The organism is Pseudomonas sp. CF161 (genome assembly GCF_000416215.1).
GTDB lineage: Bacteria > Pseudomonadota > Gammaproteobacteria > Pseudomonadales > Pseudomonadaceae > Aquipseudomonas.
The window spans coordinates 112,505-225,639 of record NZ_ATLP01000126.1; the positions used below are offsets into that span (position 1 = coordinate 112,505).

Here is a 113,135-nt window from a genome sequence, read left to right on the forward strand (position 1 = left end):
GGGCGCCAGGTGTTCGGCGAGTTGCCCGAGGGCTTCCTGCTGCTCAATGGCGCGACGCTGCTGGGGTTGCCGATCTGCGCGTTTTACGTGTTGGCCCTGGCTGTGCTGCTGTGGATCGTCACCGAGTTTTTGCCCATCGGGCGCTTTCTGTATGCCATTGGCGCCAACCCGCGCGCGGCACAACTCAACGGCATCGCGACGCGGCGTTTTGTGATTGGGGCGTTTATGGGCTCTGGTGTGCTCACCGCGTTTGCCGGGGTGTTGCTGGCCTCACGCTTGCAAATCGGCCAGGCCAGCGTCGGCCTGGAGTTCCTGTTGCCGGCACTGGTGGGGGCGTTTCTGGGCTCGACCACCATCCGTCCGGGGCGGGTCAACGTCTGGGGCACCTTGATCGGCGTGGGCGTGCTCGCGGTGGGCATCGCCGGGATCCAGCAACTGGGCGGGGCGTTTTTTGTCGAGCCGCTATTCAACGGCGTCACGTTGCTGCTAGCCATCGGCATTGCCGGTTATGCCGGGCGCCGGCGTACTCGAGTGCGTAACGCACCGGGCAAATCCTGAGTCGTCCACCCCCTTTTGCCGTGCTGTTGGAGAATCTAACCATGACCATGAATGTTCCTGGGCGGGCCCTGCTGCTTGCCGTGCTGACCTTGGGTTGCGCGAGTTACGCGCTTGCCGATGAATTTGTCGATCAGGCTCGGCAGCGCATCAGCGCGGCCACTCAACCCTGGGCCACCTGGGAGGGGCCAACCACTGGCCCGGTGGCCCAGGCCGACAAGCAGATTGTTTTTGTGGCCTCGGACCTGCGCAACAGTGGGGTGCTGGGGGTCAGTGAAGGGGTGCAGGCGGCGACCCAGGTGATGGGCTGGAAGCTGCGGACCCTGGATGGCCAGGGCAGTGTTTCAGGGCGTACCGCCGCGCTGAACCAAGCCATTGTGCTCAAGCCCGATGGCATCATCCTCGGCGGCTTTGATGCCCGCGAGCAGCTCAGCACCATTGCCAAGGTACGCGCCGCCGGCATTCCGCTGCTGGGCTGGCACGCCGGGCCCAAGGCTGGGGCGATGCCGGAGGAGGGGCTGTTCGTCAACATCACCACCGACCCGACCGAAGTGGCCAAGATCGCCGCCTACTACGCCGTTGCGCAATCCCAGGGCACGGCCGGGGTGGTGATTCTGACGGACTCGTTGTACGCCGTGGCGACGGCCAAGTCCGATGCCATGGCCGAGGTGATCAAACAGTGTGCCGGCTGCAGCCTGCTGGCCCTGGAAGACTCGCCGCTGGCGGAAACCTCGTCGCGCATGCCGCAACTCACCACCTCGCTGTTGCAGCGCTTTGGTGAACGCTGGAATTACACCCTGGGCATCAACGACCTGTACTTCGACTTTATTGGCCCGGCCTTGAGTCGCCTGGGGCGGGCGCCGAACCAGCCGCCGCTGAGCCTGTCGGCCGGCGATGGCAGCGAGTCCGCCTACCAGCGTATTCGCCAGTCGCGCTACCAGGCCGCGACAGTGCCCGAGCCGGTCCAGCTACACGGCTGGCAGTTGGTTGATGAACTTAACCGCGCGTTCGCCGGCAGCCCGCCGAGCAATTACGTGACCGCCGTGCACCTGGTGACCGCCGATAACATCAAGGTCGACGGTGGCCCGCGTAACACCTTTGACCCGGACAACGGCTACGCCGCGGCCTATCGAAGAATCTGGCAGCGCTGAGGGCCTCCTCCATGACTGATATCGAGATGTTTGACCCGCGCATGCAGCAGATCCTAGGCCCCAATAGCCAGCTGCAACGGCTCTATACCGGGGCTGAGTGGGGCGAGGGTCCGGTCTGGCTGGCGGCGCAGCAGAGCCTGGTCTGGAGCGACATCCCCAACAACCGCATGCTGCGTTGGTCCGCTGAGACGGGGGTCGAGGTGTTTCGCCAACCTTCGAATTTCAGCAACGGTAACAGCCTGGATGGTGAGGGCCGCCAGGTGACATGTGAGCATGGCCGGCGTTGTATTTCGCGCACTGAACACGATGGCCAGGTCAGGGTGCTGGTCGACCGCTACCAGGGCGGGCGCCTGAATTCGCCCAACGACCTGGTGGTCAAGTCTGACGGCAGTATCTGGTTCAGCGACCCGGCCTACGGAATCATGAGTGACCGCGAAGGCTACAAGGCCGACAGCGAGCAGGACGGTTGCCATGTGTACCGCTTCGACCCCGCCAGCCAGGAACTGAGCCGGGTCGCCACGGATTTTGAAAAGCCCAATGGCCTGGCGTTTTCCGTGGACGAGTCGCGGCTGTATATCTCGGACACCTCGGCCTCGCACGACCCGCAGGGCTGCCATCACATCCGCGTGTTCGATGTACTGGAGGGCAGCCGCCTGGCCAATGGCCGAGTGTTCGCCGTGATTGAACCCGGGCTGCCGGACGGCTTTCGCCTGGATCAGCAAGGCTGGCTGTACGTCAGTTCCAGCGACAGCATCCAGGTGTTCGACGCCGAGGGCTGTCGACTGGGCAAGATCCATGTGCCGGAGAAGATTTCCAATTGCACCTTTGGCGGGGCGTTGAGTGATGTGCTGTTCATCAGCGCCTCCACCTCGCTGTACAGCATCGCGCTCAACACCCGTGGCGCACCGCGACCGACGGCTTAGCGTCCCCGCTGCGCCTGCGGTAACGGTTGGTTCGGCGCCTGTCAGTCAGGCGTCGGACCCATGGCCTATAACAATAAAAGCGAGCCAGACATGTTACGAATTCTTTGCCGCGTGGGTTCAGGCGTGATCCTGGGCACCGTCGGCCTGTTGCAGGGCTTGAGCCCGGTGTTGGCTGGCGAGCCCGCGCTGACTACGGCCCAGGCCACCGCGCTGGTCGAGCAGTACCGGGCACGCCCGGTGCAGCCCTGGCAGATACCGGACAGCAAGGCACTTGATCAGCACCCGCAAGCGGCGCTGATCCGCCAAGGCATGGCCTTGTTGCAACAGACCACGCGCCTGGCCGGCCCCCGCGTCGCGGACCCCAGCCAGCGCTTGGCGCGCAACAATCTCAATTGCGTCAATTGCCATGAGGCCGGCCCCTCCGGTTTGCCGGGCAGCAAGCCCTACGCCTTGCCGTTGGTCAACGCCGTCAACGATTACCCCAAGTTCGACCCCAAGAGCATGCAGGTCATCAGCCTTGAGCAGCGGATCGCCGGCATGTTCGGCAAAGGCGAAGTGGCGCTGACCCCCGATCACCCGTACATGCAGGCTATTGTTGCCTACCTGCGCTGGCTTGGCAGCGAGGCCCAGCCGGGTAAACGCATGCTCGGCGCGGGCCTGGCGCCACTGACGCTGCCGGCCCGTGCCGCCAACCCGCAGCAGGGTGCCCAGTTGTTCGCTGCCCAGTGCGCGCAGTGCCACGGCGCCAGCGGCCAGGGCATGCCGGCGGCGGACTTCGCCACGGGCGGCGGGTATGTGTTCCCGCCCATTGCCGGTGATGACAGTTACGACGACGGTGGCCATATGTACATGGTGCCGCTGTTGACGCGTTTCATTCACGCCAACATGCCGCTGGGCAGTCGCGCCGACGCGCCGTTGCTGAGCGTGGAGCAGGCGTATGACATCGCCGCCTACGTCAACAGTGAGCTGGCGCGACGCCACGCGCCGCAACGTGTCGGCGCCTACCCGGACCCGGCATTGCGCCCAGCCGGCTTTGCCATTCCCGAGCACTTCCCCAATGACCCTGAAGGTTATCGGCGTGCCCGTTTCGGGCCCTTTGCGCCGGCCCCCGAATAACCCGGCAAGGCCGGCCTGGTCTCCCCTCGCTGAGCGGAGAACCGCCCACCGGCCGCCGCCCTGATTCACGCATTTTCATGCCCCACTGTTTGCGGGCATGACCTCGGCTGCTCGGCAGCCACCCCAATGCTGTGCTGTTTCCGGGTGCCCTTGCACCCGGGCGGCAAAGCTGTGCCCAAAACAAGGAGACAACCACCATGCTCACCTCATCCCCTGTGCGCGGTCATCGCGTGCCCGCTCTGGTTTCACGCTGCTTCTTGGGGGTAGCCCTGATCGCGCCGCCCTGGTGGGCGAGTGCTGCCGGGCAGGGTTTTGTGGACGGTGCGACGGCCAACCTGCTGCTGCGCAATTACTACTTTGACCGTGACTTCCGTGACTCGGGTGCCACTCAAAGCCGGGCAGCGGAATGGGCCCAGGGTTTTATCCTGGATGCGCGCTCGGGTTACACCCAGGGCCTGGTGGGGTTTGGCCTGGATGTCAGCGCCATGGCCGGCTTCAAGCTCGACAGCAGCCCGGACCGCACCGGCACCGGTTTACTGCCCAGGCACGATGACGGTCGCGCGGCGGATGACTATGGTCGGGCCGGGCTGACGCTCAAGGCCAAAGTGGCCGACACCGAACTCAAGCTCGGTGAGCTGCGCCCCGATGTGCCGGTGCTGCGGGCCGATGACGGGCGCCTGCTGCCGCAGACCTTCGACGGCGCCATGTTCACCTCGCACCTGTTCGATGGCCTGACGCTGCATGGCGGGCAAATGCGCGCGGTGACCCTGCGCAACTCCTCGAATGAGCAAGACATGTCGGCCGCACGCTACGCCGCTCAGGCCACGGACCGCTTCAACTACCTTGGCGCCGAGTACCGTTTTAATAGCGAACGCACCGTGGTGGGGGTGTGGCAGGCCGAACTGAAAGACATCTACCGCCAGCGCTATTTCAACCTGACCCAGCGCCAACCTGTGGGCGACTGGACCCTGGGCGCCAACCTCGGTTACTTCATCGACAGTGACGTGGGTGCTGCGCGGGCGGGGCCACTCCAAAGCAAGGCGTGGTCCGGGCTGTTCTCGGCCAACCTTGCCGGGCACACCTTCTACGCCGGTTTACAGCGGGTCAGCAGTGGCACCGGCTGGATGTCCCTGACCGGCACCAGCGGCAAGAGCCTGGCCAACGACATGTTCAACAACAACTTTTCCAATGCCGATGAACGCTCCTGGCAACTGCGCTACGACTACAACTTTGTCGCACTCGGTCTGCCGGGCCTGACCAGCCTGGTGCGTTACAGCCGTGGCTCGGATGTCGACACCGCGACGCTGGGCGATGGCCGAGAATGGGAGCGCGACCTGGAGCTGGCCTACACCGTTCAGAGTGGCCCGCTGCGCAACCTCAACCTGCGCTGGCGCAACTCCAGTGTGCGTAGAAGCTTCGCGGAAAACTTCGACGAAAACCGTCTGATCCTGGCTTACAACTTCAACCTGCTCTGAGCCAAAACGGCAGGCCGTGTCGCGTGTTTATCCGATAACCCCGAGTGGGACTAAAGCGCTTTTACCTATCACCTGGGGTTATCGCCGGATACGCATAAGTGATTAGCCGCTGCCCGCAGCGCTGGCTAAAGTCGCCTCCATTACGCGACACGACATTCACCCACAACGGCGTCCAGCGCTCACACCAGCCCAGGTTGGCTGAACACTACCCAAGCCTTAGCAAGGAACTGTATCCATGAAAATAAAAACAATCCGTACCCGCGTTTTCGAATGGAAAGGCAAAGTCGTCCCGCCTCAGGCGCACTTTTGCACCAACGCCAGCGACATCCTGTTCGAGCGTGGCGATGCCATGGGCTCGTTCCGTTTCCACGGCTGGCTGGTGGTTGAAGTCGAGACCGACACCGGCCTCGTTGGTATCGGCAACTGCGCCCTGGCGCCGCGGGTGGCCAAGGAAATCATCGACACTTACCTGGCACCCATTGCAATCGGCGAGGACCCGTTCGACAACGAATACATCTGGCAGAAGATGTACCGCCAGAGTCACGCCTGGGGCCGCAAGGGCATTGGCATGGCGGCGATCTCGGCCATCGATATCGCCATCTGGGACATCATGGGCAAGGCGGTGAACAAGCCGGTGTTCAAGCTGCTGGGCGGGCGCACCAAGGAAAAGATCTGGACCTACGCCTCCAAGCTGTACGCCAACGACAACCTCGACCTGTTCCTGGAAGAGGCCCAGGGCTATCTGAACCAGGGTTTCACCGCGCTGAAAATGCGCTTCGGCTACGGCCCCAAGGACGGCCCGGCCGGCATGCGCCGCAACATCGAGCAAGTGCGCGCCCTGCGTGAGCTGGCCGGCCCGGACATCGACATCATGCTGGAGTGCTACATGGGCTGGACCCTGGAATACGCGCGCCGCATGTTGCCCAAACTGGCCGAGTTCGAGCCGCGCTGGCTGGAAGAGCCGGTGATCGCCGATGACATCGAGGGTTATATCGAGCTGAAGAAGATGGGCATCATGCCGATCTCCGGCGGTGAGCACGAGTTCACTTCCTATGGCTTCAAGGACCTGCTGGAGCGGCGTGCGGTGGACGTGATCCAGTACGACACCAACCGGGTCGGCGGCATTACCGCGGCACGCAAGATCAACGCCCTGGCCGAAGCCTGGTCGGTGCCGGTGATCCCCCATGCCGGGCAGATGCACAACTACCACCTGACGATGTCCACCACCGCCTCGCCGATGGCCGAGTTCTTCCCGGTGTTCGACGTCGAAGTCGGCAATGAGTTGTTCTATTACGTGTTCAAGGGCGAGCCGCAGCCGGTCAACGGTTACATCCAGCTCGACGACCACAAGCCGGGCCTGGGTCTGGAAATTTCCGACGACTACCTGGGTGACTTCAACATCATCGAGTAGGCCGCCCGCTCGTGCGCACCTGTCGCCGCGCCCAGGGCGGCAGGTTCAGGGCTTTTTCAGCGCCGTGGGTTGCAACACCAGCCACAACGCCGCGCCGATCAGCGCCCCGCCATAGAGGTGGGCCATGGACAGCGGCTCATCCAGCAGCAACGCCCCCCACAACACCCCGAACAGCGGAATCATGAAGGTCACGGTCATCGACTTGACCGGGCCCACCGAACTCAGCAGGCGGAAGTAAAGAATGTAGGCCAGCGCCGTGCACACCAGGCCCAGGCCCAGCAGCGACAGCCACACGCTCCAGCCGCCCCAGCTGGCGGGCGGTTGGGTGAAGGTGCTGTAGGCGAACAACGGCAGCAGCAACAAGGTGGCGCCGAGCATGCTGCCCAGGGCGGCAAGACGGCTGTCGAGGCCACCGGCCTGGTCCAGCCAGCGCCGTGCCAGAAAGCCGGCAAAACCGTAGCAGGTGGTGGCCAGCAGGCAGGACAGGGCGCCCAGCAGCAGTTGCAGGTCAAAGGCCATGGGCCCGGCACGGGTCAGGATGCCGACCCCGAACAAGCCCAGGCAGACCCCGGCAATCTTCGCCAGGCTGAGTCTTTCATGGAAGAACAGGCCACCGATCAATACGCCCATCAGCGGCGTGGTGGCGTTGAAAATGGCCGAGTAACCGGCCGGCAGCACCTGGGCGGCCACGGAGTACATGGTGGCGGGGATGCCCGAGTTGATCATCCCGAGCAGCAGGACGATTTTGAACTTGCCGCGAAAATCCCAGCTGATGCGCATCAGCGCCAGGATCACCAGCAACCCGCCGGCAGCGATCGATACCCGAAAAAACGCGGTGGGCACCGTGCCCAGCACGGGCGCGATGATTCGCATAAACAGGAAGCTCGCGCCCCAGATGGCAGCTAATGACAGCAGGCGCAGGATATCGACAGGGCTCACGGCAAACTTCTCACCTAATGGGGGCGAGAGTGTGCCGAGAGGCCCTTGGCCTTGCAAACCCTAATCGACCCTTTACAGCACGAAACGCGTTACCAGGCCGTTGAGGTCGATGGCCAGGCGCGACAGCTCCTGGCTGGCGGCGGAGGTCTGGGTGGCGCCGGCGGCGGTCTGGGTCGAGAGGTCGCGGATGTTCACCAGGCTGCGGTCGACGTCGCGGGCCACCAGGGCCTGTTGCTCGGCGGCGCTGGCGATCACCAGGTTGCGCTGGCTGATCTGGGAGATCGCGCTGGTGATTTTCTCCAGGGCACTGCCCGCGCTATTGGCCCGTTGCAGGGTGTGCCCGGCCTGCTCGGCGCTGCTTTGCAGGGCGCCGACCGTGGTGTCGGTGCCTTGCTGGATGCGGGTGATCATCTGTTCGATTTCTTCGGTGGAGTCCTGGGTACGCTGGGCCAGGGAGCGCACCTCGTCGGCCACTACCGCAAAGCCACGCCCGGCTTCCCCGGCCCGCGCCGCCTCGATGGCGGCGTTGAGCGCCAGCAGGTTGGTTTGCCCGGCGATGCCGCGAATCACCTCCAGCACCTTGCTGATGTCCTGGGCTTGCAACGCCAGGCCCTGGGCCTGGGCCGAGGCACCGAGCACCTCGTCCACCAGTTGCTGGATCGAACTGATGGTTTCACTGACCTGGTAATGGCCGTGCTTGCTGTCCTCGTCCGAGGCTTGCGAGGCCTCGGCGCTGGACACCGCGTTGCCGGCCACTTCATCCACCGCCGCGCTCATTTCGGTGACGGCGGTGGCGGCCTGTTCGGTCTCCATGCTCTGTTGCTGGATACCGGCGTTCGACTCGCGGGTGATGGCGCTCATTTCCTCGGCGGCGGAGGCCAGCTGGGTCGAAGAGTCGGCGATATGGCGGATGGTCGATTTCAGGCTGTCGAGCATGGCCTGGGTCGAGTTCTGCAAATCGGTGAGTTCATCCTGGCCGCTGACCTCGACCTGGGCCCGCAGGTCGCCTTCGGCGATTTTCTGAGTGGTCGCCAGCAACAGGCGCACCGGGTGGGTGATGCTTTTGGTGAACAGGGTGGCAATCAGGATGGTCATCAGGATCGCGACGATGATGATCGCCGCCGTCAGGGTGATGCCGGTGTTGAACTGATCGCCGGCCAGGGTTGCCGATTGGTCGGCCCCACGTTCGTTGACCTGAATCAGCTCGTCGACCGAGGTTTGCAGGGCGAGGGCCAGCGGCACCGTGACCTGGTTGACATAGGCGGTGGCCTGTTCGGCGCTGTTGAGGGTGCCGGAATCAATCAATATCGAGAGTTTGTCGAGGTAGCCCTGGGCCCCTTGCTTGACGCGTTCGTAGCTGGCTTTTTCTTCAGGGCTGGAGACCAGATGCTCGTAGTCCCGGATGTCCTGGGTCAGGGTTGATTTGAGGCTGTCGAGCTTGTCCCGCGAGGCGCCTTTCTGGTCCGGATTTTCAGTGACGTAGTGCAAGGCTTCCAGGCGCACGCGCAAGGTGGCCGATTCGATTTTCGTGGCCTGCCTGACGCTGGGCAGCCAGTTGGATTGCAAGTCGACCGCTGCGTCGTGTATCTGCCCCATCTTCCACAGTGCAATTGCCCCCATACCGATCAACAACATACAGATGGCGCCAAAGCTCAGCAGCGCCCTTGAAGTCAGCCTAATATTTCTTGTCACCATAAAAGCACCTGCTGGTTGGAGTGATACCGCCGCTTTCGACTCCTTGTCGCGCTGATGTCACTGTGATCTCAAATAAGTGAAAAATCTGTAGATATGTAAAAAAATATTTCTTTGTTTTCACGGGTTCAGCAAGGCGACAGCCGAGAGCGCTTTATTCGATCCTAAAGCCCGATCATTTCCTTGGGCTTGACCTTTATCAAAGCCCTGCGCCGACGGCTCAGGCATGCTGTAAAGCTGTCAATTTCGAAAAGGACCCGCCCATGAATGCGCCTGTTGCCCAAGCCCCCGAGACCCCGGTGCGCCTGCCGGTGGGGCTGTTGATCGCGCTGCTGGCGATGGTCACGGTGTTGCTGCTGCCCCTGCCGGCCGACCTGCCGGTGGCGGGGCAGCGGATGCTGGCGATCCTCGCGTTCGCGGTGGTGGTGTGGATCAGCGAGGCGGTGTCGTACGAAGCCAGCGCAATCATGATCACTTCGCTGATGGCGTTCCTGATCGGCACCGCGCCGACCCTGCAGGACCCGACGCAGATCTACGGCAGTTCGGCGGCCATCAGCCTGGCGCTGACCGGGTTTTCCAACTCGGCGCTGGCGCTGGTCACCGGCGCGCTGTTCATTGCCGCCGCCATGACCCACACCGGCCTCGACCGGCGCATCGCCCTGATCACCCTGACCCGGGTCGGCACCAGCACCCGGTTGATCCTGGTGGGCGCGGTCGCCGTGACCATCCTCCTCAGCCTGCTGGTGCCCAGCGCCACGGCGCGCAGTGCCTGCGTGGTGCCGATCATGATGGGGGTGATTGCCGCGTTCGGCGTCGACAAGCGCTCCAATATCGCCGCCGGCCTGATGATTGTGGTGGCCCAGGGCACCAGTATCTGGAACGTCGGGATCCAGACCGCCGCCGCTCAGAACCTGCTGACCGTGGGTTTTATGGACAAGATGCTCGGCGAGCGGGTGAGCTGGCTCGACTGGCTGATCGCCGGGGCGCCCTGGGCGCTGATCATGTCCGTGGTGCTGGTGTGGGTGGTGCTCAAGCTGTTGCCGCCGGAAACCGACAGCATCCCCGGTGGCAAGGAAGCGGTGGCCCAGTCCCTGGTGGACATCGGCCCCATGACCGGCCCGCAGAAGCGCCTGCTGAGCGTGTCGCTGTTGTTGCTCCTGGCCTGGGCCACCGAGGGCAAGCTGCACAGTTTCGACACCACTTCCACCACCTATGCCGGGCTGGTGATCCTGCTGCTGCCACGGATCGGCATCATGACCTGGAAGGACGTGCAGTCGCGGATTCCCTGGGGCACGGTGATTGTGTTCGGGGTCGGCATCAGCCTGGGTTCGGCGCTGCTCACCACCCACGCCGGGCAATGGCTGGGCGGGCAGGTGGTGACCCATACCGGGCTCGATCAAGTGGGCGCGCTGGCGGTGTTCGCGATCCTTGCTGCCTTCCTGATCCTGATCCACCTGGGCTTTGCCAGTGCCACGGCCCTGACCTCGGCGCTGCTGCCGATCCTGATCGCGGTGTTGCAGACCCTGCCCGGCGAGTTCAACCGCCTGGGCATGACCATGCTCCTGGGCTTTGTGGTCAGCTACGGGTTTATCCTGCCGATCAACGCCCCGCAGAACATGGTGTGCCTGGGCACCGAGACCTTCAATGCGCGCCAGTTCGCCAAGGTCGGCCTGATCGTGACCCTGGTCGGCTACCTGCTGATGCTGGTGTTTGCCGCCACCTGGTGGAAGTGGCTCGGCTGGATGTAGGCCGCTCGGGCGGGCGGCAGCTCAAGGCCTGCCGCCTTCAACGGGGCTAGGCCGGCTCCCGGGCATTGAGCAGCAGGGTGCCGAAAAACACGCTCTCCACCGGCCCCGCCAGTCGCACCTTGCCCTGGCCATCCCAGGTCACGCTGACCGGCCCACCGTCGCACAGCACCTTGACCGGGCTGTCGAGCAAGCCGCGGCGGATGCCGTTGACCGCCGCCGCGCAGGAACATGAGCCCGAGCCCAATGGAATCGCGCCGTTGCGCTCCCAGATGCGCAGGCGGATGGTCTGGCGGTCGATGACCTGCACCAGGTGCACATTGGTTTTCTGCGGGAACAGCGGGTGCTGCTCCATGGGCGGGCCGAAGCGGGCCAGGTCGATCTGCTCGACCTCAGTCACAAAAAAGCTGCAATGGGGGTTGCCCATGCTGCACGCTGCCGGCGCGCCGTCGATGGGCAGTTCCAGGGTGTCGTGCTCGGCCGCCAGGGGCACATCCTGCCAGTCGAACAGGGGCACGCCCATCTCCACCGACACCGAGTAGTCGGCCAGGCGTTCACAGTGCTGGAGGCCACGCTCGGTGTGCAGTTCGATGGAGGTGGCGCCGGTTTCCCGCATCAACAGGTCCGCTGCGCCCCGGGTGGCACTGCCGCAGGTGCTGAGCGGGGTGCCGTCGGCATTCCAGAAGGTCAGTCGGGCGTCGGCCTCGACGCTGTCGCTGAGCACCGCCAATTGGTTGAAGCCGATGCCACGGTGGCGATCGCCGAGTTGGCGAGCGATCTCGGAGTTGATCGGCTGGTGGCGTCCGCGAAGGTCGAGGAGCACGAAGTCATCGCCGTTGGCATGCATTTTTCGAAAGCTCAAAGGCTTCATGGCGCGGGGTTCCTCAAGGTGCACGGGTTGCGCCGGGTTGCGGCCAGAGCGCTATTTGCCGTGCATGAGGCGGTGGCGTCAAGGCATCCGTGGGTTTACAGCGGTTGATAGTGCAGGCTGAACCCCAGTTCGATGGATTGCCCCTGCGCCAGCAGGCGCAGCCCCGGGTGCCCGGGCAGGTGGTGGGCGTTGACCGGGTGGCTGACCGGTTCGAAGCAGAAAAAATCCTTGCCGGGCGGGCAGTACAGCAGGAAGTAATCACAGCCGCTGGCCTGGCAGTGCAACTGATAACCGGCCTCTGGCTCGATAATCAGGCATTCGCCGTCCCAGCCGCTGAAGCCGTTGTCCACCAGTGACTCGGGCAGGCCCTGGGGCTGCCGGAAATCCCAGGCTGCGGGCAGGTCGGCCAGTTGCGTGGGCAGGCGCGACTCATCGCAATGCCACACCTGCCGCGCCCGGGCCTGCAGGCGACTCTGGGCGCTGCGGGGGAAATAGGGGTGCAGGCCCAGCCCATGCCAGGCGGGTTCTGGAGCCAGGTGAGTGACCTGCAGCTCGATGCTTAGGCGCCCCTGGTCGAGGCGGATCCGCTGCCGGGCGCGGTAGGCGAAGGGGGTGTGGCTGTCCAGTTGCAGCAGCACTTCGTTGGGCCGCTGTTCCAGCACCTGCCAGGGCTGCTGCCAGGCGCTGCCGTGAATCGGTCGGGGGTCGGTCAGGGTGTTGGCCTCCAGGGCCAGCCAGCCGTCGGGGCATTGGAAGCCGCCCTCGGCAATGCGGTTCGACCAGGGCGCCAGGGCGTAGCAACCGAGCTTGCCCGGCAGGCCGCTGGCCAGTGCCGCTTCATCGCTGTGGCGCAGCAGGGCCTGGCCGCTGGCAGACACACTCCAGTTGACCAGGCTGGCGCCGATGTCCGGAGCCAGGGTCAGGCGGGTGATTCCATCGTCAAGGGTGAGCAGGGTGGGGAGCATCAGCGGCACCAGGGCAAAGGGGTTTGAGGGGCAAATGCCGCCCGTCGTCGACGGGCGGCGACCGTGGTTTACAGCACCAGGTTTGGCAGCCACAGCGACAGCGCGGGGATGTAGGTCACGGCCATCAGCACCAACAGCAGAACGCCGTAGAACGGCAGCAGCGCCTTGACCGTGCTTTCGATACTGACCTTGCCCACCGCCGAGCCGACAAACAGTACCGCGCCCACCGGTGGCGTGATCAGGCCGATGCCCAGGTTGACCAGCATGATCATGCCGAACTGCACCGGGTCGACGCCGATGCCGACAATCACCGGCAGCAGGATCGGGGTCAGGATCAGGATCAGCGGCGCCATGTCCATCACCGTGCCGATCAGCAGCAACATCACGTTGATGCACATCAGGATCACGTAGCGGTTGTCCGACAGGGTGAGGAACGCGGTGGTGATCTTCGCCGGAATCTGCATCAGGGTCATGATGTAGCCGAAGCTCGCGGCGAAGGCGATCAGGATCATCACGATGGAAATGGTGCGCACCGTGCGGTGCATCAGCTTGGGCAGGTCGCGCCATTTGTAGTCGCGGTAGATGAACATGGTGACGAAAAACGCCCACAGCACAGCGATCGCCGCCGATTCGGTGGCGGTGAAGATCCCGGACAGAATCCCGCCGAGGATGATCACCATCGCCATCATGCCCCACAGGGCCTCACCGCAGATTTTCAGCGCCTGCCTGAGGGGGATCACCTGGCCCTTGGGGTAGTTGCGCTTCTTGGCGAAGATCAGGCACAGCACCATCAGGCTTGCGCTCATCAGCAGCCCCGGCACGATCCCGGCCATGAACAGCGAGGCAATCGACACCGTGCCGCCGGCCGCCAGGGAGTAGAGCACCGAGTTATGGCTGGGCGGGGTCAGCAGGGCCTGCACCGAACCGCTGACCGTGACGGCGGTGGAGAAGTCCCGGGGGTAGCCCTGGCGCTCCATTTCCGGAATCAGCACCGAGCCCACCGACGCGGTGTCGGCCACCGACGAACCGGAAATCGCGCCGAAAAAGGTCGAGGCCATGATGTTGACCAGCGACAGCCCGCCGCGCACGAACCCCACCAGCACCCCGGCGAACGCCACCAGCCGCCGCGACATGCCGCCCTCGGCCATGATCGCCCCGGCCAGGACGAAGAAGGGAATGGCCAGCAGCGAGAACTTGTTGACGCCCCCGGCCACCTGGATCATCAGGGCCTGGAACGGAATATCGATCCACCAGGCGCCGATCAGCGCCGACAACCCCAACGCATAGGCGACCGGCATGCCGATCAGGATCAAGCCGATAAAACTGCCCAACAGGATCAGAGCGTCCATTTATGCGGCCCCTTCGTTTTCTTCGACCAGGTCGAAACGCACCACGCGGCGCTGGCTCTGGTCACCCAGCAGGAGTTTTTCCAGGACAAAGATCAGGGTCAGGAACCCGCCCACCGGGATCGGCATATAGGTAATGCCCACCCGCAGGGTCGGCAGGGCGCTCATGAACTGGTTCCAGGTCGACAGGCAGAGCTTGGTGCCCCAGAGGGTCATGAACAGGCACATGCTGGCCATCAACAGTTGCGAAACGATCGAGGCCGCGGACTTGACCGGGGCCGGCAGGCGGTCGGTGAGCATCGCCACCGCCATATGGGCGCCGGCGCGATAGCTGGCGGCGGCGCCGATAAAGGTGAAGACCATCATCAGCAGGATGGCGGTGGGCTCCGGCCAACTGGCGCCCGTGCCGAGGATGTAACGGGCGAACACGCCCCAGGGGATGATCAGGGAAATCGCCAGGATCGACAGCCCGGCGACCCAGATGCAGGCCATATAGAGCCTGTCATTGAGGCGCAGCAACAGATTTTTCATCGGGTTTCACCGTAACCGGGCCGGCCCGGGGCGCAGGGCCACGGGCAGACAGGGCCTTCTATAGGAGGAGACGCGGGGTCACTCGACGGCTTCGATACGGGTCATCAGCTCGGCGTAAGGCGCGCCGTACTTCTGGCGAATGTCGGCGGTGGCGTCATAGAAGGGCTTTTTGTCGACCACGATAAATTCCACCCCGGCGGCCTTGAGCTTGGCTTCGCTGCTGGCGGACTTGGCATCCCACAGTTGGCGCTCTTCAAACTGCGCGGCCTTGGCGGCCTTGGTCACCAGGGTCTGCTGCTCGGGGGTGAGCTTGTTCCAGGTGGTCTTGGACATCACCAGGGGTTCCGGGAGGATCAGGTGCCCGGTCAGGCTGTAGAACTTGGCATTTTGGTAGTGGTTGTGTTCCAGCATGGTCGGCGGGTTGTTTTCCGCGCCGTCGATGACCCCGGTCTGCAGGGCGCTGAAGATCTCGCCGGTGTCCATGGCAATGCCGTTGCCGCCCATGGCATTGATGGTTTCGATGAACATCGGGTTGCCTTGCACGCGTATCTTCATGCCCTTGAGGTCGGCCAGGCTGCGCACCGGCTTCTTGGTGTAGAGGTTGCGCGTGCCGCCGTCCATCCAGGCCAGGGCCACCAGGTTGAATTCGGACTGGGTGATCTTGTCGAGGATTTCCTGGCCGATCTCGCCGTCGATGATCTTGCGCATATGGGCCTGGTCGCGGAACACGAACGGCATGTTGAACACGTTCACGTCCGGCACCACCGGGCCGACAATGCCGAGGCTGACCCGGGCCATCTGGATCGCTCCGACCTGGGCCTGTTCGATCACTTCCTTCTCGGAACCGAGCACGCCGCCGGCGAACATCTTGAAGGTCAGCTGGCCATTGCTCTCCTTGACCAGGGTCTTGCCCATGTTTTCTTCGGCGACCACGGTCGGGTAGCCGGCGGGGTGAATATCGGCGAACTTGATTTCCAGGGCCTGGGCCAGGGTCGAGACACTGAAGGCCAGGGGGAGGGCGACGACGAGCAAGGTGCGTTTGAAATTCATGGTGGATCTCCGTTTTGTTGTTTTTATTCAAAGAGCAGCGATGCGGTAAACAGGGTGCGGTGCCTGGCCCGGGTTCAGCCGGCCAGGCCCTTGAACAGCGGTTCGGCCAGGCCCGTGACCCCCGGGTTCAAGGCAAACACGCCGCCGGCCAGGGACTGGGGGTCCAGCTCGTCGCCGGGGCGGATCGAGGTCACGAACAGGGTGTCCAGGCGGCTGCCGCCAAAGGCGCACATGCTGGGTTTCTTCACCGGTACGCTGAGGGAGCGATCCAGGCGGCCGTCGGGGGTAAAGCGGTGAATCAGCCCGGCGTCGTTGGCGCAGATCCAGTAACAGCCGTCGGCGTCCACCGCGGCGCCATCCGGGCGCCCGAGAAAGCGCTGCATGTCGACGAACAGCCGGCGATTGGAGGGGGTGCCACTGTCGGTGTCGTAATCGAAGGCCCAGATCTTCTGCACCAGAGGATGGGAGTCGGAGAGGTACAGGGTCTGCCCGTCGGGGCTGAAGGCCAGGCCGTTGGGCACGATAAAGCCTTGCAGTTGCGCGGCCAGCGGGCCTGCCTGACCGGCCTGGTAGCGATACAGCGCGCCATCGGCGGCATTGGCGCCCATGTCCAGGACCATGCTCCCGGCCCAGAAGCGCCCCTGGCGATCACAGCGGCCATCGTTCAGGCGCATGTCCGGGCGGGCGTGGGCCACGCTCGGCAAGGGCTCGCTGTCGAGGCTGCCGTCATTGTGGGGGTGCAGGTGAAAGAACCCGCTCTGCATCCCCGCCACCCAGCCGCCGTCGCTGTGGCGGGCGATGCAGGCGAGCATTTGCGGGGCGGTCCAGGTATCGACCTGGCCGCTGTGGGCACTCCAGCGTTGCAGGCCGCCGGCGGCAATATCCACCCAGTACAGCGCCTGCTCCTCGGCGACCCAGACCGGGCTTTCACCGACGGCGTTGCGTGCATCGACAATCAACTCTGCTTGCATGACGGCTCAGTTCCCTTGATGACGTTATGGGCAATGCGTGGCGCTGTGGATCAGTCGTCGAACGGGCCGGACGCGACAAACGCGCCGCCCTGGTAGATCCGCGCCGGGTCGTCGGCCGCCGGCAGCGGCAGGGCCTCGACCTTGGCTCGGAACACTTCGGAGCTGTCGCGGGGGGCGTACCCCAGGGCACTGGCCAGGTGGTTGTCCCACCAGACGTTGTGGTTGTCGGACACGCCATAGACCACGGTGTGGCCGACATTCGGCGTGTACAGCGCGCATTCGAGGAGTTGGGTGAGGTCGCCAAAGCTGAGCCAGGTGCTCATCATCCGGCGGTTCTGCGGCTCGGCGAACGAGGAGCCGATGCGGATGCTCACGGTCTCGATGCCGTAACGGTCGAAGTAGAAGCTGGCCATGTCTTCGCCATAGGACTTGGACAGGCCGTAGTAGCTGTCCGGGCGGCGCGGGGAGTGGGCGTCGAGCTTCTGGTCCTGCTGGTAGAAACCGATCACGTGGTTGGAACTGGCAAAGACCACCCGCTTCACCCCATGGCGGCGCGCCGCTTCATAGATGTGAAACACCCCGCAGATATTGGCCCCGAGAATCTCCTCGAACGGGCGCTCCACCGAGACCCCGCCAAAGTGCAGGATCGCGTCGACGCCTTCGACCAACTGATGCACGGCCTGCTTGTCTGCCAGGTCGCAGCGCACCACTTCTTCCTCGGGGCCGGCAGCCGGGGCCATTTCGCCGATGTCCGACAGCCGCAGGACTTCGGCGTAAGGCCGCAGGCTTTCGCGCAGGACCTTGCCCAGGCCGCCGGCGGCGCCGGTGAGCAGCAGGCGATTGAAGGGTTTGCGCGGGGAGGGGGTGCTGTTCATGGAAAACCCTGATCAATGATCGTTGCTTGAAATTGTTGTAGGTTGTCGTATGACTTTTCGGAGTTTCGTTATCCCAGGGGGCCTTTGTCAACGCCTGATCGCGAAAAAGCTGTGGCCTTTTGTTACCTGCCGCCGCTGCAACCGCTGCCGCAGGCTCGGGCCGCGTTCGGACGCTGCCCCTGAAAATCGCCGTATTTCTCCCGGGTGTATGGCGGCGCATTCAAGGGCCAGCGCAGCCTCGTTGCTCGGCAGCGGCCACAGCTGTCTTTCTCGATCTTTCCGCGTTTTAGAGCAGGGAGAGCGGGTAACTGATGAATATCCGGTTTTCGTCGAACTCGTTGGTGCTGTAGTCGCGGCGGATGCTTGCGTTGCGCCATTTCAGGTTGAGGTTCTTCAAGGCGCCGCTCTGCACGGTGTAGGCCAGTTCCGACTCGCGGCCCCATTCCTTGCCGTCGGTGATGGCTCCGGTGTGCACGTTGTCGCCGCTGATGTAGCGATTCATCAGGGTCAGGCCGGGCACGCCGAGGGCGGCGAAGTTGTAGTCGTGGCGCAGTTGCCAGGATTTCTCCCGGGCGTTGTCGTAGCTGGCGTTGTAACTGTCGTTGGCCAGGGTGCCGCCGCTGGTGCCATTGACCCGCATCCAGGCGCTGTCGCCGGTGAGCTTTTGCAGGCCGACATAAAAGGTGCTGCCGCCATATTTGGCCGAGAGCAGGGCGAACGCGGTCTTGTTGTCGAGGTCGCCGGCCAGGGCACTGCCGTCTTCCTTGCCGATGAAGTAGCCGAGGTTGGCCCCCAGGGTCCAGTCGCCCAACGGCTGGGTGTGGGTCAGGTTGAGGTACTGCTGCTGATAGATATCGGTCAGCTCGGCGTACCACAAGCCGACCTGGGTGCGTTTGTCGTTGAAGGTGTATTCGCCGCCGCCGAAGTTGAAGCGGTCCGAGGTGAAAGCGGTTTTGCCCTGCATGAACATGTCTTCCATGCTCGAGTCGTTGCGCGGGCTGTTGCCGCGGAACTGGCCGCCGTACAGCGTCAGGCCGTCGATTTCCCTGGAGGTAACCTGGCCGCCGCGGAAGGTCTGCGGCAGTGAGCGACCATCGTCGGAGCGCAGGATCGGCAACACCGGCATCCATTCCCCGACCTTCAGTTCGGTTTGCGACAGCTTGGCCTTGAGCGCCACGCCCAGGCGGCCGAAGTTGTCGGCCGGACGCCCGTCACGGTCCAGGGGCAGCAACTGGGTGCCGCCAGTCCCTTTGCCGCCGTCGAGCTTGACCGAGTACATCCCCAGCACGTCCAGGCCGAAGCCGACGGTGCCCTGGGTAAACCCGGACTTGGCGTCGAGGATAAAGCTCTGGGTCCATTCCTCGGCCTTGCCCTGGGGGTAGGCGGGGTTGGTGAAGTTGCGATTGAAGTAGGCGTTGCGCAGGTTCAGCGTGGCCTTGGTGTCATCGAGAAAACCTTCGGCCTGGCTGCACAGGGGCATCGCCAGGGTCAGGGCGGCGCAGCTGTACAGGGCGAGGGTCTGGGGCGTGGGCGAACGGGCAAACAGACGGGCGAGTGTCGTCACAGGGGAGGCTCCGTTTTATTGTTATTGTTGGCATTGTCATACGTTGTCGTACGACATGGGCGGATTATTTACAGCGCTTTGCCGGCTTGTCAACGGTCAATCCGAGTTTCGAAGGGGCGCTTGAAGGAATAGCGGGGTTGCCGAGGGCCGGAGATGCATCTGACGAAACCCTGGCGTTTTCGAAGGCCAGCGCAGCCTCGTGCCTCGGCAGCGTCTACAGCGCCGATTTGTAGCCGCTGGCCCACAAAAAAACGCCGAGGTACTTGCCAGCCTGCGGTGCTTTTGCGGCACACTGCCAGGCAATTTCCGGCTTGATCGAGTCACCCATACGCCCGCACAAGGCCATTGAATGGATCACTACGTCCCGCGCAACTGGCAGCCCCACGAAAAGCCCAGCTTGCCCGGCTCGCCCTCGACACCGCTGCACTCCAACCGCAAGCGCCTGGCGTATGCCCTGGTCGGTTTGCTGGTGGCGCTGACCGGTGGCCTGGGCAACTCCCTGGTGATCGCCAACCTGCCGTACCTGCAAGGCGCCCTCGGTGCGACCACCGCCGAAATGGCCTGGCTGCCCACGGCCTACGTCATGACCAACGTCTCGATGAACCTGCTGCTGGTGAAGTTTCGCCAGCAATTCGGCCTGCGGGCCTTTACCGAGGTGTTCCTGGTGCTCTACGCCCTGGTGACCTTCGGCCATCTGTTCGTCAACGACCTGAACTCGGCCATCGCCGTGCGCGCGGCCCACGGCATGGTCGGCGCGGCCCTGAGTTCCCTGGGCCTGTACTACATGATCCAGGCCTTCCCCGCGAAGTGGCGCCTCAAAGCCCTGGTCCTGGGCCTGGGCACCTCGCAGCTGGCCTTGCCCCTGGCCCGGCTGTTTTCCGAAGACTTGCTGCAAATCGCCGAATGGCGCGGGCTGTACCTGTTCGAGCTGGGCCTGGCCCTGACGTCGCTGGGCTGTGTGCTGCTGCTCAAACTGCCGCCGGGCGACCGCTTCAAGACCTTCGAAAAACTCGACTTCCTGACCTTTGCCCTGCTGGCCAGTGGCGTGGCGCTGCTGTGCGCGGTGCTGTCCCTGGGGCGCATCGACTGGTGGCTGGAAGCGCCGTGGATCGGCGTCGCTTCGGCCGCCTCCATCGTGCTGATCATGGCCGGCCTGTGCATCGAACATAACCGCAGCAACCCGATGCTGATGACCCGCTGGCTGGGCAGCGGGGCGATTATCCGCCTGGCCCTGGCGGTGATACTGATCCGCATGGTGCTGTCGGAGCAGTCCACCGGTGCCGTGGGCTTTCTGCAGGCGCTGAACATGAGCAGCCAGCAGATGCGCATGCTCTACGGCGTGATGCTGCTGGGCAGCATCGCCGGGCTGGCCACCAGCGCCCTGACCATCAACCCGGCGCACCTGCTGATGCCGCTGATCATTTCCCTGGCACTGATGGCCACGGGCTCGGTGATGGACAGCTTCTCCAGCAACCTGACGCGCCCGGCCAACATGTATTTCAGCCAGTTCCTGCTGGCCTTTGGCGGCACGTTTTTCCTCGGCCCGACCATGGTCCTGGGCACCCGCAACGTGCTGACCAACCCGCGCAACCTGGTGAGTTTCTCGGTGCTGTTCGGCATCTGCCAGAACCTCGGCGGGCTGATTGGCGCCGCCTTGCTCGGCACCTTCCAGATCGTGCGCGAGAAGTTCCACTCCAGCCATATCGTCGAACACCTGACCCTGCTCGACCCCCGGGTCCTGGCGCGGGTGCAAAGCGGCGGCTCGGCGGTCGGCGGGGTGATCGCCGATCCCGACCAGCGCACCCTGCAGGGCATTCGCAGCCTGGCCACCGCCGCCACTCGCGAGGCCAATGTGCTGGCCTATAACGATGTGTTCATGCTGATCGCGGTGATTGCCGTGCTGACCATGATCTGGATCTTCATTCGCAGCCTGTGGCTGATAAGCACCACCAAAGCCGCCGCGCCCGCCGGCCCGGCTCCCGTTCAACCCAACGGTGCCCCTTCTTCATGAGCGAACCGACCACCACGACCACCCATGCCATCGCCTCGACCCCGGAAGGCACGGCGCCGCCGTCGACCCCGGCCACCGAGCCGCGCTCGTTGCGGGTGCGGATCATCTCGTCCCTGGGCTTTGCCGCCATCGCCATTGTCGGCGTGGCGATCGTGCTCTATGCCTGGCAGTTGCCACCGTTCGGCAGCGCCGTGGAAACCACCGAGAACGCCCTGGTGCGTGGCCAGGTGACCATCATCGGCCCGCAGTTGAGCGGCTATGTGTTCGAAGTGCCGGTGCAGGACTTCCAGTTCGTCAAGGCCGGCGACCTGCTGGTGCGCCTGGATGACCGCATCTACCAGCAGCGCCTGGATCAGTCCCTGGCCCAGCTGGCGGTGCAGAAAGCCGCCCTGGCCAATGTGGTGCAGCAACGCAACAGCGCCGAGGCCACCATCAAGTTGCGCCAGGCGGCCCTGGCCGACAGCCAGGCCCAGGCGCAAAAAAGCGCGGCCGACCTGCGGCGCAACCAGGCCTTGGTCAGCGACGGCTCGGTGTCCCAGCGCGAGCTGGACGTGACCCGCGCCGCCAACGCCCAGACCCTCGCCGCCGTGGCCCAGGCCCAGGCGTCCCTGGAAATCGCGCGCCAGGACCTGCAGACGGTGATCGTCAACCGTGGCTCGCTGGAGGCGGCGGTCGCCAGCGCCGAAGCGGCGGTGCAACTGGCGCGGATCGACTTGTCCAATACCCGGATCCTCGCCCCGCGCGACGGCCAGTTGGGGCAGATCGGCGTGCGCCTGGGGGCCTACGTCAATTCCGGCGCGCAGTTGATGGCGCTGGTGCCGAACCAGCTGTGGATCATCGCCAACATGAAAGAAACCCAGATGGACAGCGTGCGCATCGGCCAGCCGGCGAGTTTCACCGTGGACGCCTTGAACCACCGTAAATTCACCGGCCGGGTGCAGCGGATTTCCCCGGGCACCGGCTCGGAGTTCAGCCTGCTGCAAGCCGACAACGCCACCGGCAACTTCGTCAAGATCGCCCAGCGCGTGCCGGTGCGCATCACCGTCGACCCGGACCAGGCTGAAAGCCAGCGCCTGCGCCCGGGGATGTCGGTGGTGGTGAGTATCGATACCTCGGTCACGCCCTGAGAACCTGTCCCCGTGCGGCCCATGGGGCGTTAAAAGCCGCCGGGAGCGTGAACGGAGTGCGCGGCCTACAGCGCCTGCATCGGCGGCAGGGTGCCCAACAGGGAAACAGCCGCCACGGCCGCCACCCCCAGCAGCCACTCCAGCAGCACGCTAGTGCGCAATGCCCCCAGGCGCTGGTCGCAGCCAGCCAGGCGCAGGCGGTGCAGCAGCGCCAGCCCCAGCATGGCCGACACCAGCAGTGCCTTGATCAGCAGAATCAGGGCAAAGCCGCTGAACAGCGGCGTCGGCCACCAGTGCCCGGTCAACACCCGGACATTGATCAGGCCACTGAGCAGCAAGCCCGCCACCAGGGCGTACCCCACGCCGCTGAAGCGCCTTAAAACCGCTTCCATCGCGCTGGGGTTCGGCTGCAGCAACAGCAACGACAGCAGCATCAGCCCGCCGAGCCAGACCCCGACACAACTCAAATGCACGATCTGATTGAGAATCAGCAACTGGCCCGCCAGCCCATCGAGCATGGCGCCGTGGCCCACCGGCGCCAGGGTTGCCAGCAGCAGTGCGGCGAGGCTCAGCTTGAGCGGAAAACGAGTGCGCAGGGGGCTCAGCAGCACCCCCAGCAGCAGGGCATTGAACAGCAGGTGCCAGGACCAGACCTGGCCGAAAAAGGTCTTGCCCAGCACCAATTGCACGGTTGCCGGGTCCAGCGCCGCCGACCAGGAATCGGCCATGCTGGCGGTGATCAGCAGCAGCCAGCAGACCCCGCTGAGCAGCGCCACGGTCGTCAGCCCGGTGCTGAGGCGAGCGACGCGCTGATGCAGCACCGGGTGCCTGTCGCCACGGCCCAGCAGCAGGGGGGCAAAGACCCAGGCCCCGAACAGCATCAACACCATCGTGAAGTGCACAAACCGGCACAGCACCAGCAGGCTCGACATGAATTACTGGCCGACCTTGAAGCTGTAGCTGCCGGCGCTCTTATGGGTGTCGACCGACACCGCGTGCCAGTCGACCTTGTAGGTGCCTGCCGCCAGCGGGGCGGCCGGGGTTACCACCAGGGTCTTTTTGTCCGCGCCTTCGGTGGCCAGGCCATTGAGCGCCACCGGTGCGCCGTCCCGGCTCAGGCTGACCTGGGTGAAGCTGGCCTCGACGCCCTCGGAAAACACCAGGCGCAAGGCTTGCGGTGGCGTCACCACCGTGTCGGCGGCCGGGGTACTGGCTTGCAGATGGGCGTGGGCGAACACCGAGGAAGCGGCCAGCAGGGAAGCCAGCAGGGCGCTGGCAGTGAGGAGTTGTTTCAGGCGCATCGTGGGATACCTTCGAGGAAGACGACGGGTGCTCACTAGAGCACGAAGCGGCCGGCGAGTGAAACGCCGGCCAGTGGTTTTTCAACGCTGCGCCAGGCGCATATGGATGATCGGAAAGGGCCGGCCCTCGCCATCGGTCGGCGAGCAGCCGATGTCTTCGAAGCCGTAGCGCCGGTAAAAGCCGTGGGCCTGGGGATTCTGCTGGTTGACGTCGACACTCAGGCTCGGGTGCCCGGCGCGCACGTAATCCAGCAACTGGCGGCCGATGCCCTGGCCGCGTTGCGCCGGCTCGATAAACAGCATTTCCACCTTGTCGCCCGCGGTGGCGATAAAACCACCCGGGCTGCCATCGGGGTTTTGCCAGAGCCAGGTCTTGAGGGCCGGCAGATAGGCGTCGCGCACCAGGGGGTAGAGCAACTGGATATCGTCTTCGCTGAGGAAGTCGTGGGTGGCGCGTACCGAACGCTGCCACAGGTCGGCAAGCGACTGGTCGTCGGCAGCGTTGCGTGGGCGAATAGTCATGGAGGTTCCATCGGAAACAGGACAGATGGCCGGCGATCGGGCAGGGCCGGCATTGGTGCAGAGGGAGCGGGTGCCCGGGTCGCGAATCAACGTCTGGACGGGGCACTGCGGCAGCGTCTGCCAATGAATGGGAGGGCGATCCTACCCAATCGCGCCTGTTGTGGCGAGAGCGGCGGTTGCGCTGCCGAGCAGGCCTCGCCCCGCTCTGGAGCGGATGCTAGTCTTGAGCCACGTTGTCTTCAGGGAGCCCTCATGGGCAATCACAAGATCGAAATCCGCCGCAGTAACGTTGAAAAAATCCTCCTCGCCGCCGAGAAAGTCTTCGCTGAAAAGGGTTATGGCGGCACCGCCATGGCCGACATCGCCGAAGAGGTGCAACTGCCGCGTTCCAACCTGCATTACTACTTCAGCACCAAGAGCGAGCTGTACAGCGCGGTGCTGTTCGACCTGCTGGAAGTGTGGAAACAGGATGCCCTGTGCTTCGAGATGTTCGATGACCCGCGGGTGGTCCTCAGCAGCTACATCCGCGCCAAGATGAACCACTCCCGCAGCCGGCCCTACGGTTCGAAAGTCTGGGCCAACGAAATCATCCACGGCGCACCGACCCTCGGCGAAGCGCTGGATGCCAGCCTGTACGACTGGGCAAAAATGAAAGAAGCGAAAATCCGCCAGTGGGTCGAAGACAAACGCATCCTGCCGGTGGAGCCTTCAAGCCTGCTGTACATGATCTGGGCCTCGACCCAGCACTACGCCGACTTCGACCACCAGGTGATGATCCTCAACGATCACCAGCCACTCTCCGACATGCAATTCGAACGCGCCCTGCAAACCGTCACCAGCGTCATCCTGCGCGGCATCGGCCTCGAACCTTAGAGGCAGCGGCAGGCTGCAAGCTACAAGCTGCAAGTGGGCTCCAGGCTTGCCACTTGCAGCTTGTAGTTGCTGTTACTACTTGCCGCTTGCCGCTGCTTCCCTGTAGGGATTGCGCGGGTCGTGCAGCCAGTCGAGGAAGGGTTTGCCGGTTTCCTGGGGGATCATTTCGATGCAGTCCTGCACCGGGCAGGTGATCTGGCACAGGTTGCAGCCCACGCATTCGTCGTCGATCACCTCATATTTATGGGTGCCGTCGGCCTGCCGGATGCTGGCGATGGCCTGGTGCGAGGTGTCTTCGCAGGCGATGTGGCAGCGCCCGCAACCGATGCACGCCGCCTGGTCGATCTTGGCGATCACCTGGTAGTTGATATCCAGGTACTTCCAGTCGGTGGTGTTGCCCACGGCCTTGCCCGAGAACGCCTGCAGGCTGCTGTAGCCCTGGCTGTCCATCCACCGCGAGAGGCCGTCCTTCATCTCCTCGACAATCCGAAACCCATGCAGCATCGCCGCTGTGCACACCTGCACCGCACCGCAGCCCAGGGCCACGAATTCCGCCGCATCGCGCCAGTTGCCAATGCCGCCAATGCCGCAGATCGGCAAGCCCCGGGTCTGCGGGTCACGGGCAATTTCCGCGACCATGTTCAGCGCAATCGGCTTGACCGCCGAACCGCAATAGCCGCCATGGGTGCTCTGGCTGCCGACCATGGGGTGGGCCACCATGCGCTCCAGGTCGACGCTGGTGATGGAGTTGATGGTGTTGATCAACGACACCGCATCCGCCCCTCCACGGTGAGCCGCCCGTGCCGCGAGGCGGATGTCAGTGATGTTCGGCGTGAGCTTGACGATCACCGGCAACGAGCAATAGGTCTTGCACCAGCGGGTCACCTGTTCGACGTATTCCGGCACCTGGCCCACGGCCGCGCCCATGCCCCGTTCCGGCATGCCGTGGGGGCAGCCGAAATTGAGCTCGATGCCATCGGCGCCGGTGGCTTCTACCAGGGGCAGAATGTGTTTCCACGACTCTTCAACGCAGGGCACCATCAGCGACACAATCAGCGCCCGGTCCGGCCAGTCCTTTTTCACCTGGGTAATTTCCCGCAGGTTGATGTCCAGGGAACGGTCGGTGATCAGCTCGATATTGTTGATGCCCATCACCTCGCGGTTGGGCCCGAAATGCGCCGAGTAGCGCGACGAGACGTTGACCGCCGCCGGGTCCTCGCCGAGGGTTTTCCAGACCACGCCACCCCAGCCGGCCTCGAACGCGCGCACCACGTTATAGGCCTTGTCGGTGGGGGGCGCTGAGGCCAGCCAGAATGGGTTGGGGGCTTTGATGCCGGCGAAGACAATCGAGAGATCGGCCATTTACGCAGCCTCCACATTGAGCATGAGTTGGGCATGCATGGCTTCTGCGGCCAGCTTGCCGTGTTGCACCGCCTGCACGGTGAGGTCCTGGCCGAGGCTGACGCAGTCGCCGCCGGCATAGACCCCGGGGATGCTGGTGCGCAGCTGGGCGTCGACCTCGATGCGCTCGCCCGCGCGCTTCAGTTCCCGGGCCAGGGGGTCGCTCAGGGCCGCGCCGTCGAAGGCCTGGCCGATGGCCTTGAAAATCCCGTCGGCGGCCAGTTCAAAGGTCTCGCCGGTGGTTTGCAACCGACCCTCCACCAGCTGGGTCCGGGCGAAGCGCATGCCGCGCACTTGCCCCTGTTCATCGAGCAGCACCTCCTGCGGCGTGGCCCAGGTCAGCAGGCGCACCTGATTGGCCTTGGCGATGTCCTGCTCGTGTTCGGTGGCGCCCATTTCCTCGAGGCCACGGCGATACACCAGGTTCACATCCCGCGCCCCGAGGCGCGCCATCTGCACCGCCATATCGATGGCGGTGTTGCCCGCACCGAGCACGATGCAGCGGTCAGCCAGCGGCAATTGGCCGAGGTCATCGGCCTGGCGCAATTCGCGGATGTAGTCGGTGGCAGCGAGCATGCCCGGCGCGTCTTCATGGGCCAGCCCCAGCTGTTTGCTGGCGGCCAGGCCCAGGCCGAGAAACACCGAGTCGAACTGCTGGTGCAGCTCGGTCAGGCTCAGGTTGTCACCGAGCTTCTGCCCATGGCGGATTTCGATGCCGCCGATACCCAGCAAAAACTCCAGCTCCCGCTGGGCAAAGTCATCCACCAGCTTGTATTTGGCGATCCCGTATTCGTTGAGGCCGCCGGCTTTTTCCCGGGCCTCGAAAATCACCACCTCGTGCCCATGCAGGGCGCTGCGGTGGGCGCAGGCCAGACCCGCCGGGCCGGCGCCGACCACGGCAATGCGCTTGCCGGTAGCCGCCGCACGCTGGAACGGGTGCTGGCTGAAGTGCGCGTTGTCCACGGCATAGCGTTGCAGCAGGCCGATCAGCACCGGCGCGCACTCCTGGGCGTTGTTGCGCACGCAGGCCTGCTGGCAGAGGATTTCCGTCGGGCAGACCCGGGCGCAACTGCCGCCGAGGATGTTGGCCGAGAGGATTTTCTGCGCCGCACCCTGGACGTTATCGGTGTGGATATTGCGGATGAACGACGGGATATCGATCTCGCTGGGGCACGCATTGACGCAGGGTGCGTCGTAGCAGTACAGGCAGCGCGACGCTTCCAGATGGGCTTGGCGCGCGTTCAGCGGCGGCGCCAGATCGGTGAAATGACTGGCCAGGGTGGCGTTGTCTGCGAGGGGGTGGGGCAAGTGGTTCAAGGTCTTGATCACGGTTTAGGCCTCACGGTTTTGTCTCGATTGCCTCTGACGGGCATTGTTTTTTCACAGCGCTGTGGCAAAGGCGCTTGCAGTGGCCGGCGAACGCACTGTGGTCAGCGCGTTCACCGTGGCGAGGGCGCTGCTGTGGCAAGGAAGCTTGCTGTGGCGAGGGAGCTTGCTCCCGCTCGGTTGCGCAGCAACCGCAATAGCACCGGCTCCCCACCACAACGCAACCTCAGCGCTCTACGGCCGTCGCCTTGCTGGCTTCGGCGCGCTTGCTCAACAGGTCGAACACCGCGGGGTAGGGCGGGCGTTCCACGTAGCGCCCGGCGCCGCGTTCGGCCCGCAGGTCGCCGTCGACCCACAGCAACTTGCCCTGGCTGATGGTGTGGCTGGGCACGCCGCGCACGGTCTTGCCTTCGAAGATGTTGAAGTCGATCTGCTGGTGGTGGGTCTTGGCGGAAATGGTGCGGGTGCCTTGCGGGTCCCAGAGCACCAGGTCGGCATCGGCGCCGACACGGATCGCGCCCTTGCGTGGGTAGAGGTTGAAGATTTTCGCGGTATTGGTGGAGGTCAGGGCCACGAAGTCCTGCATCGACAGGCGGCCGGTGTTGACCCCTTCGTCCCAGAGCACGGCCATGCGGTCTTCGATACCGGCGGTGCCGTTGGGTATCTTGCTGAAGTCGTCGCGCCCGGCGGCCTTTTGTTCGGCGCAGAAGCAGCAGTGGTCGGTGGCGGTGGTGTGCAGGTTGCCCGATTGCAGCCCATGCCACAGCGCCTCCTGGTGGCCGCGAGGACGGAAGGGCGGGCTCATCACGTAGCCGGCAGCGGTCTGCCAGTCCGGGTGGCGGTACACACTGTCGTCGAGCAACAGATGCCCAGCCAGCACTTCACCGTAGACCGGCTGGCCTTTGCTGCGGGCATAGGTGATTTCGTCGAGGGCTTCCTTGGTCGAGACGTGCACCAGGTACAGCGGTGTGCCCAGGGTTTCGGCGATGCGAATGGCGCGGCTCGCGGCTTCGCCTTCGACTTGCGAGGGCCGCGACAGCGGGTGCGCTTCCGGGCCGGTAATGCCCTGGGCCATCAGCTTGCGTTGCAGGTGATACACCAGCTCGCCGTTCTCGGCATGCACGGTGGGCACCGCGCCCAGTTCCAGGCAGCGTTCGAAGCTCGCCACCAGGGTGTCGTCGGCGGCCATGATCGCGTTCTTGTAAGCCATGAAATGCTTGAAGCTGTTGACCCCGTGCCGGCTCACCAGCTCGGCCATTTCTTCGCGCACCTGTTCGCTCCACCAGGTAATGGCCACGTGAAACCCGTAGTCGGATGCCGACTTCTCGGCCCAGCCACGCCACTGGTGGAACGCTTCGAGCAACGACTGCTGGGGGTTGGGAATCACGAAGTCGATGATCGACGTGGTCCCCCCCGCCAGGCCCGCCGCCGTGCCGCTGAAAAAGTCTTCGCTGGCCACGGTGCCCATAAAGGGCAATTGCATGTGGGTGTGGGGGTCGATGCCGCCGGGCATCAAGTATTGGCCGCTGCCGTCGAGCACCTCGACGCCGGCGGGAATATCCAGGTTATTACCGATGGCCTGGATTACGCCATCGGCGCACAAGACATCAGCCTTATAACTTTCATCATGGGTAATAACGGTGGCGCCACGGATCAACAGAGACATTCCGAGTTCCTCGCAGGCATGACCGACTTATGCCGGTTCTAAGTGTTTTATATCGAGCGTGCTGCGCAAGTTTATTCCTGTCAGCGGTGTCAGGAATAGAAACTAGCTGGTGTTCCTGGAATGAGCAAGATTATTTTTTATAAGCTTATATCAATATTAAGTTATTGAATTTAAACGAATAAATATCAAAAACTGCAAAATGGTGCAGCCCCTCACCATTTTGACGCACTTGACAGGATAGAAATATGGTCAAGATTTCCTATGTGAAATCAGCCGCTTGAAGGGGGCGTATGGCCTGAACAAAAGTGTGCAATAAAGTTTCAGTGCACCAGATTGAGTCCTGACGCTACGGTCAACTTGCCGAACAGTTAGCCTGAGTGAACAGGCAAGTACCCGGGGCTTGATAGTTGATAAGAATAAAACTGATGAACATCAGTTGTTTACATGGATTTTAACGATCGCCAAATACCGTCAATGGATAATCCGGCACGCTTATTGAGTGCCGCCGCTGACAGGTTGGCCGGTCGTTAAAAGTCGTAAGTTCTCCGGCCATCGTCCGGCTCGCGGTCCCGTCCGCCAGCTGCCTGATGAGCAAAAATAATCAAAAAGAACAGTGGAGCGGCCATGCAACAGAACAGATCCCAAGTGACCGAGCGCGCCGGCTTGTATGAGCTGGACGCCGGCAGCGACGTACTCGACAGCCCCCGTTATAACCACGACATCGCCCCGACCAAGGTCCATGAACGCACCTGGAACAAATGGCACATCACCGCGCTGTGGATCGGCATGTCGATCTGCGTGCCGACCTACACCCTGGGCGGGGTGCTGACCGCCTATTTCGGCCTCAGCGTCGGCGAGGCACTGCTGGCGATCCTGCTGGCCAACATCATCGTGCTGATCCCCCTGACCCTCAACGCCTTTGCCGGCACCAAGTACGGCATTCCGTTCCCGGTGCTGCTGCGCTCCTCATTCGGCATCATCGGCTCCAACGTGCCGTGCCTGATCCGGGCCCTGGTGGCCTGCGGCTGGTTCGGCATTCAGACCATGTTCGGCGGGCTGGCGATTCACCTGTTCCTGGGGTCGATCTTCGAGGGCTGGAAGGCCCTGGGCGGCACCGGCGAGGTGATCGGCTTCATGATCTTCTGGAGCCTCAACCTGTGGGTGGTGCTGCGCGGCGCCGAGTCGATCAAGTGGCTGGAAACCCTGTCCGCGCCGCTGCTGGTGGCGGTGGGTATCGGGCTGCTGGTGTGGGCCCTGCCCAACGTGTCGCTCGGCGAGTTGCTGGCGATCCCGCCCAAGCGTCCCGAAGGCGCCAGCGTCACCAGTTATTTCATGGCCGGGCTCACGGCGATGGTCGGGTTCTGGGCCACGCTGTCGCTGAACATTCCGGACTTCAGTCGCTACGCCAAAAGCCAGAAAGACCAGATCCTCGGGCAGATTTTCGGCCTGCCGCTGACCATGTTCCTGTTCGCCGCCCTGGGCGTGGTGATGACCGCCGCCTCGGTGAAACTGGTGGGCGTGACCGTGTCCGATCCGGTGAGCCTGATCGGCCATATCCAGAGCCCGGGCTGGGTGGCCCTGGCCATGGCGCTGATCATCATCGCCACCTTGTCCACCAACACCGCGGCCAACATTGTCTCGCCCACCAATGACTTCCAGAACCTGGCGCCGAAGCTGATCGGGCGCACCAAGGCGGTGCTGCTCACTGGCCTGGTGGGCCTGGCGCTGATGGCTCATGAACTGCTGAAAAAACTCGGCCTGCTGATCTCCGATGTCAGCCTGGAAACCGTGTACTCCAATTGGCTGCTGGGTTATTCCAGCCTGCTGGGGCCGATTGCCGGGATCATGGTGGTGGACTATTTCATCATCAAGAAACAACGCCTGGACCTGGCCGGCCTGTACCGCGATGACGTGTACCCGGCCTGGAACTGGAACGGTTTCATCGCCTTTGCCGTGCCGGTGCTGCTGACCCTGTTGTCCCTGGGCAGCGACGCATTCAGCTGGTTCTACAGCTACGGCTGGTTCACCGGTTCGGCCCTGGGCGGCGTCCTTTATTACGGCCTGTGCAGCCTGCGCAATGCCCAGGTGGTGGCCGCCAAGACCCCGGTTTGAGCCAGCAGCTGTTGGCTCGCGCTGATGCATGAAGCCCAGGCGGCCCGGGTTCGGGCCGCCTCACACAATCAGAAAAAAAGCCTGAGGAGATCACCATGAACGCTGCCGTCGACGTTCTGCAATCCAGCCATCAGCACATCAACCGCGACCGCCTGTGGCAGTCGCTCATGGAACTGGCCAAGCTTGGCGCCACGGTCAAGGGTGGGGTCTGTCGCCTGGCCCTGACCGACCTCGATCGCCAGGCCCGGGACCTGTTCGTGACCTGGTGCGAGGAGGCCGGTTGCACGGTCACGGTGGACGGCATCGGCAACATCTTCGCCCGCCGTCCCGGGCGTAACCCAGGGCTGCCCCCGGTGATGACCGGCAGCCATATCGACACTCAGCCCACCGGCGGCAAGTTCGACGGCTGCTTCGGCGTACTGGCCGGGGTCGAGGTGCTGCGCACCCTCAACGACCTCAAGCTGGAAACCGAGGCGCCGCTGGAAGTGGTGGTGTGGACCAACGAAGAAGGCTCGCGCTTCCCGCCGTGCATGATGGGCTCCGGGGTGTTCGCCGAGAAATTCACCCTGGAGGACACCCTGGCCAAGACCGACGTCGATGGGGTCAGCGTCGGCGAGGCCCTGAACGCCATCGGCTACGCCGGCCAGCGCAAGGTCAGCGGGCACCCGGTGGGCGCCTATTTCGAGGCTCATATCGAACAGGGGCCGATCCTCGAGGACGAGCGCAAGACCATTGGCGTGGTCATGGGCGCCCTCGGCCAGAAGTGGTTCGACCTCAAGCTGCGCGGGGTCGAAGCCCACGCCGGGCCGACCCCGATGCACCTGCGCAAGGACGCCCTGGTCGGCGCGGCGGCGGTGGTCGCGGCCGTCAACCGCGCGGCCCTCGGGCACCAACCCCATGCCTGCGGCACCGTCGGTTGCCTGCAAGCCTACCCCGGCTCGCGCAACGTGATCCCGGGGGAGGTGCGCATGACCCTGGATTTCCGCCACCTGGAACCGGCGCGCCTGGACTCGATGATCGACCAGGTGCGGCAAGTGATCGACAGCACCTGCGAGGAGCATGGCCTGAGCTTTGAACTGACGCCCACCGCCGACTTCCCGCCGCTGTATTTCGACCCGGACTGCATCGAAGCGGTACGCGGCGCAGCCCAGGGCTTGGGCCTGTCCCATATGGACATCGTCAGCGGGGCCGGACACGACGCGATCTTCGTCGCCGAACTGGGCCCGGCGGGGATGATCTTCGTGCCTTGCGAAGGCGGCATCAGCCACAACGAAATCGAAAACGCCGCCCCCGATGACCTTGCCGCCGGCTGCGCGGTGCTGCTGCGCGCGATGTTGGCGGCCTCCGCCACCATTGCCGGCAACCGGCGCTAGCCCTGTGCAATAACTCAACGGCGCCGCCAATGGCCAGCGCAGCCTTCGGCAGCGGCTACAGCACTCACCTGTAGCCGCTGCCGAGCGCGCAAGGCTGCGCTGGCCTTCAATCGCTGATACCCAGCCTCCGAACACTGCCCATGGCGACGGGCAGCGACGACATATTTCAGGTTGCCGTACACTGGCAAAATTTTTCGCAATGGATGCCGAATATGCGCAGGATGGCGATCGGGGTGGCCCTGGTGTTGAGCCTGGGTGGCTGTACTGATTACAAGTGGGGACACAGTTGGAAAGTCGAGCAGCCGGGTGGCTGGACCGACTCGACCCTACCGAATACAGATAATAGCGCCAGCCTCAAGGCATCCTGCGGATCCAGCCCTTTGCTCGTGTCCGTGCGGCGTAATAATTCAGGGTTGATCTTCGCGATATTTATGATCCCCTTTCTTCCCAGCTCAAGCAGCGACGACCGTGTGCAAGTCAGTGTTTCCCACCCTGATTTGAAAGCCTGCACTTGGCTCACACAAAGCCCCTTGGTCCTGAAGATGGACAACCGTGTGGTTCGCGATATCCGCTTGGAACCCGGGTACGGTGATAACCGGTGCGACCTGATATTGCCTAAAGAGACACAGGGTGAACGGTTGTCGATCGAGGTCAATCAAGCCGTGCTGCCCTGCGCCGTGGCCCCGGCAATCCTGAAAAAGAGCCGCTATTTCTGCGTGCGCAATACGAAATTCGGTGGCTCGCCAAGGTGTGATGATTAGCGCCTCGGTGCGTCAGTTGGATGACCTGTAGCCGCTGCCGAGCGCGCAAGGCTGCGCTGGCCCTCAACAACTGACACCGGACACAGCGGCGTGTCGCGGACAACCAGCCTCTGAACGCGGTCCGTGGCGATCGGCAGCGGCGACAAGTTTCAGGTTGCCGTACACTGGCAAAATTTCTCGCACTGGATGCTGACTATGCACAGGATGGCGCTTTGTCTGACCCTGGCCCTGAGCCTGGGGGGCTGTATCGATTACAAGTGGGGCCACGACTGGAAGGCCGACAGCCTCGGCGGTTGGCAGGACGCCAGCACCGGCAAGTACGACGAGGGCACCTCGTTCAAGCTGGCCTGCGGGCCCGAGCCACTCTATGTGAAGGTCACATCCGCCCCGTCTCACCATCTGATGTCGCTGCTGTTCATTCCCCTGGTCCCTGCGGCCACCGGCGATGACAACCACCTGCGCATCAAGGCCAGTTACCCGAGCATCACCGCCTGTTCGGCGGCGCAGAACCCCCTGGTGATCAAGCTGGACAACCGGGTGATCAACACCATCGGCTACCCGGGCGGCAACCAGGCCGGCAGCTGCGAGCTCCGGCTGGACGCGCACGAGCTGCAGGGCGAGCGCGTGTCGATCGAGGTCAATCAGGCGGTGCTGCCCTGTGCCGTGGCTCCGCTGACCCTGAAGAAAAACGGCTTTTTCTGCCTGCGGAAAACCGAGTTCGGTGGTTCGGCGCCCTGTGATCGCTAGGGTCGGTCAGCCACACGAAGCTAAGCTAATGCCTAAAAAGTATTTATTTCCTGTTTGTTAGATCGATTAGCTTTTAGCGACTTTCCTGTCCTCCAGAAGGTCCGCCCCATGCGTCTGCCCTTTGCATTGCGTCGTAGCTTGTCGATCACCGCTCTGGCCAGCCTGGCCCTGGGCATGGCTTTCAATGCTCAGGCCGATAGCGACCTGCGCATCGGTTACCAGAAATCCTCGACCTTGTTGGCGGTGCTCAAGGCCCAGGGCACGTTGGAAAAACAACTGGCGGCCCAGGGCGTCACTGTCACCTGGCATGAGTTCACCAGCGGCTTGCCCCTGGCGGAATCGCTGAACGTGGGCAACGTCGATATCTCCGCCGACGTTGCCGACACGGTGCCGGTATTCGCCCAGGCGGCGGGGGCCAACCTGACGTACTTCGCCAGCGAAACCCCATCGCCGGCCGCGCAGTCGATCGTGGTGCCCAAGGACTCGACCCTCAAGACCCTGGCCGAACTCAAGGGCAAGCGCATTGCCGTGACCAAGGCGGCGGGCAGCCATTACCTGCTGATCGCCGCGCTGCGCAGCGTTGGCCTGACCTTCGCCGATATCCAACCGGTGTACCTGACTCCGGCCGATGGCCGCGCGGCCCTGGAGACCTACAAGGTCGACGCCTGGGTCACCTGGGAACCCTTCGTCGCCAGCGCCGAACGCCAGCAGGGCGCGCGGGTGCTGCACGACGGTCAGGGTTTGGCCAGTTATCGCCGGTATTACCTGGCTTCCAATGATTACGCCAAGGCTCATCCCGAGGTGTTGAACCAGGTGTTTGCCGAGTTGCAGAAGACTGGCACCTGGGTCAAGGCGCACCCGGCGGACGCGGCGAAATTGCTGGGGCCGCTGTGGGGCAACCTCGATGCGCCGACTGTGGAACTGGCCAACAGCCGGCGCACTTACAAGGTGGAAGTGGTGAAACCTGATGCCTTGGGCGAGCAGCAGAAAATTGCGGATGCTTTCTATCAGGAAAAACTTTTGCCCAAGCCTGTGGATGCGCGGGCGGTGCAGCTCTGGAGTCCTAAAGCGCTTTGATACGCGCTGTAGCCGCTGGCGAGGTAGGAGGTTGCGCTGGTCGGTACAGGCGCCGTGATGGGCGTTTTATCGAGGGTCAGCTTTCTTGTGTTGCTCGCCATTGAATGACTTCCAGCACTGCGCATCCTTCCCGGGTTAGCAGGTGCACGCTGCGGGTGATGCGTGTCAGGTCGCAATCGGAGATGTCTTTTAGTGGCAGGCTGGAGAGGCTGTCCATCAGGTCGCGCACTACGGTGAAGCGGTGGGCGGCGCTGCTGGCGAGGTCGCTCAGGGGGGCCTGGGTGTTGATGTAGAACACTGGGTGTTCGGTGTCGTGGGTGTCGACGGGGGTGAAATGGGAAGGGTGATGGTCAGTCATCTGTGTAGCTCCTATAAATTGAGCTACCACCTTTCGCGGCCAAGCGAATTAAGGGTGGCAGCTGTACGCGGGTTGGCCGACCGGCTATAGGAAACCGGCACACCCGAAGGTGTCCCACGCACAGCCGCCATGAGACAAAATTGCAGGCACAAAAAAAGCGCCTGCAATGATGTTTTGGACGCTGATGCGTTCCTATATTCGACCGGCCAAGGTCGTTCGCGGATTTTGCCGCGAGGGCGAACTATAGGGGGGTTGTTAGGGCGGTGCAACCGGGTGTTGAGCGTGATGTTTTAGTGGTTGTGTCGATCTGGCTTCTCCGGTGGTTTGGGGGCATATCCGTTGCTGCGGTAACGGCTACTTAGGGTTTCGCCCTTACGGCGAGGTACTTTTGGCAAACGCCCCAAAAGTACCCCAAAAGTCTCGCCCCGAGCGTACGGCCCTCGCTGCGCTCGGGTTCCCTCGTTCCGGCGTCCCTCAGGGGGCATCGCTTCCAGCGACGTCCTCGACTGCGTCGAGGGGCGCTACGCGCCAATCCCCTGATGAACACCTCCACTCGGCCTGCCGAAGGGGCGGGTGGATCAAGATCAAAAGCAAGGTCAACAGCCAAAGCAAAAGCAAGGCACGCAAGCCGCTGCCGAGGCATGAGGCTGCGCTGGCCAGTAAAGGCGCCGTGATTTCAGGGAGGAGGGACGCGTAGGTGTCAGCCCAGGCCGGCCGGAGGGCCGCCGTCTCGCTCTTGATTTTGATCTAAGCGCCCCGTTAAACCACGATGGCCGAACGCAGGCAGTGAGCCGTGGGCAACCCGGCAGGACGCCGGGTTAGCCGCGCTGGGCCAAGGATGGCCCATCGCGGCGGCCCACGGATCAATGCCGGAGTGAGGGCATGCCGAGCCGAAGCGAGGCACCGAGTGGTGGGGCAAGAGCCCTTTGGTTACTTTGGGGCTTTTCCAAAGTGACCCGCCGTAAGGGCGGAACCCATAGCCGCCACCCCCGCAGCAACGGATATGTACACCCAAAAAATAGCGCACTCAGGCTTTACGACCGCTGCGCCCCGGAGCCCCGGCCGGCCCAGCGGGAGCAAGCTCCCTAGCCACAAAAAGCTTCCTCGGCACACCTAACCCCTGCTGGTTTCAGCCGCTTTTCCACCCCCCACCCAACGCCACCACCAACCCCACACTGGCCTGCAACTCGCGCGTCTGCACCGCCTGCAACCCCCGTTGCGCCTGCAAGGCTGCGGTCTGCGCCGTCACCACATCCAGGTAGCTGACGGCCCCCGCCTGATAGCTGTTCATGGCCAGCAACTGCGTGTGCTGGGCAGCATTGACAGCCGCCTGCTGATCCAGCGCCTCCTGACGCAAATCCCGCAATTGCCCCAGGTTATCCTCCACCTCGCGCACCGCCCGCAGCACCTGCCCACGGTAATGGGCGGCAGCTTCTTCGAACTCGGCATGGGCCTGCCGCTCATTGGCGTTCAGCCGCCCGCCATCGAAAATCGGCAGGTTGACCAACGGCCCCAACGCCCAATAGCGATTGCCCGCCGCCAGCAGATTCCCCACCCCCTGGGTCTGGCCACCGAGCAACCCGGTCAGGCTGAAGTCCGGGTACCACGCCGCGCGCGCCACGCCGATAGCGGCATTGGCCGCATACACCCGGCGTTCCGCCGCCGCGATGTCCGGCCTTCGTTGCAGCAAGGTGCTGGGCAGTTGCGCCGGAATGGCCGGCAGGCTTAGCCATTGTGTCGAGGGGGCGAGGCTGAAGGTGCTGGCCGGCTCGCCCACCAGTTCGCCAATGGCGTGTTCGGTGAGGTTGCGTTGTGCCCGCACTTCGTCCCGTTCGGCCTCGGCGCTGGCCAGTTGGCTCTGGGCCCGGGTCAGGTCCAGTTCCGAGGCGATCTGCCCCTGGTAGCGGTCGCGGGTCAGTTGCAGGGCCTGGGCGTAGTCTTCGAGGGAGCTGCTCAGTATCTGGCTCTGGGCATCCAGGCCATCGAGCCGCACGTAGAGGTTCGCCAACTGTTGTTGCAGGCTCAGGCGCGCCGCCGCCAGGTCATCGCCGGAAGCCTGGGCCTGGGCATCGCCGGCCGCGGCCTGATTGCGAATTCGCCCCCACAGGTCGAGGTCGAAGTTCAGGGAAAACCCGGCCGTGTTGCTGTTGTAGATCGACGGCTGGGTGCTGCCCCGCAGCGGTCGGCTGTCGGACTGACGCTGGCGCAAGGGTTGGGCACTGGCGCTGATCTGCGGGAACAATCCGGCATGCAGCTGGCTGGCATAGGCCTGGGCGCCGTCGTAGTGGGCCAGGGCGGCGGCGAGGTCCGGGTTGGCCTTGAGCAGGCGCTGCTGCAGGTCGTCCAGACGCGGGTCCTGGTACAGCCGCCACCAGTGTTCGGCAATGACCTGGGGCATGGCGGCCGGGTGCCAGGGCCCGTCCGCGCTCTGTTCGCGATACTGCGCCGGCAGGTCGAGGGCGGGCGCCTGGTAGTGGGGCGCCAGCGAGCAGCCGTGCAACCCCAGCAACAACAGCACAGTCAGGGGTTTAAGCCTTGGGTGCATGGGCACCTCCGGTGTCTGCCAGTTGCACCAGGTCGCCTTCACGCAGGGCGTCCGGAGGGTTGTCGATGACCTGGTCGGCGGGCGTCAGGCCCTGGTCGATCACCAGGCGTTCCCCGAGGTCGAGGCCGATATGGATGCTGCGCAGATGCACGTGCCGGGCGCTGTCGATCAGCGCCACCTGGGTGCCCGCGGCGCGGAAAATCAGCGCGCTGGCCGGAATGCTCACACCATGGGTGTCGGCCGGGATCGCCAGGGTCGCCTCGGCATAGTCGCCGGGCATCAGGGCGCCTTCGGGGTTGGCCGCGACAAACTGCGCCAGCAGGGTGCCGGAACGCGGATCGATGGCGGTGGAGTCGCCCACCAGCTGCGCGCTGAAGTGTTGGCCCGGGTGCTCGGGCACGGTCAGTTGGGCCACCAGCCCGGGGTGGATCACGCTGGCGTAGTTCTGCGGGATCGGCACATACAGCCGCAGTTTGTGGGTGTCGGCCAGGTCGAACAGCTCCGGGTCGCTGTCGTTGTCGGCCTTGATCAACTGGCCGATGTCGGTGTGGCGCGCGGTGATGGTGCCGGCGAACGGCGCGCGAATGGTCTTGTAGTCTTCCAGTGCCGACAGCCGCGCATAGTCGGCGCCGGCCGCTTCGGCATTGGCCTTGGCGGCTGCGGCGTTGGAGCGTTTTTCATCGGCCTCCTGGCGTGACACCGAGTGGCTGGCCAACAGGTTTTGCCAGCGCTCGGCGGTGGTCTGTGCCAGCCGCGCATTGGCCTGTTCCTGGATCATCCGCGCCCGGGTCTGGGCCACTTGCTGGTCCAGGTCGGGGCTGTCGATATGGGCCAGCACCTGGCCGGCGCTGACCTTGGCCCCGATGTCCTGGGTCCAGTCTTTCAGGTAGCCGCTGACCCGGGCGTGGATCGGCGCCTTGCTCCAGGCTTCCAGGTGCGCTGGCAGGCGCAGGGTGTCGCCGAGCACATTCTGCTGCGGCTGCAATACCAGCACTTGCGGCACGGCCGCGGTTTCGGTCCAGGCGGTCACGGCCTGCTCGTGCCGGGTGCGCGCGGCCAGACCGTTGGCCACCAGCAGGGCGGCCAGGGTCAGGCCGCCGATGCCCAGCAGCATCAGGCGTTGGCGCGAAGGGGTGTGCTCAGGCGACATGGGTGTTTTCTCCAGCAACAGCGGATGGGGAGAGACGGCCGTGGACCAGGCTGAAGACCACGGGGACAAAGATCAGGGTGGCCACGGTGGCGAGGATCAGCCCGCCGATCACTGCGCGGCCCAGGGGCGCGTTCTGTTCCTCGGACAGGGCCAGGGGCAGCATGCCGATGATCATCGCCAGGGCGGTCATGCACACCGGGCGAAAGCGCGTGTAGCCGGCTTCCAGGGCGGCCTTGAGGGCGTCGCCGTGTTCCGCCAGGCGCTCGCGGCAAAAACTCACTACCAGGATCGAGTTGGCGGTGGCCACCCCCATGCACAGGATGGCGCCGGTCAGGGCCGGCACCGACAGCGAGGTGCCACTCAAGAACAGCATCCACACGATCCCGGCCAGGGCCGCCGGCAGCGCGGTGATGATCACGAACGGATCGACCCAGGACTGGAAGTTGACCACGATCAGCAGGTAGATCAGCACCACCGCCCCCAGCAGGCCCAGGCTCAGGCCGCTGAAGGCCTCGTGCAGGGCGTCGATCTGCCCGTGCAGGCTGACCGTGGCGCCCTTGGGCCGCAGGGCCGCGGCGTCGTCCAGGACCTTTTGCATGTCGTGGGCCACGGCGCCGAGGTCGCGGCCCTGCACGTTGGCGTACAGATCCAGTGTGGGCTGGATGTTGTAGTGGCTGACCACCGCCGGGCTCTCGACCCGGGAGATATCCGCCAGGCCGCCGAGGATCTGCGACTGGCCGTTGCTGCCGGTCACCGGCAGCGCCTCCAGGGCCGGCAGGCTGTCCAGGCGGTACTGCGGGGTGGCGGCGACGATGGAGTAGGACACGCCGTTTTTCGGGTTGAGCCAGAAGGTCGGCGCCACCTGGGAACTGCCAGCCAAGGAGGCCACCATGCTGTTGGTCACGTCGCGCTCGGTGATCCCCAGGCCATTGGCCCGCAGGCGGTCGACCTTGACTTGCAGCGACGGGTAGCCGGTGGACTGCTGGATCCGCAGGTCGGCAATGCCCGGCACATGTTGCAGGCGCCGCTCCAGTTCCAGGGCGAAGGCGCGGTTGGCCGCGTCGTCGGGCCCGGAGACTTTCACGTCCAGCGGGGCCGGGGCGCCGAAGTTGAGGATCTGGCTGCTGATGTCCGCCGGCAAAAAGGCGAAGTGGCTGCCGGGGAAGCTTTCCGGCAGGGCTTCGCGCAGCTGTTTGACGTAGTCGGCGGTGGGGCCGTGGCCGGGCTTGAGGGTGACCTGGATATCGCCGTCCTGGGGGCCGATGGTGCCGCTGTTGCTATAGGCCATGTCGATGCCGCTCAAGGGGATGCCGATGTTGTCGATGATGCTGTCCAGTTGCTCGGCCGGGATCACCTCGCGGATCCGCCCTTCGATGCGGTCGAAGGCCGCCGCGCTTTCCTCGATCCGCGTGCCCAGGGGCAGCCGCACATGCACCGCCAGGGCACCGGCGTCGGTGGCCGGGAAGAAGTCCTGGCCCAGGCTCGGCAGCAGGGCGAACGAGGCCAGCACACAGGCGAGGAAGCCGAGGATAAACACCTTGCGCCGGCCCAGGGCCAGGTGCAGCAGGCCGTGATAGGTGTCGCGCACGCTGGAGAACCGCCGCTCGAAACCCTGCTGGAAGGCCAGCAGGGCACGCACCAGGGCATTGTGCGGCTGGGCGTGCTGCTCGCCTTCGTGATGGTTGATAAAGGCATCTTCCGGGTGATGCCCGGGGCCGGCCTCCGGCACATGGGGCTTGAGCAGGTACATGGCCAGGGTCGGCACCAGGGTCCGCGAGAGGATGAACGAGCTGGCCATGGCGAAAATCACCGCCAGGGCCATGGGCCGGAACAGGTAGCCGGCGATGCCTTGCAGCAGGAACATCGGCACGAAGACGATGCAGATGCACAGCAGGGAAACAAAGGCCGGGCCAACGATCTGCCTGGCGCCGTCGAGGATCGCCACCTTGACCGCTTTGCCCTGTTCCAGGTGCCAGTTGATGTTTTCGATGGTCACCGTGGCGTCGTCCACCAGGATCCCCACCGCCAGGGCCAGGCCGCCCAGGGTCATCACATTCAGGGTCTGGCCGCTGAGGGCCAGCAGGGCAATGGCCGCCAGCACCGCCAGGGGAATTGAGGCGGCGATAATCAGGGTCGAGCGCCAGCTGCCGAGAAACAGCAGGATCATCGCGCTGGTCAGCAGGGCGGCAATGATGCCTTCGCGGGCCACGCTGCCCACCGACTGTTTGACGAAGACCGAGGCGTCCCCCAGCAGCGAAGTCTTGAGCGAGGGCGGCAGGGTTTCATTGATGCGCGGCAGCATCCCGCGAATGCCGTCGACAATCGACAGGGTCGAGATAGTGCCGTTCTTCAGGGCCGGCATCAGCACGGCGCGCCGGCCATCCACGCGCACGATATTGGTCTGCGGCGGCGAGCCGTCGCGCACATGGGCCACCTGGCCGATGGTGATCAGGGCGCCGTCCACGGTCTTGATCGGCAGGTCGTTGAGTTCGTCGATGGCCTTCGGGCTGTTGTTCAGCAGCACCGTGTATTCATTGCTCCCCAGCTTGGCGGTGCCCACCGGGATGATCTGGTTCTGCGCCGCCAGGGCATTGCCCACGTCTTGCGCCGACAGGCCCTTGGCCGCCAGGGCTTGCGGGTCCAGGTCGAGGGTGATCTGGCGCTGCTTGCCGCCCATGGGCGTGGGCATGGCCAGGCCGGGCAGTGAGCTCAGGGGCAGGCGGATGTTGTTCTGCACCAGGTCGCGGATCTTCGCCTCCGACAGGGTCGGGCTGGAAAACGCCATTTGCAGGATCGGCACCGTCGAGGCGCTGTAATTGAGGATCAGCGGCGGGGTGATGCCCGGCGGCATCTGCTTGAGCACGGTTTGTGACACCGCTGTCACCTGGGCGTTGGCGGTGCGGATATCCACCCCGGGCTGGAAGAAGATCTTGACGATGCCCATGCCCGGCAGGGACTGGGATTCGATGTGCTCGATGTCGTTGACCGTGGTGCTCAGGGAGCGCTCGTAGGTGTAGATCACCCGCCCGGCCATGGCCTCGGGCGACAGGCCGTTGTACTGCCAGACCACCGCCACCACCGGGATGCCGATATCGGGGAACACGTCGGTGGGCGTACGCAGGGCCGCCATGGGCCCGATGATGCAGATGAAAATTGCCAGCACGATAAACGTGTAGGGCTTGAGCAGTGCGGTCTTGACCAGCCCGAGCATGCCGAAAACCTCCGAGGGAGTGGGATTGCAAACCTCGGCAGACTGCGGCGACCCACCTAACACGCGGCTTTCGTGAAGATGAAGGAAGATTTACGCGGGGCCTGAAAATCCTTTCATGTGGATTCATTTGTTCAGGGCAGGGCCCGCCCACAAGCTGGACAGGCATCCGGCGAGGCGTGTTATCCGGCTCGTCCCGGCACTGTTTTTTTCACTTGCGAGGGGTTGCTCCATGTCATTCAAACCACTGTTGCTGCTGCCGGGGCTGGGCCTGGTGGGCCTGCTTTCGGCCTGCGCCGGGCCGCTGCCCAAGGCCGATCCAAGCCAGGCCTGGATCGGGCTGGCCCAGGAGTCGCCGAATGATCTGCTGGCCGACAGCGTCGACGGCAAGCGCCTGGAGGATGGGCGTTATTTTCAGGTGAGCCCGGGCGCGCACCGCCTGCAAATGGCGCTGTTGCAAGGCGCCAACGGCAACTCGGCGCAGCCGGAATGCGAGGGACGCCTGGACTATTCGGGCTTCAAGGCGGGCGAGCATTACCAGTTGCTGGAGTCGAGCCAGGGCCCGGAAGTCAGCGCCGTGTTGATGGATGCCCAGGGCCGGCCGCTGGCCCATAGCGCGGACTTCAGCTGCCTGTAGGCGCGCCGCAGAAGCCGACGCAGCTTGTGCCGGCCCCCATGATTGATGAGGTAGTGAGTGATGTCCCGTAGACCGTTGTTGCTGATCCCGATGTTGAGCCTGGTGGCGTTGTTGTCGGCGTGCGCCGGGCCGATGCCCCAGCCCGACCCCAGCGAGGCCTGGATCGGCCTGCAGGAAGAGGCGCCCAATGACCTGCTGGCCGAGCGGGTGGATGGGCAGAAGATCGACGATGGGCGTTATTTCCAGGTCAAGCCCGGCGCCCACCGCCTGGACGTGACTCTGTTTGAAGAGAGCATCGGTGATGCCAACCAGCAAGACTGCGACGGCCATATCAGCTACAGCGCCTTCAAGGCCGGCGAGCATTACAAACTGGTGGAATCGTCCCTGGGGAGCGAGGTGTCGGCGCGCTTGTATGACGCCAAGGGCAAGCAGGTGGCCAGTACCCATGACTTTGCGTGCATGCCGGGCTGACAGGTCTGATTGCGTCGCCGAAATCAGGACATTTCGCTCAGTAGAAATAGACAAGGCTGACTACAGCTTCATGGCGGACCACTGGATGATAGGGACCTGTGTCCTGAAACCGGGCGTGCGTTATGAATCAAGAGACTGAAGCGGCAATGACCTCCACCGACGTGGCATTTGGCGAAGTAGCGCAGATGATCGCCGCCGCGCGGCAGCGGGCGGTGCGAGCGGTGAATACTGAACTGGTGGAACTGTATTGGCAGGTCGGGGCCTATATCAGCCGCAAGATCGAGGCGGCGGAATGGGGGGATGGCGTCGTCCAGCACTTGGCCGATTACCTGGCGCGGCAACAGCCGGGCCTGCGGGGGTTTACCCGGCGCAACCTGTTCCGCATGCGTCAGTTCTATGAGGTTTATCGGGGGGAGGAGAAAGTGTCAGCAGTGCTGACACAATTACCCTGGACCCAGAACCTGATCATTCTTGCCCAAAGCCAATGTGCGCAAGAGCGCGAGTTTTATCTGCGTATGGCACTTCAGGAGCAGTGGTCGACCCGAGAACTGGAACGGCAGATCAAATCGGCCCTGTTCGAACGCACGCTGACCCGCCCGGCAAGCGTCTCGGCCGCGCTGAGAGGCACTCATCCCGAGGCCCTGAAGGTCTTCAAGGATGCCTACATGGTGGAGTTTCTCGATCTGGCCCAGGGGCATGACGAAGCCGATCTGCATCAGGGGCTGGTGCGCCAGCTCAAGGATTTTCTGATCGAGATGGGGCGCGACTTCTGCTTTGTCGCGTCGGGCTATCCCTTGCAGGTTGGCGGGCGGGATTTTGCCCTGGATCTGCTGCTGTTCCATCGAGGGTTGAATTGCCTGGTGGCCGTTGAGCTCAAGGTCGGGCGCTTCGAACCGGAGTACCTGGGCAAGCTGGATTTCTACCTGGAGGCCCTGGATCGCCAAGTGCGCAAACCCCACGAAAACCCAGCCTTGGCGGTGTTGCTCTGTGCCAGCAAGGACGACGAGGTGGTGGAATATGCCCTCAACCGTTCGCTTTCGCCGGCGTTGATTGCCGAGTACCGGACCCAACTGCCGGACAAGAAACTGCTGCAGGCCAAGCTGCAGGAGTTTTATGCCCTGGACACGCAAGCGCGGTGAAGCTGGCGGCAAGCGTGTGCGGGCTGTTCCGTGTGCTGGTGAGTCGAGTGAGCACCCAGGCCGCAGCCGAGCGGTGGCGCGTGCCCCTTGTTCAGTTGCGCAGGCTGCCGAACCCGTCCTCCAGCCGCCCGGCAGCCTGCACCTTGACCTGGGCATTGATATGGGCGGCCACGGCCACTGGGGGATACAGGTTCAGGCCATAGTCGTCGGCTGCGTGCCCGAGGGGCAGAGGTCAATATTTCCCTGGTAGGCGCCGGCTTGTCGGCGAAATAGGCTCAATGGGGCAACAGCCCCAGGGCTCCGGAAGCCAGCAGCAGCGTCGCCAGCATGCCGGTAATGGCGAACAGTTGTTGCAGGCGCGGGCCGGCCAGATGGCTGGCCATTTGTCGGCCCAGTACCAGTCCCACCACTGCGCCCAGGGCAAAGGGCGCGCCCACGGCCCAGTGCATGACCCCGCTGACGCTGGCGCTCACCACGCTGCCCAGGGACACCAGGGCGACCACCGCCAGCGAGGTGGCGACGATGCTTTTGCTGTCCAGGTTGGTGTAGCGGCCCAGGGCCGGGACGATCACAAACCCGCCGCCCACCCCGAGCAAACCCGAGAGCAAGCCCGACAGCATCCCGGTCAGCGTCAGGGCGCGGGCGCAGGGCAGGGTCCAGCGCAGGCGACCTTGCTGCGGGTTGAGCACGCAGGGCAAAAAAGCCGGGCGCGGTGCGGCCTGGCCGTGTTTCAGTTCGCGGCTGGCCTTGAGCAACATCCGCCCGCAGGCGTACAGCAGCACCAGGCTAAACAGCAGTGCCAGCGGTGCGTTCGGCAGCCGATGGGCCAGCCACAGCCCCAGCGGGGTCAGCAGGATGCCGATGCCGGCGACAAACCCTGCCGCGCGGTAGCGCACGATGCCTTGGCGCAGGCCGAGCAGGGCGCCGACGCTGGCCGCCAGGCCTACCGCCAGCAGGCCGACCGGTGCCGCCTCGACCATGCTCAGGCCCAGGCCGAACACCAGCAGCGGCACCGCAAGAATCCCGCCACCGGCCCCGGTCAAGGCCAGGATCGCGCCAATCACCAGCCCCAGGCCGGCGCCGATCAAGGTCACTTCATTCATGCCGGCGGGGTGTCCGTGTTCAGCGTCGGACGGGCCAGCCATTCATGGCCCTTGAGCATGCCGCGCCAATACAGCGGCGGCAGGATCCGCTCCTTCAACCACCAGGCGCGGCGTGTTGCTTTGCGCCCGTCCAGCAACCAGGGGGCGAAGCTCGGTGCGAGTTTGCCGCCGTAGGTGAATTCGGCGAGGACGATCTTGCCCCGTTCCACCGTCAGCGGGCAGGAGCCATAGCCGTCGTACTGCGCCAGGCGCTGCAGGCGCTTGAGGGCCACCAGCACGTTGTTGGCCACCACCGGCGCCTGTTTGCGCGCGGCGGCCGCGGTTTTGGCGTTGCTGGTGTTGGTGGCATCGCCCAGGCCGTGGATATTGGCAAAACCCGTGTGGCGCAGGCTGTAGGGGTCGACATCGACCCAGCCCGCGGCATCGGCCAGGGGGCTGCTGCGGATAAAGTCCGGGGCGGTCTGCGGCGGCACCACATGCAACAGGTCAAAGCGGCGCTCCAGGTGTTCCTGGCGGCCATCGGCCAGGGTCCGGACAAAGGTTGCGCGCTGGGCGGGGCCGTCCACTGCCACCAGCTTGTGCCCGAAATCCAGGTCGATCGCGTACTTGTGCACGTACTCCATCAGCGCCGGCACGTAGTCCTGCACCCCGAACAGCACCGCGCCGGCGTTCATGAATCGGGTATTGATCCGTGGCAGATGGCCGTTGCGCAGCCAGTGGTCGCACGACAGGTACATGGCTTTTTGCGGCGCGCCGGCGCATTTGATCGGCATCGGCGGCTGGGTGAACAGGGCCTGGCCCTGTTTGAGTTGCTGCACCAGCTGCCAGGTATAGGGCGCCAGGTCGTAGCGATAGTTGGAGGTCACGCCATTGCTGCCCAGGGTGGCGCTCAGACCGTCGATGGCGGCCCAGTCGAGCTTCAGGCCGGGGCACACAATCAACTGGTCGTAAGCCAGGACCTGACCGTTGTCCAGCACCAGGGCATTGGCCTCGGGCTCGAAGGTGCTGACCGCTGCCTGGATCCACTTGACCCCTCTGGGGATCAGCGAGGCCATGCTGCGCACCGTGGACTGGGCGCTGAACACCCCGGCGCCGACCAGGGTCCAGCCGGGCTGGTAATAGTGCTGCGGGGCGGGGTCGATGATCGCCACGTCAAGCTGTGCGTCACGCGCCATCAGGCTCGACGCGGCGGCGATACCCGCTGCACCGCCGCCGACGATCAGCACCTGGTGGCTGCCGTCGACGGCCCGCTGCAGGGTGGAAATAGGGCGCATGGCAAGGTCTCCGTGGGGAGTGGAATAGTTATAGGGAATTGAGCGGGATCTTCAGGTAGCGCACACCGTTGTCCTCGGGCTCCGGCAGTTGGCCGCTGCGCATGTTGACTTGCACCGAGGGCAGGATCAGCACCGGCATGTCGAGGGTGGCGTCGCGGGCCTCGCGCATCCTGACAAAGGCCTCTTCATCGATGCCCTGGTGGATATGGATGTTGTGCGCGCGCTGCTCGGCCACGGTGGTCATGTACTGCAACTCGCGGCCGTTGGGCAGGTAGTCGTGGCACATGAACAGGCGGGTCTGCGGCGGGAGGGCGAGGATCTTGCCGATGGAGCGGTACAGGGTCCGCGCATCGGCCCCGGGGAAGTCGCAGCGGGCGGTGCCGTAGTCGGGCATGAACAAGGTGTCGCCAACGAAGGCCACGGTCTCGTCGCCGACCTGCACTAGGTAGGTCATGCACGCCGGGGTATGCCCCGGGGTGTGCAGGGCGCGGGCGCTGAGGCCGCCGATGGCGAACTCGGCGCCGTCGGCCAGCAGCACGTCGAACTGGCTGCCATCGCGGGCGAACGCCGGGCCCTCGTTGAACAGGCTGGCGAACACCTTCTGCACCTGGGTGATGTGCTGGCCGATGGCGACCTTGGCCCCCAGGCGCTGCTTGAGGTAGGCGGCGGCAGACAGGTGGTCGGCGTGGACGTGGGTTTCCAGGATCCACTCGACCTCGGCGTCCAGTTCGCGGACCCGCTCGATCAGGCGGTCGGCGGATTCGGTGCGGGTGCGCCCGGACTTGGGGTCGTAGTCGAGCACGCTGTCGATCAAGGCGCAGCGCCGGGTCGTCTGGTCCATCACCAGGTAGCTGATGGTCCAGGTGTCGCGGTCGAAAAAGGCTTCTACACGCAAGGTGGTGCCGATGATCATGCTGCTCTCCAGACGATGAAGTGACGCCGGCCGGAACGGGCAGTCGTCCCTTGGGGTGTCAATAAACGTGCCAACGTCCAGGGCCGAGTGGGCACGCCGTTTCATTCAATTCAATGGCTTGCAGCATAGACGGGGGGTGCTTCGAGCTGTCGCTGCCAGTTATTTTGGCAGTTAGGTGGCAGTCGATGGCAGCAAGTGGCAGAAACCGCCCCGGTGTTTTAAGCTGCCGCACCCCCGCAGGAGTTGCCATGTCCACCTCGCCCCGCGACCTCGCCAGCAGCCGGATGTCGGCCCTGGTGTCCTACCTGGAGCACGATCCGCAGCCGACCATCGTGCTCGACACCCAGTACAACATCATTGCCGCCAATACCGCCTACCAGCGCCAGTTCGGCGTCGAGGGCCGGCCCCATGTCGGCGCCAAGTGCTACCGGGTGTCCCATCAGTTCGCCGTGCCCTGCGATCAGGCCGGCGAACATTGCCCGATGCGCAAGGCCCACGACAGCCGGGTGCCGGAGCGCATGTTGCACGTGCACCACACGCCACGGGGCCCGGAGCACGTGGAGGTGGAGTTGCGGCCGATCATCGGTGAGAGCGGGGCGGTGGAGGCCTATGTCGAGCGCCTCAACTCGTTGGCCGTGGCTTCGGTGCAACCCCAGCGCAAGGGGCTGGTGGGGCGTTCGCCGGCTTTCAACGAGGCCTTGAGCGCGTTGCTGCGGGCGGCGCCGGCGCCGATCCCGGTGTTGCTGCAGGGCGAGTCGGGCACCGGCAAAGAGCTGTTCGCCCGTGCCCTGCATGACGGCAGCCCGCGCGCCAGTGGGCCGCTGGTGGTGGTCGACTGCACCGGGCTCACCGAATCGTTGCTCGAGAGCGAGCTGTTCGGCTATGAGAAGGGCGCGTTCACCGGGGCCTTGCAGCGCAAGATCGGCCTGGCCGAAGCGGCCCATGGCGGGACCTTGTTCCTCGATGAAATCGGTGAGGTGCCGCTGGCGATGCAGGTCAAGTTGCTGCGGCTGATCGAGTCCGGCAGCTTCCGTCCGGTAGGCAGTTTGCGCACCGTGCATTCGGACTTTCGCCTGGTGGCGGCGACCCACAAGCCGCTCAAGGACATGGTGGCCGCCGGGACCTTTCGCCAGGACCTGTATTACCGCATCAGCGCCTTTCCGATTCGCCTGCCGGCCCTGCGCGAGCGTCGGGATGACCTGCCGCTGCTGATCGACAGCCTGCTGCAACGCCTGGCCCCGGGGGCGGCGCCACGGGTCGACGCCCAGGCCATGGAGCGCCTGCGGGTGTACGCCTACCCGGGCAATATCCGCGAGCTGCGCAATATCCTGGAGCGCGCGAGCCTGTTCAGCGATGACGGGGTGATCCGCGTCCAGGACCTGCCCGGCGAACTGCGCGCCGACACCCTTGCGCCGCCCCCGGCCCCCTCTGAAGCCATCAGCCGCCGACGCCGCAGCCAGGACCTGGAACGCCTGGCCCACGCCCTGGAAGTCTTCGACGGCCCGCGCAGCGAACTGGCCCGCAGCCTGGGCCTGAGCGAACGCACCCTCTACCGCCGCCTGAAAGCCCTGGGGCTGCCTCCGGCGTAGCCGTTGCACCTGACACCCCACGGCACCTAGCAGAGCCAGCGCAGCCGGCAGCCGCTACAGGCTGCGGGTTTTTGGGCACGATGGCGTTGGGCTGTGGTCGTATCTTGCATCCTGTCCCGGCCCGCCCTGACGTCGCGCCGCTTACCTCCGGAGACAACCCTTATGAGCCAAGCCGTACTTGCCACCGAAACCAACCGACGCCAGTTGCAGCAGATTATTTCCGGTTTGTCCGATGGGGTGATTCTGATCGAGGTCGACCAGACCATTCTCTGGGCCAACCAGGCCGCCCTGGCCATGCACGGGGTCAGCGACGTCAGGCAACTGGGGGCCAATGCCGCCGAATATGCCGAACGTTTTGCCCTGCGCTATCGCAACAACCACCCGGTGGCGGCAGACAGTTACCCGATCAACCGGGTGGCCGCCGGTGAGACGTTCAACGATGTGGTGGTGGAGGTCAGGACCGAGATCGATGGCGAGGAGCGGTACTGGGTGCATCGCATCCGCAGCATGATCCTCACCGACCGTAGCGGGGCGCCGGAGTCGCTGGTGCTGATCCTCAGCGATGCCACCGACTGGGCCAGCGCCGAGCAGCGCTTTGAAAAAACCTTCAATGCCAACCCGGCGCCGGCGGTGATCTGCCGCCTCAGCGACTTGCGCTATATCAAGGTCAACCAGGGCTTCCTGGAAATGACCGGCTACGCCCGCGAACAGGTGATCGGACGCTCCGTGTACCAGCTGGATGTGCTGGAAGACGCCGACAACAAGGACCTGGCCATCGAACGCCTGAACCAGGGCGCGACCATCCCGCAGATGCAGGCCGAGCTGCGCCTGCCCGAAGGCGGCAGCAAGCTGGTGATCGTGGCCGGGCAACCGCTGGATATCAACGACGAAGACTGCATGCTGTTTTCCTTCATGGACCTGGAACCACGGCGCAAGGCCGAAGTGGCGCTGCGCCAGAGCGAGGAGCGCTTCGCCAAGTCGTTCCGCCTGACGCCGGTGCCGACCCTGGTCTGCAGCGCCGACAGTCAGCGGGTGGTGGATGTCAACGAAGCCTTTCTCGACACCAGCGGTTACCCCAGTGAAGAACTGTTGGGCAAGACCGTGGACGAGATCGGTTTTATCGAGGGCAGGGAGGCCTGCGCCGAGCTGTTCGCGGCCCTGGAAAAGGCCGGCAGCGTTGCCGGGCTGGAGCTCAAGGTGCGCAGGAAAGGCGCGGAGCTGATCGACTGCGTGGTCTCGGCCGACACCGTGATTATCCAGGACAGCCCGTGCTACCTGCTGGTGATGATGGACATCACCGAGCGCAAGCGCACCGAGCTGGAACTGGTCGCGGCGATCGAAGAGGTGATGCAGGACGCCTCCTGGTTCAGCCAGACCCTGATCGAAAAACTGGCCAATATGAAAAGCACCAGCCCGGCGCAGCGGGCCAGCGCTTCCTTCACCGACCTCACGGCTCGCGAGCGCGATGTGCTGGGGCTGATCTGCGAAGGCCTGGCCGACAAGGAGATCGCCGCGCGCCTGAACCTGGCGCCCAACACCGTGCGCAATCACGTGGCCACGGTGTACTCCAAGCTCGCGGTGCACAGCCGCAGCGAGGCGATTGTCTGGGCCCGCGAACGCGGGTTGTTCGCCGGAGAGCGGCGGCGCAAGGGCTAGGCGGCCGGTGCAAATGCACTAGTTCGCCCGGTGCAAATTGAGCTTCTGCGGCGGGTCGGCGTTTCTTAGTCTGTCAGTCAGCGATGTCCCCGGGCATTGCCCCTCTCACAGTGAAAGGAATGCAAGATGCGCAGCGAACAGATCAAAGGTGCAGTGGACAAGCTCGCGGGCAAGGCCCAGGGCGCGGTCGGTGAACTGATGGACGATCCGCAGATGCGGGCCGCAGGCGCAACGCGCCAGGTCGCGGGCCAGATGCAGCAAAGCTATGGCGAGGCGCTGGACAATGCGACGGATTTTGTCCGGAAAAAACCCCTGGCGACCCTCGCCATCATGGCCGGGCTCGGCATTCTCGCCGGCCTGCTGTTGCGGCGCCGTTGAGGTTGTCGAACATGACCAGCCTCAGCCAGTTGCGCGCGCAGCTGGAACTCAATTTCCAGCCCCTGGCCTGTGATTGCAGCCTCAATGGCGAAGCCTCGCTGACCGTGCGTTTGTACGACCGCGACAGCGGCCGTGTCGACCTGGTGGTCAGCGGTCTCAAGGTGCAGAACCTGAGAACCGCCGAGCAAGTGGCCGCGCTGATCGAGGAGTTGCGCTACGAGCTGAACAGCAACCACCTCGGCCAGCGCCCCGTCCCGGCCAGTGCCAGCGAAGACGGCACCCTGTAGCCCGGCGCGAGGCTGCTGGTGTTTAGGTACGGCCAGTCTGGTACGGCCGGTCTAGGTACGACCAGTCTCGGCAGGGCGAGGGCGGCCCTGGCGCATCAGTTGTCGGCAATCAGGCTGGGGCGGCAGTCCAGGGACAGGCGGGCACCGCCGCGTTCGCTGCTGCCGACTTCGAGTTTGAAGCCGTGCAGGTTGACGATGGCCGCGACGATCGACAGCCCAAGGCCGAAACCGCCGTGGGTGTTGCTGTCGTCGACCCGGTAGAACCGCCGGAACACCGCGCTGCGCTCCGCCTGGGGAATACCCGGGCCGGAGTCGAGCACCTCCAGCCGCGGGCTGCCGCTGTCGTCGAGGCCACGCAGGATCACCTCACCTCCCGGCGGGGTGAATTTGATCGAATTGCTCAGCAGGTTGGCCAGCGCCTCGAACAGCAGGGCGCGGTCGCCGGTCAGCCGGGGCAGGCTGTCGGGCACGTCGAGGGTCAGGGTCAGTTGGCCTTCTTCGGCCAGTGGCAGGTAGAAGTCGTGCAGTTCATGCAGCAGCGGCACCGGGTCCAGCACCAGGAACCCGGATCGGCGTTGCTGATCCTCCAGCTCGGAAATCCGCAGCAACCCGCGAAAGCGCGCCATCAGCGTATCGGTCTCGGCCAGCACCTGATCCATCTGCAACGCCTCGGGCGAGCCGTCGGCGGCCTGCTGCTGAATCCGGTACAGCTGGGCGCGCAGGCGGGTCAGCGGGGTGCGCAGGTCATGGGCGATGTTGTCGCACACGCCTTTGACCTCATGCATCAGGCGCTCGATGCGTTCGAGCATGGCGTTGACGATGGCGGCCAGCATGTCCAGTTCGTCGCGACGGTTGGACAGGGGCAGGCGGTGGGTCAGGTCGCCGGCGACTATGGCTTCGGCGCTGGCCTGCAATTGGCGGATCCGGCGTAGCGGACGGCGCCGCAGCAGGTGCCAGCCGGCGACGCCGGGAATGATGGTCAGCGACACGCCCCAGAGCAGCGCATGGAGGATGATCCGGTTCACCGCGAACAACGAGCCGTTGTCGCGCACCAGGATCAGCCAGCGGCCGTCCTGGGTATGGGTGGCCACCGCATCGCAGCTGTCGCGGGGCAGGTCGGGGTCGTCGGAGTCGATGCAGCCCTTGAGTTCGTGGATCTGCCCATCCAGGGGCAGGTCGTCGGGGATCTCGCGGATCGGCCCGCTCAAGTGCCCGCGCTGTTCGTCGAACAGGCCATAGGCGTCGATGGCGCGCATGTCGAAGGTCATGCTGGTGGTCAGGGCCTCCACCAACTGCTCGCCCTGGAAACGCGAAAACAGATGCTGGCGCTGCATCAGCGAATGCTTGGCCAGGGTTTCCAGGTAGCCGGAGACTTCGTAGTACATGACTCCCAGCAGCAGGCAGCTCCAGGCCACGAACAGCGTACTGTAGAGCGCCAGCAGGCGGCTGCTGGAGGAGCGCCAGCCCTTAGAGGGGTTCAGCAATGACATAGCCCGAACCTCGCACGGTGCGGATCAGCGGAGTCATGCCGGGCGGATCGATCTTTTTGCGCAGGCGGCCGATGTGCACGTCGATCAGGTTGGTGCCGGGGTCGAAGTGATAGCCCCAGACCTCTTCGAAAATCATCATCCGCGACAGAATCTGCCCGGTGTTGCGCATCAGGAATTCCAGCAGTTTGTATTCGGTGGGCAGCAGGCTCAGCAGTTGCTCGGCACGGGTGGCTTCGCGGCTGATCAGGTTCAGCTCCAGGTCGGCCACCCGCAGGCAGGTTTCGAACTCGCGAACCGTGCTTTTGCGCCGCAGCAGGACTTCGACCCGGGCCGCCATTTCGTCCGAGGCGAAGGGTTTGGTCAGGTAGTCATCGCCGCCGGCGCGCAGGCCGCGTACCCGTTCGTCGACATCGGAGAGGGCGCTGATCATCAGGATCGGCGTCGACACGCCAATGGTGCGCAGGGTGGTGACGATGGCCAGGCCGTCGAGCTCGGGCAGCATGCGGTCCAGGGTGATCAGGTCGTAGTCGCCGCTGACCGCGCGCACCAGGCCTTCGCGGCCGTTGTCGACCCAATCCACGTCGAGCCCGTGGCTGCTCAGTTCGGCCACGATCTCGCGGGCGGTTACGGCATCGTCTTCGATGGTCAGAATGCGGGTCATTGGGCTTACCTGATAAGGAATTCATGACACAGGCCGGCATTTTGCCAAGAAACGGCGCCCAGGTTCCTAAAAAAACTTTCATGTTGGCAGCACGGCCCTTGCCGCTACCGCCCAGCTCAACGCGCCAAAGACACTCTAGCCGCCGCAGGCTCGGGCCGCATTCGGACGCTGGCCATCCGCAACACCGTGCGTACATCTGACTGTTCATCCCGGCCAGCGGGGGGCTGTTATGATTCGCGGGTTTTTTTCTCTCGTTCAAGGTTGAACCGATGAAAGTGTGGCCATGGATCAAAAGTCTCGGGTTGTTGTTGCTGGTGTGCCTGGTACTGAATGCGGCGGTGCACCTCTCGTTGCTCCTGCCCTACATCGTGAAGCACGTGCACCTGAGCAGCTCGATCGGCCAGAGGATGCTGATCACCCTGATCATGAAAATCCTCTTCACAACCGTGGCCGCCGTCTTGCTGCCGGCGTTGCTGTTGAAGTTCAACTTTCGCCGCTCCGCCTACGGCGCCATGCTGATCGGCATTCTGGTGTTCATGGACCTCCCTCCAGCCACCGCCCTGAGCAGCCTGTTGCTGATGCTTTGGTTCCTGGCGCTGATACTGTGGCTGGCCTGGTGCAAGCTGCGCGATGTCTATCTCTACTACCGCACCAAATGAATGGACGGCACCGTGCAGAACGCCCGCCGGTAAATGCAGCGGTCGGCAAATTGCACGGTGCTGGCCAAGCTTTTGTTTTATAGGTTTTTGTTTTTAAAGGATTTTATTTGTTGATGCGGTTGGCACGGTGGCTGCAATTCTCCCTTCGAGACATGTAACACCATTTTTCTGCCTGGAGCCGAACAACAATGAATAGATCCTCTGATACCTATCTGCCTGCCGTGGATGAGTCGAGCAGCCGCTCGGGTGTGTCCTGGGGCGCGATATTCGCCGGTGCGGCGGCCGCTGCGGCCTTGTCGCTGATTCTGATCCTGCTGGGCTTCGGCCTGGGCTTTTCGGCCGTGTCGCCCTGGGCCAACCATGGCATCAGTGCCAAGGGCCTGGGGATCTCCACGATTGTCTGGCTGGCGTTGACCCAGATCCTCGCCTCGGGCCTGGGTGGCTACATCGCTGGTCGCCTGCGGGTGAAGTGGGCCAACATGCACGGTGACGAGGTCTACTTCCGCGACACCGCCCATGGTTTCCTGGCCTGGGCCGTGGCGACGCTGGTGACCGCGACCCTGGTGGTCGGTTCGGTCAGCAGCATCGTCAGCGGTGGCGTGCAGGCCGGTGCCAGCGTGGCTTCAGGAGCGGTCAGTGCGGCCACTCAGGCAGCCGGCAGTGCCGCCAGCAAAACCAGTGGCGATGACTATGGCTATTTCGTCGACAGCCTGTTCCGCGATGATCGTCCCGTGGCCGTCAGCGATGACGCCGCCCGTGGCACCGTGACCCGGATCTTCGTCCGCACCTTGGGCAACGACGGGCAGTTGGCTCCCGAGGATCGCAGCTACCTGGCGCAACTGGTGGCGCAGCGCACCAACCTGACCCAGGCCGATGCCGAGCGTCGGGTGGACGAGGTGTTCGCCAAGACCCGTGCGGCCGTGGATGAAGCCAAGCTGGCCGCCAAGCAGGCCGCTGACACCGCGACCAAAGTCGCCGCCTGGACCTCGCTGTGGATGTTTGTCGCCCTGCTGTGCGGTGCTTTCTTCGCCAGCCTGGCCGCCACCTTTGGCGGTCGCCGCCGGGATGCAGTGGTGTACCTCGAAACCGACGCCTACCTGACCACCCCTGTTCGCTGATTGAAGGAGAATTCCCATGCGCTCATTACTCTTGTGGTTCCTCGGTGTGCCGATCCCGGTAATTATCCTGATCGCCATCTTCATGCACTGATGGCCTGACCCGCCTGACACCAGGGCCGCCGCTACCTCCGTAGTTGCGGCCTTGGTGTGTGTGGGGACAGGCATCTGGGTCCACCTGACACTCCACGGCGTCGATCCGGGCCAGCGGCCGAACGCGACCCGAGCTTTCGGCATCTGCTACAGGCAGGCGACGGATGGTCGGAGATGCATCAGATTCGCAACGCCGTGTCTTGGCGCAGATCAATACTTGTGTGGGTAAAACCTTCTAGATTGGGTGCGCTTCAGCCCTGCATGTGCAGCGCCGACGCATGGGCAAACCCTGGCCGCCAGCCGGCCGGGGCGAGCAGCTGCACGATATTGCACGGCATGAGGCTGGCAATCCCTCCTTAATTTTCATGGATGAACGCGCTCATGGGTCCAACAGACCGCACCTTCGACATTCAGCCGCTGCAACAGGCGGACATGACTATCAGCCTCAATGGCCAGCCGGTAAGCGCGGCCATTGGTGAAACCGTGCTCAGCGTGATCCAGTCGCTGGGCCTGCGCCAGGTGGCGCGCAACGATCATGGGCAACTGGCCGGCGCCTACTGCGGCATGGGTGTGTGCCATTGCTGCCTGGTGCAGATCGATGGCCGGCACAAGCGCCGCGCCTGCCAGACCCTGGTCAAGCCGGGGATGCAGGTGCAGACCGCAGTCAACCGTATCGACCAGCCGGAGCACGCGCTATGAGCCTGTGCCCGGTAATTGTCGGCGGTGGCCCGGCAGGCATGGCCGCGGCCATCGAGCTGGCGGAGCACGGGGTGCGCAGCATCCTGCTCGACGAGGCGTCGCGCCTGGGCGGGGTGGTCTATCGCGGCCCGCTGCGCGATGGGGTGCAACTGGACTACCTGGGCCCGCGCTACTGCGAAGTGCTGGCCCGGTTGCACGGTGATTTTGCCCGCCAGGCACCGCTGATCGAGGTGCGCCTCAACAGCCGGGTGATCGGCGCCGAATCCACCCGCTCATTGATGGTGCTCGATGCCGACGAGCAACTGTACGAGCAGGCCTACCCGCAATTGCTGCTGGCCGCCGGTTGCCATGAGCGCAGCGTGCCGTTCCCCGGCTGGACCCTGCCCGGGGTGATGTTGCTGGGCGGCCTGCAATTGCAGATCAAAAGCGGCGTGGTCAAGCCCCAGGGGCCGGTGGTGATTGCCGGCACCGGGCCGCTGCTGCCGCTGGTGGCCTGCCAACTGCATGCCGCCGGAGTCGCGGTGGCGGGGGTCTATGAGGCCAGCGCCTTCGGCAAGATCGCCAAGCAGAGCCTGGCCCTGCTGAACAAACCCCAGCTGTTTCTCGACGGCCTGAGCATGCTGGCCTACCTCAAGCTGCACCGCATCAGCCTGCGCTATGGATGGGGCGTGGTCGAAGCGCGGGGCGAGGGCGGGGTGAGCAGCGTGCTGGTCGCGCCGTATTCGGCCGACTGGCAGCCGGACCTGGCCCGGGCCGAGGCGGTGGCCGCCCAGACCCTGGCGGTGGGCTACGGTTTTATCCCGCGCACCCAGCTCAGCCAGCAGATGGGCCTGGAACATGGCTTCAGCGATGACGGCTACCTGCGGGCCACGGCCGATATCTGGCAGCAGAGCAGCGAACAGCACATCCACCTGGCCGGTGATATGGGCGGGATTCGCGGCGGCGAGGCCGCCATGCTCGCCGGGCGGATCGCGGCGGTGTCGATCCTGGTCCAGCGCGACGTGCTGGGCACCGAAGCCGCCCTGCAGCGGCGCCAGGTGTTGCTCAACAAGCTGGCGGCGATTGTGCGGTTTCGCGCAGCCGTTGACCGCTACACCGAGCGTGGCAGTGGTCAGACCAGCCTGCCTGCGGCCGATACCGTGATCTGCCGCTGCGAGCATGCGACCCGGGGCGATATCGACCTGGCGCTGTCCCAGGGCGTGCAGGACATGGCCAGCCTGAAAATGCGCACCCGGGTCAGCATGGGTGATTGCCAGGGGCGGATGTGCGTCGGCTATTGCAGCGACCGCCTGCGCCAGGCCACCGGCCGTCAGGATGTCGGTTGGCTGCGCCCGCGTTTCCCCCTGGACCCGATCCCGTTTTCGGCGTTTTCCCAACCTGGCAAGGATGCTTCGACTCATGAGTAAGTTCTACGACGTGATTATTGCCGGCGGCGGTGTGATCGGTGCCTCCTGCGCTTACCAACTGTCCAAGCGCAAGCACCTCAAGGTCGCGCTGATCGACGCCAAGCGCCCGGGCAACGCGACCCGCGCCTCGGCCGGCGGCCTGTGGGCCATCGGCGAGTCGGTGGGCCTGGGCTGCGGGGTGATTTTCTTTCGCATGATGTCGGCCAATCGCAAGCGCGAAGCGGCGGGCTCGGCGGTGGTGGTCGACTCCAGCACACCGCATATCCTGCCGCAGTCGTTCTTCGACTTTGCCCTGCAATCCAACGCCCTGTACCCGCAGCTGCACCGCGAGCTCAAGGGCTTGCACGGGATGGATTTCAAGTTCGAGGAGACCGGCCTCAAGTTCGTGATCTACGACGATGAAGACCGGCTCTACGCCGAGCACATCGTCGGCTGTATCCCGCACCTGGCCGACCAGGTGCGCTGGCTGGACCAGGCGGCGCTGCGGGCGGCCGAGCCGAATGTCAGCCTGGAGGCCCAGGGCGCCCTGGAGTTTCTCTGCGATCACCAGGTCAACCCCTTCCGCCTGGCCGATGCCTACACCGAGGGCGCGCGGCAGAACGGCGTCGACCTGTACTTCAACACCAATGTCACCGGCGTGTTGCACCAGGGCACCCGAGTCCGGGGCGTGCGCACCGACGAGGCCGGGGTGTTCAACTGCGACACCCTGATCAACGCCACCGGTGCCTGGGCCGCCGAGCTGAGCCGGATGGCCACGGGCCTGAGCATTCCGGTCAATCCGGTGAAAGGCCAGATCCTGCTCACCGAGCGCATGCCCAAGTTGCTCAACGGCTGCCTGACCACCAGCGATTGCTACATGGCGCAAAAAGACAACGGCGAGATCCTGATCGGCAGCACCACTGAAGACAAAGGCTTCGACGTCACTACCACCTACCCGGAAATCAACGGCCTGGTGCAGGGGGCGGTGCGCTGCATTCCGGAGTTGGCCCAGGTCAACCTGAAACGCTGCTGGGCCGGCTTGCGCCCGGGTTCGCCGGATGAGCTGCCGATCCTCGGGCCGATGGCCGGGGTCCAGGGTTACCTCAATGCCTGCGGGCACTTTCGCACCGGCATTCTGACCTCGGCCATCACTGGGGTATTGCTGGACAAACTGGTCAACGACGAGCCGCTGCCGCTGGATATCACGCCGTTCCTGGCCGACCGCTTCGCGCTGCAACCTGAGGTGCAGCCCGAGGCCGTCCTGGCCTGAGGCCGGGGTAGGGGAGGTCGCCAGCGCGGTTTGCCGCTGCTGGCGACCCAGGCTTCAGAGGGCCGGGGTGCTGCGAAACGCCGGCAGTTGCTCGGCGTAGGCACTGAATGCCTGGACCTTGGGAAACTGCGAGGCGTCGAGCTGATCGGCGACCATCATCTGGGTAAAACCCCAGGCCACGGCCAGGGTGATGCCCGCCTGATCGAGCTGGCCATCCTGGGGCAGGGGGTGTTTGTGCAGCTCCTGCTCCAGCTCGCTGTAGGCGGCCTGCAACTGGCCGCCCACCCGTTCCAGCCAGGGTGCGTGCTGCTTGTCGGCGGGGCGCAGTTGTTTTTCATAGACGATCTGCACCGATTTTTCGCAGGCCGCCAGTGCCAGGCCAATCACCCGCAATGCTGAGATACGCGGCTCCAGGGCTGCCGGCATCAGGCTGCGCTGCGGGCCGGCCAGGGCTTCCAGGTAATCGAGGATCAGGGTCGAATCCATCAGCACTTCGCCGTTGTCGCAGACCAGGGTCGGCGCCTTGACCACCGGGTTGATCTTCTGGAACTGCTCGAAGGTACTGAACACCGACACGGCGGCATGTTCGAAGGGCAGATCCAGGCACTTGAGGCTGATGGCAACACGGCGAACGTAGGGCGAGTCGAGCATTCCGATCAGTTTCATCGAGCATTTTCCTTGTGCGAAACAACGCTGGGAGGGAGACCGCCGGGTAATTTAGCGGCTTGCGCCCGGGATTGGCCATGGCAGGCCGAGAAAATGTTGCAGCACCCGCCGACACTCCTCGGCGCCTTTGTGCAGGCCCTCCGCCACACAACCCATCATCTCCGGCGCCCTCAAAGGCCAGCGTCCGAACGCGGCCCGAGCCTGGCGGCAGCGGCTACAGGCGGCTACAGGTCATCAAACTGTCATGGGCGGCTGGCAGGGTGGGCGGCCCGGCCTGCGGGCTGTTTGCGCCACAAGGACGTCATGATCATTGTCACTTCCGGCTCGGCCTATCTGGATATCGATGCCTACGCCTGCTGCATTGCCTATGCCGAATTGCTCAACCGCCAGGGCCGGTCCGCTCGGGCGGTGAGCAGTGCGCCGCTCAACGAAAGTGTGGCCGCCAGCCTGCGGACCCTGGGCCCCGGGCTCGACCGGTACGTGCCCAAGCCCGACGACGAGTTTGTGCTGGTGGATATTTCCAACCACCTGCACCTGGACCCGATCGTTGCCCTGGAGCGGGTGGTGGAGGTCATCGACCATCACCCGGGCTTCGAGGAGTTTTGGGACCGGCGCCTGGCGCAGCGCGCCGATATCCGCCAGATCGGCGCCGCCTGCACCCAGGTGTTCCAGCGTTGGCAAGCCTCGGGCCTGCTGGCCTCGATCAGCCCGGCGAGCGCCACCTTGCTGGCTGCCGGGATCCTCGACAACACCCTGAATTTTACCGGCCACAGCTGCACCGCAGCCGACCGCGAAGCCTACGCCGCCCTGGCCGCGCTGGCCGGCCTCGACCCGCAGTGGGCGCGAGGCTATTTCGGCGAATGCCAGCGGGCGATCGAGGGACAGCTGGAGCAGGCCTTGCTCAAGGACCTGAAAGTCATGGCCCCCATCAGCAACCTGCCGCGCACCTTTGCCCAGCTCACGGTGTGGGACGCTGGCCAACTGCTGCTTCAGCGGCGGCAGATCGAACAGGTGTTGGGGCGCCAGGGCGAGGACTGGTTGCTCAACCTGATCAGCCTTCGCGAGCACAAAAGCTACCTGCTGACCGGCAGCGCCGGCAGTTCGCAGAAACTCGCGCTGCTGGTAGATTGCCCGGCGCAGGACGGTGTGCGTGTGCTGGATCGACCGGTGCTGCGCAAAGAATTGCTGCGCAAGGGGCTGGAGTGGCAGCCGAACAACTGACAAGGCGGGTGGTGATGGAGATTGAAGCGTATTTGCAGGCGGTATGCGATGAACAGAGCTTCATGGCCTTCGTCGATGCGCTGCTGCAAGACCGGCTCCAGGATGCGGCGGCAGCGGCCCAAGGCCAGCCACCGGGCTGGCAGAACCTGAGCATCGCGGACTTTCTCGAAGGCGCCAACGCCTGGGCCCGGGCCACCGGAGTCGGCGCCTCCCAGGGCCTGGCCGAGGCGTCGCCCTGGCAGCGTTTCGCGGTGTTTTTGTACTGCGGGAAAATCTACGAGTAGGCTCCGACAGGTCCGATCGACGCTGCGAGTGAGCCAGGGCTGTTTCAGTCGGGGTCGACGATCAGTTGCGCGACAAAGGCTGAAAACGACGGCGCCAGGCACACCAGGGCGCGCTCGGGCTCATCGTAGTACTCGGAAAAATGATCGCGCCCGCCTGCGCGTCATCGGTGGCGAAGCAGAAGTAGCCGCCTCTGTGCTTCGACCTGGGCAATGGCCTGCGGGGTGAGGGCGTCCTTGCGGTGTTGCAGGTCCATGTCGGTCCCTAAAAAGCTGTACTAGTCGTCGAAGCCGACCTGTTCGTGAATTTCATCCACCTTCAATTCCAGGCGATAGGCCACGGCGATAAACAGCGCCTGGCACAGGCACAGGGTGGCGCTCAGGGAGCGGAAGGCGAACGAGCTGCCCTCATTCACCAGCAACACCGCGTTGGCGCGCTTGGCCAGGGGCGAGAGGTTGCTGTCGGTGATGATCAGGGTCTTGGCCTGGTGGTGCTGAGCAATGCGCAGGCAATGCTGGGTCTCTTTGCCGTACGGGGTGAAGCTGATGGCGATCACCAGGTCGTTGGGGCGGATGCTGCGCATCTGTTCGCGGTAGCTGCCGCCCAGGCCCGACACCAGGTGGATGCGCTTGTTGGTGTGCTGCAGGTTGTACACCAGGTAGTCGGCCACGGCGAACGAGCGCCGCACCCCGACCACGTAGATGTTGTCGGCATTCACCACCAGGTCCACGGCCTTGTCGAACGCCGCGTCGTCGAGCTCCAGCCCCAGGCGCTCGATCCCGGACAGGGTGGCATTCACGCATTCGCGCGCCAGGTCGCCGCCGCTGGCCTTCTGCGACTTGTTGGCGATCATGCTGCGGATGCGCTGCTGGTAGTTCTGCACCGGGGTGGTCTTGTGGGTGTAGGCCTCGCGAAACAGTGCCTGCATTTCACTGAAGCCACTGAAGCCGAAGCGCTGGGAGAAACGCACGATGGCCGAGGGGTGCACTTCGCACTCGCGGGCAATGTCGCTGATGCGGTCGACCATGATCCGGTCGCTCTGCTGGCTCATGTAGCTGGCGATGCGTTTGAGCTGGCGCGGCAGGCTTTCGTATTCATGAGTGATCAGTTGCAGCAGGCGCTCGGCATTGATCGGTGGGCTGGTGAGGTCGCTCTCTGGCGCGCTCTCGGAAGTCGCCGGCTGATCGGTGCGGGACATAGAAAATCCTTCTGACTTGTTCTTACAGGGCCGGCATGGGCATCCGTCCCCTGACAATAGGTGGGCTGTGCGCAGTCTACAGGTTAGGCACGCAGAAAATCTTGAGGCTGATGGCGTCGGGCCGATTGCTGAATCGATGCACGGCCTCTGGAGCGGTGTTTGAAAAGTTTATTGGAAAAAATATTCCATGTAAAAAATTTATAGAAAAAATATTGATTGGCGCCGACAGACGTTTTAGTCTGCATCCACCAAGAGTGTTCGGTGCCGGCAAGAGGGCGAACACAGGCTGATAAAAATAACAGGAGCCAGCATGGGCCAGACTCGTTTTGCCAGTGGGCGTCAATTGGATCTGATCTGCCTCGGACGCCTGGGCGTCGACCTCTATGCACAGCAGGTGGGGGCCCGGCTGGAGGACGTCAGCAGCTTCGCCAAGTACCTGGGCGGGTCGTCGGCGAACATCGCCTTCGGCACCGCGCGCCTGGGTCTCAAGTCGGCGATGTTGAGCCGGGTGGGGGACGACCACATGGGGCGTTTCCTGGTGGAGTCCCTGGCCCGCGAGGGCTGTGATGTCAGCGCGATCAAGGTCGACCCGCAACGCCTGACCGCCATGGTCCTGCTGGGCCTCAAGGACCGCGAGACCTTCCCCCTGGTGTTCTACCGCGAGAACTGCGCCGACATGGCGTTGCGCGCCGAAGACATCGACGAAGCCTTTATCGCGTCGAGCAAGGCGCTGCTGATCACCGGCACCCACTTCTCCACCGACGGCGTGTACCAGGCCAGCGTCCGGGCCCTGGATTACGCGCACAAGCACCAGGTCCAGCGGGTGCTGGATATCGACTATCGCCCGGTGCTCTGGGGTCTGGCCGGCAAGGCCGACGGTGAAACCCGGTTTGTCGCCGACCATCAGGTCAGCCAGCACGTGCAGCAGATCCTGCCGCGCTTCGACCTGATCGTCGGCACCGAAGAAGAGTTCCTGATGGCCGGCGGCAGCGAAGACCTGCTGACGGCGTTGCGCACCGTGCGCTCCCTGACCGCCGCAACCCTGGTGCTCAAGCTCGGCCCCCAAGGCTGCACGGTGATTCACGGGGCGATCCCGGCACGCCTGGAAGACGGCGCGATCTACCCCGGGGTACGGGTCGAAGTGTTGAACGTGCTCGGCGCCGGCGATGCCTTTATGTCCGGCTTCCTCAGCGGTTGGCTGGTGGATGCCAGCGACGAACGCTGTTCGCAGTTGGCCAACGCCTGCGGCGGCCTGGTGGTGTCGCGCCATGCCTGCGCCCCGGCGATGCCAACCCCGGCCGAGCTGGAATACCTGTTCAACAGCCCGGTGCCGATCACCCGGCCGGACCGCGACCCGGTGCTGCAACGCCTGCATCAGGTCAGCGTGCCGCGCAAACACTGGAAGCAGCTGTTTATCTTCGCCTTCGATCATCGCTGGCAGTTGCTGGAGCTGGCGCAAAAAGACGGGCGCGACCCGGCCGCCATCAGCCAGTTGAAACTGCTGTTTATCCAGGCCGTGCAGCGGGTTGAAAGCGACCTGCGCGAGCAGGGCGTCGAGGCCGATGTCGGGCTGCTGGCCGACCAGCGCTTCGGCCAGGATTCGCTGAACGCCGCCACCGGTCGCGGCTGGTGGGTGGCGCGGCCGGTGGAGGTCCAGGGTTCGCGGCCACTGGCCTTTGAACACGGGCGTTCGATTGGCAGCAACCTTATCGCCTGGCCCCAGGAGCAGATCATCAAGTGCCTGGTGCAATACCACCCGGATGACGAGCCGCTGCTGCGCCTGGAGCAGGAGGCCCAGCTCAAGGGCCTGTACCAGGCCGCGCAAGTCAGCGGGCATGAACTGCTGCTGGAGGTGATCCCGCCCAAGGACCACCCTTCGGCCCACCCGGACGTGCTCTACCGCGCGCTCAAGCGCCTGTACAACCTGGGCATCTTCCCCGCCTGGTGGAAGATCGAAGCCCAGAGCCGCGAACAGTGGCAGCAGCTCGACGAACTGATCGAGGAGCGCGACCCGTACTGCCGTGGCGTGGTGCTGCTGGGCCTCAATGCGCCGGCGGCGACCCTGGCCGAAGGCTTTCGCCAGGCCAGCCAGAGCCGCACCTGCCGTGGTTTTGCCGTGGGCCGCACGATCTTCCAGGAGCCGAGCCGGGCCTGGCTGGCGCAGGAAATCGACGATGAAACCCTGATCCGGCACGTCCAGGCCACCTTCGTCGAACTGATCGACGCCTGGCGCCAGGCTCGTGACTGATTGATGAACACCGCCATTGCTTCAGGTGCATCAACGGCGATCAGTCGGGCCAGCGCAGCCTCGTTCCTCGGCAGCGGCTACGACGCCTGATCATCCAACCCTGTAGCCGCTGCCGAAGGCTGCGCTAGCCAGCATCAACAGCGCTGTGTCGCAGATGCACGGACGACGCTTTCCAGCCCAACCGCTCAACGATTTTTGACGAACACCACTAAAAGGTAGCGCCATGCCCAGTATCAGAATTGGCATCAACCCGATTTCCTGGAGCAACGACGACTTGCCGTCCCTGGGCGGTGAAACGCCGCTGAGCACGGCCTTGAGCGAAGGTCGCGAGATCGGCTACGAAGGCTTCGAGCTCAACGGCAAATTCCCCAAGGACGCCAAGGGCGTCGCTGATGTGCTGCGGCCCTATGGCCTGGCGCTGGTTTCGGGCTGGTATTCGAGCCAGTTGGCCCGGCGCTCGGCGGCCGAGGAAATCGACGCCATTGCCAGCCATGTCGAGCTGCTGGCGCAGAACGGGGCCAAGGTCCTGGTCTATGGCGAAGTCGCCGACTCGATCCAGGGCCAGCGCATTGCCCTGGTCGAGCGCCCGCGCTTTCACAGCCAGCAGGCCTGGCAGACCTACGCCGACAAACTCACCGAGCTGGCGCGCTTCACCCTGTCCCGGGGCGTACGCCTGGCCTATCACCACCACATGGGGGCCTACGTCGAATCCCCGGCCGATATCGACCAGTTGATGCAACTGACCGGCCGTGAAGTCGGCCTGCTGTTCGATTCGGGCCACTGCTACATGGGCGGCGGCGAACCGCTGGAGGTGCTGCGCAAACACATCGACCGCGTGTGCCACGTGCACTTCAAGGACGTGCGCAAGCCGGTGGTGCAGTTGGCGCGCAATCACCTGTGGAGTTTTCCGGACTGCATCATCAACGGCACCTTTACCGTGCCCGGCGATGGCGACCTGGACTTTGCCGCGCTGCTGGAGGTGTTGCTGGACGCCGACTATCAGGGCTGGCTGGTGGTCGAGGCGGAACAGGACCCGGCGGTGGCGCCCAGCTATGCCTACGCCAAGAAGGGCTACGAAACCCTGCGCCGGTTGCTCGGCACGGCGCAGCACAGTCGGGGGGCGGCCCAATGAACCTGCTGGTCAAGGGGGCTGCCAAGGGCCGGACCATGGTCCAGTTGCAGGAGGGCGAACTGACCTACGTCGGTTTTGCCGCCTATCGTCTGAGCCTCGGCGAAACCCTGCCGGTCAGCGCTGGGGACAAGGAACTGTGCCTGGTGCTGCTCGGCGGCCGGGTGGATATCCGCGGCGAAGCGCCAGGGCAGGGCGGGTTCGCCTGGGAGAATCTGGGGGATCGGCAGTCGGTATTTGAAGACAAGTCGCCGTTCGCCGCCTACCTGCCCCCCGGCAGCCAGGCCCAGGTCACGGCCCTGAGCGATGTGCAGATCGCCGTCTGCGCCGCCCCCGGTGCCCCGGACCACGGTTTTGTCCCGCGCCTGATCCGCCCCGAACAGTGCCAGCGCAGCGTGCGTGGCAAGGGCGCCAACACCCGGTATGTGTGCGACATCCTGCCGGATACCGAGCCGGCCCATTCGCTGCTGGTGGTGGAGGTGCGCACGCCGTCCGGGCATTCCTCCAGCTACCCGCCGCACAAGCACGACACCGATGACCTGCCGCACCAGAGCTTTCTCGAGGAAACCTACTACCACCAGGTCAATCCGCCCCAGGGCTTCGTGTTCCAGCGGGTGTACACCGACGACCGCAGCATCGACCAGGCCATGGCCGTGGAAAACAGCGACCTGGTGCTGGTGCCCAAGGGCTATCACCCGGTCAGCGTGCCCTACGGCTACGAGTCCTATTACCTCAACGTCATGGCCGGGCCCAAGCGTGTCTGGCAGTTCCATAACGACCCCCGGCACAGCTGGCTGCTGGACCTCTGAGCCCCACCTTTCAATCCTTGAGGGAGCACAAGAACAATGAGCGATACCCCGCGAGTAGGTCATTACATCGACGGCCAGGTTCACACCCAGGGCGAGCGTTCGAGCCCGGTGTTCAACCCGGCCACGGGCGAGGTCCAGGCCCAGGTGGCCCTGGCCAGCCTGCACACCGTGGAGCAGGCGGTGGCGTCGGCGCGCCGGGCGTTCCCGGCCTGGTCCGAGCAGTCGGCGCTGCGCCGTTCGCGGGTGATGTTCAAGTTCAAGGAACTGCTGGACCGTCACCACCAGGAGCTGGCGCAGATCATCACCCGCGAGCACGGCAAGGTGCTGTCCGACGCCATGGGCGAAGTCACCCGTGGCATCGAGATCGTCGAATACGCCTGTGGCGCACCGAGCCTGCTCAAGACCGATTTCAGCGACAACATCGGCGGCGGCATCGATAACTGGAACCTGCGCCAGCCCCTGGGCGTTTGCGCCGGGGTCACCCCGTTCAACTTCCCGGTGATGGTGCCGCTGTGGATGATCCCCATGGCCCTGGTCACGGGGAACTGCTTCATCCTCAAGCCCTCCGAGCGCGACCCGTCCGCCAGCCTGCTGATGGCTCGCCTGCTGACCGAAGCCGGCCTGCCCGATGGCGTATTCAATGTGGTGCAGGGCGACAAGGCCGCGGTGGACGGCCTGCTGCAACACCCGGATATCGAGGCGATCTCCTTTGTCGGTTCGACCCCGATTGCCGAGTACATCCACCAGCAGGCCAGTGCCCGAGGCAAGCGCGTGCAGGCCCTGGGCGGGGCCAAGAACCACATGATCGTGATGCCCGACGCCGACCTTGACCTGGCGGCGGACGCCTTGATCGGCGCGGCGTTCGGCTCGGCCGGCGAGCGCTGCATGGCGATTTCCATCGCGGTGGCGGTGGGCGAGGTGGGCGACGCGCTGATCGCCAAACTGCTGCCGCGCATCGATCGGCTCAAGGTCGGCAACGGCATGCAGGGCGACAGCGACATGGGGCCGCTGGTCACTGCGCAGCACAAGGCCAAGGTGGAAGGTTTTATCGACCAGGGCGTGGCCCAGGGCGCGCAACTGCTGGTGGACGGGCGCCAGTTCAAGGTGCCGGGGGCGGAGCAGGGCTTTTTTGTCGGCGCCACCCTGTTCGATGGGGTGACCCCGCAGATGAGCATCTACCAGGAGGAAATCTTCGGCCCGGTGCTGGGCATCGTCCGCGTCGCGGATTTCGCCAGCGCGGTGGCCTTGATCAATGCCCACGAGTTCGGCAACGGCGTGTCCTGCTTCACCCGCGACGGCGGTGTGGCCCGGGCCTTTGCGCGCACGATCAAGGTCGGCATGGTCGGCATCAACGTGCCGATTCCGGTGCCCATGGCCTGGCACTCCTTTGGCGGCTGGAAGCGCTCGCTGTTCGGCGACCACCATGCCTATGGCGAAGAAGGCCTGCGCTTCTACAGCCGCTACAAAAGCGTGATGCAGCGCTGGCCCGACAGCATCGCCAAAGGCCCCGAATTCAGCATGCCGACTGCCCAATAATGGACATCAACCCGTTGCGTTGCGGAGAACAAGAATGAGCCAGCCCCTGCGTTTCGCCTTGAACCGTATGGTTGCACCCCGTTTGTCCCTGCCTGAATTCATCAACCTCGCGGTCAGCCTCAAGGCCGACGCGATCGAGATCCGCAATGACCTCAAGGGGGTCGAGATCGAAGACGGCACGCCGCCGCAGGTGGTGCGCGAGCTGTGCGCGGCCCAGGGCATCAAGGTGCTGTCGATCAACGCCCTGTACCCCTTTGATGTGTGGAATGACCCGCGCCGGGAGCAGCTGCTGAAACTGGCGGCCTATGCCCGCGATTGCGGCGCCGAAGGCCTGGTGATGTGCCCGCTGAATGACCCCGCCGACCCGCGCAGCGAAGCCGAGCGCAGTGCCGGCCTGCGCACCGCCTTGACCCAACTGGCGCCGATCCTGCGGGAACACCGGCTGCTGGGTTTTATCGAGCCCCTGGGTTTTGCAGAGTGCGCGCTGCGGCGCAAGCGGGTGGCGGTGGACGCGATCCGCGCCATCGGTGGCCTGGATGTGTTCCGCCTGGTGCACGACACCTTTCACCATCACCTGGCCGGCGAGCATGAGTTCTTCCCCGAGCTGACCGGGCTGGTGCATATCTCCGGGGTCGAGGATGCCCAGGCGCCGTTGAACAGCATCCGTGACGGCCATCGGGTGCTGGTGGGCGAGGCGGACATCCTCGGCAACGCGGCGCAGATCGACACCCTGCTCAGCAGCGGTTATCGCGGCTACCTGTCGTTCGAACCGTTCGCCGACAGCGTGCATGGCCTGGCGGATATCCGGCAGGCCATCGGCGCCAGCATCACCCATTTGCGCCAGGCCCTGGCCTGAGCCGGGCCGAGCACCGTACACCGCAGGTTTTCGGTTTCTTTGGAAGGAACGGACATGAGTACGACACGACTGACCATGGCCCAGGCCCTGGTGAAATTCCTCGACAACCAGTACGTCGAGGTCGATGGGGTGCAGAGCAAGTTCGTCGCCGGGATCTTCACCATTTTCGGCCACGGCAATGTGCTCGGCCTCGGCCAGGCCCTGGAGCAGGACAGCGGCGATCTGCTGGTGCATCAGGGGCGCAACGAGCAGGGCATGGCCCATGCCGCCATCGGTTTTGCCAAGCAGCACCTGCGGCGCAAGATCTACGCCTGCAGCTCGTCGGTGGGCCCGGGCGCGGCCAATATGCTGACTGCCGCCGCCACGGCCACCGCCAACCGCATCCCCTTGCTGCTGCTGCCGGGGGATGTCTACGCCAGCCGCCAGCCGGACCCGGTGTTGCAGCAGATCGAGCAGTTCCATGACCTGAGCATCAGCACCAACGATGCGTTCAAGGCCGTGAGCAAATACTGGGACCGGATCAACCGCCCCGAGCAGTTGATGAGCGCGGCGATCCACGCCATGCGCGTGCTCACCGACCCTGCCGAAACCGGCGCGGTGACCCTGGCCTTGCCCCAGGATGTGCAGGCCGAGGCCTACGATTACCCGGACTACTTCCTGCAAAAACGCGTGCACCGCATTGATCGCCGGCCGCCCACCGAGGCCATGCTGGCCGACGCCGTGGCGGTGTTCCAGGGCAAGAGCAAGCCGCTGATCATCTGTGGCGGCGGGGTCAAGTACGCCGGCGCCAACCAGGCCCTGCAGGCATTTGCCGAGCGTTTCGGGATTCCATTCGCCGAGACCCAGGCCGGCAAGAGCGCGCTGCTTTCCAGCCACCCGCTGAACCTCGGCGGCATCGGCGAGACCGGCTGCCTGGCGGCCAACCTGCTGGCGCCGGAGGCCGACCTGATCATCGGCATCGGCACCCGCTACAGCGACTTCACCACCGCCTCAAAATCCCTGTTCAAGCATCCGCAGGTGCAGTTTCTCAACCTCAATGTCAGCCCCTGCGATGCCTTGAAGCTGGACGGCGTGCAGCTGTTGGCCGATGCCCGGGTCGGCTTGCAGGCCCTGAGCGAAGCCCTGGGTCGCTGCGACTATCAGGCGGCCTGGGGCGGGCAGATCGAGGACGCCCGGGCGCAACTGGAAGCCGAGGTGGATCGGGTCTATCAGGTGCGCTACCAAAGCGCCGGCTTCGTCCCGGAAATCAACGACCACCTGGACCCGGCGGTGCTGCGGGAATTTATCGAACTGACCGGCTCGTGCCTGACCCAGAGCCGGGTGCTGGGGGTGCTCAATCAGGCCCTGGCCGACGATGCGGTGATCGTCGCCGCCGCCGGCAGCCTGCCCGGCGACCTGCAGCGCAGCTGGCGCAGCAAGGGGGTCAACACCTACCACGTGGAGTACGGCTATTCGTGCATGGGCTACGAGGTCAGCGCGGCGCTGGGGGTCAAGCTGGCCGAGCCCGAACGTGAGGTCTACGCCCTGGTGGGGGATGGCTCGTACCTGATGCTGCACTCGGAGCTGGTCACCTCGATCCAGGAGCGGCGCAAGATCAACGTGGTGCTGCTGGACAACATGACCTTCGGTTGCATCAACAACCTGCAGATGGAACACGGCATGGACAGCTTCGGCACCGAGTTCCGTTTCCGCAACCCGGACACCGGCAAGCTCGACGGCGGCTTCGTGCCGGTGGACTTTGCCATGAGCGCCGCGGCCTATGGCTGCAAGACCTACAAGGTCAGCACCGAGGCGCAATTGCAGGCGGCCCTGGAAGATGCCCGGACCCAGAGCGTGTCGACCCTGATTGATATCAAGGTCCTGCCCAAGACCATGATCCACAAGTACCTGTCCTGGTGGCGGGTAGGGGTGGCCCAGGTTTCTACCAGCGCCCGCACCGACGCGGTGGCCAAGACCCTCAACGAACGCCTGGCCAAGGCCCGGCAGTACTGATTGCCCTGAACTGAACAACCGCAGGAGTGTTGCCATGTCTTCGTCGTCTCATTCGTTAAAACTGGGCGTTATCGGCACCGGTGCCATCGGCCAGGATCACATTCGCCGTTGCAGCCAGACCCTGCTCAACAGCCAGGTGGTGGCCGTCACCGACATCAATCTGCAGCAGGCGGCCAAGGTGGTGGCCGACCTGGGCCTGGGCGCCGAGGTCTACCCCGACGGCCATCAGTTGATCAACGCGCCGGAGGTCGAGGCGTTGCTGGTGACCTCCTGGGGCCCCAGCCATGAAGAGTTCGTGCTGGCGGCCATTGCCGCGGGCAAGCCGGTGTTCTGCGAGAAGCCGCTGGCGGTGACGGCAGCAGGCTGTCGCCGCATCGTCGACGCCGAGGTGGCCCACGGCAAACGCCTGGTGCAGGTCGGCTTCATGCGTCCTTATGACCAGGGTTACCGCGCACTCAAGGCGGTGATCGACAGCGGCCAGATCGGCGAGCCGTTGATGCTGCACTGCGCCCACCGCAACCCGAGCGTGGGCGAGAACTACAAGACCGACATGGCGATTACCGACACCCTGATCCACGAGCTGGACGTACTGCGCTGGTTGCTGGCCGACGACTATGTGTCGGTGCAGGTGGTGTTCCCGCGCAAGACCAGCAAGGCCCATGCGCACCTCAAAGACCCGCAGATCGTGCTGCTGGAAACCGCCAGAGGCACGCGCATCGACGTCGAGGTGTTCGTCAACTGCCAGTACGGCTACGACATCCAGTGCGAAGTGGTGGGGGAGAGCGGCATCGCCCGCCTGCCGGAGCCGTCCCAGGTGCAACTGCGCAGCGGCGCCAAGCTGTCCAACGCGATTCTGATGGACTGGAAAGACCGCTTTATCGCCGCCTATGACGTCGAGTTGCAGGCCTTTATCGACGGTGTGCGCGCCGGCAAGGTCGGTGGCCCTTCGGCCTGGGACGGCTTTGCCGCGGCGGTGGCCGCCGATGCCTGTGTCGAGGCCCAGGGCAGCGGCGCAATCGTCAACATCAGCCTGCCGGCCCGCCCGGCGTTTTATGGCTGATCCCTGATCCAAAACGAAACCCCGAATCTGGAATCCCCCACCCTGTAGCCGCAGCCTGCGGCAGCGGCTACAGGGTGATTTTTTAACGCGGCGGCAGTGAGGGGCGACGTCCCAGCGCGGCCCGAGGATGCAGGGCCAGTTGAGCCAACTTTTGCGGGAGTAACACCCTATGCGTATTGCACTCGATCCATATATGTATCGCCATCTGCCCTTGAACCAGATGACCGACAAGGCAGCCGAACTGGGCTACGAGTACATCGAACTGTCGCCCCGGGAAGACTTCATGCCGTTCTACAAGGCACCCCGGGTCGACCGGGCGCGGATCAAGGCGTTTCGCAAGGCCCTGAGCGACAGCGGGGTCAAGCTCTCCTCGCTGCTGCCCATGTACCACTGGGCCAGCGCCGATGAAGGCCTGCGGGTGGCGGCGGTGCGCAACTGGAAGCGCGCGATCCAGATCGCTGTGGAGATGGACTGCGAGCTGGTCAACAGCGAGTTCACCGGCCAATCGGACAAGGCCCTGGTGTGCGAGAACCAATTCATGCGTTCCATGGATGAGCTGATGCCGGAGTTCGAGCGCGAGGGGGTCAAACTCAATATCCAGGCGCACCCCTACGATTTCTGCGAGCGCAACAATGAGGCGGTGGACATCCTCCGTGGCCTGGACCGGGACTGGATCAACTACGTCTATGCCGCGCCGCACACCTTCTTCTACGACGACGGCAAAGGCGATATCGCGCCGATGCTCAAGTACGCCGGCGACAAGCTGGCGCACCTGATCATTGCCGACACCTATAACCACCGGGCCTCGTCGGGCCAGCGCTACATCGTCAACCCGCCAGGCGTGCACGCCACCGTGCACCAGCACCTGGACATCGGCCAGGGCGAAGTGGATTGGGAAACCTTCTTCTCCACCCTGCGCGAGATCCGCTTCGATGGCATTGCCACGGTCTCGGTGTTCGCCTGGGAAGACCGGCCCGATCAGTCCAGCCGGATGATGCTGGAGCGGGTCAGAAGCGAGCTGTGCCGCTAAACCACCACCCCTACTCAACGGCAGGCGCCAGGCCGAATGTGCGCTTGCGGCCCTGGCGCGCCGCCCCATCAGCAGGAGGATGTATGCGTATAGGTCTTGTCGGATACGGCCATGGCGGCCGTCACTTTCATGCGCCGCTGATTGCCAGCTTGCCCGGCGCGCAGTTTGTCGGGGTGGTGACCCGTTCGGCGGAGCGCCGGCAGTTGCTGGCCCGGGATCACCCGGGCCTGGCGGCGTTCGACAGCATCGGCCAACTGGCCGAGGCCGGGGTCGATGTGCTGGTGGTCTCGACGCCGCTGGCCGGGCGCCCGGCGCTGGTGCTGGAGGCGATCGAACGTGGCATCGCGGTGGTCAGCGACAAGCCTTTCGCGGTCGATGCCCAACAGGCGGCGTTGCTGATCGACAGCGCCGCCGCGCGCCAGGTGCCCCTCAGCGTTTACATGAACCGGCGCTGGGACTCGGACTTTCTCACGGTGCGCAAACTGATCGAGTCCGGAACCCTGGGCCGGATCACCCGTTTCGAATCCCGGGTCGAGCGCTATGCGCCGCAGTCGCTGGGCAATGACAGTGGCGGCGGCTTCCTTCGGGACCTGGGCAGCCACCTGGTGGATCAGGCGCTGCAATTGTTCGGGCCGGTGGCGCGGGTGTATGCCGAGCTGCACTACACCCCCGAGGCGCCGGAGGTCGACCACGGCTTTTTTGTGTCCCTGAGCCACGTCAACGGGGTGCTGTCGCACCTGGCCGGCAGTTGCCTGCAAAACAGCCAGGGGCCGCGTTTTCGGGTCAATGGCACGGCCGGCTGTTACACGGTCGATGGCCTGGATGGCCAGGAACAGGCGCTAATGGCCGGCCTTTCGCCGAAAACCCAAGGCGAGCGCTGGGGCGTCGAAGAGCACCGGCGCTGGGGCTGGTTCGAGCAGGGCCAGGAGCGCGAGCGCATCAGCTCCGAGCGCGGGGCCTGGAATCAGTTCTATCAGCAGCTGTTGCAAGCGCTGGAACAGGGAACGGCACTGCCGGTGAACCCCGCCGATGCGCTGGCCACCACCCAGGTGCTGGACGCCGCGCGGCTGAGCTGGCTGCGGCGCCAGGTGGTGGAATTGGCAACGGTTTCCAGCCCGGAATGAAATTAGAATAAAATTCTAAAATGAGTTGATATAGAAATTATTTTCCAATAAAGTCATTTCCAGGTTGCCGACTATCGAAGGCTCCGATGGGCTTCAAGCACTGCTTGACTCCCTGGAGAGCCTGCCAACAAAAACAAATCAGGTGCCGTCGATGAAAACCTCCAACAGTGCGTCGCACGTTCTGCCTTCCACGTCTGCGCCACGCTCCAGCCATGTTCCGACCGGTCCCGAACTGCCCCGGGCCGTGCACCTTTCCGTATTCCAGTATTTTTTCGGCCTGTTGTGCATCGAGCACAACGGTGCGCTGGTGTGCTGCATGCCCGGCGCGCCGAGCGTGCGCCTGCCGCACTGAGCTGCTTCTGCGCCTTATCCATAAAACCTACAAGAATGTGGAGCAAGACCTTTCATGAAGACCCAGACCCGTTTTGCCACGCTGGCCCTGTCGCTGATGCTGAGCAGCGGCGCGGCCTTCGCCGACCTGAAGATCGGCGTGAGCATGTCGCAGTTCGATGACACCTGGCTGACCTACCTGCGCGAGTCCATGGACCACAAGGCCAAGTCCCTGCCCGATGGGGTCAAGTTGCAGTTCGAGGACGCCCGCAGCGACGTGGTCAAGCAACTGAGCCAGGTTGAAAGTTTTATCAGCCAGAAAGTCGATGCCATCGTGGTCAACCCGGTGGATACCGCCGCCACCAAAAAAATCACCGAAGCGGCGGTCAAGGCCGGCATTCCCCTGGTCTACGTCAACCGCCGCCCGGATGACCTGAACCTGCCCAAGGGCGTGGTCACCGTGGCCTCCAACGACCTGGAAGCGGGGCAGATGCAGATGCAGTACCTGGCCGAAAAGATGGGCGGCAAGGGCGACATCGTGATCCTCCTCGGCGACCTGGCGAACAACTCCACCACCAACCGCACCAAGGGTGTCAAGGAAGTGCTGGCCAAGTACCCGGGGATCAAGGTCGACCAGGAACAGACCGGGATCTGGCTGCGGGATAAAGGCATGACCCTGGTCAACGACTGGCTGACCCAGGGCCGCAAGTTCGACGCCATCGTTTCCAACAACGACGAAATGGCCATCGGCGCCTCCATGGCCCTCAAGCAGGCCGGGGTGGAGAAGGGCAGCGTGCTGATCGCCGGGGTCGACGGTACGCCCGATGGCCTGCGTGCGGTGAAGAAGGGCGACCTGACGGTCTCGGTGTTCCAGGATGCCAAGGGCCAGGCCGACGGCTCGATCGATACCGCGGTGAAGATGATCAAGCATGAGCCGGTGGAACAGGCGGTCTGGGTGCCTTATCGCCTGATCACCCCGGACAACGTCGACCAGTTCAAATAACGCCGCTGACCTCGCCCCGGCGCCAGAGCCGCGGGGGCATTGACACCGTCATCGTCCGTTCCATAACAACAATAAGCGGCCAGGCAGCCTCGGGCCGCCTGGCTGATGGAGTACCTGATCATGTTCTCTCGCGCGACTGCTGTGAGCACTGCGCCGCTGGCGATCCCGCCTGGCGCCCTGGCCACGGACGAACCCTACCTGCTGGAAGTGATCAACGTCAGCAAGGGCTTTCCCGGTGTGATTGCCCTGTCCGATGTGCAGCTGCGGGTGCGCCCGGGCACGGTGCTGGCGCTGATGGGCGAGAACGGTGCGGGCAAGTCGACCCTGATGAAAATCATCGCCGGCATTTACCAGCCCGATGCCGGCGAGCTGCGGCTCAAGGGCCGGCCCGTGGTGTTCGACACGCCGCTTGCGGCGTTGCAGGCGGGGATCGCGATGATCCACCAGGAACTCAACCTGATGCCGCACATGAGCATCGCCGAAAATATCTGGATCGGCCGTGAGCAACTCAACGGCCTGCACCTGATCGATCACCGCGAGATGCACCGCTGCACCGCCCGGCTGCTGGAGCGCCTGCGCATCGACCTCGACCCCGAGGAGCAGGTGGGCAACCTGAGCATCGCCGAACGGCAGATGGTCGAGATCGCCAAGGCGGTGTCCTACGACTCCGATGTGCTGATCATGGATGAGCCGACCTCGGCCATCACCGACAAGGAGGTGGCGCACCTGTTCTCGATCATTGCCGACCTCAAGGCCCAGGGTAAGGGCATCATCTATATCACCCACAAAATGAATGAAGTGTTCGCCATCGCCGATGAAGTGGCGGTGTTTCGCGACGGCGCCTACATCGGCCTGCAACGCGCCGACAGCATGGACGGCGACAGCCTGATCTCGATGATGGTCGGGCGCGAGCTGAGCCAGTTGTTCCCGGTGCGGGAAAAGCCCATCGGCGATCTGCTGCTGGCGGTGCGCGACCTGCGCCTGGATGGGATCTTTGCCGGGGTGTCGTTCGACCTGCACGCCGGGGAGATCCTCGGCATCGCCGGGCTGATGGGCTCGGGGCGGACCAACGTCGCCGAAACCCTGTTCGGCATCACCCCCAGCGACGGCGGTGAAATCCGCCTCGACGGCCAGCCATTGCGCATCGGCAACCCGCACCTGGCCATCGAGAAGGGCTTTGCCCTGCTGACCGAGGATCGCAAGCTCAGTGGCCTGTTCCCCTGCCTGTCGGTCCTGGAAAACATGGAGCTGGCGGTGCTGCCCCATTACGCCGGCGGCGGTTTCGTCCAGCAAAAGGCCTTGCGCGCCCTGTGCGAGGACATGTGCCAGAAGCTGCGGGTCAAGACCCCATCGCTGGAGCAGTGCATCGACACCCTGTCGGGCGGCAATCAGCAAAAGGCCCTGCTGGCGCGCTGGCTGATGACCAACCCGCGAATCCTGATCCTTGACGAGCCGACCCGCGGCATCGACGTCGGGGCCAAGGCCGAGATCTATCGGCTGATCTCGTTCCTCGCCAGCGAGGGCATGGCGGTGATCATGATTTCCTCGGAACTCCCCGAAGTGCTGGGCATGAGCGACCGGGTCATGGTCATGCACGAAGGCGAGCTGATGGGCACCCTCGACCGGGCCGAAGCGACTCAGGAACGGGTCATGCAACTGGCCTCGGGCATGGCCCTGGTCCACTAGTTCTTACAGGCATTGAGGCCGAGGGCGCAGTGGTTCGCCGTCGGCCACGGACATAAAAGGTGAAGGGTTATGAACGCGATACTGGAAAACAAACCTGCCACGGCGCCGACCCGAGCCCGTCGTCGGTTGCCGACCGAGCTGAGTATTTTCCTGGTGCTGATCGGCATCGGCCTGGTCTTCGAAGTGTTCGGCTGGATCGTGCGTGATCAGAGCTTCCTGATGAATTCCCAGCGCCTGGTGCTGATGATCCTGCAGGTGTCGATCATCGGCCTGCTGGCCATCGGCGTGACCCAGGTGATCATCACCACCGGCATCGACCTGTCGTCCGGCTCGGTGCTGGCGCTGTCGGCAATGATCGCCGCCAGCCTGGCGCAGACCTCGGACTTTGCCCGGGCGGTGTTCCCCTCATTGACCGACCTGCCGGTGTGGATCCCGGTGATCGCCGGGTTGGGAGTGGGGCTGCTGGCGGGGGCGATCAACGGCAGCATCATCGCCATCACCGGTATCCCTCCTTTTATTGCCACCCTCGGCATGATGGTTTCGGCCCGGGGCCTGGCGCGCTACTACACCGAAGGCCAGCCGGTGAGCATGCTCTCGGACTCGTACACCGCCATCGGCCACGGGGCGATGCCGGTGGTGATTTTCCTGGTGGTGGCGGTGATCTTCCACATCGCCCTGCGCTACACCAAGTACGGCAAGTACACCTACGCCATTGGCGGCAATATGCAGGCGGCGCGGACCTCGGGGATCAACGTCAAGCGCCACCTGGTGATCGTCTACAGCATCGCCGGGCTGCTGGCGGGCCTGGCCGGGGTGGTGGCCTCGGCACGGGCCGCCACCGGGCAGGCGGGGATGGGCATGTCCTATGAACTGGACGCCATCGCCGCGGCGGTGATCGGCGGCACCAGCCTGGCCGGCGGGGTGGGGCGCATCACCGGCACCGTGATCGGCGCGCTGATCCTCGGGGTCATGGCCAGCGGCTTCACCTTTGTCGGGGTCGATGCCTACATCCAGGACATCATCAAGGGCCTGATCATCGTGGTGGCGGTGGTCATCGACCAGTACCGCAACAAGCGCAAGCTCAAGCGCTGATAAAAGCCGAGACCGGTGTGGGAAAACGCCTTGAATGGGGTTGAAAAAGGACCTGTTTTGGCAATAACACTGCCGTTTGTCTTCTAAAAGACCCCCCTGGATGGAATTTTTTGTTATAAACACACTCCGATAAATACCGACAAAGCCCGCAATTGCGGGCTTTCGGCACTTTGTCGGACAGATCGACTCTCATTTCAGTTGCTGAGGCCTCAAACCGGCCTTAGACTGCCGCCCCTCGTAAATTGAGTGCCGGGTGGCGCTTGGAATGTATGGCGCCTTTCCAGAGACCCCAGAGGGTCGACCGGAACGCTCCCTAATTCGCCTTAATGCACGTATTTTTTATAGAGAAATCAATGACAAAGGAAAAGTTGCTGGCCATGCCGGCGGATGACTACATGAATGCCGAGCAACTGGCTTTTTTCACTGAGCTGCTGCAAGCCATGAAGGTGGAAACCCACGAGCGCATCGAGCAGAACCGGATCGCCATTGAAAGCCTGGACACCCCGGCTGACCCGGCCGACGCCGCTTCGGTCGAAGAAGAGCGCACCTGGCTGGTCAACTCCATCGACCGCGACCAGCGCATGCTGCCGCAGCTCGAACAGGCCCTGGGTCGGATCGGCGACGACAGCTTCGGCTGGTGCGACGACAGCGGCGAGGCCATCGGCCTCAAGCGCCTGCTGATCAGCCCGACCACCAAGTACTGCATCGAAGCCCAAGAGCGCCACGAGCAGATCGACAAGCACCAGCGCCAAGCCTGATGCCATCAGCGCCGCCGCCACGCCGGCGGCGCCAAGCCCCAAATTCCCTGTGTAGCCGCTGCCGCGGCACGAGGCTGCGCTGCGCCTAAACACCGCCTCATGTACCTGACACCCCCACGGCGCCTATCCGGGCCAGCGCAGCCGCGTGCCTCGGCAGCGGCAACGTGGGCATTTTGATGTCGCTGCTGACATCAAAAATCCCCGCCGAATGCCTGATCCCATCCATTGACCTGCTGCAACCCCCCCGACTAAGGGACCATGGATAATGGCGTTCTAGTATCGTCTAATGCTTGCAAACAATTAGAAACTGCTCGGGGTAATCAATGTGACAAGGGACGGATCTCTATCGGTTGCCGCTGCGCAACCGGCTCAACTACCCGACACCGCCAGCCGCTGGTGGGCGCCGACCCTGCAGAGCATCGCCTTGATGCTGCTGTTAAGTGGCCTGGCCCTGTGGGGCTGGTCGCTGTACCTGTGCCTGCCACTGGCGGTATTGCTGATCTGGCTGCCGCGCCTGCGCTCGCGCAAGGTGCCCGTGGCCAGTGTGTCGACCGAGCAGGGCGATATGGCCGCGCTGACCCGCGACCTGTCCTACAGCACCAGCCATAACGCCTTGTCCGCCGCCGGCGTGGCGTTTTCGGTGAAGCAGCTGGCAGGCAAACTGCAATCCCAGCTCGATTCGGCAGCGCGGATTGTCAGCAGCGCCGAGGTCATGATCCAGACCGAACAGGCCACCTCCCAGCTCAGCCGCGAGGCCCTGGGCGCCGCCAGCCAGGCCCATGAGCGCAGCGCCGAAGGCCGCAGCGTGCTGGCCGAGTCCATCACCCGCATGCACCAGCTGAGCCAGCGGGCCAATGCCAGCCGCGAATTGATCGAAGCCCTGAGCCAGCGCAGCGAAGAGATCCAGCGCGTGACGCTGGTCATCCAGTCGATTGCCAGCCAGACCAACCTGTTGGCGCTCAACGCCGCCATCGAAGCCGCGCGGGCCGGCGAGCATGGCCGTGGCTTTGCGGTGGTGGCCGATGAAGTGCGCGGCCTGGCCGGGCGCACGGCCACGGCCACCGACGAGGTCGGGGTGATGGTGGCGGATATCCAGCAGCGCACGGCCCAGGTGGTGGAGCAGATCCGCCAGCTGTCCGCCGACCTCACGATCGGGGTGGAGCAGGTCGAGCACACCGGCCAACACCTGGAAGACATCGCGCGCCTGGCGGCCGGGGTCGAAGGCCAGGTCAGCGAGATCGCCCAGGGTGCGCAAACCAACCGCGAACAGCTGGACAGCCTGTTCCATGCGGTGGAGCAGATGCGCAGCGACCTGGCCATCAGCGACCAGCAGACCCGCAGCCTGGCCGACGCCGCGGTGCAGATGGAAGGCCAGGCCGAAACCATCAGCGAGCGCCTGGCCGAGGTCGGCCTGGACGATTATCACCAGCGGGTCTACGACCTGGCCCGGGAGGGGGCGAACCGCATCGCGCAGCAGTTCGAGACCGATGTGGAGCACAACCGGATCGCCCTTGACGACTTGTTCGACCGCAGCTATCAGTTGATCCCCAACACGGCACCGGCCAAGTACCAGACCCGTTTCGACCGCTACACCGACCAGGTGCTGCCGGCGATCCAGGAGTCATTGCTGACCCGCCACGACGGGCTGGTGTTTGCCATCGCCTGCACCCCCCAGGGTTATGTGCCGACCCACAACCAGGTGTTTTCCCAGCCACTGACCGGCGACCCCCAGGTCGACACCCTGCATAACCGCACCAAGCGCAAGTTCGAGGACCGCACCGGCATCCGCTGTGGCAGCCATCAGCAGGCGCTGCTGCTACAGACCTACACCCGCGACACCGGCGAACTGATGCACGACCTGTCGGTGCCGATCATGGTCAAGGGGCGGCACTGGGGTGGCCTGCGCCTGGGCTACAAACCGGAGCAGGCCGCCCCGCGCCGGTAATTGTTGCCGCAACTGCAACAAAGCTGTGCAGGACGCGGCTTTTTCCCGAGACCGGAAATGATTAGCATGGCCAACATTGTTAGCCTGCTAACTATTTCCGGAGGGAATGCGATGCACAGCAGAGTCGATGTCGCCGTCATGATCGGCAGCGGTGTGCCGCCAAGCCTGCGTGCCCTGGGGCGCAGTGTGTGCTGGGTGGTCCTGCTTGACGGTGAGCAGCGCGGTACGGCGTTCGCCAGCCGCGATGAGGCCGAGGAATGCCGCGCCGCCTGGCAGGCGCAACTTGCAGCGGCCGAGCCCGCCCGCCTGCATTGATCCCGTCGCCGAACCGCCCTTGACCCAGCTATAGAAACAGCGGCGCCGGGTTGAGCTCGCTCTCGTCGAGGGGCGCGGTTCGCCAGCCCAGGGTGCAGGGCACGTCATACAGGCGCCCGGCTGCGAAGCGCGGCCAGAAATGGCGCAGCCCGGGCACGATGGCCTGCACCACATTCAAGCCGAGATCGGGACGGGTCTTGTCCACCATCAGCCATTCCAGGCCTTGGCGATCGAACACGCGCTGGCAGTGGGCCAAGGCCTGGTCCAGGGAGCCCGGTGCTGCCTGGGTGAAGTCCCGGGCCGAACGGCTGCCGACGGGCTGCAGAAAACTGGCGTCTGCCAGCAGTTGGCGATTCCACGGATCGGGACCGCGCACCAGCGGATCGAACAGCTGGTTGACCTCGGTCAGCGCGCGCTGCACCGCCAGGTGCGGATCGAGGTGGCAGCCGAAGCCCAGGGCGTGGCGGTCTTCCTCGGGGTGCCAGGCCACGGCGGCGCACACCGGTATATCCAGGTCGTGGGTCAGGTCCAGGACCCAGAGCTGCCAGCCGAGCCCCGCGTAGTCCGCCGCCAGTTGGCTGAAGTACGGGTCGTTGAAGCTGGCCAGGTCGAGCCCCGGGCGTTGCAGTCGGTTGTACCACCAGATGGCCGTCGCATCGCGCTCCACCAATTCCAGGGTGCCCTGGAGCAACGCCTCCGCCACACTGGTGCCGGCCGCCGTGCCATTGGGGTTGTGGATGCCGAACGCCAGCCCGGACTCCTCGGGCGCCTGGGCATAGCAGTAGGCCAGGGGCACCTGGAACCAGCGCTGCTGGCTCAGGGACCAGGCCGGGGTCCAGTCGATGGCGGTCCGGGTGTCCCAGGGCAGGGGCACCTGTTGCCGCACATCGCGGGTGCTGGCATTGATCTGCTGGCGCCGGGCGAACTGCCGCTCGCTGAACTGCTGCAACGGATTGAAGCCCAGGCTGGGCTCGGCAAGGTCCACCTGGCGCGCCCGGGTCCGGGCCTCATCGCCCTGATAGACCCCACTGAATCGTTCCAGAGCCTCGCACAGGGCGCTGGTGCGGGCCTGTTCGGCGGTCGCGCCTTTGCCGGCGCAGACCTTGTCGATGGCCAGCCCCGGGGCCTGTGGGTCGGGGCGCACCATATAGCCGGACACATAGACCTGGCGCAGGCCGTCATGCCGCCGGGGCATGGTGTGCAGGTAGCAGATCGGCCCGGTCAGGGGGCTGACCAGATGCTGGTAGCCCTCATAGGTCCGCTGCGCGCGCTGATGGCGGTAGCCGCCCTCGAACCGCTGGCCGGGCGCGGCGTCCAGGCAAGGCTGGCGCCAGGCCTGGAGAGTCATCAGCTCGGGCGCTCCGCAGCCTGGGCACTGCGGGCGTTTGACCAGGGTGTGGGCCTGTGTCTGCAGGGTTCGGGTGTCCAGCGACAGGAGGTCCCAGGCCTGCCGGGGGCTGCCGTCCTGCTGGCTGAACCAGTGTTCGATGGCCATGACCAACAACCCGTGGCAGGCCATTTCACTGGCCGGCCCGCAGGTCAGCGGCGGGCGGGCATAGGTCGGCGAGCCTTGCTGTTCCAGCCAGGTCTCCAGGGGTTTCTGGGTGCCGATCCAGAACCGCAGGCAATCGATGCAGGCGCTTTGCGGCAGTTCGATAAAGGGCCCGATGCTCGGCGTCAGGCCGTTGGGCCTGGCCAGCAGCAGCGGGCGGCCTTGCTGTTGCGCTTGCAGGCACAGCTCGTGCAGTTCCGGGCAGCGGTAGTCATCGCACAGCACCAGCTGCAGCGCGGCGTCTGCCTGCACCTCGATCCCGGCCAGCTGCAGGGCCTGCCGACAGCGCTCGAAGCGTTCCGGGCTGACGCTGGCGGTGCGCGCCAGATCGACCTGGCTCAGCGGTGGCGCCGCCCCATCGCGCCCCGAAGCCTGGCGCCAGAATGCCTGTTCGGCGCGGGCGTCGTCGCTCTGTGGCGGGGCGTGCAGCTGGATGTAGGCGGCGCGCGCCAGGGCTTGCAGGATGCTCTCTACGTGCGGGCCGTCGAGACGCCCCGCCAATTGATCAATGATCTGCGAGCCGGTACGCCCCCCATCGATCAGGGGGGCTACCAGCCCCAGACCCTTGAGCCGGATCAGGGCGCGCCTGGACTCACTGACTACCACCAGGCTGTCATCGTCCAGCCGATGCAAGGCAAAGCCTGGCGCGATTCTGGGGCAGGGCTGTGGTGCCCGCGGGCGTGTCTGATCCGGCATGACGCTAGGTCCTCAGCAGCAGGTGAACAGGTAGATCGGCCCGGCGTCGTTGTAGGCCGCCAGCGCAATGGCCTGCTCTTCGAGCGCAGGCGCCTCGGGGATGCTGAAGCTCATGCGGTTGGGCGGCAGCAACCACTCCCGGCCGTTCCAGCCCTGGCTGGGGTCGCAGGGGCTAATCACCAGGTCGATGTTCCACGGCACGATATAGCCGAAGTAGTCGATCAGGGCCTGTTTCGGCGATTCGATAAACAGCTGGCGGAAAGCCACGCTGATGTCGTTGTCACCCCAGGACAGGGCCACCGCGCGCAAATAGACTTCGGAGAATTCAAGCAGCACTGCCTGGCTGGGTACTTCGTTGAGACGTGGCATGGCGTGGCTCCTTCAGCGGATATGGGGGTGCAGGAAGGTCAGGAACTGCAGGTTGTAGGCCGCCAGGGCCTCGGCCTGCTGATTGGCCGGTGGCGCCGGGGGCAGGTTCAGTTGCAGGCGATCGGTTTTCTTTACCAGCCAGTCGAGCACGGTTTGCGGACAGAACTCGGCGTTATCGAAGATCACGTCGATTTCCAGGGCGAAGGGGATTTCATAGTTCAGGTACTGGCGCACCGCCGCCCGGGGATTTTCCCGGAGTGCGGCCTTGAAACCCTCGTCCTGCCAGGCCAGGGCCACGGCGCGAATGACTTGGGCGCGGTACAGCAAAAATTCGTCGTATACCGACGTTGAGACCTTGTGCTCCATGACAACTCCTTGTTTGCAGCGCGGTTAGTGAAACAAATTGCTCATGTCCTTTTGTGCATCGCGCTGGGAACGCGGCATCTGCATCTGTTCGGCCAGGGCGCAGGCCTGTTGCAGGGTGGCGGCAATCTCCGTGGCATTGCGCTGGGCCCCCTGGCGCGACAGCACCCGGGCTTTGAGGCGCAGCAGTTCGGGCTGGTAGTAGCGTTCGCCCAGTTCGTCGCACAGCGCCAGGCCGCTGTTGCACAGGCTCAGGGCCTCGGCCTGGTGACCCTGGTGGGACTGGATGTCGGCCATCAAACCGTGGAAGTAGGTATGCCCCAGCAGGCAGCCCAGTTGCCGCAACTGGTCGATGGTGCGGCTGGCCCTGGCGAATGAGGCCTGGGTCCAGCTTTGAATCAATTCGCCGTAGGCCCCGTATGCCGGCAAGCCATAGGTGGTGGCCAGCTCCACCAGTTGTCCGCAGACCTGTGCGGTCTGCGGCAGGTCGCCGGCGTACTGGTGGATATAGGCCTGGTACATCAGGGCCAGGCCCAGGGAAGGCACATGATCGAGCTCGCGGGCCTGACGCACGGCATCCGCGGCCAGACCGTGGGCCAGGCTGTCGTCGGTGTGGGTAAACCAGGTGACGCAGGCCAGCACCGATTGCGCCCAGATGCCGCAATCCAGGCCATACAACAGGGTCTGTTCCACGCGTTGGGATGAGCGGGGCAGCGCCACGGCCTGTTGCAGGTGCTCGCGCGCCAGCCCGTAGTGGCCGTCGATCCAGGCCGAGCTGCCGGCCAGCACCAGGGCGGCGATGCGCTCCTCGTTGGAGGCGCTTTGGCGGTTGTACAACTGGGCGACGATCTGCCGGACTTCGCGGCGGTGGCTGGCCACGTGGTGGTAGGTCGCCAGCGACCAGAGCAGGGCGGGGGTGTGCTCGGCGTTGGTCGAGCGCAGGGCCAACTGGTGGGCGCGGTTCGCGGTGTTGCGCACCCGTTCGTTGGCCCAGCCATGGCGGGCCATCAAGGCGCTGATCTTGAGGCGATAAAGGCGCAGTTCCGGGCCCTGGCGCCGGGAGCGTGGCAGCTGTTCGAGCCAGGGTTCGGCTTCGGCGATCAGGTCCATGGCCGCGTCATACAGGGCCCGTTGCAGGGCTTGCTCGGTGGCTTGTCCGCTCCAGTGCAGGGCCTGCTCATATTGGGCGGCGGCCGCATGATGGTGCGCCAGCACGCCCTGTTCGCCCTGGCCGCTGCTGCACAGGCGAGCTTCGAGAGCGGCGGCGATCCGTCCGTGGGCCAGTTCCCGGGCCGCGCGCGGCATGCTGTCGTAGGCCGCGGTGCGCAGCAGCGCGTGCTTGAAAATGTAGTGCGCATCGCCCACCTGGCGGCAGCGCGAGACCAGGCCCACGCTGAGCAGGGTCTGCAGGTGGGCGTGCAGGGTCACCTCGTCGCACGGGGCAATCTGCGCCAGCAACTCGGGGTCGAACTCGCGCCCCAGCGCGGCGGCCAGTTGCGCGGTGTGCTTGGCCGCACCGACCCGGTGCAGGCTGTGGCCGAGGGCCTCGCGCAGGCTCACCGGCAACAGCCCGCTCAGGTGCGCAGTGGCCAGTTGGTAAGTGTCACCGTTCAGCACCAGGTCGCCGCGACTGCGCAGGAAGGCCACCAGTTCCTGCACGTAGAGCGGAATCCCCGCCGTGTGTTCATGGAGGCTGTGCAGGGCCTGGGCGTCGATCTGTTTGCCACCCAGCAGGGGGCTCAGCAACTGCTCCAAGGTGGCGCGGTCCAGGCCACTCAGGGGCAGGCTGGGGACCCTGGGGATCCACGGCGATTCCTCGGTTCGCGCGGTCATCACCAGGCAGATCGCGGTGCCTTGCAGCTTGGGCAGCAACTGGTCGATGAAGGCCGCGCTGCTGGGGTCGATCCAGTGCGTATCTTCCAGCAGCAGGCGCAGGGGCTGGCGCTCGCCGATGGACAGCAGCAGGCGTTCGAGGGCATCGAGAAACATCTGCTTTTGCAGTTCGGGCGAATGTTTTTCCCAGAACCCCGGCCGCTGGGGCGCGCCGCTGATGCCCAGCCAGGAGCACAGCAGCACGCTCAGGTGATCGGCATCCAGGCCCAGTTCCTCCAGGTGCCGGTGCAGGCGCTGGGCGCGGTCTTGGGGCGGGGCGCTGGTGCCGCGTTCGAGATACTGGCGCACCCAGCGCAACACCGGATACAGCGCCGCGTGTTGCTGTTCCGGCTCGCACAGGCTCGACAGAATCAGGCCGTCATCGAGGGCGGCCCATTCGAACAGCAACCTGGATTTACCGACCCCGGCCTCTCCACACAGCAGCATGGCCCGCCCGCCGTCGGCCAGGGTGTTGCGCCACAAGGCCTGCAGCGCCTGCAGTTCAACCTGGCGCCCGGCCATGGCCTCGATGCCGTGATCGAGGAAGGAAAAACCATCGCTGGCGTGCTCCCTGACCAGCAGGTAGGTCGGCGCGTCGCTTGCCATCTGCGGCATCACCTGGCTGCACTCGACAAACCTGCCCAGGGCCAGCCGGGCATCCTGGCTGAGGCGGATCTGCCCAGGAGCGGCCCGGCGTTGCAGCTCCTGGGCCCGGGCTGCGGTCTGGCTGGGCTGCATGTCGGCGCACAGCAGCACGTCGCCGACATGGATGGCGATCGACATCTCCAGCACCACGCCGTGTTGCGCGCGCAGGGCCTGGGCCCGGCGCCGAGTCTGGCCGATCAGTTCGAGGGCGGCGCGGGCGGCGTGCTGGCCACTGCGGTCGCTGACCCGGGGGTAGCCGAAGTAAAACAGCATGGCCGCGGCCAGCGCGCCCATGGCGTGGCCGCCCAAGCGCTGGACGATGTCCAGCGAGGTGGTCAGGTGCTCGCGCTGCAGGGCTTCGAGGGTCTCCAGGTCAAGCGTGGTCGAGCCGGTGCGGCCCAGGCTGACGCTGCAATAGAGGGCCGTGACCTGGCGCTTTTCGAAGGGCGCGCGCGACGGGCTGCTGGGGTTGATCCAGGTCCGTTCGTGATCGGGTGCGGTGGGCTGGTCATGTTCGACCAGGGGCATCGGGCGCAGCAGGTTGTCGACGTTGACCGACGCCAGGCGCTGGTAAAGCCCGATGGCATCCCCGGCACGGATGCGGGGTTGCTTGGCCAGGGCTGCGCGCAGCACCTCCTGCAACGGATGGCCCGCCAGCCCGGGCGGCAGGGGCAGTTCCTGGGGCGTGAGCTGGGCATGGTAGATCTCGTCCAGCGTCGCGCCGTGAAACGCCGAGCGCCCGGTCAGGCATTCGATAAACAGCAGGCCCCAGGCATAGAGGTCGGTCTTTGCCGTGGCCGGCTCGCCCCGCAGTTGTTCCGGGGCGCTGTAGGAGGGGGTGCCCGTGATGTCCGTGGCGTCGAGCGGCGCGGGCCCGTCATCCAGGGTCAGGCCGATGCCGAAGTCGAACAGCGTGGCGCTGAGCCTGGCGTTGCTGGCATCGATCATGATGTTCTGCGGCTTCAGGTCACGGTGCACGATGCCCTGGGCGTGGGCGCAGGCCAGGGCGTCGAGGACCTGCAGCATGATCTGGGTCGCCTCGGCGGCCGACAGGGCACCCTGGCGCAGGATGTACTCGCGCAGGGTTTCACCGGGCAGGTATTCATAAACCGCGTAATACAGGTGTCGATTCAGCGTGCCCTTGTCCAGCAGGCGCACGATGTGGGGGTGATGCAGGCGCGCGCACAGTGCGGTTTCGCGCTCGAAGCGCGTCAGGCGGGAGGCGCTCAGGCTGTCGTCGGCCTCGGGGTCCAGTTGCAGCAGCTTGATCGCGACCCACTGCCCGGTGCTGTTCTGCCGCGCCCGGAAAACCGAGGCCATGCCACCGGCACCGAGCAGGCCGGTGAGTTCATAGCCGGGTAGATCAAAGGGCCGGGATATCGAGTTCATGGACGAACATGCTCATCGAGGTCGGGGGGAGGTGCATGCTCGTCGCCGGCTGCCAGCGACCTTCGAGCGATGAGCCCCGCCAGACCTCGATCGCCACGCTGCCCAGGCGCACGCCGCCGCGCCTCCTTTCGATAAAGTCCTGGCCGATCAACCCCTGGGACACCGCTTGCTGGAACTGCTTGCGCAGGCGGAACACCTGGATGTTCAGGTGCGCCTTGTCCAGGCCCAGCATGCCCACCAGGTCATCGAGCTCCAGCCAGCCCTGGGTATGGGGGTCGAAGCCTCGGGCGGCGTCGGCCAGGCGCTGGCGGGCAAGCAACAGCAACAGGTAATGATGGGTCCTTTCCCCCAGCTCCAGGCTCTGCGCGCCGCGAAACAGGGTCAGTTGCACATGCTCTTCGTCGAGGCTGGTCTTGAAGCGCATGCAACTGCTGAGGGACGACGGCGCGCTGACCAGGGTGTTCTGCTCTTCGCTGGAGTACGACAGACGCCAGTCCTGATGATCGAAATGCAGCAGCTCGCCATCGCGCAACGGGACCGCGCCGTCGCTGGTTTCCTGCATCCAGCACCCGTCGGGGGTGCGGTAAATGCAGCTGTAGGGCGGCCCTTCGTCGGACAGCACCAGGAAGTTGTGCAGCGTCAGCGGTTCCACGTGGGGCGCGAGGGGGATCAGCAGGTCGGCGGGCGGAGCCAGGTCGACCACGCGCCAGGGCGTGGCATCGAGCATGCCGAAACGGATTTCGTCGCCGAGCTTGATCGCTACCGGTTGGTGTCGGGTCAGGGGTTGTTCGTTGAGCAGGCAGCCGTTGCGGCTCTGGTCGGTCAGCAACCATTGCTGGGAGCTCCAGCGAACGGTGGCGTGCAGCAGGGAAATATCGATGGCGGTCAGTGGGCTGTCACAGCGCTGGGCAAGTCGGCCGAATACATGACAAGACTTCAGCGCGTGCAAGGCGCCCGTCGACGAATTCAACAAAATGGCCATGGCTCAGCTCCCTGCTTAGACAAGTTCCCGGGCGGAGTATCCATGGAAGTTCAGCCGCTGCAAATCTGTTTCAGATATTTCTGTGCGTTGTAAGGATTTATCTGAGATGACGGCAAATGTGGCATTAGGCCTGCACGGAATTGGGCAGCGCCTGTTCGGCCGGATTGTAGGTGATCGGACTGGCTTTCGCGGTCTGGGTCATGCTGGCAGGCTGGATCGGGCTGCCGCTTTGCAAGGTCCAGGTGCCGTCGAGGTTGTAGAGCGCGGTCATGCTGTAGACCCCGGGGGGGAAGGTGATCTGTTGGGACAGGTTCAAGGCTTCGGGGTCGATGACGTCATTGGTCGCACCGTTGTAACCGAAGCTGATCCAGTACGTCAGCGCACCGGTGCAGGGGGTGAAGGTGCCCGTCTGATTGGGCTGGGGTTTTACGCCAAAGGTCCCGGCGCCGCCCAGGCCGATGCCGCAGATCACATTGTTGACCGGTGCGACCGTGGCATCGGCCTTGATCACCAGGGCCCCGGCGGTCCCCGAGCTGGGTTTGGAGAACATATAGCCGTACTGGTTCTGGCTCAGGGTGACCTGGTTGCCGGGAGGCGCGGCAAGGATTTGCTGGGTCAGGGGGCTGTCGTAGTCGAACCAGACCAGATCGTAGCTCAGGCTCCAGACGAACTGGATCTGCGTCCCCGGGTTGGCCCCCATCACCATCCAGGCCAGGGTCTGGAGGGCGTCGCTGTTATTGAACGTGACGTTGGCCGGGTCCTGATACACACATACGTTGCCGCTGGATGACGAGTTGTTGATGAACCAGATCGCATATTGCGCAGCGCTCATTGATCGTTCCTTGTCGTTTGCCCCTGACAACGGGTCGGGGCGTCCGGTCGATAGCCCAGGGTCGTTCCTCGGTGTTGGCGGGCGTACCAGCGCTTGAGCGCGCCCCGGCTGCTGGACGCCGCCAACGGATGGAGCCCGGTTTTACTGAGGGTTGATGCCCCAGGTGCCGTCGATGTTATAGGTCACATTGAAGGTGGTATGCCCGGTGGTGGTATCGCAGGCGGCCGAGAGGTTGGAGGCGCTGGAGAAGTTGATCACCGTCCCTGCCTGGTAACTGCCGGTCTGTACGTAGAACACCAGCACGGGCTGGCAATCGACGAACTGGTTGGGCTGGGCCACCACGAAGTTCGACACGGTAGCGGGGCCACCGGCGGCATTCTGGATGGCCGAGCCGATGTTGAAGTTGCCAGCGGTATTGGGATTGTAAGTAGGGGCGATGATGCGAAACGCGCCTGGCTGCACGCCTGTCTGTGAAAACGCCGGGGTCAGGCCCAGCGGTGAAACGCTGAGGTTGGTGGCGTTACCGACGGGGGGAGTGTTGGCAGGTGTCAGGTTGATCGGTTGGCTGGAGGTGGTCCCGCCGGAAACATGGCCGACGGTGGGCGGTGCGGTCTGGGTCTGGGCACCGGCAAAGTACTGCTGGTTCATTTGGAAGGTCAGCACCGAGCCGGAGGTGTTGAACGGCTGAAGTTGCGAATGGAACAGGCTGTTGGAGTAAACGTTACCCCCACCGATGTAGTTGGCGGGAGACTGGAAGAAGAAAAAGTCTTGTGCGATTTGCGAGTTGTTGGTCACGTTAATAGTGTAGGTAGTGCTCATGTCAATGCCCTTTTAATATGAGTTTTAGTTGCAAGTGTTGTGGATCAATCCTGCAATAAACAGGTCGACGTTATCGGTGTGCAGAACCTGAGGTTGATCTCGACGTCATGGATTTGTTGTTCGAGATGAAACTTTTGTTTGCCAGGAGACCGTATCTTTCATGCGTTGTTTTCAGCAATTACAGATGATTACATCAGTTGTAATTTCCTGGGTTGAATGAACAGGTCTGCATGAAATAAGCGAGTGTAATGCCGTGTAATGGTGGCTGAACGACATTATGGCTAGCGTGGGCCCCGAGCATGGTCAGTGCTGCGGCCTTTGAATGGCAGCATTGGCCTGGCGGGAGACGCCGTTCTCATGGGCTATTTGCAAGGAAAATCAAATGGTTATTGTGATAGAAGCAAGGAATTCCACTGCCGCCGCGCAGCGGGTTGATATCAAGCTCCACGGCCAGGCGGCTATTCTGGCGACCGTGAATATCGCTGCTCAAACCAATGTGGTTCTTTATACGGTGCCTGTGGCTGGCAATGTGGTGCTGGATTTGATCTGCAACGCAGTTGCTGCTCAAACGACCGTGCTGAATGTGGTCTATCCGGGTAATAGTTATGTCACCCAGAACAGTGACTGGCCCCTGAAGTGGGAAGTTCAGACGAGTGACGACGGCTTGCAGTTGGAACTGACCAATTCGTAGGGTTTGGATGTTATTAACGAGCGGTCGATGTTTTAGGGTCGTCTGCTGTGCAAGTTTCAAGCAGTGTTGTACAGGGTTAACTGAGTGGCTTTTTAATTATCAAGGGAGAACTGAAGATGGTTGCTAATGTGATAGTCAATATTGTCGGCGGTGCACAAGCGCAAAACACCACGGCGGTAACACTCGGTCTGGCCCGCTGGGGGCTCAATGGTGCGGCGAACTTCGGTGCACCGCTGCCGGTGGCCGGTGGTCTGCAGACGTTGACGGTGTACAAGACCACCGCGCCGACGCAGATCAGCATCACCGTGGAGGTGCGCGATTGGGACTCCACGCTGAACATCACGGTGCAGAACGACAGCATCGCCGTCACCGTGATTTAGCCCCGCAGTTGCCCCGGCGGCAGGGGCTGCCGGGGCCTGCGCTGATCGACCGCGCCTCAGCTGTGCTGGTGCAGGCGCAGGTTCAACTCATCCACCACCCGAGCCCAGTCGGCGTCTTCACGCAGTTGTTCCTTGAGAAATGCCGCTTGTTGCGGGCTCCAGAAGGGCGCGTCGATCAGCTTCTGATCCTCGGCCAGGGGCGAGTGCTGGGCGATGAAGCCGTCGATGGCGGCGGGTGCGGAGTCCAGGCCGAGTTGATCGAACAATCCTGTGAGGTCGTGAGTTGGCGTATCCATGGATGATCTCCTTGCGCTGAGAGTGCCCGGGGTCGGGCGAGAGGCATTCAGTGCATCTGAGGCGGGTGGGCGCCAGGAGTTCGATCGGCGAGGGCCGCAGGCCTGAATGGGTCGATTCAGGCGCTGGTGTCGACCGCGCCAATCATCGCGCTTTCGGCTTGAAACAGGGCGGTCTGGGCCATGGACAGTGCGCTGGTCAAGGCCAGGACCTGGGCGCGAGCGGCGCCGACCAGCATCGCCCGCCCGGCGTCGGAACCGGCTCGAGCAGCCTTGACCATCGCCAGCCGGGCATTGGCCCGCCGCAGTTTCTGTTGCAGTTGCTCGATCTGTTTTTTCAGGCGCAGCAGGCGCTTCGCCAGCAGCAGGTTGCCCAGGTCATTGCCGGCGCTGGCCCGGGTGCCGAACAGGCTGTCTGAGCGGTCATCGTCTTCGGCTTGAGTGGCGGCGGTGCTGGCGGCGGGCGCCGGCGCCAGGGCGGGCAGGCGAGCCTGTGGATTCAAGTTGATCATCATGATGCTCTTAAATGGATGCTCGCCGGGGTATCGGTTGTTCAGCCAGATCCTTGATGGCTGTGTGCTGCACTCAGGACTTCAGCGCTCCCTGGTCGACTGCCAGCTTCAATGCCTTGGCGGCCTCGACGGCGGCAACGGCGGCGGTTTCCGAGGTCTTGAACCAGCGGTCCTTCTCGACCTGATGGAAGGTCACGGTGGTCAATGGGGGTTTGGCACGCATCACGATAACCGCTTGAAACTCGCCTTCGATTTCCCGGGATTCCCCACGGATGAAGAACTCGCCTATATCTAATTCCGTCACTGATGGGCCTTCCTTTGGAGATTATTGTGCAGGTGGAGCCTTGCCGTGCTGGCTGGTTTTTCGTTAACGGCGCAGTATGGCAGTTGTTGTCGCTGGAGTGCTGAGTTAACTCAGTGTCGCTTCGCGCTGAATGTTCCTACTTTGATTTGGGAATGTTCCAAGTGCCTTCCCAGGACAAGGGATGTATGCAGATGCCGTGGTCAATGGTTAGAATCCCGGCACTGATTGTTTTGGCACTTTGCACTGCGGCCTGAATAATCGGACCCGGTGATCGTTTTAATACCTTGATCACGCCTTTGCCGCCGCTTTGAATGGTCGCAAGGCACAAAGTTGCTCTAGAATTGCCCCTGTGGTCAGTGATCAGTGCTTGATCCGGGCCTTCCCATCGGCGTGGCACCAGGCGATATCGCCTTATTTACCGCCTTTGTGAGCCTGTGCTGTTTACCGGTCTTCAGTGTCACCTCCTTCAGTGTTTCAGGCGTGTCTGTATCCAGACAGGTGCTGAAGGCGTGTCCGGCCTACCTCGGATTTTTGTGTGAACCATTGTGGCGAGAGCGCCGCTCTGGCCTTTTTTTGTGCTGCCCGTTTTTCCTGCGGGGCACTTTATCTTTTGCGTTGGGGAGCTTTCCTTGGCAGTAAGTAATCTTGAGATGCATGCTTTGTTCGTGTTGGGTGATTTGCGCGCAAAGCTGGTGAAGCAGTTTCAGTCCCGTTTTGTGTACATCACCGAGCAAACCGCCGAAGGCATTTACATCGCCGAAATCGACACCGAATCGGCCCTGGTGGTTGACGATAAACAGCGCCTGGAACTCAAGGTCGGCGATCATTTTCGCGCGGCAGTGTTGCCCAGCCGCGAAGGCGGCAAGTTCGAGATCAAGTTTCGTGAAATCAAGATCACCGTCTACGGGCTGGGCGAATACGCCTTTGTGACCAGCGCCGACGGGCACGGGATCCTGTTCAAGGAAGGCCACACCGTGGTCATGGTGTTCGCCGCCCACGAACAACTGCAGGAAGGCCTGACCAAGACCCTGAAGGCCGTGACCGGCAAGGCCGCCAAATGGCGCAAGGGTGAACTGGTGACCTTCAAGGCCAGCGAGTGACGAGCGCCAGTCGCGCCGAGTTTCATCAGCAGCACCAGGAACTCGCCCGCGCCGAAGCCCAGCGCCTGTTCGCGCAAAAGGCCGTGCTGCAAGGCGCCTGGCTGAACTGGGTGGCGGCACAACTGTACAACCTGCGTCCGGCGCCCTACGCCAGCATGGTGCGTCGCGAACTCCAGCAGTTGCAGGCCCCCACCGAAAAATAGCCGCCAGGCTTCGAAAACCGGAACCTCTACTACAGTCTGTTGACTGAATATTCAGAGGCTTCCGGCTCTGTGCTGGAAGACCATTCTGCTAATGCTGTGAAAGCACGGGGTGCACAGGCATGAAGGGGCTTCGAGCGCTGCTGGTCGGTACGTTGTTCACATTCGGCTCGGTGCTGGGGCTGCCAGCCACGGCCGCGCAGGCGCCGATCCATTTCGCCGACCTGAACTGGGAAAGCGGCAGCCTGATCACCGAGATCCTGCGCACCCTGGTCGAGACCGGGTATGGCCTGCCCACCGACACCTTGCCGGGCACCACCATTACCCTAGAAACCGCCCTGGCCAATAACGATATCCAGGTCATCGGCGAGGAGTGGGCCGGACGCAGCCCGGTATGGGTCAAGGCCGAGGCCGAGGGCAAGGTCCTGGCCCTGGGCGATACGGTCAAGGGCGCCACCGAAGGCTGGTGGGTGCCCGAGTACGTGATCAAGGGCGACCCGGCCCGCGGCATCAAGCCTCTGGCGCCGGACCTGCGCAGCGTCAGTGACCTGCCGCGCTACAAGGACGTGTTCAAGGACCCGGAGAGCCCGGACAAGGGACGCTTTCTCAATAGCCCCATCGGCTGGACCTCGGAAGTGGTCAACCAGCAGAAGCTCAAGGCCTATGGCCTGGCTGACAGCTATGTGAATTTCCGCAGCGGTTCCGGCGCGGCCCTGGATGCGGAGATCAGCTCGTCGATCCGCCGTGGCAAGCCGGTGCTGTTCTATTACTGGTCGCCGACCCCGCTGATCGGTCGCTTCAAGCTGGTGCAGCTGGAAGAGCCGGCCTTCGACGCCGAGGCCTGGAAGACCCTGACCGACGCCGATAACCCTAATCCCAAACCCACCCGTTCCCTGGCCTCGAAGCTGTCGATTGGGGTGTCTGCGCCCTTCAAGCAGCAGTACCCGCAGATCGCCGAGGCCTTCAGCAAGGTCACCCTGCCCATCGAGCCCCTGAACAAGGCCCTGGCCGAGATGAGTGAAAAGCACGGCGATCCACGCCAGGCGGCCCAGGCGTTCCTCAAGCAACACCCGGACCTGTGGCGCGCCTGGCTGCCCAAGGACATTGCCGACAAGGTTGCCGCCGCGCTGTAGGCCGGCGGCGGGTTGGTGACAGGGCAGTGATGGCTCAGAAGCGGGTCTGCACCGCCAGTTCAAAGGTGCGCGGGGTGCCCAGGTAGTAGGCCGGGGAGACGTGGGCGTACTCGGCGTAGACCTGGTTGGTGAGGTTGCGTATGCGCCCGGTGATGCTGGTATGTGAGTCGACCTTGTAGGTTAGGAAACTCCCATACAGCGTGTAGGACGGCACGGTGAGGGTGTTGGCGTTGTCAGCGAACACCGAGGCCACATACCGCGCATCGACCCCGGTTTGCCAGCGCGCGGTCAGGTCATAGGTCAGCCACAGGTTGCCCACCCGGTCCGGCACGTTGACCGGGGTATTGCCCTTGCGCGAGACCACGTTGCCGGCGGCATCTTTCTCGTTGAACTCGTCATACCGGGCATCGACCCAGGCGAAGTTGCCCTCCAGCAGCAGGTTGGGGCTCAGGCGCAGCGAGCTGGCCAGTTCCACGCCCCGCGAACGCTGCTGGCCCACCGCAATACTGTTGCTTGGATCCTGCGGGTCGGTCACCGAAAAGTCCTGGCGTTCGATGCGGTAGGCCGCCAGCGTGGCCGAGCCCCGGCCGTCCAGGTAGTCGAATTTACTGCCGATTTCCCATTGCTTGCCGGTCGATACGTCAAAGTTCTGGGTGCCATTGGGCTGTTCGGCGGCCGTGCTGTACAGCACGTAGACGTTGGCAGTGGGGATGAACTGGTAGGTCAGGCCGAGGCGCCCGGTGACCGGCTCCCAGCGTCGCGTGAGGTGGCGCGGGTTGCTGGGCGTGACTTCACGGTGGTTGGTCAGGTCCAGTTCGATCGCGTCGTAGCGCAGGCCGCTGATCAGTGCCAGGCGCTCGGTCAGCGCCAGGCGGTTCTCGGCGAACAGCGCCCGGGTCGTGACCTCATTGGTCTTGTCGGCGACAAAGCCCTGACGGGTCTGTGGCAGATCATAGAAGTGCCCGGGCAAGTAGTTGTCGGGATCGACACTGTTGGCGGCCTTGACGTTGAGCGGCGAATTGGTGGTGCGGTTGACCTTGTACTCGAAGCCGCCGGACCAGGTGCTGTCGAGGCCCAACAGCTGGCCCTCGTGGCGCAACTCGAACTGGTTGCCGTTCTGCTCGCCCTGGTGCCGCACCTGATAGGCGGTGGAGCGATTCACCCGGCTGTTGTCGGCGTTGTACTGGTAGGTCTCCAGGTTGCGGTAGTCGCGCTGGCTGTCCAGGTGGTAGAGGGTGTTGCGCAGGCTGGTGCTGTCGTTGAGCCGGTAGTCGATGATCGACCGCACCCAGATCGTGCGCTGCTCGTAGCGACCGTCCGCGACGTTGTAGTTGTTGAAGCGGTTGTGCTTGTCGATCTTCAGCTCGCCGGCCTTGGGGTTGAGCACCGGGGTGCCCCAGTAGGGGCTGTCCTGGTGCTCGTCCTGGTACTCCAGGGCCAGGGTGTGGGACAGGTCCGGGGTCAGGTCGCTGAGCAGGGAAAACGCCAGGCTCCAGGCGTCGCCCTGCTGGCGGTCGATATAGCCATTGCTGGTGTTGTGGCTCAGGTCCAGGCGCGCGTAGTGCTGGACCTCGGCGCCCGCGTCGCTGAGGGCATGGTTGAGGCCGAAGGCGGTCTGGGTGGTGTCGTAGGTGGCGTAGCTGATCCGGCCCTCGGCCGCCTGTTCCTGGCGGTTGGCCAGTTTGCTCACGTAGTTCAGCGAGCCGCCCACCGAGCCTGCGCCATTGACCAGGGACGCCGGGCCACCAAGCAGCTCGACCCGGTCGTAGATCCAGGCATCCACCGGCCGCGCCAGGCCACTGGAGACATTGATGCCGTTGAACATCTGGGTGATCTGGCTGTTGCTGAATCCGCGGTAGGAGACAAATCCGCCAAAGCCCGGCGGCGCGCTGGCATTGACCCCGGGCAGGCTGTTGGCCGCGTCCTGGAAGGTCCGGGCGCCGTGGCGCTGCATATCGCTGCGATTGGCCACGGCCACCGAGGCCGGGGTCTGCCGCAGGCTCAGGCCCAGGCGCGAAGCGATGCCGCCGGGTTGGTCGAGGGCCAGGCCCGGTTCGGCCTCCTGTTCGCCGTCGATGGTGATGGGGGCCAGGTCGAGGCTGGCTTGCGCCCAGGCGTTGGCGGACAGGCAGCCGAACAGGCCGGCCAGCAAAGGAAGGTGTTTCATCGATGTATCCTGAATTCTTGGCTAGGAATCAGCCCACGGCCGAACGCCACGCGTTGGCGCAGTGGGCAGGTGGTCGAGCGAAAGAGTCAGGCGACAGGAGGGGCGCGCGGGTGGGCCGTGGGCCAGAGGAAGCGGGTGGGGATTTCAGCGCTGGCGATCGGCGCCGGGGGCGGGCTGTGCTGCTCCGGCAGGATCGCCAGGGTCAGGCTGGAGTTGAGGGCCGGGCCCATGCCGCCACTGGAGCACAGCGGGCAACCGAAAGCCTTGGACAGGGTCGGCAGCGACTCGTCGCCGGGGCTGATCGGGCTCGGTGCCTGGGTCTGCGGGTCGACCGCACAGAACTGGCCGCCGATGCCGTTGAGTTGCATGCCGACCATTTGCCCGTGGCCAATGCTGCAGGCGAACACGTTGAACAGGACGCAGCAATAGAGCATCCAGGCCAGCAGTGAGCGGTCGGTTCGGGCAAGTTTCATGGGGCGGCACTTTACCATCGGTGCGACTGAAAGCACTTACAAAAACGTCTCGGGCAGTCCATTCTTCAGCGACATTTTTGTCAGGGATGTCTGAGCATGAGCCTTTTGGTCGCGCAAGGAACAGCCACGGTTTTGATCCTGATCGCCTTGGTTCACCTGTACTGGGCCCTGGGCGGGCAGCTTGGCAGCGAGGCGGTGGTGCCCCATGTGGCGGGTGCGATACCGGGCCAGTGGCAGCCGGCGTTCCGGCCGGCGGCATGGATCACCGCGCTGGTGGCCCTGGGGTTGTTGTTGATTGCGCTGCTGGTGTGCCTGCGGGTCGGGCTGTTTCTGCCGCTGCTGGGCCAGCCGTGGTTGCAGTGGTTGATCAGTGCGATTGCGCTGTTGATGTTCGCCCGTGCCATTGGCGATTCGAGCCTGGTGGGCTTTTTCAAGGAGCCCAGTCCGTCGCGCTTCGCCCGGCTCGACAGCCTGGTCTATTCGCCGCTGTGCGTGGCACTGGGGGCTGGCCTGCTGGTGGTGGCGTGGAACTGAGGCAACGCGGTTGCCATTCCGACGCCACCGGTCTTCAGTTACCGCTCTCGCTGCGCTTGCTGCTGACTTCGGCCGGTACATCGTGCCCGGCCATGCGCTTGCGAAACAGCGCGGCGCGAGCCAGCAGCAGGGTGGTCACCGGCACGGTGATCGCCAGCAGGATCGGGATCAGCCAGGCATGCAACACCGGGCCGGACTTGAGCGCCGAAAAATAGATGATCGACGCCAGCGCCACGGCCCAGGAACCCAGGGTGGTGGCCAGCGCCGGCGGGTGCATGCGCTGGAAATAGTCCTTCATGCGCAGCATGCCCACCGCGCCGATCAGGGCGAACAGGCTGCTGAGCACCAGCAGGATCGCCACGGGGATTTCGACCCAGGGCGACAATTCAACCAGGCCATTCATTCGATCACCTCGCCACGCAGAAGGAATTTCGCCAGGGCGAAGGAGCCGACAAACCCGAGCAACGCGATCAGCAGCGCCGCCTCGAAGTAGGTATCACTGGCGTAGCGGATGCCCAGCACCAGCATCATCAGCATCGCCAGGATGTACAGGTAATCCAGAGCCAGGACCCGGTCCTGGGCCGAAGGGCCCCTGAACAGGCGGACCAGGGTCAGGACCATGGCCACCGAAAACAGGAACAGGCTGAACAGGATGGCATTGGAGAGGAGGGCGCTCATTCGAAGATCTCCATCAGTGGCCGCTCATAGGCGCTCTTGAAGTGCTCGATGAATTGCGCTTCGTCGTCCAGGTCGAACACGTGCAGCAGCAGGATGCTGCGGTCCAGGGACAACTCCGACCAGACCGTACCCGGCACCACCGTGGTGATGGTCGACAGCGCCGCCAGGCCGTTGGCATCGCGCAGGTCCAGGGGGATCTTGACGAACTTCGAGCGTGGCGGCCGGCGTCCGGCATTCAGCACGCTCCAGGCCACCGCCAGGTTGGACAGCACCACATCGCGGCCCACCAGCAGGAACAGGCGCAGGATGGTCATGGGCCGGCGAATGCGGATTGGCAACGGTCGCAACGGGCGCATCAGCAAGGGCGCGGCGAAACCCAGGATTGCCCCCAGCAACAGGTTGCCCGGGCTCAGGGACAGGTTGAGCAGCAGCCACAGCAGCCACAGCGCCAGGGACAGCCAGGGGGCGGGGAAGATGCGCTTCATGGCTGCACCTCCAGCGCTGCGGCCCGGGCTTCAGGGCTGGGCACGGCGCGGGTGCCCAGCACCGCCATCACGTATTGCTGCGGGTTGTTGAGGCTGTCGGCAGTGGCCTGGGTGAAGCGCAGCAGCGGCTCGGCCTTGAACGTCAGCAACACGCTCAGCCCCAGCAGGGCGATGATCGGCACGCATTCAAAGCGACGCAGCAGGGGCGAAGGCCGCTCCTCGGGAGTCCAGAAGCGCTGGATACCAACCCGCGAAAAGGCGATCAGCGAGGCCAGCCCCGAGAGGATCAGCAACGCCAGCAAGCCCCAGGCCGCGAGGCTGATCGGCTGCTCGCTGGCAACGCCCAGGCCTTGGGGGTTGAGCAGGGCGCTGATCAGGCTCAGCTTGCCGATAAAGCCCGACAGCGGCGGCATGCCGATGATCAGCAGGGCGCAGGCGATAAAGCTCAGGCCGAGGAAGGCCATGGTCCAGGGGATGACCTGGCCGACCACGGCTTTTTGCTCGTCATCGAGGTTGGTGCCCCGTGGCGGTTGCAGGGATTCCAGCGGTCGGGGCAGGACTTCGACTTCATCCTCCAGGGGGATTTCATTGGCCGAGCGCGAGCGTTCGATCAATTCCGCCAGCAGGAACAGCGCACTCAGGGCCAGGGTGGAACTGACCAGGTACACCAGCGCCCCGGCGATCAATCGTGGCTCGGCGAAACCCACGGCCGACAGCAGGATCCCGGCCGAGACCAGGATGCTCAGGCTGGCCATGCGTTCCAGGCGCTGGGCGGCGAGAATCGCCAGGGCCGCGCAGGCAATCGTCGCCATGCCGCCGTAGATCAGCCACTCGCCGCCAAAGTACGCCGACGCCCCGGCTTGCCCGGAAAACAGCAGGGTCCACAGGCGCAGCAGGGTGTAGACGCCGACCTTGGTCATGATCGCGAACATCGCCGCCACTGGCGCGCTGGCCGAGGAGTAGGCCGGCACCAGCCAGAAGTTCAGCGGCCACATCCCGGCCTTGGCCAGGAACGCGGTGGCGAGGATCGCCGCGCCGGCATGCAGCAGGCCACGGTCGGCCTCCGGCACCAGCGGGATCTTCAGCGCCAGATCGGCCATGTTCAGGGTCCCGGTGACGCCGTAGATCAGCGCCGCGCCGATCAGGAACAGCGACGAAGCCAGGAGGTTGATGGCGATGTAGTGCAAGCCCGACGAGACCCGGGCGCGCCCCGAACCGTGCAGCATCAAGCCGTAGGAGGCTGCCAGCAGCACTTCGAAAAACACGAACAGGTTGAACAGGTCGGCGGTCAGGAAGGCCCCGTAGAGGCCCATCAGCTGGATCTGGAACAGCGCGTGGAAGCTGGCCCCGGCGCGGTCCCAGCGAGCCATGGCGAACAGCAGGGCGCTGACGCCGATGATCCCGGTCAGCACCAGCATCAGCGCTGACAGGCGATCGACCACCAGCACGATGCCGAACGGCACCTGCCAGTTGCCCGGCAGGTACACGCCGATCGATCCGGGCACGCCTTGTTGCTGGGTCCAGTACAGCAAAAGCACGGAAATGCCCAGGCCGACCATGCTTGAAAACAGGTTGATCCGGGCCTTGAGCGGGCGATGTTTCTCGCCAAGCATCAGCATGATCGCGGCCGTCAGCAACGGCAGCAGGATGGGGGCGGCTATCAGGTGCGGCATCAGGTTCATTCTTTAGGCTCCCGGCCATCCACGTGGTCGGTGCCGGTCAGGCCTCGCGACGCCAGGAGCACCACCAGGAACAGCGCGGTCATGGCGAAACTGATGACGATAGCGGTGAGGACCAGCGCCTGGGGCAGCGGGTCGGTGTAGTGCAGCAGGTCCTGTGGCACGCCGTCCTTGATGATCGGCTCCTTGCCGATGAACAGGCTGCCCATGCTGAAGATAAACAGGTTGACCCCGTAGGACAGCAGGCACAGGCCCATCACCACCTGGAAGGTCCGCGGGCGCAGGACCAGCCAGACTCCGGAGGCGGCCAGGACGCCGATGGCGATTGCGATGACTTCTTCCATCAGGCGGCTCCAGGCTTGGGCAGGGCTTTGATCTGGTTCGGCTTGTGGGCCCGCACCGATTGGTGCGCCAGGGCAGTGAGGATCAGCAGGGTCGAACCGACCACCACCGCGTAGACCCCGATGTCGAAGAACAGCGCGCTGGCGATATGGATATCCCCCAGCACCGGCACGCTCAGGTGCAGGGTGTGGGTGGTCAGGAACGGATAGCCGAAGGCCATGGCCCCCAGGCCCGTGACCGTGGCGAACAGCAGTCCGGTGCCCATCCAGCGCAACGGCCGCAGGCTCATCTGCGCCTCGACCCATTGGGTGCCGGCGACCATGTATTGCAGGATGAACGCCACCGACATCACCAGGCCGGCGACGAAACCGCCGCCGGGCTGATTGTGCCCGCGCATGAACAGGTAGAACGACACCACCAGGGCCACCGGCAGCAGCAGGCGCACCAGCACCGCTGGCACCATCATGAAGCCCAGGGCGGTATCGCTGGCCTGGCGCGGGTTGACCAGGTCGGTGACCACGTCCGGTGCCAGCAGGCGCTGCTGGGCCGGCAGTTGCATGCTTTCCTTGGGCGGGCGGAAGCGTCGCAGCAGGGCGAACACGGTCAGGGCCACGGCCACCAGCACGGTGATTTCACCCAGGGTGTCGAAGCCCCGGAAGTCCACCAGCATCACGTTCACCACATTGCTGCCACCGCCTTCGGGCAAGGCGCGGCTGAGATAGAACGAGGAAATGTCATTGGGTGTCTGGCGCGTCAGCATGGCGTAGGAGAGCACCGCCATGCCGAGGCCGACGGCGGTCGACAGCGCCAGGTCGCGCAGGCGGCGGATACGCGCCTTGGGCACGCTGCTGGGCAGTGGCGAGACGTCTTCGATCCGCCGTGGCAGCCAGCGCAGGCCGAGCAGAATCAGGACCGTGGTCACCACTTCGACCACCAGTTGGGTCAGGGCCAGGTCTGGCGCCGAGAACCAGACGAAGGTCACGCAGGTCATCAGGCCGCAGACGCTGACCATGGTCAGGGCTGCCAGTCGGTGGTACTTGGCTTGCCAGGCGGCGCCCAGGGCGCAGGCAATTGCCAGCAGCCACAGGGTGACGAACACCACCGAGCCTGGGATCTTCGGCCGGTCGCCCCAGGTCAGGCTGCTGTGGAGCATCGGGATCAGGCCCAGCAGTACGGCGGTCAATACCAGCAGGAACAGTTGGGTCTGCAGGCGCCGGGTGCTGATCCAGCGCTCCAGGCGCCGGGCCAGGCGCATCATGCTCACCAGGCTGCGTTCGAACAGGCGCTTGCCGTTGAGTGCGCCCGTCAGTGGCGGGTAGGCGAAGCGTCCCAGGTGCAGCTGCTTGCGCAGCAGCAGGTAAAGCACGATGCCGCCGGACATGGCGATCAGGCTCATGATCATCGGCGCATTCAGGCCGTGCCAGATCGCCAGGCTGTACTCGGGCAGCACCCCGCCCACCACCGGCAAGGCCGCAGCGGCCAGCAGCGGACCGACGATCTGCGCCGGGAAGATCCCCACCAGCAGGCAGGTGAACACCAGCAGTTCCACCGGCGCGCGCATCCAGCGCGGCGGCTCGTGCGGGGTGTGGGGCAGGTCGGTGGCCGGCTCGCCAAAGAACACGTCGACGGTAAAGCGCAGGGCATAGGCGACGCTGAAGGTCCCGGCGATGGTGGCGATCACCGGCAGGGCGGTTTCGACCCAGGCGGTGGAGTTGATGAACACGGTTTCGGCGAAGAACATTTCCTTGGACAGGAAACCGTTGAGCAGCGGCACCCCGGCCATGGAGGCACTGGCCACCATGGCCAGGGTCGCGGTGAACGGCATCAGCTTGATCAGGCCGTTGAGCTTGCGGATATCCCGCGTGCCGCTCTCGTGGTCGATGATCCCGGCGGCCATGAACAGGGAGGCCTTGAAGGTGGCGTGGTTGAGGATATGAAACACCGCCGCCACGGCGGCCAGTGGGCTGTTCAGGCCCAGTAGCAGGGTGATCAGGCCCAGGTGGCTGATGGTGGAGTAGGCCAGCAGGCCTTTGAGGTCGTTCTGGAACATCGCGCAATACGCGCCCAGCACCAGGGTGCAGGCACCGGCGCCGCCGACGATCCAGAACCATTCTTCACTGCCGGAAAGCGCCGGCCAGAGCCGCGCCAGCAGAAACACCCCGGCCTTGACCATGGTCGCCGAGTGCAGGTAGGCCGAGACCGGGGTCGGTGCGGCCATGGCGTGGGGCAGCCAGAAGTGGAAGGGGAATTGTGCGCTTTTACTCAGGGCGCCGATCAGGATCAGCGGCAACAGGACGGGGTACAGGGCATGGGCTCGAATCAGGTCGCCAGCGGCCAGCACCTGATCCAGGTCGTAGCTGCCGACGACATGGCCGAGCAGCATGACCCCCGCCAGCAGGCACAAGCCGCCCGCGCCGGTCACCATCAGCGCCATATAGGCGCCACGGCGGGCGTCGGAGCGGTGGTGCCAATAGCCGATCAGCAGGAACGAGAAGAGGCTGGTCAGTTCCCAGAAAAACACGATCTGGATCAGGTTGCCGGAAATCACCAAGCCCAGCATGGCGCCCATGAACGCCAGGAAAAACGCAAAGAAGCGCGGCACCGGGTCTTCCGGCGACATGTAGTAACGGGCGTAAAGCGACACCAGGGTGCCGATGCCCAATACCAGAATGGAAAACAGCCAGGCAAAACCGTCCATGCGCAGGACGAAGTTCAGGCCCAGGCTGGGCAGCCACATGAACTCCTCGCGGATCACTCCGCCATGGGCGATCTGGGGATACAAAAGGGCTACTTGAATGGTCCCGGCCAAGGCAACAAGGCCGGCCAACAGGGATTCGGTGTTACGTGCATTGTGCGGCAGCAAGGCCGCTACACAGCTTCCAATAAAAGGTAGAAGCAATAGAACTATCAGGGACATAGGCTTCTAATCTGCGGAGAATTCTGACGAATGATACGTGCCGGACCCCGGATCACCAAACGTCAAGCTGTGCCAGGATCCTACAAAACTAGTTACATCAGGTTTCAAAGTAGGGGACAAACCCGACACCTGCCCAAAAACCGTGGCCATTTACCCGACACCGTCGGTGACCTGCGGCCATCGCCAAATGCTATTGTGGCGCCCGCGCCGACCCCAGGCTTGCAAAGGACCCTGCAGACTCCCCATGACTTCCACAACCTACCGCCACAAGACCCTGATCGTCGTGCTGCTGGTGATCATCCTGGGGTTGCTCGTAAACCTGTGGTTCGGCTTTATCGCCAGCTCGCCGAGCCTGGGGATGCTGAAGATCAAGACCCTTGAGCCCCTGCTGATCGCCGGCCCGCTGGAGGACGACAACGTGTACGCGCTGCCGCCGGGCACGCTGCTGTTCCAGGACACCGGCTTTGCCGAAGGGCACGTCCGCTACCTGGCGTACTTCTATCACAAGGGTGCGTTTGCCCATGAAGAGGTGCCGGCAGACCTGGAGCACGGCCCCACGCTGGGGGCGCCCACCTGGCTGTACAACGTTGACCTGGACAACCCGGATGCACCGATCCCGCGCCCCCCGATGACCCGCGACGATATCGTCCAGGCCGTGCGCGCCGGTCAGGTCACGCGTCAGGACCTGAGCGCCATCCTGCGTTCCCTGCCCAAGTAGCCGCTTACTGGCGCGATTCCAGCGTCTGGTCCTGCTCATCCGCCTCAGGCACCGCGTCGGCACGGCCCTTGGTTTTCAGCTCGCTGATGATCACCGCCGCCACGATCAGCGCCCCGCCGACCAGGGCCAGGGCCGGCAGCCGTTCGCCGGCGATGCGTCCGACCAGCCCGGCCCAGACCGGTTCGCCGGCATAGATCAGGGTGGCGCGGGTCGGCGAGACGCTTTTCTGCGCCCAGTTCATCGCCACCTGGATCGCCGCGCTGGCCGCGCCCAGGCCCAGGGCGCTGGCCAGCAGCAGCCAGGAAAACGACGGCAGGCTTTCCTGGGTCGGCACCACCATCAGGAACGCCAGCAATGAGGTCGCCGCCAGTTGCACCACGGTGACCCGGCGCACATCGACCTGGCCGGCGTAGCTACTGATCAGGATGATTTCTGCGGCAATCGCCACGGTGCTGATCAGGGTGGCGATTTCCCCGGGGCTGAAATCCAGCGAAGCGCCGTTGGGCCCCGACAGCAGCATCAGCCCGGCAAAGGCCAGCATGATGCCGATGCTCGGCATCAGCCCCGGGCGCTTGCCCATGAACAGCCATTGCAGCAGCGGTACAAAAGGCACGTAGAGCGCGGTGATAAAGGCCGACTGGCTGCTGGGAATGGTCTGCAGGCCGATGGTCTGCAAGCCGTAGCCGAGCATGATCGCGGTGCCGATGAAGGTTCCTGCCTTGAGTTCGAACCAGGTCAGGCCCCGCAGGCTGCGCAGAGAAAACAGCGCGACGATGATTGCGCCGGCGGCAAAGCGCAGGCCGACGAAAAACATCGGCCCGCTCACGGTCATGGCGTGCTGCACCATCAGGAAGGTGCCGCCCCAGATCATGGTGATCAGCACCAGCACGCATTCGGCTTTGCTCAGTTTGAGGAAGGTTTTGCGGGAGTTCACCGGAGTCATGACCTTGCGTACAGGGGGAGTGGAACGCACAATGCGCCGAAATGCGGGCAGTATACTGCGCAATCCCACTAAGTGAGCAATATAGTGCACAAAGAATCCGGCCAGCGGGCTTCGGTCCTGCAACATGTCAGCCTCAATGTGCGCCGCCTGCGCCACGCCGCCGGGCTGAGCCAGAGCGTCCTCGCGGAGCAGTCCGATGTCAGCCGGCGGATGCTGGTGGCCATCGAGGCCGGCGAGAAAAACGTCAGCCTGGGCACCCTCGACCGGGTGGCCGCGGCCCTGGGGGTCGCGTTCAGCGACCTGATCCAGGCCCCGGAGGTGCGCGACCCGAGCCGCATCAATGAGCTGGCCTGGGCCGGGACCATCCCCGGCAGCACGGCGATGCTGCTGGCCAAGGCCGTGGCCACCCGTGAGGTGGAACTCTGGGAATGGCGCCTGGAGCCGGGCGAGCTCTATCAGTCGCAATGCGATGCCGAAGGCTGGAGCGAACAGATCTATGTGTTCGAGGGCTGCCTGACCCTGGTGCTGGGCGATACGGAGCGGCGGATCGAGACCGGCGAGTTCTTCATGTTCGCCAGCCACGTGCCCCACGCCTATCGCAATGACGGCCCGCTGGCCACGCGCTTCGTGCGCAATGTGGTGGTCTGAACTGATGCCAGGGCAACTGTTGGCCAGCCAACAGTGCTTGAACACTTTGCCTGTTTTGAATGGATGTCAGTTCTCTGATTGTTGATTAAGGGGCTGATAAACAAGGCTTTTACACTTCGGCACGACTTCTGCAATAAGTCCTGAAACACAGGTCCGCCACGGGCCTGGCGCATTCATTCAGGACTTGGAGTCGGCCCATGACAGCCTCTGCCCAACCCACTCGAACCGCCCATATCATTCGCACGGACGCCGAGGCGATCAGCATCGCCCGGGAGCTGGCCGAGCGCTTTGCGGTCGATGCCAGCGTGCGTGATCGCGAGCGGCGCCTGCCGGTCGCCGAACTCGACGAGTTTTCCGCCAGCGGCTTGTGGGGCATCACCATTCCCAGGGAATACGGCGGCGCGGGGGTGTCCTACGTCACGGTGGCCGAAGTGATCAAGATCATTTCCGCGGTCGACTCGTCCCTGGGGCAAATCCCGCAGAACCACCTGGGCGTGCTCGACATCCTGCTGCAAACCGCCAGCGAAGAGCAGAAGCGCTACTACTTCGGCAAGGTGCTGCAGGGCGTTCGCTTCGGCAATGCCTTCTCCGAAGCCAAGAGCAAAAACGCCGGGGCCTTTGAAACCACGATCCGCTTCGACGCTGACGGCGCGCAGATCGACGGCGAGAAGTTCTACTGCACCGGCGCGCTGTTCGCCCATATCGTGCCGGCGGTGGCGGTGAACGAGCAGAACCAGGCGTTTATCGCCTTTATCGAGCGCGACAACCCCGGCCTGACAGTGATCGACAGCTGGGACGGCTTCGGCCAGCGCACCACCGCCAGCGGCGGCGTGACCCTGAACGCGGTACGGGTGCCGCTGAGCGCGGTGATCCCGGCCCATCGCGCCTTCGATGAGCCCACGGCCGACGGGCCGATTTCGCAGATCATCCAGGCCGCCGTGGATACCGGCATCGCCGTCGGCGCCCTTGAAGAAACCAAACACTACGCCCGTCAGTCGCGGCCCTGGATCGACAGCGGCCTGGACCATGGCTGGCAGGACCCGTTCACCATCGCCGCCATTGGCGACCTGGAATGGCGCGTCCACGGCACCGAGGCGATCCTCGAAAAAGCCGGGCGCGCCATCGACCAGGCCTTGCTCAACCCCAATGAAGACAGCGTGGCCCACGCCTCGGTGGTGGTGGCCCAGGCCAAGGTGCTGTCGGCCGAAAGCGCCTTGCTCGCCAGCAGCAAATTGTTCGAACTGGCCGGGACCCGCTCGGTGCTCGGTAAATACAACCTCGACCGTTACTGGCGCAACGCGCGCACCCACACCCTGCATGACCCGGCGCGCTGGAAGTACCACCTGATCGGCAACTTCCTGCTCAACGGCGTCAAGCCTGCCCGCCACGCCTGGAACTAAAAGGACTTCGCTCATGAACGCATTGACCCAAACCGCTGCCGCCCAGCCGTCCCTGGCCCGCAGCGGCAATGACCTGGAACGCGCCCGCCAACTGTTGCAGCAGACCCTGCTGTTCGTCCGCGAACAGGCCCAGCCCTGGGCCGGCAGCGGCCTGGCCAAGGCCAGCGACGACCCCTATGTGATCAGCCGTTTCGGCGACCTGCAGATCCGCATCGAAGTCGCGGCGGCCTTGCACGAACGGGCCGAAGCCCTGCGCAACGCGGCCCAGGACCCGGCCGAGGTCAGCGTGGCCCAGGCCGAGGCGGCGATCGCCAGTGCCGAAGCGCTGCTGGCCGCGAGCAACGCCGAATTCGAATTGACCGGGCAACGCAGCCCGCAGTTGGCGGCCCTGAATGACCCGCTGCGCTGGAAATATCAGTTGATCGGCAACTACCGCCTCAATGGCGTGCTGCCACCGAGCCTCAGGAGTGCTGTTTGATGTCCCGTGAAATTCGCCTCAACGCCTTCGACATGAACTGCGTCGGCCATCAATCCCCGGGCCTGTGGGCGCACCCGCGCGACCGCTCGTGGCAATACAAGGACCTTGAATACTGGACCGACCTGGCCAGGATTCTCGAACGCGGCAAGTTCGACGGTCTGTTTATCGCCGACGTGCTGGGCATCTATGACGTCTACAACGGCAACGGCGACGCGGCGATCCGCCAGGCGACCCAGGTCCCGGTGAACGACCCGTTGCAGTTGATCCCGCCGATGGCGCTGGTGACCGAGCACCTGGGTTTTGGCTTGACCGCGTCGCTGTCGTTCGAGCACCCGTATCCCTTCGCCCGGCGCCTGTCGACCCTGGACCACCTGACCAAGGGCCGAGCCGGCTGGAACATCGTCACCTCCTACCTGGAAAGTGGGGCCAAGAACCTGGGGCAGAAGACCCAGACCGAGCACGACGCGCGTTATGACTTTGCCGAGGAATACCTGGAGGTCTGCTACAAGCTCTGGGAAGGCAGCTGGGAAGACGGGGCGATCCTGCGTGACCGCGAGCGGCGGATTTTCAGCGACCCGAGCAAGATCCACGAGATCCAGCACTTCGGTAAACACTTCCAGGTGCCCGGCATCCACCTGTGCGAGCCCTCGCCGCAGCGCACGCCGGTGCTGTACCAGGCCGGGGCGTCGAGCCGGGGCAAGCAGTTTGCCGCCGAGCACGCCGAATGCGTGTTTGTTGCCGCGCCGTCCAAGGTGCTGCTGAAAAAGACCGTGGCCGATATTCGCCGCCGCGCCGCCGAGGCCGGGCGTGATCCGTCGAAGATCCTGATTTTCAACCTGCAGACGGTGATCCTCGGCGAGACCGATGCCAAGGCCAAGGCCAAGTTCGAAGAGTACAAATCCTGGGTCAGCTATGAGGGGGCGATGGCCCTGATCTCGGGCTGGACCGGTATCGATTTCAGCCAGTTCAAGCCCGATGAACCGCTTAAACATGTGCACACCAACGCCATCCAGTCGGCGGTCGAGGCGTTTTCCACGGCGGACCCGAACAAGGTGTGGACCCCCCATGAGTTGGCGGACTGGGTGGGGATCGGCGGTTTTGGCCCGTTGTTCGTCGGCAGCCCGGAGACGGTCGCCGACCTGTTGCAGGAATGGGTCGAAGACACCGATGTCGATGGCTTCAACCTGGCCTATGCCCTGACCCACGAGACCTTTGTCGACGCCGTGGAATTGCTGGTGCCGGAGTTGCAGAAGCGCGGCGTGTACAAGACCGAATACGCCCCCGGAACCCTGCGCGAAAAACTCTTCGGCGCCGGCCCGCGCTTGCCCGAGATCCACCCCGGCAGCGCCTGGCGCGACCTGGGCGGGCAACGCGCGGCTGCGCAAAAAACGGCATGAGGCTGCATCAGGCGGATGGTCGCCGCGCTTGAGGGCCAGCGTCCGAACGCGGCCCGAGCCTGACGGCCGCGGCCACGGATTTGATCCACCCAACCCCCAGCCAGCGGACCACCGCACGCTTTAGCCATACGAGGTAAGCCCATGAGCGTGCATGAACTGAAACGTCCGCCCGTTGCCGAGCCGTTGGCCGCTGACGGGCGGCTGAGCCTGCCCCAGGCCCTGGAGCAACTGCGGCACTGGGCCCAGGTCAGCCCGCTGCAAACCGCGCTGCGCCACAAACGTCATGGCCAGTGGTACGCCTGGCGCTGGATCGACGCCCTGCGCGATGTCGAGCGCCTGGCCGACGGCCTGCGCCAGCAGGGCTTCAGCGAGCAGTCGCGGCTGGCCCTGAGCGGTGCGTTCGAGCCCAACCTGTTGCTGCTGGCCCTGGCGGCCCAGAGCATCGGCGCCCAGGTGTTGAGCCTGGGTGACGAACTCGGGCCCGAGGCCCTGCGCCAAGCCTTGTGGCGCTTGCAACCGAGCCATGCCCTGGTGCATTCGCGCCAGCAATTGCGGCAATGGCTGGCGGCGGCGCAACAAGCGCCAACGCCTTTGGTGCTGATCAGCAACCAGCAGGTGCCGCGCCTGCCGGCGGATGCACCGCAACCGCTGGTGGAGTTCGCTGCATTGCTCGGCGCCAGCGAAGCCCCGCAGCGCCAGGTCTACTGGCGCCAGCCGGTGGCCGCCGCGCAGTTGTGGAGCGAGGAGGGCACCCAGTGGCAGGACGGGCTCAAGGTGGTGCTCGAACAATGGTTGAGCAGCGGCCACAGCCTGGCGTTCCCCGAAAGCCGTGGCAGTGCCGGCCGCGACCGCCGCGACGTGGCCCCCAGCGGCTTGCTGCTGTCCGCCGAGCGCCTGCAACGCCTGGCCGACGACATCGAAAATCGCCTGGCGCCGCCCCTCAGCTGGCGCCGGCAACTCTGCGAATGGGCACTGGCCCACCCCGAGCACCGCCTGGCCCGGCTGTTGAAAAACCGCGTGCGGCGCCTGCTCGGCTTCCAGCGCCTGGACTTTATCTGGCAAGCCCCGAGCCAGGCCGCGCCAGCCTCGGCGCCGATCTGGCTGGCCGAATTCAAACGGAACATCGCATGAGCCCAACCGATTGCATCTTGCAGGTCAGCGCCATCTCCCTGTCGTTCAAGGGGGTCAAGGCGATCAATGAACTGTCCTTCGACGTCCGGCGTGGAGAGATCTGCGCCCTGATCGGCCCCAACGGTGCCGGCAAAAGCTCCCTGCTCAATGTGTTGAACGGCGTGTACCGCTTCGACGCCGGGGCCATCGTCTTCAACCAGCAGGCGTTCAAGCGCATCGACCCGCTGGGCGCCGCGCGCCGTGGCATTGGCCGCACCTTCCAGAACAACGCGCTGTTCAAGAAGATGAGCGTGATCGACAACATCCTCACCGGGCTGTCGCGACACATGCGCGTCAGCTTTATCGAACACGCCCTGGGCCTGCCCCGGGCGCGGCGCGAGGCCGAGGCGTTCCGCCAACGGGCCCAGGGCATCCTGGAATTTCTTGAATTGCAGGCCCAGCGCGACGTGCTGGTGGGCAACCTGTCCTACGGCCTGCAAAAGCGCGTGGAGCTGGGGCGGGCGCTGATCGCCGAGCCCAGCCTGTTGCTGCTGGATGAACCCATGGCCGGGATGAACGCCGAGGAGAAGCAGGAAATGGCGCGCTTTATCGCCGATATCAACCGCGACCTGGGCACCACCGTGGTCCTGATCGAGCACGACATGAGCGTGGTCATGGGTTTGTCCGACCATGTGGTGGTGCTCGATTACGGGCGCAAGGTCGGCGACGGTACCCCGGCCGAAGTGCAGGCCAATCCGGAGGTGATCGCGGCTTACCTGGGAGTGGTGCACTGATGAATTTTTTTCTCGAAACCCTGCTCGGCGGCCTACTGGCCGGCACCATGTATTCCCTGGTGGCCATCGGCTTCGTGCTGATCTACAAGGCCAGCGGAGTGTTCAATTTCGCCCAGGGCGCCATGCTGCTGTTCGCCGCGCTGACCTTTGTCAGCCTGCACGAACAGGGCGTGCCCTTTGCCGTGGCCTTGCTGCTGACGGTGCTGGTGATGATTGTCGGCGCCTTGCTCATCGAGCGTCTGGTGCTGCGGCCGCTGGTCAACCGTTCGCAGATCACCCTGTTCATGGCGACCCTCGGCCTGTCGTTCATCATCGAGGGCCTGGCCCAGGGGCTGATGGGCTCCCAGGTCCGGGCCCTGGACCTGGGCATCGACGACGTGCCGCTGTTTCTCGGGCCGCTGAT

The 113,135-nt window shown here is 64.4% G+C and carries 105 protein-coding genes and 1 pseudogene (2 of these 106 running past the window's edge); 59 read left to right on the forward strand and 47 right to left on the reverse strand.

The window, feature by feature from the left end:
* The 6 genes from CF161_RS30745 to CF161_RS30770 all read left to right on the forward strand — a co-directional run.
* Positions 1-558, forward strand: partial view of an ABC transporter permease gene (locus CF161_RS30745; RefSeq protein ID WP_052027236.1) — the 3' portion only. It extends 462 nt beyond the left edge of the window; only the last 558 of its 1,020 coding nucleotides appear in the window; the start codon falls outside the window, past its left edge; its stop codon occupies positions 556-558.
* A 41-nt stretch (positions 559-599) separates the two neighbouring features.
* Complete coding sequence (locus CF161_RS30750) at positions 600-1,706, forward strand: substrate-binding domain-containing protein (RefSeq protein ID WP_020300541.1); 1,107 nt, start codon at positions 600-602, stop codon at positions 1,704-1,706.
* An 11-nt stretch (positions 1,707-1,717) separates the two neighbouring features.
* Positions 1,718-2,629 carry an SMP-30/gluconolactonase/LRE family protein gene (locus CF161_RS30755; protein ID WP_020300542.1) on the forward strand — a complete coding sequence of 304 codons (912 nt, stop codon included), beginning with the start codon at positions 1,718-1,720 and terminating at the stop codon, positions 2,627-2,629.
* Positions 2,630-2,719: 90 nt separating this feature from the next.
* Positions 2,720-3,745, forward strand: a complete 1,026-nt coding sequence (locus tag CF161_RS30760) for a c-type cytochrome (protein WP_177326819.1) — start codon at positions 2,720-2,722, stop codon at positions 3,743-3,745.
* A gap of 197 nt (positions 3,746-3,942) precedes the next feature.
* Entirely contained in the window at positions 3,943-5,220 is a 1,278-nt protein-coding gene (locus CF161_RS30765) for an OprD family porin (RefSeq protein WP_020300544.1), read from the forward strand.
* A 235-nt stretch (positions 5,221-5,455) separates the two neighbouring features.
* Positions 5,456-6,631, forward strand: coding sequence for an L-rhamnonate dehydratase (locus CF161_RS30770; protein WP_020300545.1), 1,176 nt, complete (start codon positions 5,456-5,458; stop codon positions 6,629-6,631).
* A 45-nt stretch (positions 6,632-6,676) separates the two neighbouring features.
* Here the strand turns inward: CF161_RS30770 and CF161_RS30775 are convergent, their stop codons facing one another.
* From CF161_RS30775 to CF161_RS33840, 3 genes and pseudogenes are all read right to left on the reverse strand, one after another.
* Complete coding sequence (locus CF161_RS30775; RefSeq protein ID WP_020300546.1) at positions 6,677-7,570, reverse strand: DMT family transporter; 894 nt, start codon at positions 7,568-7,570, stop codon at positions 6,677-6,679.
* 72 nt (positions 7,571-7,642) lie between these two features.
* Positions 7,643-8,731 (reverse strand): methyl-accepting chemotaxis protein, encoded by a 1,089-nt coding sequence (locus tag CF161_RS30780; RefSeq protein WP_371106563.1) that lies wholly within the window; start codon positions 8,729-8,731, stop codon positions 7,643-7,645.
* Between the two features lie 15 nt (positions 8,732-8,746).
* A pseudogene (locus tag CF161_RS33840) lies at positions 8,747-9,265 on the reverse strand (MCP four helix bundle domain-containing protein); the annotation flags it as partial.
* A 260-nt stretch (positions 9,266-9,525) separates the two neighbouring features.
* Between CF161_RS33840 and CF161_RS30785 the strand changes: the two are divergent.
* A complete protein-coding gene (locus CF161_RS30785; protein ID WP_020300548.1) occupies positions 9,526-11,010 on the forward strand; it encodes a DASS family sodium-coupled anion symporter in 1,485 nt (494 codons plus the stop codon).
* 46 nt (positions 11,011-11,056) lie between these two features.
* On the opposite strand, the gene dapF is transcribed toward CF161_RS30785, so the two are convergent.
* From dapF to CF161_RS30825, 8 genes are all read right to left on the reverse strand, one after another.
* Positions 11,057-11,878 (reverse strand): diaminopimelate epimerase, encoded by an 822-nt coding sequence (gene dapF, locus CF161_RS30790; RefSeq protein WP_020300549.1) that lies wholly within the window; start codon positions 11,876-11,878, stop codon positions 11,057-11,059.
* Between the two features lie 95 nt (positions 11,879-11,973).
* Complete coding sequence (locus CF161_RS30795) at positions 11,974-12,843, reverse strand: aldose 1-epimerase (RefSeq protein ID WP_020300550.1); 870 nt, start codon at positions 12,841-12,843, stop codon at positions 11,974-11,976.
* A 68-nt stretch (positions 12,844-12,911) separates the two neighbouring features.
* Complete coding sequence (locus tag CF161_RS30800; protein ID WP_020300551.1) at positions 12,912-14,192, reverse strand: TRAP transporter large permease; 1,281 nt, start codon at positions 14,190-14,192, stop codon at positions 12,912-12,914.
* Positions 14,193-14,720, reverse strand: a complete 528-nt coding sequence (locus CF161_RS30805; RefSeq protein WP_020300552.1) for a TRAP transporter small permease — start codon at positions 14,718-14,720, stop codon at positions 14,193-14,195.
* Positions 14,721-14,798: 78 nt separating this feature from the next.
* Positions 14,799-15,770, reverse strand: coding sequence for a TRAP transporter substrate-binding protein (locus CF161_RS30810; protein ID WP_020300553.1), 972 nt, complete (start codon positions 15,768-15,770; stop codon positions 14,799-14,801).
* Positions 15,771-15,844: 74 nt separating this feature from the next.
* Entirely contained in the window at positions 15,845-16,741 is an 897-nt protein-coding gene (locus tag CF161_RS30815) for an SMP-30/gluconolactonase/LRE family protein (protein WP_020300554.1), read from the reverse strand.
* Positions 16,742-16,791: 50 nt separating this feature from the next.
* A complete protein-coding gene (locus CF161_RS30820) occupies positions 16,792-17,616 on the reverse strand; it encodes an NAD(P)-dependent oxidoreductase (protein ID WP_020300555.1) in 825 nt (274 codons plus the stop codon).
* A gap of 286 nt (positions 17,617-17,902) precedes the next feature.
* Positions 17,903-19,180: an OprD family porin gene (locus CF161_RS30825; protein WP_020300556.1), complete on the reverse strand. Its 1,278-nt coding sequence runs from the start codon at positions 19,178-19,180 to the stop codon at positions 17,903-17,905.
* A 349-nt stretch (positions 19,181-19,529) separates the two neighbouring features.
* Between CF161_RS30825 and CF161_RS30830 the strand changes: the two genes are divergently transcribed.
* Entirely contained in the window at positions 19,530-21,191 is a 1,662-nt protein-coding gene (locus tag CF161_RS30830) for an MFS transporter (protein ID WP_020300558.1), read from the forward strand.
* Complete coding sequence (locus CF161_RS30835; protein ID WP_020300559.1) at positions 21,188-22,318, forward strand: HlyD family secretion protein; 1,131 nt, start codon at positions 21,188-21,190, stop codon at positions 22,316-22,318. Before CF161_RS30830 ends, CF161_RS30835 begins: the two co-directional genes overlap by 4 nt.
* A 65-nt stretch (positions 22,319-22,383) precedes the next feature.
* Here CF161_RS30835 and copD read toward each other — a convergent pair whose 3' ends face one another.
* The 3 genes from copD to CF161_RS30850 all read right to left on the reverse strand — a co-directional run bounded on the left by copD (position 22,384) and on the right by CF161_RS30850 (position 24,141).
* Positions 22,384-23,250 carry a copper homeostasis membrane protein CopD gene (gene copD / locus CF161_RS30840; protein WP_020300560.1) on the reverse strand — a complete coding sequence of 289 codons (867 nt, stop codon included), beginning with the start codon at positions 23,248-23,250 and terminating at the stop codon, positions 22,384-22,386.
* 3 nt (positions 23,251-23,253) lie between these two features.
* Entirely contained in the window at positions 23,254-23,619 is a 366-nt protein-coding gene (gene copC / locus CF161_RS30845) for a copper homeostasis periplasmic binding protein CopC (protein ID WP_020300561.1), read from the reverse strand.
* Between the two features lie 81 nt (positions 23,620-23,700).
* The gene (locus CF161_RS30850) at positions 23,701-24,141 is read right to left on the reverse strand and encodes a GNAT family N-acetyltransferase (RefSeq protein ID WP_020300562.1); all 441 of its coding nucleotides are present in this window, start codon (positions 24,139-24,141) and stop codon (positions 23,701-23,703) included.
* A 252-nt stretch (positions 24,142-24,393) separates the two neighbouring features.
* Between CF161_RS30850 and CF161_RS30855 the strand changes: the two genes are divergently transcribed.
* Positions 24,394-25,014, forward strand: coding sequence for a TetR/AcrR family transcriptional regulator (locus CF161_RS30855; RefSeq protein WP_020300563.1), 621 nt, complete (start codon positions 24,394-24,396; stop codon positions 25,012-25,014).
* A 75-nt stretch (positions 25,015-25,089) separates the two neighbouring features.
* On the opposite strand, the gene preA is transcribed toward CF161_RS30855, so the two are convergent.
* The 3 genes from preA to hydA form a co-directional block, all read right to left on the reverse strand.
* Positions 25,090-26,376: an NAD-dependent dihydropyrimidine dehydrogenase subunit PreA gene (gene preA, locus CF161_RS30860; protein ID WP_020300564.1), complete on the reverse strand. Its 1,287-nt coding sequence runs from the start codon at positions 26,374-26,376 to the stop codon at positions 25,090-25,092.
* Positions 26,377-27,744 carry an NAD(P)-dependent oxidoreductase gene (locus tag CF161_RS30865; protein ID WP_020300565.1) on the reverse strand — a complete coding sequence of 456 codons (1,368 nt, stop codon included), beginning with the start codon at positions 27,742-27,744 and terminating at the stop codon, positions 26,377-26,379.
* Between the two features lie 223 nt (positions 27,745-27,967).
* Positions 27,968-29,407, reverse strand: coding sequence for a dihydropyrimidinase (gene hydA, locus CF161_RS30870; RefSeq protein ID WP_020300566.1), 1,440 nt, complete (start codon positions 29,405-29,407; stop codon positions 27,968-27,970).
* 624 nt (positions 29,408-30,031) lie between these two features.
* Between hydA and CF161_RS30875 the strand changes: the two genes are divergently transcribed.
* The 5 genes from CF161_RS30875 (at position 30,032) to CF161_RS30895 (ending at position 35,477) form a co-directional block, all read left to right on the forward strand.
* Complete coding sequence (locus CF161_RS30875; RefSeq protein ID WP_020300567.1) at positions 30,032-31,519, forward strand: NCS1 family nucleobase:cation symporter-1; 1,488 nt, start codon at positions 30,032-30,034, stop codon at positions 31,517-31,519.
* A gap of 95 nt (positions 31,520-31,614) precedes the next feature.
* A complete protein-coding gene (locus tag CF161_RS30880) occupies positions 31,615-32,892 on the forward strand; it encodes a Zn-dependent hydrolase (protein ID WP_020300568.1) in 1,278 nt (425 codons plus the stop codon).
* A gap of 140 nt (positions 32,893-33,032) precedes the next feature.
* Positions 33,033-33,653, forward strand: coding sequence for a hypothetical protein (locus CF161_RS30885; protein ID WP_052027237.1), 621 nt, complete (start codon positions 33,033-33,035; stop codon positions 33,651-33,653).
* A 195-nt stretch (positions 33,654-33,848) separates the two neighbouring features.
* Complete coding sequence (locus tag CF161_RS30890; protein WP_256206972.1) at positions 33,849-34,400, forward strand: hypothetical protein; 552 nt, start codon at positions 33,849-33,851, stop codon at positions 34,398-34,400.
* 108 nt (positions 34,401-34,508) lie between these two features.
* Positions 34,509-35,477 (forward strand): aliphatic sulfonate ABC transporter substrate-binding protein, encoded by a 969-nt coding sequence (locus CF161_RS30895; protein WP_020300571.1) that lies wholly within the window; start codon positions 34,509-34,511, stop codon positions 35,475-35,477.
* A gap of 76 nt (positions 35,478-35,553) precedes the next feature.
* On the opposite strand, the gene CF161_RS30900 is transcribed toward CF161_RS30895, so the two are convergent.
* The 4 genes from CF161_RS30900 to CF161_RS30915 all read right to left on the reverse strand — a co-directional run bounded on the left by CF161_RS30900 (position 35,554) and on the right by CF161_RS30915 (position 42,741).
* Complete coding sequence (locus tag CF161_RS30900) at positions 35,554-35,835, reverse strand: hypothetical protein (RefSeq protein WP_020300572.1); 282 nt, start codon at positions 35,833-35,835, stop codon at positions 35,554-35,556.
* 1,129 nt (positions 35,836-36,964) lie between these two features.
* Positions 36,965-38,380, reverse strand: a complete 1,416-nt coding sequence (locus CF161_RS30905) for an efflux transporter outer membrane subunit (RefSeq protein WP_043230996.1) — start codon at positions 38,378-38,380, stop codon at positions 36,965-36,967.
* Positions 38,364-39,530, reverse strand: a complete 1,167-nt coding sequence (locus CF161_RS30910) for an efflux RND transporter periplasmic adaptor subunit (RefSeq protein ID WP_020300574.1) — start codon at positions 39,528-39,530, stop codon at positions 38,364-38,366. Before CF161_RS30910 ends, CF161_RS30905 begins: the two co-directional genes overlap by 17 nt.
* On the reverse strand, positions 39,520-42,741 hold the full coding sequence (locus CF161_RS30915) for an efflux RND transporter permease subunit (protein WP_020300575.1): 3,222 nt from the start codon (positions 42,739-42,741) through the stop codon (positions 39,520-39,522). The genes CF161_RS30910 and CF161_RS30915 overlap by 11 nt, the downstream gene beginning before the upstream one ends.
* Positions 42,742-42,970: 229 nt before the next feature.
* Between CF161_RS30915 and CF161_RS30920 the strand changes: the two genes are divergently transcribed.
* From CF161_RS30920 to CF161_RS30930, 3 genes are all read left to right on the forward strand, one after another.
* The gene (locus tag CF161_RS30920; protein WP_020300576.1) at positions 42,971-43,375 is read left to right on the forward strand and encodes a hypothetical protein; all 405 of its coding nucleotides are present in this window, start codon (positions 42,971-42,973) and stop codon (positions 43,373-43,375) included.
* 60 nt (positions 43,376-43,435) lie between these two features.
* The gene (locus CF161_RS30925) at positions 43,436-43,846 is read left to right on the forward strand and encodes a hypothetical protein (RefSeq protein ID WP_043230999.1); all 411 of its coding nucleotides are present in this window, start codon (positions 43,436-43,438) and stop codon (positions 43,844-43,846) included.
* Positions 43,847-43,968: 122 nt separating this feature from the next.
* A complete protein-coding gene (locus CF161_RS30930; RefSeq protein WP_043231002.1) occupies positions 43,969-44,985 on the forward strand; it encodes a YhcG family protein in 1,017 nt (338 codons plus the stop codon).
* Between the two features lie 275 nt (positions 44,986-45,260).
* On the opposite strand, the gene CF161_RS30935 is transcribed toward CF161_RS30930, so the two are convergent.
* Genes CF161_RS30935 through CF161_RS30945 form a run of 3 tightly spaced genes read right to left on the reverse strand, consistent with a single transcriptional unit; the run spans position 45,261 to position 48,275 of the window.
* The gene (locus CF161_RS30935) at positions 45,261-46,088 is read right to left on the reverse strand and encodes a sulfite exporter TauE/SafE family protein (protein WP_020300579.1); all 828 of its coding nucleotides are present in this window, start codon (positions 46,086-46,088) and stop codon (positions 45,261-45,263) included.
* Positions 46,085-47,362 carry an FAD/NAD(P)-binding oxidoreductase gene (locus CF161_RS30940; RefSeq protein ID WP_020300580.1) on the reverse strand — a complete coding sequence of 426 codons (1,278 nt, stop codon included), beginning with the start codon at positions 47,360-47,362 and terminating at the stop codon, positions 46,085-46,087. The genes CF161_RS30935 and CF161_RS30940 overlap by 4 nt, the downstream gene beginning before the upstream one ends.
* Positions 47,363-47,390: 28 nt before the next feature.
* Complete coding sequence (locus CF161_RS30945) at positions 47,391-48,275, reverse strand: MBL fold metallo-hydrolase (RefSeq protein WP_020300581.1); 885 nt, start codon at positions 48,273-48,275, stop codon at positions 47,391-47,393.
* A 248-nt stretch (positions 48,276-48,523) separates the two neighbouring features.
* On the opposite strand from CF161_RS30945, the gene CF161_RS30950 reads away from it, so the two are divergent.
* The 4 genes from CF161_RS30950 (at position 48,524) to CF161_RS30965 (ending at position 52,185) form a co-directional block, all read left to right on the forward strand.
* The gene (locus tag CF161_RS30950; RefSeq protein WP_020300582.1) at positions 48,524-49,864 is read left to right on the forward strand and encodes a sigma-54-dependent Fis family transcriptional regulator; all 1,341 of its coding nucleotides are present in this window, start codon (positions 48,524-48,526) and stop codon (positions 49,862-49,864) included.
* A 162-nt stretch (positions 49,865-50,026) separates the two neighbouring features.
* Positions 50,027-51,520: a helix-turn-helix transcriptional regulator gene (locus tag CF161_RS30955; protein ID WP_020300583.1), complete on the forward strand. Its 1,494-nt coding sequence runs from the start codon at positions 50,027-50,029 to the stop codon at positions 51,518-51,520.
* Positions 51,521-51,646: 126 nt separating this feature from the next.
* Complete coding sequence (locus CF161_RS30960; RefSeq protein WP_020300584.1) at positions 51,647-51,898, forward strand: CsbD family protein; 252 nt, start codon at positions 51,647-51,649, stop codon at positions 51,896-51,898.
* A gap of 11 nt (positions 51,899-51,909) precedes the next feature.
* The gene (locus CF161_RS30965; RefSeq protein ID WP_020300585.1) at positions 51,910-52,185 is read left to right on the forward strand and encodes a DUF1652 domain-containing protein; all 276 of its coding nucleotides are present in this window, start codon (positions 51,910-51,912) and stop codon (positions 52,183-52,185) included.
* Between the two features lie 95 nt (positions 52,186-52,280).
* Here the strand turns inward: CF161_RS30965 and CF161_RS30970 are convergent, their stop codons facing one another.
* Positions 52,281-53,675, reverse strand: a complete 1,395-nt coding sequence (locus CF161_RS30970) for a HAMP domain-containing sensor histidine kinase (RefSeq protein ID WP_020300586.1) — start codon at positions 53,673-53,675, stop codon at positions 52,281-52,283.
* Positions 53,653-54,336: a response regulator transcription factor gene (locus CF161_RS30975; RefSeq protein ID WP_020300587.1), complete on the reverse strand. Its 684-nt coding sequence runs from the start codon at positions 54,334-54,336 to the stop codon at positions 53,653-53,655. Before CF161_RS30975 ends, CF161_RS30970 begins: the two co-directional genes overlap by 23 nt.
* Positions 54,337-54,605: 269 nt before the next feature.
* Between CF161_RS30975 and CF161_RS30980 the strand changes: the two genes are divergently transcribed.
* The 5 genes from CF161_RS30980 (at position 54,606) to hcnC (ending at position 59,557) form a co-directional block, all read left to right on the forward strand.
* Positions 54,606-54,995 (forward strand): hypothetical protein, encoded by a 390-nt coding sequence (locus tag CF161_RS30980; protein WP_020300588.1) that lies wholly within the window; start codon positions 54,606-54,608, stop codon positions 54,993-54,995.
* A gap of 188 nt (positions 54,996-55,183) precedes the next feature.
* Positions 55,184-56,113: a hypothetical protein gene (locus CF161_RS30985; protein ID WP_020300589.1), complete on the forward strand. Its 930-nt coding sequence runs from the start codon at positions 55,184-55,186 to the stop codon at positions 56,111-56,113.
* Between the two features lie 471 nt (positions 56,114-56,584).
* Positions 56,585-56,902, forward strand: a complete 318-nt coding sequence (hcnA, locus tag CF161_RS30990; protein ID WP_020300590.1) for a cyanide-forming glycine dehydrogenase subunit HcnA — start codon at positions 56,585-56,587, stop codon at positions 56,900-56,902.
* Positions 56,899-58,308: a cyanide-forming glycine dehydrogenase subunit HcnB gene (gene hcnB / locus CF161_RS30995; protein WP_020300591.1), complete on the forward strand. Its 1,410-nt coding sequence runs from the start codon at positions 56,899-56,901 to the stop codon at positions 58,306-58,308. The genes hcnA and hcnB overlap by 4 nt, the downstream gene beginning before the upstream one ends.
* Positions 58,301-59,557: a cyanide-forming glycine dehydrogenase subunit HcnC gene (hcnC, locus tag CF161_RS31000; protein WP_020300592.1), complete on the forward strand. Its 1,257-nt coding sequence runs from the start codon at positions 58,301-58,303 to the stop codon at positions 59,555-59,557. The genes hcnB and hcnC overlap by 8 nt, the downstream gene beginning before the upstream one ends.
* A gap of 54 nt (positions 59,558-59,611) precedes the next feature.
* Here the strand turns inward: hcnC and CF161_RS31005 are convergent, their stop codons facing one another.
* Positions 59,612-60,223: a glutathione S-transferase gene (locus tag CF161_RS31005; RefSeq protein ID WP_020300593.1), complete on the reverse strand. Its 612-nt coding sequence runs from the start codon at positions 60,221-60,223 to the stop codon at positions 59,612-59,614.
* A gap of 303 nt (positions 60,224-60,526) precedes the next feature.
* Here CF161_RS31005 and CF161_RS31010 point away from each other — a divergent pair, with 303 nt between their 5' ends.
* Positions 60,527-61,444, forward strand: a complete 918-nt coding sequence (locus CF161_RS31010; RefSeq protein WP_020300594.1) for a bifunctional oligoribonuclease/PAP phosphatase NrnA — start codon at positions 60,527-60,529, stop codon at positions 61,442-61,444.
* A 14-nt stretch (positions 61,445-61,458) separates the two neighbouring features.
* Complete coding sequence (locus tag CF161_RS31015; RefSeq protein ID WP_020300595.1) at positions 61,459-61,728, forward strand: hypothetical protein; 270 nt, start codon at positions 61,459-61,461, stop codon at positions 61,726-61,728.
* 275 nt (positions 61,729-62,003) lie between these two features.
* On the opposite strand, the gene CF161_RS31020 is transcribed toward CF161_RS31015, so the two are convergent.
* Complete coding sequence (locus CF161_RS31020; protein ID WP_020300596.1) at positions 62,004-62,924, reverse strand: MurR/RpiR family transcriptional regulator; 921 nt, start codon at positions 62,922-62,924, stop codon at positions 62,004-62,006.
* Between the two features lie 310 nt (positions 62,925-63,234).
* Between CF161_RS31020 and iolC the strand changes: the two genes are divergently transcribed.
* The 16 genes from iolC (at position 63,235) to CF161_RS31100 (ending at position 81,837) form a co-directional block, all read left to right on the forward strand.
* Positions 63,235-65,172, forward strand: coding sequence for a 5-dehydro-2-deoxygluconokinase (gene iolC / locus CF161_RS31025; RefSeq protein WP_020300597.1), 1,938 nt, complete (start codon positions 63,235-63,237; stop codon positions 65,170-65,172).
* 223 nt (positions 65,173-65,395) lie between these two features.
* Positions 65,396-66,304, forward strand: coding sequence for a myo-inosose-2 dehydratase (gene iolE / locus CF161_RS31030; protein WP_020300598.1), 909 nt, complete (start codon positions 65,396-65,398; stop codon positions 66,302-66,304).
* Entirely contained in the window at positions 66,301-67,110 is an 810-nt protein-coding gene (gene iolB, locus CF161_RS31035; protein ID WP_020300599.1) for a 5-deoxy-glucuronate isomerase, read from the forward strand. Before iolE ends, iolB begins: the two co-directional genes overlap by 4 nt.
* A 36-nt stretch (positions 67,111-67,146) precedes the next feature.
* Entirely contained in the window at positions 67,147-68,646 is a 1,500-nt protein-coding gene (locus tag CF161_RS31040) for a CoA-acylating methylmalonate-semialdehyde dehydrogenase (protein ID WP_020300600.1), read from the forward strand.
* Positions 68,647-68,680: 34 nt separating this feature from the next.
* Complete coding sequence (locus CF161_RS31045; protein WP_020300601.1) at positions 68,681-69,502, forward strand: TIM barrel protein; 822 nt, start codon at positions 68,681-68,683, stop codon at positions 69,500-69,502.
* Positions 69,503-69,556: 54 nt separating this feature from the next.
* Positions 69,557-71,494 (forward strand): 3D-(3,5/4)-trihydroxycyclohexane-1,2-dione acylhydrolase (decyclizing), encoded by a 1,938-nt coding sequence (gene iolD, locus CF161_RS31050; protein ID WP_020300602.1) that lies wholly within the window; start codon positions 69,557-69,559, stop codon positions 71,492-71,494.
* A gap of 34 nt (positions 71,495-71,528) precedes the next feature.
* Positions 71,529-72,554, forward strand: a complete 1,026-nt coding sequence (locus CF161_RS31055) for a Gfo/Idh/MocA family protein (RefSeq protein WP_020300603.1) — start codon at positions 71,529-71,531, stop codon at positions 72,552-72,554.
* Positions 72,555-72,723: 169 nt separating this feature from the next.
* Positions 72,724-73,584, forward strand: a complete 861-nt coding sequence (locus tag CF161_RS31060) for a sugar phosphate isomerase/epimerase family protein (RefSeq protein WP_020300604.1) — start codon at positions 72,724-72,726, stop codon at positions 73,582-73,584.
* Between the two features lie 83 nt (positions 73,585-73,667).
* A complete protein-coding gene (locus CF161_RS31065) occupies positions 73,668-74,708 on the forward strand; it encodes a Gfo/Idh/MocA family protein (RefSeq protein WP_020300605.1) in 1,041 nt (346 codons plus the stop codon).
* A gap of 151 nt (positions 74,709-74,859) precedes the next feature.
* Positions 74,860-75,060, forward strand: a complete 201-nt coding sequence (locus tag CF161_RS31070; RefSeq protein ID WP_020300606.1) for a hypothetical protein — start codon at positions 74,860-74,862, stop codon at positions 75,058-75,060.
* A gap of 54 nt (positions 75,061-75,114) precedes the next feature.
* Positions 75,115-76,041, forward strand: coding sequence for a sugar ABC transporter substrate-binding protein (locus CF161_RS31075; RefSeq protein WP_020300607.1), 927 nt, complete (start codon positions 75,115-75,117; stop codon positions 76,039-76,041).
* Between the two features lie 120 nt (positions 76,042-76,161).
* Positions 76,162-77,727: a sugar ABC transporter ATP-binding protein gene (locus CF161_RS31080; RefSeq protein WP_043231058.1), complete on the forward strand. Its 1,566-nt coding sequence runs from the start codon at positions 76,162-76,164 to the stop codon at positions 77,725-77,727.
* Between the two features lie 69 nt (positions 77,728-77,796).
* On the forward strand, positions 77,797-78,819 hold the full coding sequence (locus CF161_RS31085; protein ID WP_020300609.1) for an ABC transporter permease: 1,023 nt from the start codon (positions 77,797-77,799) through the stop codon (positions 78,817-78,819).
* 353 nt (positions 78,820-79,172) lie between these two features.
* Positions 79,173-79,577, forward strand: a complete 405-nt coding sequence (locus CF161_RS31090; RefSeq protein ID WP_020300610.1) for a TraR/DksA C4-type zinc finger protein — start codon at positions 79,173-79,175, stop codon at positions 79,575-79,577.
* Between the two features lie 712 nt (positions 79,578-80,289).
* Positions 80,290-81,522, forward strand: coding sequence for a methyl-accepting chemotaxis protein (locus tag CF161_RS31095; protein ID WP_371106564.1), 1,233 nt, complete (start codon positions 80,290-80,292; stop codon positions 81,520-81,522).
* Positions 81,523-81,633: 111 nt separating this feature from the next.
* Positions 81,634-81,837 (forward strand): hypothetical protein, encoded by a 204-nt coding sequence (locus tag CF161_RS31100; RefSeq protein ID WP_020300612.1) that lies wholly within the window; start codon positions 81,634-81,636, stop codon positions 81,835-81,837.
* A 28-nt stretch (positions 81,838-81,865) separates the two neighbouring features.
* On the opposite strand, the gene CF161_RS31105 is transcribed toward CF161_RS31100, so the two are convergent.
* From CF161_RS31105 to CF161_RS31135, 7 genes are all read right to left on the reverse strand, one after another.
* Positions 81,866-84,085 carry a TOMM precursor leader peptide-binding protein gene (locus CF161_RS31105; protein ID WP_084471771.1) on the reverse strand — a complete coding sequence of 740 codons (2,220 nt, stop codon included), beginning with the start codon at positions 84,083-84,085 and terminating at the stop codon, positions 81,866-81,868.
* A 12-nt stretch (positions 84,086-84,097) separates the two neighbouring features.
* The gene (locus tag CF161_RS31110; protein ID WP_020300614.1) at positions 84,098-84,454 is read right to left on the reverse strand and encodes a BMA_0021/BMA_0022 family TOMM bacteriocin; all 357 of its coding nucleotides are present in this window, start codon (positions 84,452-84,454) and stop codon (positions 84,098-84,100) included.
* A gap of 12 nt (positions 84,455-84,466) precedes the next feature.
* Positions 84,467-84,820: a BMA_0021/BMA_0022 family TOMM bacteriocin gene (locus tag CF161_RS31115; RefSeq protein ID WP_020300615.1), complete on the reverse strand. Its 354-nt coding sequence runs from the start codon at positions 84,818-84,820 to the stop codon at positions 84,467-84,469.
* 24 nt (positions 84,821-84,844) lie between these two features.
* Positions 84,845-88,723, reverse strand: coding sequence for a TOMM system kinase/cyclase fusion protein (locus tag CF161_RS31120; protein WP_020300616.1), 3,879 nt, complete (start codon positions 88,721-88,723; stop codon positions 84,845-84,847).
* Positions 88,698-89,705 (reverse strand): FHA domain-containing protein, encoded by a 1,008-nt coding sequence (locus CF161_RS31855; protein ID WP_020300617.1) that lies wholly within the window; start codon positions 89,703-89,705, stop codon positions 88,698-88,700. Before CF161_RS31855 ends, CF161_RS31120 begins: the two co-directional genes overlap by 26 nt.
* 124 nt (positions 89,706-89,829) lie before the next feature.
* Positions 89,830-90,537 (reverse strand): hypothetical protein, encoded by a 708-nt coding sequence (locus CF161_RS31130; RefSeq protein ID WP_020300618.1) that lies wholly within the window; start codon positions 90,535-90,537, stop codon positions 89,830-89,832.
* A gap of 141 nt (positions 90,538-90,678) precedes the next feature.
* Positions 90,679-91,356, reverse strand: coding sequence for a hypothetical protein (locus CF161_RS31135; protein ID WP_020300619.1), 678 nt, complete (start codon positions 91,354-91,356; stop codon positions 90,679-90,681).
* 382 nt (positions 91,357-91,738) lie between these two features.
* On the opposite strand from CF161_RS31135, the gene CF161_RS31140 reads away from it, so the two are divergent.
* Positions 91,739-92,047 carry a hypothetical protein gene (locus tag CF161_RS31140; protein WP_020300620.1) on the forward strand — a complete coding sequence of 103 codons (309 nt, stop codon included), beginning with the start codon at positions 91,739-91,741 and terminating at the stop codon, positions 92,045-92,047.
* A 116-nt stretch (positions 92,048-92,163) separates the two neighbouring features.
* The gene (locus CF161_RS31145) at positions 92,164-92,427 is read left to right on the forward strand and encodes a hypothetical protein (protein WP_020300621.1); all 264 of its coding nucleotides are present in this window, start codon (positions 92,164-92,166) and stop codon (positions 92,425-92,427) included.
* A 56-nt stretch (positions 92,428-92,483) separates the two neighbouring features.
* On the opposite strand, the gene CF161_RS31150 is transcribed toward CF161_RS31145, so the two are convergent.
* From CF161_RS31150 to CF161_RS31160, 3 genes are all read right to left on the reverse strand, one after another.
* Positions 92,484-92,723, reverse strand: a complete 240-nt coding sequence (locus CF161_RS31150; RefSeq protein ID WP_020300622.1) for a DUF2789 domain-containing protein — start codon at positions 92,721-92,723, stop codon at positions 92,484-92,486.
* Positions 92,724-92,839: 116 nt separating this feature from the next.
* Positions 92,840-93,235: a hypothetical protein gene (locus tag CF161_RS31155; protein WP_177326820.1), complete on the reverse strand. Its 396-nt coding sequence runs from the start codon at positions 93,233-93,235 to the stop codon at positions 92,840-92,842.
* A gap of 70 nt (positions 93,236-93,305) precedes the next feature.
* Positions 93,306-93,536 (reverse strand): hypothetical protein, encoded by a 231-nt coding sequence (locus CF161_RS31160; RefSeq protein WP_020300624.1) that lies wholly within the window; start codon positions 93,534-93,536, stop codon positions 93,306-93,308.
* Between the two features lie 629 nt (positions 93,537-94,165).
* Here CF161_RS31160 and CF161_RS31165 point away from each other — a divergent pair.
* From CF161_RS31165 to CF161_RS31175, 3 genes are all read left to right on the forward strand, one after another.
* Positions 94,166-94,636 (forward strand): hypothetical protein, encoded by a 471-nt coding sequence (locus CF161_RS31165; RefSeq protein ID WP_371106562.1) that lies wholly within the window; start codon positions 94,166-94,168, stop codon positions 94,634-94,636.
* Positions 94,633-94,839 carry a hypothetical protein gene (locus CF161_RS31170; RefSeq protein WP_020300626.1) on the forward strand — a complete coding sequence of 69 codons (207 nt, stop codon included), beginning with the start codon at positions 94,633-94,635 and terminating at the stop codon, positions 94,837-94,839. Before CF161_RS31165 ends, CF161_RS31170 begins: the two co-directional genes overlap by 4 nt.
* Before the next feature lie 119 nt (positions 94,840-94,958).
* Positions 94,959-95,969 carry an ABC transporter substrate-binding protein gene (locus CF161_RS31175; protein ID WP_020300627.1) on the forward strand — a complete coding sequence of 337 codons (1,011 nt, stop codon included), beginning with the start codon at positions 94,959-94,961 and terminating at the stop codon, positions 95,967-95,969.
* 34 nt (positions 95,970-96,003) lie between these two features.
* Here the strand turns inward: CF161_RS31175 and CF161_RS31180 are convergent, their stop codons facing one another.
* Positions 96,004-98,136, reverse strand: a complete 2,133-nt coding sequence (locus CF161_RS31180) for a TonB-dependent siderophore receptor (protein ID WP_020300628.1) — start codon at positions 98,134-98,136, stop codon at positions 96,004-96,006.
* Positions 98,137-98,222: 86 nt separating this feature from the next.
* Positions 98,223-98,609, reverse strand: a complete 387-nt coding sequence (locus CF161_RS31185; RefSeq protein WP_020300629.1) for a DUF2946 domain-containing protein — start codon at positions 98,607-98,609, stop codon at positions 98,223-98,225.
* A gap of 96 nt (positions 98,610-98,705) precedes the next feature.
* Here CF161_RS31185 and CF161_RS31190 point away from each other — a divergent pair, with 96 nt between their 5' ends.
* Positions 98,706-99,143: a DUF3995 domain-containing protein gene (locus tag CF161_RS31190; protein ID WP_043231012.1), complete on the forward strand. Its 438-nt coding sequence runs from the start codon at positions 98,706-98,708 to the stop codon at positions 99,141-99,143.
* A gap of 34 nt (positions 99,144-99,177) precedes the next feature.
* Here CF161_RS31190 and CF161_RS31195 read toward each other — a convergent pair whose 3' ends face one another.
* Genes CF161_RS31195 through CF161_RS31220 form a run of 6 tightly spaced genes read right to left on the reverse strand, consistent with a single transcriptional unit; the run spans position 99,178 to position 105,244 of the window.
* Positions 99,178-99,546 carry a Na+/H+ antiporter subunit G gene (locus CF161_RS31195; protein ID WP_020300631.1) on the reverse strand — a complete coding sequence of 123 codons (369 nt, stop codon included), beginning with the start codon at positions 99,544-99,546 and terminating at the stop codon, positions 99,178-99,180.
* Positions 99,543-99,821, reverse strand: a complete 279-nt coding sequence (locus tag CF161_RS31200; protein WP_020300632.1) for a K+/H+ antiporter subunit F — start codon at positions 99,819-99,821, stop codon at positions 99,543-99,545. Before CF161_RS31200 ends, CF161_RS31195 begins: the two co-directional genes overlap by 4 nt.
* Complete coding sequence (locus CF161_RS31205) at positions 99,818-100,306, reverse strand: Na+/H+ antiporter subunit E (protein ID WP_020300633.1); 489 nt, start codon at positions 100,304-100,306, stop codon at positions 99,818-99,820. Before CF161_RS31205 ends, CF161_RS31200 begins: the two co-directional genes overlap by 4 nt.
* A complete protein-coding gene (locus tag CF161_RS31210; RefSeq protein ID WP_020300634.1) occupies positions 100,303-101,988 on the reverse strand; it encodes a monovalent cation/H+ antiporter subunit D in 1,686 nt (561 codons plus the stop codon). Before CF161_RS31210 ends, CF161_RS31205 begins: the two co-directional genes overlap by 4 nt.
* Positions 101,985-102,329, reverse strand: coding sequence for a Na+/H+ antiporter subunit C (locus CF161_RS31215; RefSeq protein WP_003202835.1), 345 nt, complete (start codon positions 102,327-102,329; stop codon positions 101,985-101,987). The genes CF161_RS31210 and CF161_RS31215 overlap by 4 nt, the downstream gene beginning before the upstream one ends.
* Positions 102,329-105,244, reverse strand: coding sequence for a monovalent cation/H+ antiporter subunit A (locus CF161_RS31220; protein WP_020300635.1), 2,916 nt, complete (start codon positions 105,242-105,244; stop codon positions 102,329-102,331). Before CF161_RS31220 ends, CF161_RS31215 begins: the two co-directional genes overlap by 1 nt.
* Positions 105,245-105,488: 244 nt before the next feature.
* Here CF161_RS31220 and CF161_RS31225 point away from each other — a divergent pair, with 244 nt between their 5' ends.
* Entirely contained in the window at positions 105,489-105,962 is a 474-nt protein-coding gene (locus tag CF161_RS31225) for a hypothetical protein (protein WP_020300636.1), read from the forward strand.
* 4 nt (positions 105,963-105,966) lie between these two features.
* Here the strand turns inward: CF161_RS31225 and CF161_RS31230 are convergent, their stop codons facing one another.
* Complete coding sequence (locus CF161_RS31230; protein WP_256206973.1) at positions 105,967-106,995, reverse strand: DMT family transporter; 1,029 nt, start codon at positions 106,993-106,995, stop codon at positions 105,967-105,969.
* On the opposite strand from CF161_RS31230, the gene CF161_RS31235 reads away from it, so the two are divergent.
* From CF161_RS31235 to CF161_RS31265, 7 genes are all read left to right on the forward strand, one after another.
* A complete protein-coding gene (locus CF161_RS31235; RefSeq protein ID WP_020300638.1) occupies positions 106,990-107,553 on the forward strand; it encodes a helix-turn-helix domain-containing protein in 564 nt (187 codons plus the stop codon). The genes CF161_RS31230 and CF161_RS31235 overlap by 6 nt on opposite strands.
* 197 nt (positions 107,554-107,750) lie before the next feature.
* A complete protein-coding gene (locus CF161_RS31240; RefSeq protein ID WP_020300639.1) occupies positions 107,751-108,953 on the forward strand; it encodes an SfnB family sulfur acquisition oxidoreductase in 1,203 nt (400 codons plus the stop codon).
* 13 nt (positions 108,954-108,966) lie between these two features.
* The gene (locus CF161_RS31245; protein ID WP_020300640.1) at positions 108,967-109,431 is read left to right on the forward strand and encodes an acyl-CoA dehydrogenase; all 465 of its coding nucleotides are present in this window, start codon (positions 108,967-108,969) and stop codon (positions 109,429-109,431) included.
* Positions 109,431-110,828 carry an LLM class flavin-dependent oxidoreductase gene (locus CF161_RS31250; RefSeq protein ID WP_020300641.1) on the forward strand — a complete coding sequence of 466 codons (1,398 nt, stop codon included), beginning with the start codon at positions 109,431-109,433 and terminating at the stop codon, positions 110,826-110,828. The genes CF161_RS31245 and CF161_RS31250 overlap by 1 nt, the downstream gene beginning before the upstream one ends.
* A gap of 141 nt (positions 110,829-110,969) precedes the next feature.
* Positions 110,970-111,959, forward strand: coding sequence for an AMP-binding protein (locus CF161_RS31255; protein ID WP_020300642.1), 990 nt, complete (start codon positions 110,970-110,972; stop codon positions 111,957-111,959).
* Complete coding sequence (locus tag CF161_RS31260) at positions 111,956-112,732, forward strand: ABC transporter ATP-binding protein (protein ID WP_020300643.1); 777 nt, start codon at positions 111,956-111,958, stop codon at positions 112,730-112,732. The genes CF161_RS31255 and CF161_RS31260 overlap by 4 nt, the downstream gene beginning before the upstream one ends.
* Positions 112,732-113,135, forward strand: partial view of a branched-chain amino acid ABC transporter permease gene (locus tag CF161_RS31265; protein ID WP_020300644.1) — the beginning only. It continues 478 nt past the right edge of the window; 404 of the gene's 882 nt are visible here — the first part of the coding sequence; its start codon is at positions 112,732-112,734; the stop codon falls past the right edge of the window. The genes CF161_RS31260 and CF161_RS31265 overlap by 1 nt, the downstream gene beginning before the upstream one ends.

Excerpts from the sequence above, each read along its gene's own strand:
- CF161_RS30750 (WP_020300541.1), top strand. The coding sequence starts at position 600 with ATGACCATGAATGTTCCTGGGCGGGCCCTGCTGCTTGCCGTGCTGACC.
- CF161_RS30755 (WP_020300542.1), top strand. The coding sequence starts at position 1,718 with ATGACTGATATCGAGATGTTTGACCCGCGCATGCAGCAGATCCTAGGC.
- CF161_RS30760 (WP_177326819.1), top strand. The coding sequence starts at position 2,720 with ATGTTACGAATTCTTTGCCGCGTGGGTTCAGGCGTGATCCTGGGCACC.
- CF161_RS30765 (WP_020300544.1), top strand. The coding sequence starts at position 3,943 with ATGCTCACCTCATCCCCTGTGCGCGGTCATCGCGTGCCCGCTCTGGTT.
- CF161_RS30770 (WP_020300545.1), top strand. The coding sequence starts at position 5,456 with ATGAAAATAAAAACAATCCGTACCCGCGTTTTCGAATGGAAAGGCAAA.
- CF161_RS30785 (WP_020300548.1), top strand. The coding sequence starts at position 9,526 with ATGAATGCGCCTGTTGCCCAAGCCCCCGAGACCCCGGTGCGCCTGCCG.
- dapF (WP_020300549.1), bottom strand. The coding sequence starts at position 11,878 with ATGAAGCCTTTGAGCTTTCGAAAAATGCATGCCAACGGCGATGACTTC.
- CF161_RS30795 (WP_020300550.1), bottom strand. The coding sequence starts at position 12,843 with ATGCTCCCCACCCTGCTCACCCTTGACGATGGAATCACCCGCCTGACC.
- CF161_RS30800 (WP_020300551.1), bottom strand. The coding sequence starts at position 14,192 with ATGGACGCTCTGATCCTGTTGGGCAGTTTTATCGGCTTGATCCTGATC.
- CF161_RS30805 (WP_020300552.1), bottom strand. The coding sequence starts at position 14,720 with ATGAAAAATCTGTTGCTGCGCCTCAATGACAGGCTCTATATGGCCTGC.
- CF161_RS30810 (WP_020300553.1), bottom strand. The coding sequence starts at position 15,770 with ATGAATTTCAAACGCACCTTGCTCGTCGTCGCCCTCCCCCTGGCCTTC.
- CF161_RS30815 (WP_020300554.1), bottom strand. The coding sequence starts at position 16,741 with ATGCAAGCAGAGTTGATTGTCGATGCACGCAACGCCGTCGGTGAAAGC.
- CF161_RS30820 (WP_020300555.1), bottom strand. The coding sequence starts at position 17,616 with ATGAACAGCACCCCCTCCCCGCGCAAACCCTTCAATCGCCTGCTGCTC.
- CF161_RS30830 (WP_020300558.1), top strand. The coding sequence starts at position 19,530 with ATGGATCACTACGTCCCGCGCAACTGGCAGCCCCACGAAAAGCCCAGC.
- CF161_RS30835 (WP_020300559.1), top strand. The coding sequence starts at position 21,188 with ATGAGCGAACCGACCACCACGACCACCCATGCCATCGCCTCGACCCCG.
- copD (WP_020300560.1), bottom strand. The coding sequence starts at position 23,250 with ATGTCGAGCCTGCTGGTGCTGTGCCGGTTTGTGCACTTCACGATGGTG.
- copC (WP_020300561.1), bottom strand. The coding sequence starts at position 23,619 with ATGCGCCTGAAACAACTCCTCACTGCCAGCGCCCTGCTGGCTTCCCTG.
- CF161_RS30850 (WP_020300562.1), bottom strand. The coding sequence starts at position 24,141 with ATGACTATTCGCCCACGCAACGCTGCCGACGACCAGTCGCTTGCCGAC.
- CF161_RS30855 (WP_020300563.1), top strand. The coding sequence starts at position 24,394 with ATGGGCAATCACAAGATCGAAATCCGCCGCAGTAACGTTGAAAAAATC.
- preA (WP_020300564.1), bottom strand. The coding sequence starts at position 26,376 with ATGGCCGATCTCTCGATTGTCTTCGCCGGCATCAAAGCCCCCAACCCA.
- hydA (WP_020300566.1), bottom strand. The coding sequence starts at position 29,407 with ATGTCTCTGTTGATCCGTGGCGCCACCGTTATTACCCATGATGAAAGT.
- CF161_RS30875 (WP_020300567.1), top strand. The coding sequence starts at position 30,032 with ATGCAACAGAACAGATCCCAAGTGACCGAGCGCGCCGGCTTGTATGAG.
- CF161_RS30880 (WP_020300568.1), top strand. The coding sequence starts at position 31,615 with ATGAACGCTGCCGTCGACGTTCTGCAATCCAGCCATCAGCACATCAAC.
- CF161_RS30885 (WP_052027237.1), top strand. The coding sequence starts at position 33,033 with ATGGCGACGGGCAGCGACGACATATTTCAGGTTGCCGTACACTGGCAA.
- CF161_RS30890 (WP_256206972.1), top strand. The coding sequence starts at position 33,849 with ATGCACAGGATGGCGCTTTGTCTGACCCTGGCCCTGAGCCTGGGGGGC.
- CF161_RS30895 (WP_020300571.1), top strand. The coding sequence starts at position 34,509 with ATGCGTCTGCCCTTTGCATTGCGTCGTAGCTTGTCGATCACCGCTCTG.
- CF161_RS30900 (WP_020300572.1), bottom strand. The coding sequence starts at position 35,835 with ATGACTGACCATCACCCTTCCCATTTCACCCCCGTCGACACCCACGAC.
- CF161_RS30905 (WP_043230996.1), bottom strand. The coding sequence starts at position 38,380 with ATGCACCCAAGGCTTAAACCCCTGACTGTGCTGTTGTTGCTGGGGTTG.
- CF161_RS30910 (WP_020300574.1), bottom strand. The coding sequence starts at position 39,530 with ATGTCGCCTGAGCACACCCCTTCGCGCCAACGCCTGATGCTGCTGGGC.
- CF161_RS30915 (WP_020300575.1), bottom strand. The coding sequence starts at position 42,741 with ATGCTCGGGCTGGTCAAGACCGCACTGCTCAAGCCCTACACGTTTATC.
- CF161_RS30920 (WP_020300576.1), top strand. The coding sequence starts at position 42,971 with ATGTCATTCAAACCACTGTTGCTGCTGCCGGGGCTGGGCCTGGTGGGC.
- CF161_RS30925 (WP_043230999.1), top strand. The coding sequence starts at position 43,436 with ATGTCCCGTAGACCGTTGTTGCTGATCCCGATGTTGAGCCTGGTGGCG.
- CF161_RS30930 (WP_043231002.1), top strand. The coding sequence starts at position 43,969 with ATGAATCAAGAGACTGAAGCGGCAATGACCTCCACCGACGTGGCATTT.
- CF161_RS30935 (WP_020300579.1), bottom strand. The coding sequence starts at position 46,088 with ATGAATGAAGTGACCTTGATCGGCGCCGGCCTGGGGCTGGTGATTGGC.
- CF161_RS30940 (WP_020300580.1), bottom strand. The coding sequence starts at position 47,362 with ATGCGCCCTATTTCCACCCTGCAGCGGGCCGTCGACGGCAGCCACCAG.
- CF161_RS30945 (WP_020300581.1), bottom strand. The coding sequence starts at position 48,275 with ATGATCATCGGCACCACCTTGCGTGTAGAAGCCTTTTTCGACCGCGAC.
- CF161_RS30950 (WP_020300582.1), top strand. The coding sequence starts at position 48,524 with ATGTCCACCTCGCCCCGCGACCTCGCCAGCAGCCGGATGTCGGCCCTG.
- CF161_RS30955 (WP_020300583.1), top strand. The coding sequence starts at position 50,027 with ATGAGCCAAGCCGTACTTGCCACCGAAACCAACCGACGCCAGTTGCAG.
- CF161_RS30960 (WP_020300584.1), top strand. The coding sequence starts at position 51,647 with ATGCGCAGCGAACAGATCAAAGGTGCAGTGGACAAGCTCGCGGGCAAG.
- CF161_RS30965 (WP_020300585.1), top strand. The coding sequence starts at position 51,910 with ATGACCAGCCTCAGCCAGTTGCGCGCGCAGCTGGAACTCAATTTCCAG.
- CF161_RS30970 (WP_020300586.1), bottom strand. The coding sequence starts at position 53,675 with ATGTCATTGCTGAACCCCTCTAAGGGCTGGCGCTCCTCCAGCAGCCGC.
- CF161_RS30975 (WP_020300587.1), bottom strand. The coding sequence starts at position 54,336 with ATGACCCGCATTCTGACCATCGAAGACGATGCCGTAACCGCCCGCGAG.
- CF161_RS30980 (WP_020300588.1), top strand. The coding sequence starts at position 54,606 with ATGAAAGTGTGGCCATGGATCAAAAGTCTCGGGTTGTTGTTGCTGGTG.
- CF161_RS30985 (WP_020300589.1), top strand. The coding sequence starts at position 55,184 with ATGAATAGATCCTCTGATACCTATCTGCCTGCCGTGGATGAGTCGAGC.
- hcnA (WP_020300590.1), top strand. The coding sequence starts at position 56,585 with ATGGGTCCAACAGACCGCACCTTCGACATTCAGCCGCTGCAACAGGCG.
- hcnB (WP_020300591.1), top strand. The coding sequence starts at position 56,899 with ATGAGCCTGTGCCCGGTAATTGTCGGCGGTGGCCCGGCAGGCATGGCC.
- hcnC (WP_020300592.1), top strand. The coding sequence starts at position 58,301 with ATGAGTAAGTTCTACGACGTGATTATTGCCGGCGGCGGTGTGATCGGT.
- CF161_RS31005 (WP_020300593.1), bottom strand. The coding sequence starts at position 60,223 with ATGAAACTGATCGGAATGCTCGACTCGCCCTACGTTCGCCGTGTTGCC.
- CF161_RS31010 (WP_020300594.1), top strand. The coding sequence starts at position 60,527 with ATGATCATTGTCACTTCCGGCTCGGCCTATCTGGATATCGATGCCTAC.
- CF161_RS31015 (WP_020300595.1), top strand. The coding sequence starts at position 61,459 with ATGGAGATTGAAGCGTATTTGCAGGCGGTATGCGATGAACAGAGCTTC.
- CF161_RS31020 (WP_020300596.1), bottom strand. The coding sequence starts at position 62,924 with ATGTCCCGCACCGATCAGCCGGCGACTTCCGAGAGCGCGCCAGAGAGC.
- iolC (WP_020300597.1), top strand. The coding sequence starts at position 63,235 with ATGGGCCAGACTCGTTTTGCCAGTGGGCGTCAATTGGATCTGATCTGC.
- iolE (WP_020300598.1), top strand. The coding sequence starts at position 65,396 with ATGCCCAGTATCAGAATTGGCATCAACCCGATTTCCTGGAGCAACGAC.
- iolB (WP_020300599.1), top strand. The coding sequence starts at position 66,301 with ATGAACCTGCTGGTCAAGGGGGCTGCCAAGGGCCGGACCATGGTCCAG.
- CF161_RS31040 (WP_020300600.1), top strand. The coding sequence starts at position 67,147 with ATGAGCGATACCCCGCGAGTAGGTCATTACATCGACGGCCAGGTTCAC.
- CF161_RS31045 (WP_020300601.1), top strand. The coding sequence starts at position 68,681 with ATGAGCCAGCCCCTGCGTTTCGCCTTGAACCGTATGGTTGCACCCCGT.
- iolD (WP_020300602.1), top strand. The coding sequence starts at position 69,557 with ATGAGTACGACACGACTGACCATGGCCCAGGCCCTGGTGAAATTCCTC.
- CF161_RS31055 (WP_020300603.1), top strand. The coding sequence starts at position 71,529 with ATGTCTTCGTCGTCTCATTCGTTAAAACTGGGCGTTATCGGCACCGGT.
- CF161_RS31060 (WP_020300604.1), top strand. The coding sequence starts at position 72,724 with ATGCGTATTGCACTCGATCCATATATGTATCGCCATCTGCCCTTGAAC.
- CF161_RS31065 (WP_020300605.1), top strand. The coding sequence starts at position 73,668 with ATGCGTATAGGTCTTGTCGGATACGGCCATGGCGGCCGTCACTTTCAT.
- CF161_RS31070 (WP_020300606.1), top strand. The coding sequence starts at position 74,860 with ATGAAAACCTCCAACAGTGCGTCGCACGTTCTGCCTTCCACGTCTGCG.
- CF161_RS31075 (WP_020300607.1), top strand. The coding sequence starts at position 75,115 with ATGAAGACCCAGACCCGTTTTGCCACGCTGGCCCTGTCGCTGATGCTG.
- CF161_RS31080 (WP_043231058.1), top strand. The coding sequence starts at position 76,162 with ATGTTCTCTCGCGCGACTGCTGTGAGCACTGCGCCGCTGGCGATCCCG.
- CF161_RS31085 (WP_020300609.1), top strand. The coding sequence starts at position 77,797 with ATGAACGCGATACTGGAAAACAAACCTGCCACGGCGCCGACCCGAGCC.
- CF161_RS31090 (WP_020300610.1), top strand. The coding sequence starts at position 79,173 with ATGACAAAGGAAAAGTTGCTGGCCATGCCGGCGGATGACTACATGAAT.
- CF161_RS31095 (WP_371106564.1), top strand. The coding sequence starts at position 80,290 with ATGATCCAGACCGAACAGGCCACCTCCCAGCTCAGCCGCGAGGCCCTG.
- CF161_RS31100 (WP_020300612.1), top strand. The coding sequence starts at position 81,634 with ATGCACAGCAGAGTCGATGTCGCCGTCATGATCGGCAGCGGTGTGCCG.
- CF161_RS31105 (WP_084471771.1), bottom strand. The coding sequence starts at position 84,085 with ATGCCGGATCAGACACGCCCGCGGGCACCACAGCCCTGCCCCAGAATC.
- CF161_RS31110 (WP_020300614.1), bottom strand. The coding sequence starts at position 84,454 with ATGCCACGTCTCAACGAAGTACCCAGCCAGGCAGTGCTGCTTGAATTC.
- CF161_RS31115 (WP_020300615.1), bottom strand. The coding sequence starts at position 84,820 with ATGGAGCACAAGGTCTCAACGTCGGTATACGACGAATTTTTGCTGTAC.
- CF161_RS31120 (WP_020300616.1), bottom strand. The coding sequence starts at position 88,723 with ATGAACTCGATATCCCGGCCCTTTGATCTACCCGGCTATGAACTCACC.
- CF161_RS31855 (WP_020300617.1), bottom strand. The coding sequence starts at position 89,705 with ATGGCCATTTTGTTGAATTCGTCGACGGGCGCCTTGCACGCGCTGAAG.
- CF161_RS31130 (WP_020300618.1), bottom strand. The coding sequence starts at position 90,537 with ATGAGCGCTGCGCAATATGCGATCTGGTTCATCAACAACTCGTCATCC.
- CF161_RS31135 (WP_020300619.1), bottom strand. The coding sequence starts at position 91,356 with ATGAGCACTACCTACACTATTAACGTGACCAACAACTCGCAAATCGCA.
- CF161_RS31140 (WP_020300620.1), top strand. The coding sequence starts at position 91,739 with ATGGTTATTGTGATAGAAGCAAGGAATTCCACTGCCGCCGCGCAGCGG.
- CF161_RS31145 (WP_020300621.1), top strand. The coding sequence starts at position 92,164 with ATGGTTGCTAATGTGATAGTCAATATTGTCGGCGGTGCACAAGCGCAA.
- CF161_RS31150 (WP_020300622.1), bottom strand. The coding sequence starts at position 92,723 with ATGGATACGCCAACTCACGACCTCACAGGATTGTTCGATCAACTCGGC.
- CF161_RS31155 (WP_177326820.1), bottom strand. The coding sequence starts at position 93,235 with ATGATGATCAACTTGAATCCACAGGCTCGCCTGCCCGCCCTGGCGCCG.
- CF161_RS31175 (WP_020300627.1), top strand. The coding sequence starts at position 94,959 with ATGAAGGGGCTTCGAGCGCTGCTGGTCGGTACGTTGTTCACATTCGGC.
- CF161_RS31180 (WP_020300628.1), bottom strand. The coding sequence starts at position 98,136 with ATGAAACACCTTCCTTTGCTGGCCGGCCTGTTCGGCTGCCTGTCCGCC.
- CF161_RS31185 (WP_020300629.1), bottom strand. The coding sequence starts at position 98,609 with ATGAAACTTGCCCGAACCGACCGCTCACTGCTGGCCTGGATGCTCTAT.
- CF161_RS31190 (WP_043231012.1), top strand. The coding sequence starts at position 98,706 with ATGAGCCTTTTGGTCGCGCAAGGAACAGCCACGGTTTTGATCCTGATC.
- CF161_RS31195 (WP_020300631.1), bottom strand. The coding sequence starts at position 99,546 with ATGAATGGCCTGGTTGAATTGTCGCCCTGGGTCGAAATCCCCGTGGCG.
- CF161_RS31200 (WP_020300632.1), bottom strand. The coding sequence starts at position 99,821 with ATGAGCGCCCTCCTCTCCAATGCCATCCTGTTCAGCCTGTTCCTGTTT.
- CF161_RS31205 (WP_020300633.1), bottom strand. The coding sequence starts at position 100,306 with ATGAAGCGCATCTTCCCCGCCCCCTGGCTGTCCCTGGCGCTGTGGCTG.
- CF161_RS31210 (WP_020300634.1), bottom strand. The coding sequence starts at position 101,988 with ATGAACCTGATGCCGCACCTGATAGCCGCCCCCATCCTGCTGCCGTTG.
- CF161_RS31215 (WP_003202835.1), bottom strand. The coding sequence starts at position 102,329 with ATGGAAGAAGTCATCGCAATCGCCATCGGCGTCCTGGCCGCCTCCGGA.
- CF161_RS31220 (WP_020300635.1), bottom strand. The coding sequence starts at position 105,244 with ATGTCCCTGATAGTTCTATTGCTTCTACCTTTTATTGGAAGCTGTGTA.
- CF161_RS31225 (WP_020300636.1), top strand. The coding sequence starts at position 105,489 with ATGACTTCCACAACCTACCGCCACAAGACCCTGATCGTCGTGCTGCTG.
- CF161_RS31240 (WP_020300639.1), top strand. The coding sequence starts at position 107,751 with ATGACAGCCTCTGCCCAACCCACTCGAACCGCCCATATCATTCGCACG.
- CF161_RS31245 (WP_020300640.1), top strand. The coding sequence starts at position 108,967 with ATGAACGCATTGACCCAAACCGCTGCCGCCCAGCCGTCCCTGGCCCGC.
- CF161_RS31250 (WP_020300641.1), top strand. The coding sequence starts at position 109,431 with ATGTCCCGTGAAATTCGCCTCAACGCCTTCGACATGAACTGCGTCGGC.
- CF161_RS31255 (WP_020300642.1), top strand. The coding sequence starts at position 110,970 with ATGAGCGTGCATGAACTGAAACGTCCGCCCGTTGCCGAGCCGTTGGCC.
- CF161_RS31260 (WP_020300643.1), top strand. The coding sequence starts at position 111,956 with ATGAGCCCAACCGATTGCATCTTGCAGGTCAGCGCCATCTCCCTGTCG.